88 protein-coding genes, 5 tRNA genes and 1 pseudogene are annotated in these 97,661 nt (G+C 70.5%); 17 read left to right on the forward strand and 77 right to left on the reverse strand.

Going from position 1 to position 97,661, the window contains the following annotated elements; translation table 11 throughout:
* Positions 1-324 precede the first annotated feature (324 nt).
* From P3T29_RS22580 to P3T29_RS22615, 8 genes are all read right to left on the reverse strand, one after another.
* Positions 325-1,851, reverse strand: a complete 1,527-nt coding sequence (locus tag P3T29_RS22580) for a CoA-acylating methylmalonate-semialdehyde dehydrogenase (protein WP_280718484.1) — start codon at positions 1,849-1,851, stop codon at positions 325-327.
* A gap of 181 nt (positions 1,852-2,032) precedes the next feature.
* Entirely contained in the window at positions 2,033-2,500 is a 468-nt protein-coding gene (locus P3T29_RS22585; RefSeq protein ID WP_280718394.1) for a hypothetical protein, read from the reverse strand.
* A gap of 122 nt (positions 2,501-2,622) precedes the next feature.
* On the reverse strand, positions 2,623-4,017 hold the full coding sequence (locus tag P3T29_RS22590; RefSeq protein WP_280718395.1) for an FAD-dependent oxidoreductase: 1,395 nt from the start codon (positions 4,015-4,017) through the stop codon (positions 2,623-2,625).
* 86 nt (positions 4,018-4,103) lie between these two features.
* Positions 4,104-4,907: an ABC transporter permease gene (locus P3T29_RS22595; protein WP_280718396.1), complete on the reverse strand. Its 804-nt coding sequence runs from the start codon at positions 4,905-4,907 to the stop codon at positions 4,104-4,106.
* Positions 4,907-5,833 (reverse strand): ABC transporter permease, encoded by a 927-nt coding sequence (locus P3T29_RS22600; protein ID WP_280718397.1) that lies wholly within the window; start codon positions 5,831-5,833, stop codon positions 4,907-4,909. The genes P3T29_RS22595 and P3T29_RS22600 overlap by 1 nt, the downstream gene beginning before the upstream one ends.
* Positions 5,830-6,981 carry an ABC transporter ATP-binding protein gene (locus P3T29_RS22605; RefSeq protein ID WP_280718398.1) on the reverse strand — a complete coding sequence of 384 codons (1,152 nt, stop codon included), beginning with the start codon at positions 6,979-6,981 and terminating at the stop codon, positions 5,830-5,832. Before P3T29_RS22605 ends, P3T29_RS22600 begins: the two co-directional genes overlap by 4 nt.
* A gap of 53 nt (positions 6,982-7,034) precedes the next feature.
* Positions 7,035-8,291 (reverse strand): spermidine/putrescine ABC transporter substrate-binding protein, encoded by a 1,257-nt coding sequence (locus P3T29_RS22610; protein ID WP_280718399.1) that lies wholly within the window; start codon positions 8,289-8,291, stop codon positions 7,035-7,037.
* Positions 8,292-8,335: 44 nt separating this feature from the next.
* Complete coding sequence (locus tag P3T29_RS22615) at positions 8,336-9,853, reverse strand: gamma-aminobutyraldehyde dehydrogenase (RefSeq protein WP_280718400.1); 1,518 nt, start codon at positions 9,851-9,853, stop codon at positions 8,336-8,338.
* A 450-nt stretch (positions 9,854-10,303) separates the two neighbouring features.
* Here P3T29_RS22615 and P3T29_RS22620 point away from each other — a divergent pair, with 450 nt between their 5' ends.
* Complete coding sequence (locus P3T29_RS22620) at positions 10,304-11,953, forward strand: PucR family transcriptional regulator (protein WP_280718401.1); 1,650 nt, start codon at positions 10,304-10,306, stop codon at positions 11,951-11,953.
* Positions 11,954-11,963: 10 nt separating this feature from the next.
* Here P3T29_RS22620 and P3T29_RS22625 read toward each other — a convergent pair whose 3' ends face one another.
* The 3 genes from P3T29_RS22625 to P3T29_RS22635 all read right to left on the reverse strand — a co-directional run bounded on the left by P3T29_RS22625 (position 11,964) and on the right by P3T29_RS22635 (position 16,151).
* The gene (locus tag P3T29_RS22625) at positions 11,964-13,133 is read right to left on the reverse strand and encodes a spermidine/putrescine ABC transporter substrate-binding protein (RefSeq protein ID WP_280718403.1); all 1,170 of its coding nucleotides are present in this window, start codon (positions 13,131-13,133) and stop codon (positions 11,964-11,966) included.
* 74 nt (positions 13,134-13,207) lie between these two features.
* Positions 13,208-14,566, reverse strand: a complete 1,359-nt coding sequence (locus P3T29_RS22630; RefSeq protein WP_280718404.1) for an aspartate aminotransferase family protein — start codon at positions 14,564-14,566, stop codon at positions 13,208-13,210.
* Between the two features lie 139 nt (positions 14,567-14,705).
* On the reverse strand, positions 14,706-16,151 hold the full coding sequence (locus tag P3T29_RS22635; protein ID WP_280718405.1) for a gamma-aminobutyraldehyde dehydrogenase: 1,446 nt from the start codon (positions 16,149-16,151) through the stop codon (positions 14,706-14,708).
* A 264-nt stretch (positions 16,152-16,415) separates the two neighbouring features.
* On the opposite strand from P3T29_RS22635, the gene P3T29_RS22640 reads away from it, so the two are divergent.
* From P3T29_RS22640 to P3T29_RS22655, 4 genes are all read left to right on the forward strand, one after another.
* Positions 16,416-16,889, forward strand: a complete 474-nt coding sequence (locus tag P3T29_RS22640) for an Lrp/AsnC family transcriptional regulator (protein WP_280718406.1) — start codon at positions 16,416-16,418, stop codon at positions 16,887-16,889.
* Positions 16,886-18,280, forward strand: a complete 1,395-nt coding sequence (locus P3T29_RS22645; protein WP_280718407.1) for an aspartate aminotransferase family protein — start codon at positions 16,886-16,888, stop codon at positions 18,278-18,280. The genes P3T29_RS22640 and P3T29_RS22645 overlap by 4 nt, the downstream gene beginning before the upstream one ends.
* Before the next feature lie 196 nt (positions 18,281-18,476).
* Positions 18,477-19,205 carry an ATP-binding cassette domain-containing protein gene (locus tag P3T29_RS22650; RefSeq protein ID WP_280718409.1) on the forward strand — a complete coding sequence of 243 codons (729 nt, stop codon included), beginning with the start codon at positions 18,477-18,479 and terminating at the stop codon, positions 19,203-19,205.
* An 11-nt stretch (positions 19,206-19,216) separates the two neighbouring features.
* Positions 19,217-20,365: a hypothetical protein gene (locus P3T29_RS22655; RefSeq protein WP_280718410.1), complete on the forward strand. Its 1,149-nt coding sequence runs from the start codon at positions 19,217-19,219 to the stop codon at positions 20,363-20,365.
* 90 nt (positions 20,366-20,455) lie between these two features.
* Here the strand turns inward: P3T29_RS22655 and rlmN are convergent, their stop codons facing one another.
* The 24 genes from rlmN to proS all read right to left on the reverse strand — a co-directional run bounded on the left by rlmN (position 20,456) and on the right by proS (position 44,088).
* Entirely contained in the window at positions 20,456-21,556 is a 1,101-nt protein-coding gene (gene rlmN, locus P3T29_RS22660; RefSeq protein WP_280718411.1) for a 23S rRNA (adenine(2503)-C(2))-methyltransferase RlmN, read from the reverse strand.
* Between the two features lie 72 nt (positions 21,557-21,628).
* Positions 21,629-22,552 carry a phosphatidate cytidylyltransferase gene (locus tag P3T29_RS22665; protein ID WP_280718412.1) on the reverse strand — a complete coding sequence of 308 codons (924 nt, stop codon included), beginning with the start codon at positions 22,550-22,552 and terminating at the stop codon, positions 21,629-21,631.
* A 170-nt stretch (positions 22,553-22,722) separates the two neighbouring features.
* Positions 22,723-23,244: a ribosome recycling factor gene (gene frr / locus P3T29_RS22670; protein ID WP_280718485.1), complete on the reverse strand. Its 522-nt coding sequence runs from the start codon at positions 23,242-23,244 to the stop codon at positions 22,723-22,725.
* A gap of 141 nt (positions 23,245-23,385) precedes the next feature.
* Positions 23,386-24,141: a UMP kinase gene (gene pyrH / locus P3T29_RS22675; RefSeq protein WP_280718413.1), complete on the reverse strand. Its 756-nt coding sequence runs from the start codon at positions 24,139-24,141 to the stop codon at positions 23,386-23,388.
* A gap of 271 nt (positions 24,142-24,412) precedes the next feature.
* A complete protein-coding gene (gene tsf, locus P3T29_RS22680; protein ID WP_280718414.1) occupies positions 24,413-25,252 on the reverse strand; it encodes a translation elongation factor Ts in 840 nt (279 codons plus the stop codon).
* A gap of 129 nt (positions 25,253-25,381) precedes the next feature.
* Positions 25,382-26,281 carry a 30S ribosomal protein S2 gene (gene rpsB / locus P3T29_RS22685; protein ID WP_280718415.1) on the reverse strand — a complete coding sequence of 300 codons (900 nt, stop codon included), beginning with the start codon at positions 26,279-26,281 and terminating at the stop codon, positions 25,382-25,384.
* A 1,176-nt stretch (positions 26,282-27,457) separates the two neighbouring features.
* Complete coding sequence (locus P3T29_RS22690; protein WP_280718416.1) at positions 27,458-28,051, reverse strand: helix-turn-helix domain-containing protein; 594 nt, start codon at positions 28,049-28,051, stop codon at positions 27,458-27,460.
* Positions 28,052-28,205: 154 nt separating this feature from the next.
* On the reverse strand, positions 28,206-28,976 hold the full coding sequence (gene whiG, locus P3T29_RS22695; RefSeq protein ID WP_280718417.1) for an RNA polymerase sigma factor WhiG: 771 nt from the start codon (positions 28,974-28,976) through the stop codon (positions 28,206-28,208).
* Between the two features lie 457 nt (positions 28,977-29,433).
* Positions 29,434-30,516, reverse strand: a complete 1,083-nt coding sequence (gene dprA, locus P3T29_RS22700) for a DNA-processing protein DprA (RefSeq protein WP_280718486.1) — start codon at positions 30,514-30,516, stop codon at positions 29,434-29,436.
* 171 nt (positions 30,517-30,687) lie between these two features.
* Positions 30,688-32,340: a YifB family Mg chelatase-like AAA ATPase gene (locus P3T29_RS22705; RefSeq protein WP_280718418.1), complete on the reverse strand. Its 1,653-nt coding sequence runs from the start codon at positions 32,338-32,340 to the stop codon at positions 30,688-30,690.
* 1 nt (position 32,341) lies between these two features.
* Positions 32,342-32,845, reverse strand: a complete 504-nt coding sequence (locus P3T29_RS22710) for a YraN family protein (RefSeq protein ID WP_280718419.1) — start codon at positions 32,843-32,845, stop codon at positions 32,342-32,344.
* A 152-nt stretch (positions 32,846-32,997) separates the two neighbouring features.
* Positions 32,998-33,324: a DUF2469 domain-containing protein gene (locus tag P3T29_RS22715; RefSeq protein WP_145793704.1), complete on the reverse strand. Its 327-nt coding sequence runs from the start codon at positions 33,322-33,324 to the stop codon at positions 32,998-33,000.
* A 20-nt stretch (positions 33,325-33,344) separates the two neighbouring features.
* Positions 33,345-34,001: an NUDIX domain-containing protein gene (locus P3T29_RS22720; protein ID WP_280718421.1), complete on the reverse strand. Its 657-nt coding sequence runs from the start codon at positions 33,999-34,001 to the stop codon at positions 33,345-33,347.
* A 124-nt stretch (positions 34,002-34,125) separates the two neighbouring features.
* The gene (gene lepB, locus P3T29_RS22725; RefSeq protein WP_280718422.1) at positions 34,126-34,962 is read right to left on the reverse strand and encodes a signal peptidase I; all 837 of its coding nucleotides are present in this window, start codon (positions 34,960-34,962) and stop codon (positions 34,126-34,128) included.
* A gap of 64 nt (positions 34,963-35,026) precedes the next feature.
* Positions 35,027-36,016 (reverse strand): signal peptidase I, encoded by a 990-nt coding sequence (gene lepB, locus P3T29_RS22730; protein ID WP_280718423.1) that lies wholly within the window; start codon positions 36,014-36,016, stop codon positions 35,027-35,029.
* Between the two features lie 94 nt (positions 36,017-36,110).
* Positions 36,111-37,073: a signal peptidase I gene (lepB, locus tag P3T29_RS22735; protein ID WP_280718424.1), complete on the reverse strand. Its 963-nt coding sequence runs from the start codon at positions 37,071-37,073 to the stop codon at positions 36,111-36,113.
* Between the two features lie 238 nt (positions 37,074-37,311).
* Positions 37,312-38,211: a signal peptidase I gene (gene lepB, locus P3T29_RS22740; protein ID WP_280718425.1), complete on the reverse strand. Its 900-nt coding sequence runs from the start codon at positions 38,209-38,211 to the stop codon at positions 37,312-37,314.
* Positions 38,212-38,288: 77 nt separating this feature from the next.
* Positions 38,289-38,639, reverse strand: coding sequence for a 50S ribosomal protein L19 (gene rplS, locus P3T29_RS22745; RefSeq protein ID WP_280718426.1), 351 nt, complete (start codon positions 38,637-38,639; stop codon positions 38,289-38,291).
* A 153-nt stretch (positions 38,640-38,792) separates the two neighbouring features.
* Positions 38,793-39,611: a tRNA (guanosine(37)-N1)-methyltransferase TrmD gene (gene trmD, locus P3T29_RS22750; RefSeq protein ID WP_280718488.1), complete on the reverse strand. Its 819-nt coding sequence runs from the start codon at positions 39,609-39,611 to the stop codon at positions 38,793-38,795.
* 5 nt (positions 39,612-39,616) lie between these two features.
* Positions 39,617-40,276 (reverse strand): ribosome maturation factor RimM, encoded by a 660-nt coding sequence (rimM, locus tag P3T29_RS22755; RefSeq protein WP_280718427.1) that lies wholly within the window; start codon positions 40,274-40,276, stop codon positions 39,617-39,619.
* Positions 40,277-40,457: 181 nt separating this feature from the next.
* Positions 40,458-40,697 (reverse strand): RNA-binding protein, encoded by a 240-nt coding sequence (locus P3T29_RS22760; RefSeq protein ID WP_280668513.1) that lies wholly within the window; start codon positions 40,695-40,697, stop codon positions 40,458-40,460.
* A gap of 2 nt (positions 40,698-40,699) precedes the next feature.
* Positions 40,700-41,125, reverse strand: coding sequence for a 30S ribosomal protein S16 (gene rpsP, locus P3T29_RS22765; RefSeq protein ID WP_280718428.1), 426 nt, complete (start codon positions 41,123-41,125; stop codon positions 40,700-40,702).
* A 394-nt stretch (positions 41,126-41,519) separates the two neighbouring features.
* Entirely contained in the window at positions 41,520-42,098 is a 579-nt protein-coding gene (locus P3T29_RS22770) for a hypothetical protein (RefSeq protein WP_280718429.1), read from the reverse strand.
* 577 nt (positions 42,099-42,675) lie between these two features.
* A complete protein-coding gene (gene proS, locus P3T29_RS22775) occupies positions 42,676-44,088 on the reverse strand; it encodes a proline--tRNA ligase (RefSeq protein ID WP_280718430.1) in 1,413 nt (470 codons plus the stop codon).
* A 233-nt stretch (positions 44,089-44,321) separates the two neighbouring features.
* On the opposite strand from proS, the gene P3T29_RS22780 reads away from it, so the two are divergent.
* Complete coding sequence (locus tag P3T29_RS22780; protein WP_280718432.1) at positions 44,322-45,158, forward strand: methyltransferase domain-containing protein; 837 nt, start codon at positions 44,322-44,324, stop codon at positions 45,156-45,158.
* Positions 45,159-45,253: 95 nt separating this feature from the next.
* On the opposite strand, the gene P3T29_RS22785 is transcribed toward P3T29_RS22780, so the two are convergent.
* The 7 genes from P3T29_RS22785 to P3T29_RS22815 form a co-directional block, all read right to left on the reverse strand.
* Positions 45,254-45,799, reverse strand: a complete 546-nt coding sequence (locus P3T29_RS22785; protein ID WP_280718433.1) for a GNAT family protein — start codon at positions 45,797-45,799, stop codon at positions 45,254-45,256.
* Positions 45,800-45,867: 68 nt separating this feature from the next.
* Positions 45,868-47,436: a signal recognition particle protein gene (ffh, locus tag P3T29_RS22790; protein ID WP_280718434.1), complete on the reverse strand. Its 1,569-nt coding sequence runs from the start codon at positions 47,434-47,436 to the stop codon at positions 45,868-45,870.
* A 98-nt stretch (positions 47,437-47,534) separates the two neighbouring features.
* Complete coding sequence (locus P3T29_RS22795) at positions 47,535-47,969, reverse strand: hypothetical protein (RefSeq protein ID WP_280718435.1); 435 nt, start codon at positions 47,967-47,969, stop codon at positions 47,535-47,537.
* 53 nt (positions 47,970-48,022) lie between these two features.
* A complete protein-coding gene (locus tag P3T29_RS22800) occupies positions 48,023-50,482 on the reverse strand; it encodes a [protein-PII] uridylyltransferase (RefSeq protein WP_280718436.1) in 2,460 nt (819 codons plus the stop codon).
* Between the two features lie 144 nt (positions 50,483-50,626).
* Entirely contained in the window at positions 50,627-50,965 is a 339-nt protein-coding gene (locus tag P3T29_RS22805; RefSeq protein WP_280718437.1) for a P-II family nitrogen regulator, read from the reverse strand.
* The gene (locus P3T29_RS22810; RefSeq protein ID WP_280718438.1) at positions 50,965-52,356 is read right to left on the reverse strand and encodes an ammonium transporter; all 1,392 of its coding nucleotides are present in this window, start codon (positions 52,354-52,356) and stop codon (positions 50,965-50,967) included. Before P3T29_RS22810 ends, P3T29_RS22805 begins: the two co-directional genes overlap by 1 nt.
* Before the next feature lie 278 nt (positions 52,357-52,634).
* The gene (locus P3T29_RS22815; protein WP_280718439.1) at positions 52,635-54,089 is read right to left on the reverse strand and encodes a hypothetical protein; all 1,455 of its coding nucleotides are present in this window, start codon (positions 54,087-54,089) and stop codon (positions 52,635-52,637) included.
* Between the two features lie 511 nt (positions 54,090-54,600).
* On the opposite strand from P3T29_RS22815, the gene P3T29_RS22820 reads away from it, so the two are divergent.
* Complete coding sequence (locus tag P3T29_RS22820; protein ID WP_280718440.1) at positions 54,601-55,281, forward strand: bifunctional DNA primase/polymerase; 681 nt, start codon at positions 54,601-54,603, stop codon at positions 55,279-55,281.
* A gap of 138 nt (positions 55,282-55,419) precedes the next feature.
* Here the strand turns inward: P3T29_RS22820 and ftsY are convergent, their stop codons facing one another.
* The 5 genes from ftsY to P3T29_RS22845 form a co-directional block, all read right to left on the reverse strand.
* A complete protein-coding gene (gene ftsY / locus P3T29_RS22825; RefSeq protein ID WP_280718443.1) occupies positions 55,420-56,613 on the reverse strand; it encodes a signal recognition particle-docking protein FtsY in 1,194 nt (397 codons plus the stop codon).
* Positions 56,614-56,660: 47 nt separating this feature from the next.
* Positions 56,661-60,296 (reverse strand): chromosome segregation protein SMC, encoded by a 3,636-nt coding sequence (smc, locus tag P3T29_RS22830; RefSeq protein ID WP_280718444.1) that lies wholly within the window; start codon positions 60,294-60,296, stop codon positions 56,661-56,663.
* A 238-nt stretch (positions 60,297-60,534) separates the two neighbouring features.
* Entirely contained in the window at positions 60,535-60,738 is a 204-nt protein-coding gene (locus tag P3T29_RS22835; RefSeq protein ID WP_280718445.1) for a hypothetical protein, read from the reverse strand.
* A 513-nt stretch (positions 60,739-61,251) separates the two neighbouring features.
* On the reverse strand, positions 61,252-61,545 hold the full coding sequence (locus P3T29_RS22840; protein ID WP_280718447.1) for an acylphosphatase: 294 nt from the start codon (positions 61,543-61,545) through the stop codon (positions 61,252-61,254).
* A 218-nt stretch (positions 61,546-61,763) separates the two neighbouring features.
* On the reverse strand, positions 61,764-63,128 hold the full coding sequence (locus tag P3T29_RS22845) for a hypothetical protein (protein WP_280718448.1): 1,365 nt from the start codon (positions 63,126-63,128) through the stop codon (positions 61,764-61,766).
* Positions 63,129-63,354: 226 nt separating this feature from the next.
* Between P3T29_RS22845 and P3T29_RS22850 the strand changes: the two genes are divergently transcribed.
* Positions 63,355-64,272, forward strand: coding sequence for a hypothetical protein (locus P3T29_RS22850; protein WP_280718449.1), 918 nt, complete (start codon positions 63,355-63,357; stop codon positions 64,270-64,272).
* Positions 64,273-64,377: 105 nt separating this feature from the next.
* Here the strand turns inward: P3T29_RS22850 and mutM are convergent, their stop codons facing one another.
* The 10 genes from mutM to P3T29_RS22900 all read right to left on the reverse strand — a co-directional run bounded on the left by mutM (position 64,378) and on the right by P3T29_RS22900 (position 74,341).
* Positions 64,378-65,235: a bifunctional DNA-formamidopyrimidine glycosylase/DNA-(apurinic or apyrimidinic site) lyase gene (mutM, locus tag P3T29_RS22855; RefSeq protein ID WP_280718450.1), complete on the reverse strand. Its 858-nt coding sequence runs from the start codon at positions 65,233-65,235 to the stop codon at positions 64,378-64,380.
* 6 nt (positions 65,236-65,241) lie between these two features.
* A complete protein-coding gene (gene rnc, locus P3T29_RS22860; protein ID WP_280718451.1) occupies positions 65,242-66,018 on the reverse strand; it encodes a ribonuclease III in 777 nt (258 codons plus the stop codon).
* A gap of 20 nt (positions 66,019-66,038) precedes the next feature.
* Positions 66,039-66,212 carry a 50S ribosomal protein L32 gene (gene rpmF, locus P3T29_RS22865; protein ID WP_030056747.1) on the reverse strand — a complete coding sequence of 58 codons (174 nt, stop codon included), beginning with the start codon at positions 66,210-66,212 and terminating at the stop codon, positions 66,039-66,041.
* A 2-nt stretch (positions 66,213-66,214) separates the two neighbouring features.
* Positions 66,215-66,862: a DUF177 domain-containing protein gene (locus tag P3T29_RS22870; protein ID WP_280718453.1), complete on the reverse strand. Its 648-nt coding sequence runs from the start codon at positions 66,860-66,862 to the stop codon at positions 66,215-66,217.
* A gap of 155 nt (positions 66,863-67,017) precedes the next feature.
* A complete protein-coding gene (locus P3T29_RS22875; protein ID WP_280718454.1) occupies positions 67,018-68,244 on the reverse strand; it encodes a cell division initiation protein in 1,227 nt (408 codons plus the stop codon).
* 207 nt (positions 68,245-68,451) lie between these two features.
* The gene (gene coaD / locus P3T29_RS22880) at positions 68,452-68,970 is read right to left on the reverse strand and encodes a pantetheine-phosphate adenylyltransferase (protein ID WP_280718455.1); all 519 of its coding nucleotides are present in this window, start codon (positions 68,968-68,970) and stop codon (positions 68,452-68,454) included.
* A 28-nt stretch (positions 68,971-68,998) separates the two neighbouring features.
* Positions 68,999-69,583 carry a 16S rRNA (guanine(966)-N(2))-methyltransferase RsmD gene (gene rsmD, locus P3T29_RS22885; protein WP_280718456.1) on the reverse strand — a complete coding sequence of 195 codons (585 nt, stop codon included), beginning with the start codon at positions 69,581-69,583 and terminating at the stop codon, positions 68,999-69,001.
* A 195-nt stretch (positions 69,584-69,778) separates the two neighbouring features.
* Positions 69,779-70,297: a hypothetical protein gene (locus tag P3T29_RS22890; protein ID WP_280718457.1), complete on the reverse strand. Its 519-nt coding sequence runs from the start codon at positions 70,295-70,297 to the stop codon at positions 69,779-69,781.
* Positions 70,298-70,402: 105 nt separating this feature from the next.
* Complete coding sequence (gene recG / locus P3T29_RS22895) at positions 70,403-72,634, reverse strand: ATP-dependent DNA helicase RecG (protein ID WP_280718458.1); 2,232 nt, start codon at positions 72,632-72,634, stop codon at positions 70,403-70,405.
* A 48-nt stretch (positions 72,635-72,682) separates the two neighbouring features.
* Positions 72,683-74,341 carry a DAK2 domain-containing protein gene (locus tag P3T29_RS22900; protein ID WP_280718459.1) on the reverse strand — a complete coding sequence of 553 codons (1,659 nt, stop codon included), beginning with the start codon at positions 74,339-74,341 and terminating at the stop codon, positions 72,683-72,685.
* A gap of 336 nt (positions 74,342-74,677) precedes the next feature.
* Between P3T29_RS22900 and rpmB the strand changes: the two genes are divergently transcribed.
* Positions 74,678-74,863: a 50S ribosomal protein L28 gene (rpmB, locus tag P3T29_RS22905; RefSeq protein ID WP_280718460.1), complete on the forward strand. Its 186-nt coding sequence runs from the start codon at positions 74,678-74,680 to the stop codon at positions 74,861-74,863.
* 176 nt (positions 74,864-75,039) lie between these two features.
* Here the strand turns inward: rpmB and thiD are convergent, their stop codons facing one another.
* The 3 genes from thiD to P3T29_RS22920 form a co-directional block, all read right to left on the reverse strand.
* Positions 75,040-75,831, reverse strand: coding sequence for a bifunctional hydroxymethylpyrimidine kinase/phosphomethylpyrimidine kinase (gene thiD, locus P3T29_RS22910; RefSeq protein ID WP_280718461.1), 792 nt, complete (start codon positions 75,829-75,831; stop codon positions 75,040-75,042).
* A 58-nt stretch (positions 75,832-75,889) separates the two neighbouring features.
* Positions 75,890-76,915 (reverse strand): 6-phosphofructokinase, encoded by a 1,026-nt coding sequence (locus tag P3T29_RS22915; RefSeq protein WP_280718462.1) that lies wholly within the window; start codon positions 76,913-76,915, stop codon positions 75,890-75,892.
* A gap of 238 nt (positions 76,916-77,153) precedes the next feature.
* Positions 77,154-78,122 carry a thiamine-phosphate kinase gene (locus tag P3T29_RS22920; RefSeq protein WP_280718463.1) on the reverse strand — a complete coding sequence of 323 codons (969 nt, stop codon included), beginning with the start codon at positions 78,120-78,122 and terminating at the stop codon, positions 77,154-77,156.
* Positions 78,123-78,393: 271 nt separating this feature from the next.
* Here P3T29_RS22920 and P3T29_RS22925 point away from each other — a divergent pair, with 271 nt between their 5' ends.
* On the forward strand, positions 78,394-78,627 hold the full coding sequence (locus P3T29_RS22925) for an Lrp/AsnC ligand binding domain-containing protein (RefSeq protein ID WP_280718464.1): 234 nt from the start codon (positions 78,394-78,396) through the stop codon (positions 78,625-78,627).
* A 55-nt stretch (positions 78,628-78,682) separates the two neighbouring features.
* Entirely contained in the window at positions 78,683-79,192 is a 510-nt protein-coding gene (locus tag P3T29_RS22930) for a DUF3515 domain-containing protein (protein WP_280718465.1), read from the forward strand.
* A 97-nt stretch (positions 79,193-79,289) separates the two neighbouring features.
* On the opposite strand, the gene P3T29_RS22935 is transcribed toward P3T29_RS22930, so the two are convergent.
* The 3 genes from P3T29_RS22935 to P3T29_RS22945 form a co-directional block, all read right to left on the reverse strand.
* Positions 79,290-80,441, reverse strand: a complete 1,152-nt coding sequence (locus P3T29_RS22935) for a D-alanine--D-alanine ligase family protein (RefSeq protein ID WP_280718468.1) — start codon at positions 80,439-80,441, stop codon at positions 79,290-79,292.
* A gap of 83 nt (positions 80,442-80,524) precedes the next feature.
* Positions 80,525-81,526, reverse strand: coding sequence for an NAD(P)H-dependent glycerol-3-phosphate dehydrogenase (locus P3T29_RS22940; RefSeq protein ID WP_280718469.1), 1,002 nt, complete (start codon positions 81,524-81,526; stop codon positions 80,525-80,527).
* Positions 81,523-82,380, reverse strand: coding sequence for a lysophospholipid acyltransferase family protein (locus P3T29_RS22945; RefSeq protein WP_280718470.1), 858 nt, complete (start codon positions 82,378-82,380; stop codon positions 81,523-81,525). Before P3T29_RS22945 ends, P3T29_RS22940 begins: the two co-directional genes overlap by 4 nt.
* A 230-nt stretch (positions 82,381-82,610) precedes the next feature.
* On the opposite strand from P3T29_RS22945, the gene cofC reads away from it, so the two are divergent.
* A complete protein-coding gene (cofC, locus tag P3T29_RS22950; protein ID WP_280718471.1) occupies positions 82,611-83,312 on the forward strand; it encodes a 2-phospho-L-lactate guanylyltransferase in 702 nt (233 codons plus the stop codon).
* 16 nt (positions 83,313-83,328) lie between these two features.
* On the forward strand, positions 83,329-83,550 hold the full coding sequence (locus P3T29_RS22955; protein WP_280718472.1) for a hypothetical protein: 222 nt from the start codon (positions 83,329-83,331) through the stop codon (positions 83,548-83,550).
* A 34-nt stretch (positions 83,551-83,584) separates the two neighbouring features.
* Here the strand turns inward: P3T29_RS22955 and P3T29_RS22960 are convergent, their stop codons facing one another.
* Entirely contained in the window at positions 83,585-83,881 is a 297-nt protein-coding gene (locus P3T29_RS22960; protein WP_280718473.1) for a hypothetical protein, read from the reverse strand.
* Entirely contained in the window at positions 83,868-84,104 is a 237-nt protein-coding gene (locus tag P3T29_RS22965) for a hypothetical protein (RefSeq protein ID WP_280718474.1), read from the reverse strand. The genes P3T29_RS22960 and P3T29_RS22965 overlap by 14 nt, the downstream gene beginning before the upstream one ends.
* A gap of 164 nt (positions 84,105-84,268) precedes the next feature.
* Here P3T29_RS22965 and P3T29_RS22970 point away from each other — a divergent pair, with 164 nt between their 5' ends.
* The gene (locus P3T29_RS22970) at positions 84,269-85,063 is read left to right on the forward strand and encodes a GntR family transcriptional regulator (RefSeq protein WP_280718475.1); all 795 of its coding nucleotides are present in this window, start codon (positions 84,269-84,271) and stop codon (positions 85,061-85,063) included.
* Positions 85,064-85,225: 162 nt separating this feature from the next.
* Here the strand turns inward: P3T29_RS22970 and P3T29_RS22975 are convergent, their stop codons facing one another.
* The 4 genes from P3T29_RS22975 to leuC form a co-directional block, all read right to left on the reverse strand.
* Complete coding sequence (locus P3T29_RS22975; RefSeq protein ID WP_280718476.1) at positions 85,226-85,918, reverse strand: HU family DNA-binding protein; 693 nt, start codon at positions 85,916-85,918, stop codon at positions 85,226-85,228.
* Between the two features lie 133 nt (positions 85,919-86,051).
* On the reverse strand, positions 86,052-86,240 hold the full coding sequence (locus P3T29_RS22980) for a hypothetical protein (RefSeq protein ID WP_280718489.1): 189 nt from the start codon (positions 86,238-86,240) through the stop codon (positions 86,052-86,054).
* A 339-nt stretch (positions 86,241-86,579) separates the two neighbouring features.
* Positions 86,580-87,176 (reverse strand): 3-isopropylmalate dehydratase small subunit, encoded by a 597-nt coding sequence (gene leuD / locus P3T29_RS22985; RefSeq protein WP_280718477.1) that lies wholly within the window; start codon positions 87,174-87,176, stop codon positions 86,580-86,582.
* Positions 87,177-87,182: 6 nt separating this feature from the next.
* A complete protein-coding gene (leuC, locus tag P3T29_RS22990) occupies positions 87,183-88,604 on the reverse strand; it encodes a 3-isopropylmalate dehydratase large subunit (protein WP_280718478.1) in 1,422 nt (473 codons plus the stop codon).
* 248 nt (positions 88,605-88,852) lie between these two features.
* On the opposite strand from leuC, the gene ndgR reads away from it, so the two are divergent.
* Positions 88,853-89,566 (forward strand): IclR family transcriptional regulator NdgR, encoded by a 714-nt coding sequence (gene ndgR / locus P3T29_RS22995; RefSeq protein WP_104818425.1) that lies wholly within the window; start codon positions 88,853-88,855, stop codon positions 89,564-89,566.
* 163 nt (positions 89,567-89,729) lie between these two features.
* Here the strand turns inward: ndgR and P3T29_RS23000 are convergent.
* From P3T29_RS23000 to P3T29_RS23035, 8 genes are all read right to left on the reverse strand, one after another.
* Positions 89,730-89,804, reverse strand: a tRNA-Gln gene (locus tag P3T29_RS23000).
* 46 nt (positions 89,805-89,850) lie between these two features.
* Positions 89,851-89,926: transfer RNA gene (locus P3T29_RS23005), tRNA-Glu, on the reverse strand.
* A gap of 70 nt (positions 89,927-89,996) precedes the next feature.
* Positions 89,997-90,072: transfer RNA gene (locus P3T29_RS23010), tRNA-Glu, on the reverse strand.
* Positions 90,073-90,094: 22 nt separating this feature from the next.
* Positions 90,095-90,167 (reverse strand) — tRNA-Glu (locus P3T29_RS23015).
* A gap of 68 nt (positions 90,168-90,235) precedes the next feature.
* A tRNA-Gln gene (locus P3T29_RS23020) sits at positions 90,236-90,307 on the reverse strand.
* A 199-nt stretch (positions 90,308-90,506) separates the two neighbouring features.
* Complete coding sequence (gene gltX, locus P3T29_RS23025) at positions 90,507-92,018, reverse strand: glutamate--tRNA ligase (protein WP_280718479.1); 1,512 nt, start codon at positions 92,016-92,018, stop codon at positions 90,507-90,509.
* Positions 92,011-92,811, reverse strand: a complete 801-nt coding sequence (locus tag P3T29_RS23030; protein WP_280718480.1) for a fumarylacetoacetate hydrolase family protein — start codon at positions 92,809-92,811, stop codon at positions 92,011-92,013. Before P3T29_RS23030 ends, gltX begins: the two co-directional genes overlap by 8 nt.
* Positions 92,812-92,989: 178 nt before the next feature.
* Entirely contained in the window at positions 92,990-93,214 is a 225-nt protein-coding gene (locus P3T29_RS23035) for a hypothetical protein (protein ID WP_280718481.1), read from the reverse strand.
* 554 nt (positions 93,215-93,768) lie between these two features.
* Here P3T29_RS23035 and P3T29_RS23040 point away from each other — a divergent pair.
* Together P3T29_RS23040 and P3T29_RS23045 are read left to right on the forward strand one after the other, a co-directional pair.
* Positions 93,769-97,581 (forward strand): nitrate- and nitrite sensing domain-containing protein, encoded by a 3,813-nt coding sequence (locus P3T29_RS23040; RefSeq protein ID WP_280718482.1) that lies wholly within the window; start codon positions 93,769-93,771, stop codon positions 97,579-97,581.
* A gap of 10 nt (positions 97,582-97,591) precedes the next feature.
* Positions 97,592-97,661, forward strand: a pseudogene (locus P3T29_RS23045) (roadblock/LC7 domain-containing protein); the annotation flags it as partial.

Consider the following 97,661-nt stretch of genomic DNA (forward strand, 5'->3'; position numbering starts at 1 on the left):
GATGATTTCCGCTCCGTTTTCCGGAGTTTCATTCGCCGTGCTGCGCTTTCCGACGTCCCAAACTTTAGCCGAACCCCGCTCCATAAAGCGAATCCAGCCGCAATCCATATAAACGCGCACGACAATCAGCCCCGTGCGAAGACGGGAACAGAAGTACTGGTTCAGAGGATTGGCCACCCCGGGACCGTCCGCGCGAGATGCGTGTCCGGTGCTCCCTGTCGAGCGACCAGTCAACACTACGCCGGACGCCGCCCCCATGCAAATCGTCCCCGCCCGGAGTTCCGGGCGGGGACGATCAGAGCTGGTCGGCAGCCGGCACCGGCGTCAGGCGTTGGTGGGGAAGCCCAGGTTGATGCCACCGTGCGACGGGTCGAGCCAGCGCTGCGTCACGGCCTTGCCGCGGGTGAAGAACTGGACGCCGTCGGCTCCGTACGCGTGGGAGTCGCCGAAGAGCGAGGCCTTCCAGCCGCCGAAGGAGTAGTAGGCGACGGGCACCGGGATCGGCACGTTGATGCCGACCATGCCGACCTCCACCTCGTGCTGGAAGCGGCGGGCCGCGCCACCGTCGTTGGTGAAGATCGCGGTGCCGTTGCCGTAGGGGTTGGAGTTGATCAGCTCCAGGCCCTCCTCGTACGAGGCGACCCGCACGACCGAGAGGACCGGGCCGAAGATCTCGTCGTTGTAGACGGACATGCCCGGCTTGACGTGGTCGAAGAGGGTCGGGCCGAGCCAGAAGCCGTCGGTGGTGGGGGCGCCGGCGGCGTCCTCCGTCGCGATGATGTGCTTTCGGCCGTCCACCGCGAGTTCGGCACCGTCCGCGACGCCGGACTCGACGTACGAGGTGACCTTGTCCCGGTGCTGGCCAGTGACCAGCGGGCCCATCTCGGAGTCGCCGTTGCAGCCCGGGCCGACCTTCAGGGTTGCCATCCGCTGCTTGATCTTCTCGACCAGCTCGTCGCCGATCGGGTCGACCGCGACCAGGACGGAGACGGCCATGCAGCGCTCACCCGCTGAGCCGAAGCCGGCGTTGATGGCGGCGTCGGCGCTGAGGTCGAGATCCGCGTCGGGGAGGACGAGCATGTGGTTCTTGGCGCCGCCGAGCGCCTGCACCCGCTTGCCGTACCGGGTGCCGGTCTCGTAGACGTACCGGGCGATCGGCGTGGAGCCGACGAAGCTGACCGACTTGATGTCGGGGTGCTCCAGCAAGCGGTCCACGGCGACCTTGTCGCCATGGACGACGTTGAACACACCGTCCGGGAGACCGGCTTCCTTGAAGAGCGCCGCCATGAAGTTCGCGGCCGACGGGTCCTTCTCCGACGGCTTGAGCACCACGGTGTTGCCCGCCGCGATGGCGATCGGGAAGAACCAGAGCGGGACCATCGCCGGGAAGTTGAACGGCGAGATGATCGCGACCGGGCCGAGCGGCTGGCGGATCGAGTAGACGTCGATGCCGGTGGAGGCCTGCTCGGTGAAGCCGCCCTTGATCAGCTGCGGGATGCCGCAGGCGTACTCGATGACCTCCTGGCCACGGCCGATCTCGCCGAGCGCGTCCGAGTGCACCTTGCCGTGCTCGGAGACGATGATCGCGGCGAGCTCGTCCTTCCGGGCGTTGAAGAGCTCGCGGAAGGCGAAGAGCACCTGGGTGCGCTTGGCGATCGAGGCGTTGCGCCACTCGGTGAAGGCGGAGGCGGCGGCCGCGACGGCCTGGTCCACCTCGGCGATCCCGGCGAAGTCCACCTGGCCGGTGACCTGGCCGGTGGCCGGGTCGAAGATGTCGCCCCTGCGCGGAGCTGCGCCGGCGGTGGCAACGGCGGCGCCGTTGATCCAGTGGGTGGTGTGCTTGGTCTCGATGGGCTTGCTCAAGGTCGTCTGCCTCCGAAGTCCGTGCGGCACACCGGCCGCCGGCCCTGTCTACGGCACCACCCGACTTCGGCCGGGCGGCGGGATCACGGGGCTACCGCGCTCAACTCCAGTCTGCGGAAAGGGCGGACGCACCTCAACGAGCAGCATGACGGGGATCGGAGATTCAGCCTTACAGGTCGTCGGGTACGCCCAGGTGGAGCCGGGCCGCCGCGTCGTGCAGCGCGAGCTCCAGCAGGACGGGATCGGTCAGCGCGCCCGAGCCGTCCGGCGGGACCAGCCAGCGCACACCGTGGCTGCGTTCGGCGGCGGGATGCGGGATGACGACCCAGGTGCCGTACCCCGCACCGCGCACCCCGGTGCCGATCCACCGACCCGCCGTGCCGACCGGAACCAGGAAGCCCAGGTTCTCGTCCCCGAAGTCGGCGAACACCGGTCCGGCGCCCTTCGGCAGCCTCAACAGGGCCGCAAGGGTCGGCTGCCCGAGGCCGCCGGGGACCAGCAGGACGTCCCAGAGCCGTCCGGCAGGCAGGAGGGTGATGCCGAGCCCAGTGCGTTCCCACTCCAGTCGGCAGTTCGCCGGGTCGGTGGCGGCCTCGGCCAGCCAGTCGACCGCGCTGCCGCGTTGGGTGCTCTCCATGACCCGTCCTCCGCTCGTGGGACTTCTCTTCTGGGAGAGGAGGACAGCGCGGGTCTCTTACACACATCCGAGTAGGCAGAAGGGGCGCACCCGCCAACGGCGAGTGCGCCCCAAGAGGGCGGTCAGCTGTCGAAGCCGAGACCCATCCGGTCCAGCGTCCGCAGCCACAGGTTGCGCCGGCCGCCGTTGCGATCGGAGCGGTCCAGCGACCACTTGGTCATCTCGATCCCGGCCCAGCGCACCGGCTCGGGCGGGAACGGCAGCGGCTTGCTGCGCACCATCTCCAGCGAGGTGCGCTCGGTCAGCTCGCCCGCCAGCAGGTCGAGCATGACCTCCGCCCCGAACCTGGTCGCCCCGACACCGAGACCGGTGAACCCGGCCGCGTACGCGACGCGCCCCCGGTACGCGGTGTCGAAGAAGGCCGAGAAGCGGGTGCAGGTGTCGATCGCACCGCCCCAGGCGTTGGTGAAGCGCACGCCCTCCAGCTGCGGGAAGGTCTGGAAGAAGTGCCGGGCGAGGGTCTGGAAGGTCTCCGGCCGCTGGTCGTACTCGGCGCGCACCCGGCCGCCGTAGTTGTAGACGGCGTCGTAGCCGCCCCACAGGATCCGGTTGTCGGCGGAGAGCCGGAAGTAGTGGAACTGGTTGGCACTGTCGCCGAGGCCCTGACGCCCGCGCCAGCCGATCGAGCCCAGCTGCTCGCCAGTGAGCGGCTCGGTCATCAGCGCGTAGTCGTACACCGGGGCGATGTACGGGCGGACGCGCTTGACCAGCGACGGGAAGACGTTGGTGCCGAGCGCGACCCGGCGGGCGTAGACCCGGCCGTACGAGGTACGGACGGCCATTCCGCTGCCGTACTCGGCCAGGTCGACGGCCTTGGTGCGCTCGAAGACCCGGACGCCCTGGGCCAGGCAGGCCGCCTTCAGGCCCCAGGCCAGCTTGGCGGGGTGGACCATGGCCACCCCTTCCTTGTCCCAGATCCCGCCGAGGAAGGTCGGCGAGTCGACCTGCTCGCGCAGCTGATCGGCGTCGAGGACGGTCAGGTCGAGGCCGTACTCGGCAACCGCCTCGGCGACCTCGTGCAGCTCGGCGAGCTGGTGCGGCTGGGTGGCGATGTCGATCTCGCCGGTGCGTTCCCACTCGCAGTCGAGGTCGTAGCGCTTGACCGCGTCCTCGATGGCCTGCAGGTTGGCCACGCCCTGGCGCTCCAGCTCGCCGAGTTCACCGGGCCAGCGCTGCAGCCCGTTGCCGAAACCGTGGGTAAGGCTGGCGGCACAGAACCCGCCGTTGCGCCCGGAGGCGGCCCACCCCACCTCGTGGCCCTCGATCAGGACGACGTCCAGCGAGGGGTCCCGCTCCTTGGCGATCAGCGCCGTCCAGAGGCCGGAGTAGCCGCCGCCGACCACCAGCAGGTCGCACTTGGTGTCGCCGACCAGGGCGGGCAGGGCCTCCGGCCGCCCCGGGTCTTCGAGCCAGAAAGGGGTGGGCCGAGCATCACTGAGCGCACGGGCAGAGTCCATGCTGTATCAGCTACTTTCTGATCCTTGATGGTGATTTGAGCGTAACAAGAGAGCTGTCGTAGCAGGCCGTGCCACGGAGAGCCCGGTCAGGCCCGCGCCTTCCGACGGTTCGCCAGCCACTGGCCGGCCACCGTGAACACCACCGCGGCGATGAACATCCCGGTGCCGATCACGTTGACCTGCACCGGGATGCCGCGCTGCGAGGCGCCCCAGACGAACATCGGGAAGGTGACCGTGGTGGGGCCCGAGTTGAACTGGGTGATGATGAAGTCGTCGAAGGAGAGCGCGAAGCTGAGCAGCGCGCCGGCGGCGATGCCGGGGGCGACCAGCGGCAGGGTGATCCGCAGGAAGGTCTGGGTCGGGGTGGCGTAGAGGTCCTGGGCGGCCTGCTCCAGCCGGGGGTCCATGCTCATCACGCGCGCCTTGACCGCCGTCACGACGAAGCTGAGGCAGAACATGATGTGCGCGATCAGAATGGTCAGGAAGCCGAACTGGATCCGCATGTTGAGGAAGAGCGTGCCCAGCGAGGCCGCCATGACGACCTCGGGCATCGCCATCGGCAGGAAGATCAGCGCGGTGGTCGCCGCCCGGCCCCGGAAGCGGTAACGGGCCAACGCGAAGGCGACCATGGTGCCCAGAACCGTGGCACCGAGGGTGGCGAGCAGGGCGATCTGGAGGCTGAGCGCGAGCGAGCCGCACATGTCGGCGACGCCGCAGGGGTTGGTCCAGGCGTCGGTGGAGAACTGGGACCACTCGTAGTTGAACTTGCCCACGGGCTTGTTGAACGAGAAGGCCAGCACCACCAGGTTCGGCAGCACCAGGTAGGCCAGGGCGAGAATGCCGGCCAGCACCACCAGGTGCGCGCGGACCCACTTCAGAAGTCGGGACATCAGACCAGCTCCTCCGTTCCGGCCTTGCGCATGTAGACCGTCACCATGCCCAGGATCAGGGCCATCAGGATGAAGCTCAGCGCGGCCGCCGTGGGGTACGCGAGCACGTTCAGGAACTGCTTCTGGATGCCGTTGCCGACCATCTGCTCGCTCGGCGAGCCGAGCAGCTGGGCGTTGATGTAGTCACCGGAGGCCGGGATGAAGGTGAGCAGCGTGCCCGCCACCACACCCGGCAGCGAGATCGGGAAGGTGACCTTGCGGAAGATGGTGAACGGCCGCGCGTACAGGTCGTTCGCCGCCTCGTGCAGGCGCGGGTCGATCCGCTCCAGCGAGGTGTAGAGCGGCAGGATCATGAACGGCAGGAAGTTGTACGTCAGGCCGCAGACCACCGCGAGCGGCGTGGCGAGCACCCGGTGCCCGGAGGTCAGGCCGACCGCGTCGCTGAGGGCCAGCAGGTGCAGGTGGTTGAGCGCGCCGACCACCGGGCCGCCGTCCGAGAGGATGGTCTTCCAGGCGAGGGTGCGGATCAGGAAGCTGGTGAAGAACGGGGCGATCACCAGGATCAGGATGACGTTGCGCCAGCGCTGGTTCGCCTTGAAGGCGATCGTGTACGCGAGCGGGTAGCCGATCGCGAGGCAGAGCACGGTGGCGATCGCCGCGTACGAGAACGAGCGGACGAAGTGCCACTTGTACTCGACCAGCGCGTCCCAGTAGGTGGCGAAGTGCCAGGTGAGCTTGAAGCCCTGTTCCAGCGAGCCGGTCTGCAGGGAGGTGGATCCCTGGTAGACCATCGGGATCGCGAAGAAGACGACCAGCCAGGCGATGCCGGGGAGCAGCAGCCAGTACGCGGTGAGCTTGCGGCGCTTCTTCCGTGCCGCTTCGAGCGGGACGACCTGTGGAGGTGCGGCCTCGGTCGTGGTGGTCATGCCGCGGCCTCCCCGGTGCCGGCGTCGATCGCCTGGGCGGCGTCGAGGCCGAAGGAGTGGGCCGGGTTCCAGTGCAGGACGACGGGGGCGCCGGGGGCTATCCGGATGTCGCGGTCCATGTTCTGCTCGAAGACCGCGATCTCCTGGCCGCCCTCGGAGCGGACCACGTACTGGGTGGAGACGCCGATGAAGCTGGAGTCGACGACGGTGCCCTGGAGCCGGTTGCGGCCCTCGGCGATGTCACCGGTGGCGGAGGCGTGCGCGAGGGTGATCTTCTCGGGCCGGACGCCGAGATAGACCTTGGTGGCGTCGGTCGCGCAGCGGGCCTTGGGCATCGCGAGCCGGACGCCGGAGGCGCTGAGCAGCAGGTCGCCGTCGGCGCTGCCGGTGACCTCGGCGGCGATCAGGTTGGACTGGCCGAGGAAGTTGGCGACGAAGGTGCTGCCCGGGTTCTCGTACAGGTCGGCGGGGGCGCCGAGCTGCTCGACGCGTCCGGCGTTCATCACCGCGATGGTGTCGGCCATGGTCATGGCCTCCTCCTGGTCGTGGGTGACGTGGACGAAGGTGATGCCGACCTCGGTCTGGATGCGCTTGAGCTCAAGCTGCATCTGGCGGCGCAGCTTGAGGTCGAGCGCGCCGAGCGGCTCGTCGAGCAGCAGCACCTGCGGGTGGTTGATCAGGGCGCGGGCGACGGCGACGCGCTGCTGCTGGCCGCCGGAGAGCTGGTGCGGCTTGCGGCGGGCGTACTGGCCGAGCTCGACGAGTTCGAGCATGGACTCGACCTGCTTCTTGACGTCCTTCTTGCCCCGGCGGCGGAGGCCGAAGGCGACGTTCTCGAAGATGTCGAGGTGCGGGAAGAGCGCGTAGCTCTGGAAGACAGTGTTCACCGGCCGCTTGTAGGGGGGCAGGTCGGTGACGTCCTGGCCACCGATCAGCACGGTGCCGCTGGTGGGCTCCTCCAGGCCGGCGATCATGCGCAGCGTGGTGGTCTTGCCACAGCCGGACGCGCCGAGCAGGGCGAAGAACGAGCCCTGGGGCACCGTCAGGTCCAGCGGTTGGACGGCGGTGAAGTCGCCGTAGGTCTTGCCGATGCCGGTGAGGCGGACGTCTCCGCCGGCGGTCGCCGCTTCGGGCTGCTGCTCAGTCATGGTGTCTCTCTGTCAATGGCCGTACAGATACCAGGGGCCGTGCTTGGGGGAGGTCAGGCGCCGATCAGCCTGGAGAACTTCTCCTCGAAGTCGCTCTCCTCGGCCTCGGTCAGGCTCCGGAAGACGTGGACCTTTGCGGCCATCTCCGGGGTGGGGATGACCAGCGGGTTCGACGCCGCGTCAGGGGCGAGCTTGACGAGCTCGTCCTTCACGCCGGTGACCGGGGACACGTATCCGATGCCTGCCGTGAGTTCGGCCGCGATCTTCGGCTGATAGTAGAAGTCGATCAGCCGTTCGGCGTTCTTCTTGTGCTGCGCCTTGGCCGGGATCAGCAGGTTGTCGGTGGAGGCGACATAGCCCTGATCGGGGATGACGAACTCGATGTCGGGGTTGTCGGCCCGTAGCTGGATCAGGTCGCCGCCCCAGGCGAGGCAGGCCGCGATGTCGCCGGAGGAGAGCTCCTGGCCGTAGTCGTTGCCGGTGAACTTGCGGATCTGCTTGTCGTCCACGCCCTTCTGCAGGCGGGCGATGGCCGCGTTGTAGTCGTCGGCGGTGAACTTCGCCGGGTCCTTGCCCTGCTCCAGCAGGACCATCCCGATGGTGTCGCGCATCTCGGAGAGGAAGGTGACCCGGCCCTTGAGCTCGGGGTCGTCGAGCAGTTGGGAGACGCTGCTGACGACCTTCCCCTTGGTCGCCTTCTTGTTGTAGGCGACCACCACCTGGATCCCGGCCCAGGGGTAGGAGTACAGCCGGCCCGGGTCCCAGTCGGGGGCCCGGAACCTGGCCTCCAGGTTGGTGATGGCGGTGGTGACGTTGGCCATCTCCAGCTTCTGCGCCCAGCCGAGCCGGATCAGCTTCCCGGCCATCCAGTCGGTCAGCACCATCAGGTCGCGGCCGGTGTCCTGGCCGGCCGCGAGCTGGGGCTTGACCTTGCCGAAGAACTCGACGTTGTCGTTGATGTCCTCGTTGTAGCGGACCTTGACACCGGTGGCGGCGGTGAACTCGTCCAGGCTGGGGTGCTTGTCCTTGTTCTTGTCGTCCACGTCGATGTAGAGCGGCCAGTTGGAGAAGTTGACCACCTTCTCCGAGTCGGACAGGTCCTTGGCGGAGTTCACCGGGGAGTCACCGGTGGCGGAGGTCGTCCTGGCGGGCGGGATGCCGCAGGCGGCGAGGGAGCCGGCGCCGGCCGCGAGGGCGGTGGCGCGTAGCAGGGTCCGGCGGGTCATCGCGGCCCGGCCGTTGGTCAGACTGCGTTCCCAGGCCTTGCGGACCGGCTCCGGCAGACCGTCGGCTATCTCGTGGAGCTCCATGCGGGGACACCCTCCTGGGGGAAGAGGCTGGGAGACGACGGGGGTTATCTGTCTCCGAAGATCGTGCGGTGCCAGTCCTTGCGGGCGACCGCCGTGGTGTCGAACATGACGTGCTTGACCTGCGTGTACTCGTCCAGCGAGTACTGCGACATGTCCTTGCCGTAGCCGGAGGACTTGTAGCCGCCGTGCGGCATCTCGCTGAGGATCGGGATGTGGTCGTTGACCCAGACGCAGCCCGCCGCGATCTCGCGGGTGGCGCGCAGCGAGCGGTGGATGTCCCTGGTCCAGGCGGAGGCGGCCAGGCCGTAGGGGGTGTCGTTGGCCAGCCGCAGGCCCTCGTCGTCGGAGTCGAAGGGCAGTGCGACCAGCACCGGGCCGAAGATCTCGCCCTGCACCACCTCGCTGTCCTGCGCGACGCCGGTGATCAGGGTCGGGCGGTAGTAGGCGCCGAGCGAGAGGTCGGTGCCGTCGTGGCCCTTGGCCGGGGCCTGACCGCCCGTCACGACGTTGGCGCCGTAGCCCCGGGCCCGCTCGACGAAGCCGGCCACCCGGTCCCGGTGGGTGTACGAGACCAGCGGGCCGAGGTCGGTCTGCGGGTTGAGCGGATCGCCGAGGCGGATCGCCGCGAACAATTCGGCGACGCCCGCCACGAAGGCGTCGTACAGCGGGCGCTGCACATAGGCGCGGGTGGCGGCAGTGCAGTCCTGGCCGCTGTTGATCAGCGAGGCGGCGACCGCGCCGTGTACGGCGGCGTCCAGGTCGGCGTCGTCGAAGACCACGAACGGGGCCTTGCCGCCCAGTTCGAGGTGGGTGCGCTTGACGGTGTCGGTGGCGAGCTGGGCGACCCGCTTGCCGACGGGCGTGGAGCCGGTGAACGAGACCATCGCGACGTCCGGGTGGGAGACCAGACGCTCGCCGGCGGTACGTCCGGCGCCGGTGAGGACGTTGACCACGCCGTCGGGGATGCCCGCGTCGGTGCAGGCCTGCGCGAACATCAGCGAGGTGAGCGGGGTCAGCTCGGCGGGCTTGAGCACGATGGTGTTGCCCGCCGCGACGGCCGGGAGGATCTTCCAGGCCGCCATCTGCAGCGGGTAGTTCCACGGCGCGATCGAGCCGACCACGCCGATCGCCTCGCGGCGGACGTACGAGGTGTGGTCGCCGGAGTACTCCCCCGCCGCCTTTCCCTCCAGATTGCGGGCCGCGCCGGCGAAGAACGCGGTGTTGTCGATCGTGCCGGGCACGTCGAACTCGGTGGAGAGCTTGATCGGCTTTCCGGTCTGCGCCGTCTCGACCCGGGCGAACTCCTCGGCCCGGTCGGCGAGGATGCCGGCCAGCCTGAGCAGCGCCGCCGAGCGGGCGCCGGGGGTGGCGGCCGCCCACTCGGGCAGTGCCGCCCTCGCCGCCGCGACGGCGGTGTCGACGTCAGCGGTGGAGGCCAGCGTGACCTGCTGGACCACGCTGCCGTCGGCGGGGTTGACGACCTGGAAAGGCTCGGTGCCGGTGCCCTCGGTCAAACGGCCCGCGATGTACTGCGCGCCCGCGCCGAAGCTGGTCAGGTCCATCAGATTTCCTCCATTTGCCCGGTTCATCCGCTGTCTGTCCTACGCCGGCTGTCCTGCTGCCGAGGGGTGAGTGTGGGGGGATGACTGATCGTCATGCTGCACGCATCGATCGGCTTGACGGCGCACTGCGGGCGGTCGTCCGGGTTCGGGTCGCGGCAGTGCGGGCATCCGGCGGATGGCCGGGTTTTGCGCGATCCTGACAGCCTCAGCAGGAGCCCACAAGGGATTCCGCTGTTGCTTTCTGGTTACGCAACGGATTCCGACAATTACGCCCGTACCGCGCTACGGCTGACTCGCTGACGATGCCCCGTGCGGCCTACAGGTGACAAGGGTCACTGCGACAAGCCACCCGGCAACGGCCTTACACAGTGCAAGGCGCAGCTGGGGGCGACAGACCGTCGCCACCAGGGATGATTCACCTGACACTCTGAACCCCCATGGAGGCCCGCCGTGCTCCCCACCGTCGCCCGTGTGCTCGAGCTGGACGCGATGCGGCGTGGTCTGCCCCAGGTGGTGGCGGGCGCCGACCACCTGGAGCGCCCGATCCGCTGGGTGCACGTCAGCGAACTTCCCGACGTCGCCGGGATGCTGCAGGGCGGCGAACTGGTGCTGACCACCGGCATCGCGCTGCCCGAGGACCGCGAGGGGCTGGCCCGGTACGTCCGGGAGCTGGACGAGGTCGGGGTCGCGGGGCTGGTCGTGGAGTTCGGGCGGCGGTACTTCGACAACCTGCCCCGGGCCCTGGTGCACGCCGCCGAGCAGCGCGGGCTGCCGCTGATCGCGCTCCGCCGGGAGGTACGGTTCGTCGCCGTCACCGAGGCCGTGCACGCGCTGGTGGTCAACGCCCAGCTGGAGCAGCTGCGCACCTCGGAGGCGGTGCACCAGGTCTTCAACGAGCTGGCCGTCGAGGGCGCCGAGCCCGGCGAGGTGGTCCGCCAGGTCGCGATGATGGCCGGCGCGCCCGTGGTCCTGGAGAACCTGGCCCACCAGGTGCTCGCCCACGACCCCGCCGGACACCACGAGGCGGAGCTGCTGGAGAGCTGGGAACGCCGCTCACGCGGAGTCCGTCCGCCGGGCCGGACGGGCTACGACCCGCGCAGCGGCTGGCTGGTCACCACCGTGGGGGCGCGCGGCCAGGACTGGGGGCGGCTGGTCCTGGTGAACGACCCCGGCCCGCTGCCCGCCGAGACCGCCCACCCGTACGCGATGCTGCTGGAACGCGGCGCGGCGACGCTGGCGCTGAACCGGCTGGTGGTCCGCGACCGGGAGAGCCTGGAGCGGCAGACCCACCGGACCCTGCTCTCGGGCATCCTGACGCACTCGCTGACCGTCTCGGAGGTCGCGCTGCGGGCCCAGGCGCTGGGCGTACCGCTGGAGAGCCGACGGCTGGTCGGCGTGGTGCTGCGCGAGCGCCGGGGTCCGAGCCCGGCCGCGCTGGAGGCGCAGGCCCGGCTGCGCGACTTCGCCGAGCTGGCCGCCACCGCGATCCGGACCTGCCGGCTCTCCGCGCTGGTCGGCGCGCTCGACGACGAGGGCGTCGGCCTGCTGATCGCGCTCGGCTCGCAGCAGGACGAACACTCCGCCCTGGAGACGTTCGCCGCCGCGCTGCGCAAACTGGCCGCCGACAGCTCCCGGGGCGGCCCCGCCCCGGAACCGGTGATCGCGGTCGGCTCGTCCGTCGGCTCCGTCCGGGACGCCCGGCGCACCCTGCTGGAGGCAACGCAGGTCGCCGACGCCGCCCTGCACGACGCGCCCGGCGGCCGGGCCGCCGCGTACTACCGCCTCCCGGACGTCCGGCTGCGCGGCCTGCTGCACCTGCTGCGGGACGACGCCCGGCTCCAGACGTACGTGGAACGCGAGCTGGGCCCGCTGCTCGCGTACGACGCCGAGCACGGCAGCCAGCTGGTGCAGATGCTGCGGATCTACCTCGAACAGGGCCGGAACAAGTCGGCGGCGGCGGACGCGGCGCACCTGTCCCGGCCGTCGTTCTACGACCGGCTGCACAAGGTCGAGCGGATCCTCGCGGTGGACCTGGACCAGGTGGAGTCCTGCCTCTCGCTGCACGTCGCGCTGCTGGCGCTGGACGCGGTCCGCCGCTGAGGTTGATGCTCTAAACGCCCGCGACCTGGCCCCAGATCTGGTGGAAGTCCGGGCGTTCGGCCGCCGTGACGTCGCGCATGGTCTGGAGCTTGGCGCGGATCTCGGCACCGGGGAAGATCAGCGGCTCGTCGGCGAGCGCGGCGGTGTCGGGGTCGGTGCTCCTGGCGAGCACCTCGCGGGCGGCCGGGACCGGGCAGATGTACTGGACGAACGCGGTCAGCTGGGCAGCGACCTCGGGCTGGTAGTAGTAGTCCATCAGGCGCTCAGCGTTGCTCTTGTGGTCGGCCCGGTTCGGGATCATCAGGCTCTCGGCCCAGAGTTCCGCGCCCTCCTCCGGGACGACGAACTCGATGTCGGGGTTCTGGGCCCGCAGCTGGATCACGTCACCCGAGTACGCCTGACAGGCCACCGCCGCGCCCGAGGCCAGGTCGCTGGTGTAGTCGTTGCCGGTGAAGCGGCGGATGTGCTTGGTGTCGACCAACTTCTGCACCTGGTTCATCGCCTTGTGCGCGTCGTCGGCGGTGAACTTGGCGATGTTGGCGCCATTGGCCAGCATCAGCAGCCCGAGCGCCTCGTCCATCCCGGCGAACAGCGTGATCCGCCCCCTGAGGTCGGGCGCCCAGAGGTCGCTGGTGCGCTTGATCTCCCGCCCGAGGGTCTTGCGGTTGTACGCGATCCCGGTGATGCCGGACTGCCAGGGCACGCTGTGCGAGCGGTCGGGGTCGAAGGCGGGGTGGCTGAGCTGCGGGTCCAGGTACTTGGTGACGTTCGGCAGGTTCGCCTTGTCCAGCGTCTCCACCCACCCGAGCGCTACATACCGGCCGGCCATCCAGTCGCTGATCACCATCAGGTCGCGCCCGGGGTCGCCGCCCTGGGCGAGTACCGGGCTGATCTTGCCGAAGAACTCGTCGTTGTCGTTGATGTCCTCGGTGTACGTGACGGCTATCCCGGTGCGCTTCTGGAACTCCTCCAGGGTCGGCCGCTTTCCGGTCTTGTCCACGTCGATGTACTGCGTCCAGTTGGAGAAGTTGAGCGACTTGTCCCGGTCCGAGCGATCGGCTGCGGTGCGACGCTCCTCCGGTACGTACGCGGCGGGGATGCCGCAGGCGGACAGACCGCCCAGGCCGAGCAGGCCGAAGGCACCGAGGGCGGAGCGACGGGACAGGGTGGCACTACGCATGAGGGATCGTCTCCGGGCATGGGGGAGGAACGGCCCCGGGCGGCAGGTGCCCGGGGCCGTAATGCTGCTGACGGTCAGACGGTGTGGGCGTCCGCGAGGGTGAGCACCTCGTCCAGGATCGCCAGACCGGCCTTGGCCTCCTCCTCGGTGACCGTGCACGGCGGTACCACGTGGAAGCGGTTCATGTTGACGAAGGGCCAGAGACCGCGCTGCTTGCAGGCGGCGGCCAGCTCGGCCATCGGCGCGTTGGCGGCGCCGGCGGCGTTGTACGGCACCAGCGGCTCGCGGGTCTCCCGGTTCTTCACCAGGTCGAGCGCCCAGAAGACGCCGAGCCCGCGCACCTCGCCGATCGAGGGGTGACGCTCCGCCAGCTCGCGCAGGCCGGGGCCGAGCACGTTCTCGCCGATCTGCTTCGCGTTCTCGACGATGCCCTCCTCCGCCATCGCATTGATGGTGGCCACGGCGGAGGCACAGGCCAGCGGGTGGCCCGAGTAGGTGAGCCCGCCCGGGAACGGACGCTCGGCGAAGGTCGCCGCGATCTCGGCGGAGATCGCCACGCCACCCAGCGGCACGTAGCCGGAGTTGACGCCCTTGGCGAAGGTCAGCAGGTCCGGGACGACACCCCAGTGGTCGGCGGCGAACCACTCACCCGTACGGCCGAAGCCGGCCATCACCTCGTCCAGGATGAAGACGATCCCGTACCGGTCGCAGATCTCCCGGACCCCCGCGAGGTAGCCGGCCGGCGGGATCAGGATGCCGGCGGTGCCGACCACGGTCTCCAGGATGATCGCCGCGACCGTACCGGGCCCCTCGAACGCCACCACCTGCTCCAGGTGCTGCAGCGCGCGCTCGCACTCCTGCGCCTCGTTCTCGGCGTGGAAGTTGGACCGGTAGGCGTACGGGCCCCAGAAGTGCACGACGCCGGAGACGCCGGTCTCGTTCGCCCAGCGGCGCGGGTCACCCGTCAGGGCGATCGCGTTGGCGGTGGCGCCGTGGTACGAGCGGTAGGTGGACATCACCTTCTGGCGGCCGGTGTGCAGCCGGGCCATCCGGATCGCGTTCTCGACCGCCTCGGCGCCGCCGTTGGTGAAGAAGATCTTGTCCAGGTCGCCCGGGGTCCGCTCGGCGATCAACCGGGCGGCCTCACTACGGGCCTCGACCGCGAAGCCGGGCGCGATGGTGCACATCTTCGCCGCCTGCTCCTGGATCGCGGCGACGACCTTCGGGTGCTGGTGCCCGATGTTGGTGTTCACCAGCTGCGAGGAGAAGTCGAGGTAGCGGTTGCCCTCGTAGTCCCAGAAGTACGAGCCCTCGGCGCCGGCCACCGCGAGGGGGTCGATCAGTGCCTGGGCGGACCACGAGTGGAAGACGTGCGCGCTATCGGCGGCCTTGACTGCCTGTCCTGCGGCTGAGTCAGCGGTGGGGATGCTCATGCCGTAAGCCTAGGGAACCGCTGCGGCGACTTGCAGCTGCATCTTGTCAGGCGGTCACCGCGTCGGCCGACACCCTGACAGCTCACCGCAGACACCGAAGGGGCGCGGGGCCCAGAGCCCCGCGCCCCCGGAGGAGCTACTAGATCGCCGTCATGACGTGCTTCACGCGGGTGTAGTCCTCGAAGCCGTACGACGAGAGGTCCTTGCCGTAGCCGGACTTCTTGAAGCCACCGTGCGGCATCTCGGCGACCAGCGGGATGTGGGTGTTGATCCAGACACAGCCGAAGTCCAGGCGGCGGGACATCCGCATGGCCCGTGCGTGGTCCTTCGTCCAGACGGAGGAGGCGAGAGCGAAGTCCACCCCGTTGGCGTACGCGACGGCCTGCTCCTCGTCGGAGAACTTCTGCACGGTGATGACCGGGCCGAAGACCTCGTTCTGGATGATCTCGTCGTCCTGGTTCAGGCCCGAGACGACGGTCGGCGCGTAGAAGTAGCCGACCTCGCCGACCCGGTGGCCACCGGCCTCGACCTTGGCGTGCGAAGGGAGGCGCTCGATGAAGCCGGACACCTGCTTGAGCTGGTTGGCGTTGTTCAGCGGGCCGTACAGGACGTCCTCGTCGTCGATGCCGCCGGTCTTGGTGTCGGCGGCGGCCTTGGCGAGCGCGGTGACGAAGTCGTCGTGGATGGACTCGTGCACCAGGACGCGGGTCGCGGCGGTGCAGTCCTGGCCGGCGTTGAAGAAGCCCGCCACCGAGATGCCCTCGACGGCCTCGGCGATGTCGGCGTCCTCGAAGACCACGACCGGGGCCTTGCCGCCCAGCTCCAGGTGGACGCGCTTGACGTCCTTGGAGGCGGACTCGGCGACCTGGATGCCGGCTCGGACGGAGCCGGTGATGGAGGCCATGGCCGGGGTGTGGTGCTCGACCATCAGCTTGCCGGTCTCGCGGTCGCCGCAGATCACGTTGAAGATGCCGGCCGGCAGCTCCATGTCCTTGAGGATGCCGCCGATGATCTCGGCGAGCAGCACGGTGGAGGCCGGGGTGGTGTCGGAGGGCTTGAGGACGACCGCGTTGCCCGCCGCGATGGCCGGGGCGAACTTCCAGACGGCCATCATCATCGGGTAGTTCCACGGCGCGACCTGCGCGCAGACGCCGACCGGCTCGCGGCGGACGATCGAGGTCATCCCGTCCATGTACTCGCCTGCGGCCTTGCCCTCGAGCAGGCGGGCGGCACCGGCGAAGAAGCGGATCTGGTCGGCCATCGGGCCGATCTCCTCGGACTTGGTCAGCCCGCGCGGCTTGCCGGTGTTGCGACACTCCGCGTCGACCAGCTCGTCGGCGCGCGCCTCGACCGCGTCCGCGATCTTCAGCAGCAGCCGCTGCCGGGTGCTCGGGGTGGAGTCACGCCAGATCGGGAAGGCGGTGGCGGCCGACGCCATGGCGGCGTCCACGTCGGCGGAGCCGGACAGCGGCGAGGTCGCGTACGCCTGGCCGGTGGTCGGGTCGACGATCTCCAGCGTGCGGCCGTCAGCCGCATCGACGAACTCACCGTTGATGTAGTTGCGCAGCGTACGAAGCTCGCTCACGGGTCTCTCCTCGGTCTGGGCCTGCCACGTTGCAGAACCGGCGCCAGGGTACCGGGCGCCGAGTGGCCGGGCCACGGAAGCCGCGGTCCACTGGTTCTGGTGTGGACGCCTGCGCGTACACCAGAACAGGGTACCTCGCACCCTGCCGGTATCGGCAGGCAGGAATCAGGAACGCAACGTATTCCGTATGCAATTTTCGAAACGACGACGAAATCAGTAGCCGGACAGCTTGCAACCCGCAGATCGATCAGGCACAGTGGCGTCGTGGCCAACCGCGACCGGAACGCCAGCGTTCCCCTTGATGCCGCCTCCAAGGCGATCATCGAGCAGCTCCAGGAGGACGGGCGCCGCCCGTACGCCGCCATCGGCAAGGCCGTCGGCCTGTCCGAGGCAGCGGTACGGCAGCGGGTCCAGAAGCTGCTCGACCAAGGCGTGATGCAGATCGTCGCCGTCACCGACCCCCTCACCGTCGGGTTCACCCGCCAGGCGATGGTCGGGATTCGCGTCGAAGGTGACGTCGAGCTCGTCGCCGACGCGCTGGCCGCCCTCGACGAGGTCGACTACGTCGTCTGCACCGCAGGCTCGTTCGATCTGCTGGCCGAGCTGGTCTGCGAGGACGACGAGCACCTGCTCGAAATGATCAACAAGCGCATCCGCGCCCTTCCCGGCGTGCGGAGCACCGAGAGCTTCGTTTACCTGAAACTCCGGAAACAGACCTACACCTGGGGCACCAGATGACAGCCGACCCGGCGCAGAAGGACCTTTCCAAGACCGCCTACGACCACCTGTGGATGCACTTCACCCGCATGTCGTCGTACGAGAACTCCCCCGTACCGACCATCGTCAAGGGCGAGGGCACGTACATCTGGGACTCCAACGGCAAGAAGTACCTCGACGGCCTCGCCGGCCTGTTCGTGGTCAACGCCGGCCACGGCCGGCGCGAGCTTGCCGAGGTGGCCGCCAAGCAGGCCGCCGAGCTGGCCTTCTTCCCGGTGTGGAGCTACGCCCACCCGAAGGCCATCGAGCTGGCCGAGCGCCTCGCCAACTACGCCCCGGGCGACCTGAACAAGGTCTTCTTCTCCACCGGTGGCGGCGAGGCCGTCGAGACCGCCTGGAAGCTGGCCAAGCAGTTCTTCAAGCTGACCGGCAAGCCGACCAAGCACAAGGTCATCTCGCGGGCCGTCGCCTACCACGGCACCCCGCAGGGCGCCCTCTCCATCACCGGCCTGCCGGGCCTGAAGGCCCCGTTCGAGCCGCTGGTGCCGGGCACCTTCCGCGCCCCGAACACCAACATCTACCGCGCCCCGGCGTTCCTCGAGAGCGCCGACGGCACGGTCGACCCCGAGGCGTACGGCCGCTGGTGCGCCGACGAGATCGAGGTCGCGATCCTCAACGAGGGCGCCGACACCGTCGCCGCCGTCTTCCTGGAGCCGGTGCAGAACGCCGGTGGCTGCTTCCCGCCGCCGCCCGGGTACTTCCAGCGCGTGCGCGAGATCTGCGACCGCCACGACGTGCTGCTCGTCTCGGACGAGGTCATCTGTGCCTTCGGCCGCCTGGGCACCATGTTCGGCGCCGACAAGTTCGGCTACCAGCCCGACATGATCACCTGCGCCAAGGGCATGACCTCGGGTTACTCCCCGATCGGCGCCACGATCATCTCGGACCGCCTGGCGGAGCCGTTCTACAAGGGTGACAACACCTTCCTGCACGGCTACACCTTCGGTGGCCACCCGGTCTCCTCGGCGGTGGCACTGGCCAACCTCGACATCTTCGAGCGCGAGGGCCTGAACCAGAAGGTCCTGGACAACGAGTCCGCCTTCCTCGGCACCCTGAACAAGCTGCGCGACCTGCCGATCGTCGGCGACGTGCGTGGCAACGGGTACTTCTACGGCATCGAGCTCGTGAAGGACAAGGTCACCAAGGAGTCGTTCAACGACGACGAGGTCGAGCGCGTGCTCTACGGCTTCCTGTCGAAGGCGCTCTTCGACAACGGCCTGTACTGCCGCGCCGACGACCGTGGCGACCCGGTCATCCAGCTGGCTCCGCCGCTGATCTCCGACCAGTCGACCTTCGACGAGATCGAGCAGATCCTGCGGGTCAGCCTGACCGACGCCTGGGCCAAGATCTGATCAGCTGATCTTTCTGTCCCACTCTCCGCCGAAGGGCGGTCCCACAAGGGACCGCCCTTCGGTGTTTTTCCGGACCCAACACGCCGGATTCGCGGCATTTTGCCCACTGATGGGTCAGTGTGCCGCAACCACAGGGCGACTCCGTCGTTCTAATCTGACGACTGTCATATCCCTCCAGCCACCAGGATGGAACCTCATGTCAGCGGCCCCGCCCGACAACGACGTGCTGTGGGCCCGGGGGATCGTCAAGTCCCACCACGGCACCCCCGCCCTGCGCGGCGTCTCGATCGGCATCCGGGTCGGCGAGGTGCTCGCCATCACCGGCCCGCGCGGCTCCGGCAAGAGCACCCTGCTCGGCTGCCTCTCCGCCCTGCTACCGGTGGACGAGGGCGAGGTCTGGTTCAACAGCGCGCCCGTCCACACCCTCGGCCGGGCCGGGCGGGAACGGCTGCGCCGCGACCGCTTCGGCTTCGTCGGCTCCGAACCGCACCTGGTACCGGAGCTGACGGCCCGGGAGAACGTCGCCCTCCCCCTGCTGCTGGCCGGCGCCGGGCACAAGGCCGCCTACGCCGCCGCCGCCGAGTGGCTGGAGCGCCTGGACGTCGCCGACTGCGCCCCCCGCAGACCCGCCGAACTGATCCAGAGTCAGCGCCAGCGGATCGCCGTCGCCCGCGCGCTCGCCCCGCTGCCACCCGTGGTCTTCGCCGACGACCCGACCGCCCCACTGCACCGGGAGGCCCAGGAGCAGGTGCTGCGGATACTCGCCAGCGCCGCCCGCTCGCACCAGCTCACCCTGGTGCTCGCCACCCACGACCCGGAACTTGCGCGCTACGCCGACCGCACGGTGGCCATGGTCGACGGCCGTCTGGCCGCACCGGTCGCCCCCGTGGTGCGCGGCGCCTCCGCCGTGTCGGCCGGGCGCTGAGAGGGAGACCAGTGCTCTATCTCCGCCTGGCCCGGGGCTACCGGGTCGCCGACCTCGGCCGCTGGCTGCTCACCGCGACCGCCGCCGCCCTGGTCGCCGGCTTCCTGCTGCGCGCCCTCGGGCGCGCGCTCAGCCAGCCCGCCGGCGGCTCGCTGGTCCGGCTGCTCTGGTGCCTGCCGCCGCTCGCGGCGGTCGCCTGGTTCGCCGCCGTCGCGGCCCGGGCCGTCCCGGCCGGACGCCCCGAGCGGATCACCGGACTCACCGCCGCCGGAGCCGGCCCCACCAGGATCCGGGCCCTGATCGCCGGTGAGATCGCGCTCGCCTGCACCCTCGGCAGCCTGCTGACACTGCTGCTCTTCCTGGTGCTGCGCAACAACATCGCCGACGCCTCGCTCGCCCCGGAACTCGGCATGGGCGTCCCGCTGCCGCCCGCCGCCCCCGTGACCCTGCTGGCCCTGGTACCGCTGGTGGCCGGCCTCTCGGCCGCCGCCGCCGTCCCGGTCAGCGAGGCCCTGCCCGGCGGCGACTCCCCCGCAGCCGGCGCCTCGTTCGGCGCCCTACGGCTCGCCGTCCCCGCCGGCCTGGTGCTGGTCGGGCTGGCCCTGGAGCTGTACGGGCTGCGCCCGGGCGCGGCCGAGGACGGCCGCCCGATCCGGCTCCCCGCCGGACTCGGCTCGACCAGCCCCGCCGCCCTGATCGGCTGGGCGCTCGCCGCGCTCGGCCTGGCGCTGCTCACCGCGCCGCTGCTGTCCTGGACCGGACAGCTGCTCGCCCTCGGCCGGCCCGCCCCGCTGCGACTGCTCGCCGGGCGAGGCCTGACGGCCGAGGCCGGGCGCCTCGGCACACCCCTGGCGGTGTTCACGCTCACCCTCGCGGTGCTGCTCACCGCCATCCGCTACTGGGTCGACAAGCCGGGCACCGCCGAGACGCTGCCGGCCGTCGAGGGCGCGCTGATCGTCGGCTGCGTGGTGGGCGCGGTGATCACCAGGATCACCGAGGTCCGCAACGCCCACCGGGGCGTGACCGCCGCACTGATCCAGCTCGGGACTGCTCCCCGGCTGCTGTTCGGCGCGGCCCTACTGCGTACGGCTGCCGCCGGCACCACCCTGCTGCTGACCGGCGGGCTCACGGCCGCACTGGCAGCGGGGGCGCTGAACTAACCCGCGCCAGGGGCGCGGGGAACTGCGCGCGCAACCACGCAGCCTACCTAGCGCCCTGGTCGCACAGTCCCCCGCGCCCCGCGGGGAGCCTCAGCCGGCAGCTGCAAGCTGGCCGCAGGCGCCGTCGATCTCCTGCCCACGGGTGTCACGGACGGTGGTCGGCACGCCGTGGGCCTGGAGGCGGCGGACGAACTCGCGCTCGTCCTCGGGGCGGGAGGCCGTCCACTTCGAGCCCGGGGTCGGGTTCAGCGGGATCAGGTTGACGTGCACCCGGTGGTTCTTGATCAGGCGGCCGAGCAGGTCGGCGCGCCACGCCTGGTCGTTGATGTCCTTGATCAGCGCGTACTCGATGGAGATCCGGCGGCCGGACTTCTCCGCGTAGTTCCACGCCGCGTCAAGGACCTCGGAGACCTTCCAGCGGGTGTTCACCGGGACGAGCTCGTCACGCAGCTCGTCGTCGGGGGCGTGCAGCGAGAGCGCGAGCCGTACGCTCAGCTCCTCGTCCGCCAGGCGGTTCATCGCGGGGACGAGGCCGACCGTCGAGACGGTGATGCCGCGCTGCGACATCCCGAAGCCGTCCGGTGCCGGGTCGGTGAGGCGGCGGATCGCGGCCAGCACCCGGTTGAAGTTGGCCAGCGGCTCGCCCATGCCCATGAAGACGACGTTGGACAGCCGCGCCTCGCCGCCCGGGATCTCGCCGGACTTCAGCGCGCGCATACCGGCGCCGATCTGCTCGACGATCTCGGCGGTGGAGAGGTTGCGGGTCAGACCCGCCTGCCCGGTCGCGCAGAACGGGCAGTTCATGCCGCAGCCGGCCTGCGAGCTGATGCACATGGTGACCCGGTCGGGGTACCGCATCAGGACGGACTCGACCAGCACGCCGTCGAAGAGCTTCCACAGCGTCTTGCGGGTCGTGTCGTCGTCGCAGGAGACGTGTCGGACGACCGACATCAGCTCGGGCAGCAGCGCCTCGGTCAGCTTGTCGCGGCTGGCGGCCGGGATGTCCGTCCACTCGGTCGGGTCGTTCGACATCCGGCCGAAGTAGTGGTTCGACAGCTGCTTGGCGCGGAACGGCTGCTCGCCCAGCTCGGCGACGGCCTCCTTGCGCTGGGCAGGGCTGAGGTCGGCAAGGTGTCGCGGGGGCTTGGCGCCACGCGGCGCGACAAAGGTCAGTTCTCCGGGTACAGGCATGGTTGTTCCAGTGTCGCAGATGGCGAAAGCCCCGGACGCAAGCGTCCGGGGCTTCCCTGTGCAGGGGCGCTGTCAGGTACCGACGAAGGCCGCCAGCAGCAGCCAGACCACCGGGGCGGTCGGCAGCAGCGAGTCCAGCCGGTCCATGATGCCGCCGTGACCGGGCAGCAGCGTGCCCATGTCCTTGATGCCGAGGTCGCGCTTGATCATCGACTCGGCGAGGTCCCCGAGGGTCGCCGTGACGGCCGCGCAGCCGCCCAGGATCAGGCCCTGCCACCAGGTGCCGTCGTCGATGACGTACTGCATCAGCAGCGCGCCCGCCAGCATCGAGAGACCGATGCCGCCGGCCAGGCCCTCGCGGGTCTTGCCGGGGCTGATCGTCGGCGCCAGCTTGTTCTTGCCGAACTTGTACCCGACCGCGTACGCCCCGGTGTCACTGCAGATGGTGACGATCAGGAAGAGCACGATCCGCTGCGGGCCGTCGTCGGCCGCCAGCATCAGGGCCACGAAGGTGGCCAGGAAGGGCACGTAGAACGCGGTGAAGATCCCTGCCGTTATGTCGCGCAGGTAGTTCTCCGGCGGCTCGCTCATCCGCCAGACCATCACCGCCAGCCCGGTCAGGGCCAGCGCGGCGGCGGCCCACTGGGCACCGCCCCAGTAGCCGGACGCCAGCATCGCGACGCTGCCGACCGCCAGCGGGACGAGCGGGACGTTGATCCCCTTGCGCTCCGTCAGCCGACTGGTCAGCTCCCGGACGCCCACCACGACAGCCGCCGCCACGACGAGCAGGAACAGCACCTTCACCACGAACAGCGAGGCGATGATCACGGCACCGAGGCCGACCCCTACCCCTATCGCGGCCTGCAGGTTGCGGCCACCGCGTTGCTTGCGGGGCGGCTGGTCGGGCTGGGCCACGGGTGTCTCCTGCCCTGGGGCGGACGGCGGTGCGGGGTGCTGCCCGCGCTGATCGGGCGTGGTCTCCTGGACAGAGGGCATGAACTGAGTCTGTGCCACCGAGGTACCTCGGTACACCGAAGCCCGCTGCGAGTGACCCGTTTGGTGTCCGCTCTCCGGAGCCGGGAGCCGGGGGTCACCCGCAGCGACGGGTGCCGGGGCGAGGTGGTGAGCTGTGCCCCCGAGGCCAGGGGCGTCAGGGGCGTCGTTCATCAGACCTCGAGCAGCTCGGCTTCCTTGTGCTTCAGCAGCTCGTCCACCATCGCCACGTACTTCGCGGTGGTGTCGTCGAGCTCCTTCTCGGCGCGACGAGCCTCGTCCTCGCCGACCTCCTTGTCCTTCACCAGCTTGTCCAGGCCGTCCTTGGCCTTGCGGCGGACCGACCGGATCGAGATCTTGGAGTCCTCAGCCTTGTTGCGGGCGACCTTGATGTAGTCCCGGCGGCGGTCCTGGGTCAGCTCGGGGAAGGTCACCCGGATGATCGAGCCGTCGTTGGACGGGTTGACGCCGAGGTCGGAGTCACGGATCGCCTGCTCGATGTTGCGCAGCGCGCTCTTGTCGAACGGCGAGACGATCGCCATCCGCGGCTCCGGCACGGAGAACGAGGCGAGCTGGTTGATCGGCGTGATGGCGCCGTAGTAGTCCGCGACGATCTTGGCGAACATGGCGGGGTGCGCCCGCCCGGTGCGGATGGCCGCGAAGTCGTCCTTGGCGACGACGACGGCCTTCTCCATCTTCTCCTCGGCCTCGAGGAGGATCTCTTCGATCGCTTCGCTCACTGTCTGCTCCCTGTCCGGTACATCTGCTGTTGTCCCGTTCCGGTGCCCCGGACGGCTGATTGCTGCCCCGCTGACGGTCGCGAGGCTGATGGCTGGTCAGGCCCGGGCGGAATCCTGGCTGATGAGTGTGCCGATCTTCTCACCCTTCACCGCACGGGCGATATTGCCCTCGGCCAGCAGCTCGAAGACCAGCATCGGCAAGCTGTTGTCCTTGCACAGCGTGATCGCGGTCAGGTCGGCCACCTTGAGGTCGCGCGAGATCACCTCGGTGTAGTCGAGCGCGTCGAACTTCACCGCACCGGGGGTGGTCTTCGGGTCGGCGTCGTACACGCCGTCCACGCCGTTCTTGCCCATCAGCAGCACCTCGGCATGGATCTCGAGGGCACGCTGGACGGCGGTGGTGTCGGTGGAGAAGTACGGCATGCCCATACCCGCACCGAAGATGACCACGCGGCCCTTCTCCAGGTGGCGCACGGCACGCAGCGGCAGGTACGGCTCGGCGACCTGGCCCATGGTGATGGCGGTCTGGACCCGGGTCTCGATGCCTTCCTTGATCAGGAAGTCCTGCAGCGCCAGGCAGTTCATCACAGTGCCGAGCATGCCCATGTAGTCGGAGCGGGCCCGGTCCATGCCGCGGACCTGGAGCTCGGCACCACGGAAGAAGTTTCCGCCGCCGATCACCACGGCGACCTCGGTACCCTCGCGCACAACGGTGGCGATCTCTCGGGCGATCTTGTGCACGACGTCCGGGTCGACACCGAGCCCGCCGCCACCGGCGAACGCCTCACCGGACAGCTTGAGCAGAACGCGGCGGCGCGTCACGTCCTGCGCGGTCTCCTGCGTCTCCTGCATGGACTTCTCCTTCTCCACCTACTGGTTCACAGGCCAGGCTGCCGGCCGGGGGTGCCGGGCCTCGGACCTGCGCGTACACGCGAGGAGGCCACTGCCGCGGGAACCGGTAACGGTGTCCTGCACGGCAATGGCCTCCTCGTCGTTCATGGTGCCGACGTGGCCCGCCCTTTGACAGAGTGGCGCTGGATGAGCCCGATCGGCGCGTTCCGGGCCACCCTGCTGGGGAGCCTGGCGATTCCTACCTTAGGCGGGAAGCGCGGTGGAACGTGGGTCAGGCACCGACGCGGAAGCGGGCGAAACGCTTGAGGGCGACGCCGTTCTCCTCGAGGACCTTGGCGACCGACTTCTTGTTGTCCTTCGCGAAGGCCTGCTCCAGAACGGAGTTCTCCTTGACGAAGCCGGTGATGCGACCCTCGACGATGCGCTCCAGCGCGGCCTCGGGCTTGCCCTCCTCGCGGGCGGTGGCCTCGGCAACGCGACGCTCGTTCGCGATGTCCTCGGCGGGGATGTCCTCGCGGGACAGGTACTTCGGCGCGAACGCGGCGATGTGCTGCGCGACGTCCTTCGCGACCTCGGCGTTCTCCTTGTCGAGCTCGACGAGGACGCCGATGGCCGGCGGGAGGTCCGGGTCGGTCTTGTGCAGGTAGACCGCGACGAAGCCGTCGCCGTCGAACTGCGCGAAGCGACGGAGGACGATCTTCTCGCCCAGGTTCGCGTTGGCCTCGTCCACGAACTGCTGGACGGTCTTGCCGGCCTCGATCTCGGAAGCCAGCGCGGCATCCAGGTCGGCCGGGGAGGTGGCGGCGACGTGCGCGGCGATCGCGTTGGCGACCTCGACGAACTTGCCACCCTTGGCGACGAAGTCGGTCTCGCAGTTCAGCTCGACCAGCACGCCGGACTTGCCGTCCTCGGCGATGAGGGAGGAGACGGCGCCGTTGGAGGCGTCACGGCCCTCGCGCTTGGCAACGCCCTTCTGGCCCTTGATGCGCAGGATCTCGACAGCCTTGTCGACGTCGCCCGCGGCCTCGTCCAGCGCCTTCTTGCAGTCCATCATGCCGGCGCCGGTGAGCTCACGGAGCTTCTTGACGTCCGCGGCGGAGATGTTCGCCATGGTGTGAATCTCTTCTCGCGTCTCGCGTGTCTGCGTGGGGTTGTGCCAGGGCTGGTGGTTCAGCCCTGGCACGGGAGAGAGGGGCACCTACCGGTGTCGTACCGGCGAGTGCCCCTCACCCTTGGTACGTCAGGCCTGGTCGGCCTCGGCGGCCGGCGCCTCGTCGGCGACAACCTCGGCGGCGGGGGCCTCGTCGGCCACGGGGGCCTCGGCGACAACCTCAACGGCCTCGGCGGCGGGGGCCTCGGCGGCCGGCTGGCCCTCGAGGATGTCCTTCTCCCAGTCGGCCAGCGGCTGGTCGGCGCCCGGCTCAGCCTTGACGTCGCCCTTCGCAACACCGGCGCGGGACTTGAGGCCCTCGGCGACGGCGTCGGCGATCACGCGGGTCAGCAGGGTGACGGAGCGGATCGCGTCGTCGTTGCCCGGGATCTTGTAGTCGACCTCGTCGGGGTCACAGTTGGTGTCGAGGATCGCGACGACCGGGATGTTCAGCTTCCGGGCCTCGCCGACCGCGATGTGCTCCTTCTTGGTGTCGACGATCCAGACAGCGCTGGGGACGCGCTGCATGTCACGGATACCGCCAAGGGTCTTCTCGAGCTTGGTGTGCTCGCGCTCCAGAACGAGGAGCTCCTTCTTGGTGAGGCCCGAACCGGCCACATCCGTGAAGTCGATCTCGCCGAGCTCCTTCATCCGCTGAAGGCGCTTGTAGACGGTCTGGAAGTTGGTCAGCATGCCGCCGAGCCAGCGCTGGTTCACGTAGGGCATGCCCACACGGGTGGCCTGCTCGGCGATGGCCTCCTGGGCCTGCTTCTTGGTACCGACGAAGAGGACGCTGCCGCCGTGGGCGACCGTCTCCTTGACGAACTCGAAGGCGCGGTCGATGTAGTTCAGCGACTGCAGGAGGTCGATGATGTAGATGCCGTTGCGCTCCGTGAAGATGAAGCGCTTCATCTTCGGGTTCCAACGACGGGTCTGGTGACCGAAGTGGACGCCGCTCTCAAGCAGCTCCCGCATCGTGACGACGGCCATAGCCGTGCTCCTCGTGTTACGCCTGGCCACACGCCGGGTAGAGCGGCTGCCAGGTCTGGCTCGGTTGATCCGTGTAGGTCAGGATGACCGCCACGCCTGACGCCCCGGTCGTGCCGAGCTGCCTCTGCCCGAGCGGCCGAAACCGTGACGGGCTCGGCGGACCGAGCGGCACTCGCACCGGCTGGGGTGGTTCAGGCTCGTTACGAACCTGGCCTTCCCACCGGTGGCGGGGCGTGCGAAGTCGACCCGGCGGACCGGGTCGCGTGTGAAGTGTACGGGAAGCCCCGAGGAGCGAGCGACTCCAGCTTCTCGCGGGGTGGTTCGTGGGCCGCGCCGAGTGCCCGGGCGGGCCCGGATTCACCCGTGTGGGGTACCTGGGTTTTCCACAGGCGGGAGTTGTCCACAGGAATCCGGCCGCGGCTGGGCGGGGCGTGGGCGCGCGAGGACCCTCCTGACCATGACAGCTCTTCTCGGACGTCCCATGACAGCTCTGCTGGACTTCTCCGCCGGCAGTGGTTCGGCCACCGCGATGCCGCCCATGCCACCGCCGAAGCCCGACCGTCAGCGGCAGGCTCTGCTCCTGGGGCTGCTGACGGCCCTGCTGCTGATCGGACTACCCCGGCCGTTCGCGCGCGCTGCGGCCACGAACGCCGACTCAGGCCCGGGGCCGGGGCCGGGGTCCGTCACGAGCGGCGGGCCCGGGCTCGGGCGGGCGTGGCCGGTGGGTGGACGGTCCGGGCTGCTGCGACGGTTCGAGGCGCCGCCGGCCCGCTGGGCGGCGGGTCACCGTGGGGTGGACCTCGCGGCGGTGGAGGGGGTGACGGTACGAGCCGCAGCGCCGGGGGTGGTCTCGTTCTCCGGTGTCATCGCCGGCCGCCCGGTGGTGACGGTGACTCACCCCGGCTCCGGCGAACCGCCGCTGCGGACGACCTACCTCCCGGTCGAGGGGAGCGTACCGATCGGAACCTCGGTGGCGGGCGGCGAGCCGATCGGGAAGGTGGCAGTCGGCTCCGAGCACTGCGCCACGGGGTGTCTGCACTGGGGCCTGCTGCGTGGGCACCGCTACCTCGACCCGCTGGCCCTGCTGGGCGCCGGCCAGTCCCGGCTGCTGCCGCTGCACGACACCACCGGCGAGGGCGGGGGCGGCGGCGGTGCGGTCCGTGCCGGCGGTGCGGCTCACGCCGGGTTGGCGGTCCCGAGCCCGTGCAGTGCCATGGCGACAGCGGCCTCGGCGATCGTCCCCGCCTCGCCGTCCGCGACGTGCTCCGCCTGGCGGACGGCTGCTTCCACCACTCCCTGCAGCAGGGCCGCCGCCAGCCGTGGCTGCTCATGGCCCAACTCCAGCAGCGCCCGCACCACCAGGTCGACGAGAGCGACGTGCGCCGCCCGGATCCGGGCCCGGGCCGCCTCGTCGAGTTCGAGTACCGAAACCGCCGCGACCGCCCGGTGCCGAGGGTCACCGGCCAGCGCGAGCTGGCCGCGTACGTACGCCTCCACCTGGGCCTGCGGGCTGTCGCAGGCCGCCATGCCCGCCTCGATCTCGGCCGCCCAGAGCGGGAAATCCACCGCGCACAGCTCTTCCACCACGGCGGCGCGCGATCGGAAGTACTCGTAGACCGAGGAGCGGGCCAGCCCTGTCCTCGCCGCCAGCGCGGGGAAGGTCAGTGCCTCGATGCCGCCTTCGGCGAGCAGGTTGCGGGCAGCACCGAGGAGGGCTGCGCGCTGCAGCTGGCGATGCTCGGCGACCGTGGCCGCTCGGATCTTCGGCACGTCCCTACTCTACGGAGCCCGCCCTGCGTGCGGGACTGCGCAGCAGAAACGGGCCTGGGCAGCAGAAAATCGTCTGAGCGCGCCAAGGGCGGTCGGGGCGCCGCCGCCCGACCGCCGCCAGACAACCATCAGGCGTCACCAGGCCGCCGACCGGTCAGCGGATGTCGGAGAGCTTGGCCCTGAGCTGGAGCACCGATTTGGTGTGGATCTGGCTGACCCTGCTCTCGGTGACGCCCAGCACCTGTCCGATCTCCGCGAGCGTAAGCCCTTCGTAGTAGTAGAGAGTCACCACGGTCTTCTCCCGCTCGGGCAGGGTGTTCACCGCAGTGGCGAGCAGTCGGCGAAGCTCCCGGTCCTCGGCGATCTCGACCGGGTTGTCGGCTCCGATGTCCTCCAGCGTGTCCATCAGGCTCAGCCGGTCACCGCCTTCCCCCGCCGGGTGCATCAACTCGTCGAGCGCCACCACGTTGGCGAGCGAGAGCTGACTGAAGATGGCATGCAGATCCTCGATCGCGATGCCCATCTCCGCCGCCACCTCGGGCTCGTGCGGGGTACGGCGCAGCCGGGCCTCCAGGGTGGCGTACGTGCGCTCGACGGCCTTGGCCTTCTGCCGGACGGAACGTGGGATCCAGTCCAGGGCGCGAAGCTCGTCGATGATCGCGCCACGGATCCGGCTGATGGCGTAGGTCTCGAACTTGATCGCACGATCGATGTCGAACTTCTCGATGGCGTCGATCAGCCCGAAGATCCCGGAGGAGACGAAGTCAGCCTGTTCCACGTTGGCCGGCAGCCCCACCCCCACCCGCCCTGCCACGTATTTCACCAGGGGTGAGTAGTGCAGGATCAGCTGCTCGCGCAAGCGTGCGTCCGCAGTCTCCTTGTACGAGCGCCAGAGCGACTCGAGGGCCGTGCGGTCGGCGGGCATACGGTCGGTTGAAGCGCAGTCGGAGGGCGGGCGGGTGGCGGTCGGGCGGTCGGCGGACGTGCGGAGGTCGCCGGAGGCCGGGGCGGTACCCGCCTCGCGCCGGGCCGCCGGAGGTCGAACACCGAGCGGGGCCTGGGTCTCGTCCTTCCCGCCCTGGCCCGGCCGACCGGCCTGCCGTGACAGGCCCAGCGCCCGTGGCGTCTTCGGCTGGAGATCGGCGGCGGGGCGAGCCTCGGCCCCTGACCCTCCCGAGGACCGGACGCCACCGGTCACCCTGTGTCCGGGAATGTGTGTGGGCATACGTTGGTCTGCGCCGTTCTGCCGAGTCACGTGCTGATAGGAAGCCTATGCGAGCGTAGCGTGACCAGGTCACTGCATTGCGCTACCGCCACTCGGTCGTCCCCCGATCCGGTGGAGCGGGGCGCGCGTCGCGTCGTGCGCGCCGTCCCTGGCGGACTCAGGCCCCCCGAACCAGCCGCCAGTGCGCTCCGAAACGCTCGACGAAACCGAGGGACCCCAATTCGTATAGCCGCTGCAGGACTTCGTCCGGTGGCAGGCCGGACCGCTGGGCCAGTTGCTCGACCGGCGCGCCCTCGGCAGTCGCCGGTACGGCTTCGAGCACCCGGGCCACTGCGGGCTCCAGCAAGTCCCGGGGCAGTACCGGTCCGGAGTGTCGCGGCGCGAGGTCGTCCCCGATGGCACCGATCAGCTCGCCGACCTCGGCGGCGTCGGTCACCAGGGTCGCCGCTCCACTGCGGATCAGGGCGTGCACGCCTGCGGACAGCTCCGAGGTCACCGGTCCCGCCACCCCCATGGTCTGCCGGTTGAGATCCCGGGCCCGCCGCGCGGTGCTCAACGCCCCGCTGCGCAGCGCGGCCTCCACCACGACGGTGCCCCGGGTGAGCGCGGCGATGACGCGGTTACGGAGGACGAAGCGGAAACGGTTCGGGTGCTCGCCCGGCGGCAGTTCACTGATCAGCAGGCCCTGCTCCGCGATCCGGGAGATCAGCTCCGAGTTGCCGGGCGGGTAGGCCATGTCCACCCCGCAGGCGAGTACCCCGAGTGTCATGCCACCCACCGCGAGCGCTCCCCGGTGCGCTGCCGCGTCGATTCCGTACGCCGCACCCGAGACGACCACCCAGCCCCGCTCCGCCAACTGCGCGGCGAGCTCGCCTGCGACGTGCGCGCCGTAAGCGGTGCAGGCGCGGGCGCCCACCACCGCGACCGAGCGCAGCGCGAGCAGGCGAAGCGACCCGGTGCCCCTGACCCACAACCCGACGGGCCTGCCGTCACCGAGATCATCCAGCTGGGAAGGCCACTCGGTGTCGCCCGGAATGATGAACCGTCCACCGAGGACTCGTACCCGTTCCAGGTCCGTGTCAGGGTCGAGCAGCGGAAACCTGGCCCGGTAGCCGGCGAGCCGGGTGGAGTCCAGGTCGAGGCAGCCGGGCACCGTGCGGTCTCGGACGGACTCGATCAGGGTCGTCGCGTTGACCCGGGTGAGCCAACGGCCGATCACGGCGTCTCCGGGTTCGATCAGCCGGGAGAGCGCGGCCCTGGCCCGTCGTTCGGTCTCGTGGGCCGGGTCGGGCGGCCGGTCCGCCGGTACGGAGGCATCCGGTCCGGGCCGGGCGAATGAGGTCCGAGTGTGGTTCACCTGTGCCTCCTTGGCCTTGGGTGACGGTGAGTCAGGCGGGTGGGTCAGGGGCGGTCACGGCTCCACTCCGGGACCGTTGCCCGGGCTCCGGTAGGGACGGGCCATCGGATCGACTGCTAGTAACCCGCGCTGCACGCCGGTGCGCAGTACCAGCGCTGTGCGTACGTCCAGGCGCCCGGGCTGGTCACGGCCGGCCAGATCGGCCACCGTCCAGGCGACTCTGAGCACCCGGTCCAGCCCTCGGGCCGTCAGGAGCCCGCGTTCGAGTTCACGCTCGGCGTCGGCCAGTGCGCCCGGTCCGAGGCGCCAGCGGGTCCGCAGGGAGTGACCCGGCACCTCCGCGTTGGTCCGCCAGGGAGTCTCCGCGAACCGGGCCGCAGCCCGTTCGCGCGCCGCCAGAACACGGCCCGCCACCACGGTGGTGGTCTCGGCCGAGGAGTCCGGCCCCATCAGCTCGGCCCTGGTGACAGGTGCCACCTGGACCTGGAGGTCGACCCGGTCCAGCAGCGGCCCGGACAGCCGACCCTGGTACCGGTTCACCATGCTGGGAGTACATTCGCAGCCCTCACCCCTCCTGGAGTGGCGGCCGCAGGGGCACGGATTAGCGGCCAGACAGAGTTGGAAGCGGGCGGGCAGCCGTAGCGTCCCGGCCGAACGGGCGATCGTCACCTCTCCCGATTCGAGCGGCTGGCGGAGCGCGTCGAGGACCCGGACCGAGAACTCCGGGGCCTCGTCGAGAAACAACACGCCTCGGTGGGCCAAGGAGACCGCCCCCGGTCTGGGCAGCCCGCTGCCACCGCCGACGATCGCGGGCATGGTGGCAGAGTGGTGCGGGGCGTAGTACGGCGGGCTGTCGATCAGCGGTCGGTCCACCGGCAGCAGCCCGGCGACCGAGTGGACGGCGGTCACCTCCAGCGCCTCGGTCTGGGTCAGCGGCGGAAGCAGGGCGGGCAGGCGCTCGGCCAGCATGGTCTTTCCGGCCCCTGGCGGTCCCTTCAGGTAGAGGTGGTGCCCGCCGGCTGCGGCGATCTCCAGGGCGCGGCGGGCCTCGTACTGGCCCGAGACGTCGGAGAGGTCCAGTTGGGCTGCCTTCTCCGCCGCGAGGGCACGGATACCCACCCCTGGCAGCAGGAGCCCCGCCATCGCGGGGTCGCGCCGCCCGACGATCGGATCGGGTGCCTCTTCCGGTACCGGCGCGCCGGTCAGCACGGCGATCAACTGTCGCAGGCTCCGGACTCCGAGCACGGAGACCCCCGGGACGAGGGCAGCCTCGGCAGCTGTCTGCTCGGCCACGACGATCTGGTGGTAGCCCGCGTCCGCAGCGGCGAGGACCGACGGCAGGACCCCGCGCACCGGGCGGACTCCGCCGTCCAGTCCCAGTTCGCCGATGATCAGCAGGTCGGCGATGGCGGCCGGATCGAGCCGCTCGGCTGCGGCCAGCACCGCACAGGCGACCGCCAGGTCGAAGCCACTGCCGCTCTTGGGGACCGACGCCGGGCTCAGACCGACCGTCAGCTTCCGCTGAGGCCAGCTCTCGCCGCTGTTGACCACTGCGGCTCGAACGCGATCACGCGCCTCGGAGAGGGACTTGTCAGGGAGGCCGACCAGGGCGAAGGCAGCCACCCCGGGTTCCAGGTCCGCCTGAACCTCGACCACGACACCGTCCACCCCGATGAGGGCCACCGAGCACGTTCGGGCGAAGGCCATGTCAGATCACCCCCCGCAGGTGCTCGACCTCGGCGGGGCCCCTCAGACGGTTGACCACCCCGATCAGGTCGATCCGAACACCACCGGGCGGCGGGAGCACCGTCCAGTCCGGCGGCACACCCCGACTCGGCTCGGCGAGGACAGCGCGCTCGCCATCGCCATTGCCGTCGGCACCGTTCTCGGGCCTTCCACCGGCCATCGCCAGCTGGGCGAGGCGGGTGAAGTGTGCGGGCCAGCGTTCACCGAGCCAGCGCTCTGCCAGCCGGCGCAGCCGCTCCGCCTTGGCACGGTCGATACCTTCGCTGGGCTGCTGGAACCCACGCTCCGACCGGGTTTTCACCTCGCAGACGGCAAGCGTGTCGCCGTCCAGCGCGACAATGTCGAGTTCGCCCTCTGCGCAGCGCCAGTTGCGCTCCAGGATCCTCAGCCCGCCCTGGGCGAGCCAGCGCGCGGCGACCTCTTCGCCGTAACGCCCCAGGCCGTTGTTGGAACTCTGCACGGTCATCACCTCCGTGCCAGGAGGCTGCCGCACCGGCCCGAACCGGACCAGATAGTTCTATTTCCTGTGGATAACCAGGGGTTGTGGATAACTTCCATCACCCAAAAGGGTGGGAATCGGGCAGTGCTCTGGACATTTCCCCGGGAGTCGGATCACTGTCAGCTACCGAACGAGGCGTCGTCGGACGGCAGCTCCAAATCGCTCTTCGCCAGTTCCTCGATATTTACGTCCTTGAAGGTCAATACCCGCACCTTACGGACAAACCGGGCGGGCCGGTACATGTCCCAGACCCAGGCATCCGCCATCGACACCTCGAAAAACACTTCCCCCTGCACCGAGTGCACCTGCAACTCGTAGTCATTGGTGAGATAGAAGCGTCGTTCGGTCTCGATCACGTATTTGAACAGGCCGACGACGTCCCGATACTCCCGGTAGAGCTTCAGCTCCATCTCGGTCTCGTACTTCTCGAGGTCTTCGGCACTCATTCAGGCGTCCCCTCAACTCGTCACGTCCACCCCATTGTGGACCACCCCGCCCGTCCGGAGAGCCTTACCGGTTGGACTGGCGGCCCGTCCACCAGCAGCCGACACAGGAAATCAGCCAGACCGATCGGGTACACCGTCTCCTCGGTGGCCCGCAATTGCACCACAGTCCACCACCGCGCGCTCAGCAGCAGCGCATGCTCCTCCGCTCCACCCGAGCCGCCGCCCCCGGGAAGACCGACCTCGGGAAGGTGGATCTCGGGAAGGTGGATCTCGGGGAGATCGGTTCCCGAGACCTCGGGCCGAGAGCACCCGGTCCCCGAGAACGTGGTCCCCGAACACTCGGCCGGCAAGCACCCGGTCTGTGAAAGATCGATCCCGGTCTCGCGGACGCGGGCCAGGTGGAACCACTGTTCCTGCTCGTACCGCTGCCCCTGGAAGGAGAAGGTCACCGTGTCGTACGCCACCAAGGGACCCAGCTCGATGTCCAGCAGCCCCGTCTCCTCGGCGAGTTCGCGCACTGCGGCCTCACGCAAGCCCTCGCCGGGTTCCAAGCCGCCCCCGGGAGTGATCCACCAGGTCACCCCTGGCACCGCCGGATCCTCGCCGCGCAGGAGAAGGATCCGATCCGATCTGTCGAGGAGCAGGACGCGCACCGCTCGTCGCCGCTGGACCGCCATCCCCGTCACCTCCGCGTCCCGGACCTGCTCAGTGCCCCACGCACGTCGGCGTGCAGTGCCCCACTCGGGGCTCGGCCCGCTCACGCGCCCGCTGCCCGGAGCACTGCCGGGCCCGCCGCCGGGCTCAGGTGCGCTGCCGCCTTCGCAGCCACCGGCTCGCCGAAAGCACTCCACCGACCGCCGAGGCCAGCACTATCAGCGCCGATCCGCCGACCATCGCGTACACCGCAGGCCGCAGGAGACCGGGCTCAGCCACGACCGGTCCGCCCAGACTGTCGAAGGCTGCCGCACGCCGATTCATACCCACCCGGGCGAACGGCCAGACCGTGCCCTCCACCCTGGCGATCACGTCCGTGGCAGCGACCGTGCCGCTCGCGATGCCGAGGTGGGACCGGGAGTCCAACGAGTTCCCACGGTCGTCGCCCAACAGGAAGAGCCGTCCGGGCGGCACCTTGGTGCTGAAGTTGATGGGCAGGGAAGCCAGCTGCTTCTGCAGGTACGGCTCGTCGATCGGCTTCCCGTTCACTGTCAGGCGCTGCTGCACGTCACAGCAGGCCACCGTGTCCCCGCCGACCGCGACGACCCGTTTGACCAGGGAGTCGGGGCCCCAGAGCGGCTCATGGAAGACCACGATGTCTCCCCGGCCGACCGAGCCGCCGCTCACCTTGCTCGCCAGCACGGTGTCACCGGGGTTCAGCGTCGGGGTCATCGAGGCGGTCGGGATCCGGTACGGCCGGTAGTTCAACGCGATCACGCCGAAGCCCCCGACCAGCATCACGAAACCGAGCCCGATGACCAGGCCCTGCAGCAGGGCCGCCACACTGCGGCGAGCTCTCACCGCAGTCGGCGTTGGGGCCGACCGCTCCACCACGCTGCTCATCGCCACCGTCCGTTCCTGGTCCGCCCGCGCTTCGCGCGAGTGCGCCGCGCCGAGGCCGGAAAGGCCGACGGGCCGTGGCACGTGCGAGCAGATTACTCGCCAGTACCACGGCCCGCGCAAGAGCCGACGGCAGAGTCGGCACGGGTCAGCGGCGATACCTCCGGAGCCACCAGACCGCAGGCACCGCGAGCGCCGCCCCGGCAGCCGGCGGTCCGAGGGGCAGTGCGGCCGAGGCCAGGCCCTTCTGGTCGAAGGTGCCGGGCACGGGCAGCGTCGCCCAGTCGCCGATCGGCCAGGCCACCACGAAGGCCCGACCGATCACGTTGCCCACCGGCACCGAGCCACCACCGGGCTGGTCCTGGTGGAACCGGGAGTCCAGCGAGTCACCTCGGTGGTCGCCCATCACCCAGATCGCGCCCTTCGGCACCTTGACCGGACCGAACGGCTTGTCACCGCAGGGGGTGTTGCCCGGGAAGATGTAGGGCTCGTTGAGCGCGACACCATTGACCTTGACCGGCCCGGTGCCCTCACACTCGACGGTGTCCCCGCCGACTCCGATAACCCGCTTGATCAGGTCCTTCTCGTTGACCGACGGCATCAGCCCGATAAAGCTGAGGACGTCCTGCAGCCCCCGGACGAACGCGTTGTTGTTCTGCGGCGCGGGCTCGTCGTTCAGCCAGCCTCCCGGGTCGTGGAAGACCACCACGTCTCCGCGCTCGGGCTCGGCACCGAACCACGGCGTGAGCTTGTCCACCAGCACCCGGTCACCGATCTGCAGAGTGTTCTGCATCGATCCGGACGGAATGGAGAACGCCTGAACGAAGAAAGTCTTGATCACCAGAGCCAGGATCAGTGCGATGCCGACCAGGATCGGCAGCTCCTTCCAGAAGGAGCGCTGTTTCTGCTCCTTCTTGGGCTGCACGGTCTCCGCGTCGCCCGATGGCTCATCCGAGGCCCCGCCCACTGAACCGCCCAGTCGACCGGAACCACCGTCGGAGTCGTCGGCCGCGATCGCGGCCACTCCGTCCTCGGTGGCGTCCGAAGGCTGCGCGGACTCGGTGGACCGGATCGTGCCGCCGCCGACGCCCTCGGGCTCAGGGCCCCCAGAGCGAGCACCGATCACCAGATCCCCCACAACATCTCCTCCCTGCTGTACGGACGCCTGTGCGTCCGCGCTCACCAGTGCCGCACAGCGGGCACCACGCTCTGTGGCCGACCGTCAACCCGCCTCAGGACTGCCCGCCATGGACAGTCCTGACACCAGCGCAGCCTTCGGAGGCAACCGGACGGTACACCGAGCACTCCAGCACTTCTCTATCACTCCCGGCCATCGCGTCCCCGGTCCCACACGGGACGGCGGACGACCGGTCGGCGGGCGGTCCACGCCGCGCCCGTGCCGACCTCGGCCGAACGACGAACGGAATGACGCCCAACACACCCATAACGAGCGGAGGTTCCGCAGGATCCGGGGTGACCGCGACCGATCCCGAACCGACTTGGGAGACAGTCGCACCCGGCGGACGAATCATCGAATCGCCCCCGCGAGCCGCCGAGGCCCGCACCGGAAGCGAGGAGAGTGAGGCGGGAACACCGAGTTGACGCATCCGCTGGATGGGCCAGGCGATCACGAACGCCCTGCCGACCACGTTACCCATCGGGATCGTGCCGTCACCCGGATTTGTCATGTGGTACCGGGAGTCGGCCGAGACGTCCCGGTGATCGCCCATCACCCACAGTCGCCCGGTCGGCACCGTCACCGTGAATGGCAGCCTCGACGGCGCGTTGCCCGGCGCGAGGTAGTTCTCGTCCACGGGCGTGCCGTTCACGGTGAGCCGTCCTCGGTCGTCACAACAGACAACCGTGTCCCCCGGAACGCCGATCACACGCTTGATCAGATCCTGTTCGTCGTCCGAGGGCAACAAGCCCACATACGAGAAGACCGCCTTCGCCGCACGCAGCACCAGCCCGTCCGAGGAGCGACCGTGATCCGACTCCAACCAGCCACCTGGGTCCTTGAAGACCACGACGTCGCCACGGCCCGGCTCGCTCCCGAACCAGGGCGTGAGCTTGTCGACCAGCACCCGGTCGCCGATCTGGATCGTCTGCTGCATCGATCCGGACGGAATGACGAAGACCTGGACCATGAAGGTCTTCAGGACGAGAGCGACCACCAGCGCGACCACCGCGATCATCGGGAGATCGCGCAGGAGCGAGTGCCATCGCCGTCGCTGCGCCCTGCGGGCCGTCCTCCGTCGGTCGGCCCGCCCTCGTGCGACGGCACGGGACTCCGCCGCGTCCGCCTCACCACCGGAACCAGAACCGGCATCGGCGCCAGCACTGGCATCGGCACCGGCCGCTATGGGGAGCGGCTCGGCAGTGCCAGGCCCTGCGGTCACCAGCTCCGCTATGGCGGGCTCGCCGGGCCGGCCGCTACCTCGGCTCCCCATGCCCACCCGTCCCCCCTACGGCGGCAAAGCGTGCGGGACGGTCGAGCGAGCTCCACCTGCCGAGTGGGAAGGCCACCCAGTCCGCGCGGCCGATCACCTTGTCCTCCGGCACGAAGCCGCCGCCCGGCTCTCCGAGGTGATCGCGGGAGTCCCGGGAGTTGCTCCGGTGGTCCCCCATCATCCACAGCTTCCCGGCCGGAACCACGATGTCGAACGGCACCTGCGACGGGACGTCACCCGGGAAGAGGTACTCCGACTCGTCCAGCGGCACACCGTTGACCCGGATCCGCCCGTCCGTCCCACAGCAGGTCACCCGGTCCCCACCGACCCCGATCACACGCTTGACGTACACCGAATTGTCCCCCCAGGCCAGCCCGAGAGCGGAGAGGAAACGCTGCGGGGCCGACGGATCGGGAGCGTACGGCAGGAAGGAACCCGTGCCGTCGAAGACCACCACGTCCCCCCGACGCACGTGTCCGCCGAAGTCGTACGCGAGCTGGTTCACCAGGACGCGGTCCCCAGGGCGAAGGGTGTTCTCCATCGAGGCGGACGGTACGGCGAACGGCCGCACGACAAAAGCGTTGACCAGCAGCAGCGTCAGCAGGCAGACCCCGAGGAGCAGGAGGAGGTCACGCGAGAACCAGCTCGATCGTTCCGACCCGGCCGCGTCCGGCGAGTCGCCCTCCGGATCACCGTCCAGTGCGTCGGCCGGCCGGGCGGCGGGTGCATCGGCATCGGCGGGCAGAGCAGCGGAGAGCGCAGCGGGCGCGTCGGCCGACGTGTCGGCCGGATCCCCGGAGACGACCGCGGACCGCGACGGCGAGTCCGCACCCGAAGGTGCGGGACTGCCGTCGCGGTCCGCGAGTGGCTCGTGCGTGCTCATCGGGGCTGAGCTTATCCCTAAGGTGCTCAGCCCGGTCCGAGCATACTGAACCCCCGGGCAGGCCGGGGATCAGCGGATCAGCGGTCGCGCTTCTCCTTGATCTTCGCGGCCTTGCCACGAAGGTCACGCAGGTAGTACAGCTTGGCGCGACGAACCGCACCGCGGGTCACGACCTCGATCTTCTCGACGACCGGGGTGTGCACCGGGAAGGTGCGCTCCACGCCGACGTTGAAGCTGACCTTGCGGACGGTGAAGGTCTCGCCGACGCCCGAGCCGTGGCGACGGATGACGACGCCCTGGAAGAGCTGGACACGAGAGCGGTTGCCTTCGATGACCCGGACGTGAACCTTCAGGGTGTCACCGGCGCGGAAGGCCGGAATGTCGGTGCGCAGCGATGCCGCGTCGACAGCAGCGAGCTTGTTGCTCATGTTGCTCTCCATCGCAGACGCCACGGGCCGCCTACGGAATTTCGTCACAATGGGGTGCGCTGCGGGCCGAATCGGCTGGCGGTGATCCCCCCGTGGCGGGGGCACCGGGCCACTGACTCCTACAGGAGGAGCCCAACGGCAGACAACAGTCGCCTATTCTTCCACAGGTTCGACCGTAGCCCGAAATCGGCCGATCCTGTCGTCCCACATCAGACCGAGGATGCTGAGCGCCTCACGGTCCTTCTTGTCGAAGGCTCCGTTCTGCCAGCGCCCGACCAGGTCCGGCCGGTTGGCGACCGTGCGGGCGAACGCCTGCTCACGACGCCAACGTGCGATCTTGCCGTGGTGCCCGCTGAGCAGTACCTCCGGCACCTCTCGCCCGCGCCACTCGGCGGGCTTGGTGTAGACCGGGCCCTCCAGCAGATCGGCCATGGCCCCGGGGGCGAAGGAGTCGTCCCGGTGGGACTCCGCGTTTCCGAGCACCCCGGGGAGCAGTCGGGCGATCGCCTCGACCATCACCAGGACCGCGACCTCGCCGCCGGCCAGGACGTAGTCGCCGATCGACGCCTCGACCACGGGCATCCTGGTCGCCGCCTCCTCGATCACCCGGCGGTCGATTCCCTCGTACCGGGCGGGAGCGAACGCCAACCAGGGCTGCCCGGCCAACTCCTGCGCCAGCTCCTGGGTGAACGGACGCCCACTCGGGGTCGGCACCACCAGCGTGGGCACGGAACCCTCCGGGCCCTGAGCGAGCACGGTGTCCAGCGCGGCCCCCCACGGCTCGGGCTTCATCACCATGCCGGGCCCGCCGCCGTACGGGGTGTCGTCGACCGTCCGGTGGATGTCGGTCGTCCAGCTGCGCAGGTCGTGCAGGTGCACGTCGAGCTGCCCCCGGGCACGTGCCTTGCCGACCAGCGAGACGTTCAACGGCTCCAGGTACTCGGGGAAGATCGTGACAACGTCGATCCGCATCTCGCTCACGCGCCGGACTCCTGGGCGCCGTCCACGTCCTCGGAGTCGGCAGCGGAAGCGGCGGCGGCAGCGCCAGCGGAGTCCGCATCGGCCGAGTCGTCGTCGTCAGAGTCGGAGTCGGCATCTTCGGAGTCGCTGCGGACGACCTCCGCCTGCTCCGGGTCGATCAGCCCGGGCGGCGGGTCGATGACGACGCGCTGGTTCTCCAGGTCGATGGTCGGGACGATCCGCTCGACGAAGGGCACCAGCACCTCGCTGTCGTCAGCCCGCCGGACCAGCAGCAGGTCCTGGTACGGCAGGTGGATGACCTCGGCGAGCTCACCGACGGGGGTGCCGTCGAGGAGGACCACGTCCAGGCCGATCAGCTGGTGGTCGTAGTACTCGTCCGGGTCGTCCGGGGTCTCCTCCGGGTCCACCTCAGCGATCAGGATCGTGCCGCGCAGCGCCTCGGCGGCGTTGCGGTCGGCGACCCCGGCGAAGCGGAGCAGCAGTCGGCCACTGTGGACCTTGCCGGACTCGACGGTGAGCGGACCGACGGTCGCGGGGTCGGTGAGCACCACCGCTCCCGGACCGAGCCGAAGCTCCGGCTCGTCGGTGCGGACCTCGACGCTGACGTCTCCCTTGATGCCGTGGGCGCGGCCGATCTTGCCGACGACGAGCTGCACGGTGATCGCTCTCCTGAAGTTGCGCTGTACCAGAACGGGACACGGGACGGGATACGGGATGGGATATGGGACCGGATACCGGCCGGGCACCTGAACGAGATGACCGGGCAAGGACCGGAAAGATAAAAAGGCCGGCCAGGACGACAAGCGTCCCGACCGGCCCAAGACTGACAGCTGTGCGTCAGCGAATGCTGTCCGCATCGACCAGGTCGACCCGGACGTTGCGACCGCCGAGTGCGCCGACCACGGTGCGCAGAGCGCGCGCGGTCCGGCCGCCTCGGCCGATCACCTTGCCGAGGTCATCAGGGTGCACACGCACCTCGATGGTGTTACCCCGACGCAGGTTGCGCGAGCGCACCTGCACCTCGTCGGGGTGCTCGACGATGCCCTTCACCAGATGGTCCAGGGCGTCCTCGATCACGATCAGGCCTCGGTGGTCTCGGCGTCAGCCTCGACCTTGTCCGACTTCTTGGCCTTCGGGGTGATGGCAACACCGGTGGTGCTGTCCTCGAAGCCGGCAACGGCCTTCGCGAAGAGGTGGCTGAAGTCGGTGACCTTCGGCTCGGCGACGAGCAGCGGCGCCGGGGCCGGCAGGCCCTTGAACTTCTGCCAGTCACCGGTCAGCTTGAGGATGGCGAGCACCGGCTCGGTCGGCTGGGCGCCGACGGACAGCCAGTACTGAGCGCGGTCGGTGTCGACCTCGATCTTCGACGGGTTGTAGGTCGGCTGGTAGATGCCGATCTCCTCGATGGCGCGACCGTCACGCTTGGTGCGCGAGTCGGCGACGACGATGCGGTAGTGCGGGGCGCGAATCTTGCCGAGACGCTTGAGCTTGATCTTGACTGCCACGGGAGTGGGTTCTCCTGGTACTTGACGTGGGTGAGCGGCCGCTGCCACCGCGTGGGGTTGCGAGGGCGGCTGCTCAAGGGACACGCCAGCCGTAGGAGAGAGGGGTCCTGCTCGGCTGCCGAGTACTCAGCTGTCCATTCTGCCATACCCACGCCCGGCACCTTGACCGGGCCGGCTCCACCGAGGGCTGATGCCCCCGGTTGAGCCGAGCCTCGGTGGGACGTGGAGCACTGCGACGTGGAGCCGTGGAGCATCGAACGGTGAAGACGCCGAACGCCGAACGAGGAAGCGCCCAGCAGCGGAGCAGCTGAAGCTGGTGGTGCTGGTGGTACCAGTGGTGCTGGTGGAGCGGCGAAACGGGTCGGACCGTGCGGAACGACAGCGGTGATCCGGATCAGGAGATCCGGAACGGCTGCTGGCACGCGCCGCAGACGATCGACGCCTGGGCGAGCACCGACGGCACCACCCGGACGTTGCGGCCGCAGCCGCAGACCGCCTTGACCCGGACGCCGCCACCGGACGAACCGTGTCTGGCGGCCGGCCCCCGGAAGCTGCGGTGCGAGCCTTCACCCGTGACCGCCAGCTGGTGTGCGCCGAGGGCGCGGTCCAGCCGCTCGATGGTCAGCGCGTACCGCTCCTGCGTCTCCGTGAGCATGGTCACCTGAGAGAAGCCGCTACTGGCGTGCGGCTCGATCGGGTGGGCCAGCCCGAGCTCGGAGGCGAGCAGCAGGAAGCGCCGGTTGTGGTAGCGCCCGGCCCGTGAGGTGTCACGGATGTCGCGCGCGGCGGCCAGGCCGTGGGCGGCCTCGTGCAGCAGCCGCTCGAATCCGAGCCGCGTGCCACAGGCCGAGGAGGACTCGCCGATCAGCGCCTCGGGCGAGGCGAGGTCGGGGAGGTCCTGATGGTGGGCCTGGATGTCGCTCCAGGCGGCGGCCAGTTCGGCCGCCAGGACGAGAGGCTGTGTCGTGCTCACGCTATGCCAACGATGGAGTGAGAGCTGATGTTCCGCGAGTTCCCCTTCGCCGGGAATTCCCAGCGGACTCTCAGGAATGCACTGTCGTGCGTAAATTGCGCTGCTCGGATCTGACGCAAGACCAACCCCCTGCAACTCTGGGCCCAGCGAATCTCGCCGGCCTCTCGGCATCGCCCCGGGACATGTCCGACTCCCACAGCGAACGGCCCGCAGCCGTGTCGAAATTGACAGGGCCACGGGCCGTATACCGTACCGCTACTTCAGCAGGACCGGCAGTTGACCGGTCAGTAGTCTCGCCCGGCAACTGACGGGAAGTAGAACAATCAGCCCGATGAGACTCGACAGCGCAACTCAACCGTGACCCGGCGGTCATCCCGGAGTCATGGATAGACCGCCGACGAACCACGGAGAAGTAGGAGAGCGTCCGCCGACCCCTGCCGGCGGACGCTCCAAGTCGAACAACCGCCGACCCGGCCGGCCGCCCGGGCGACCTCTCGGCCAACGTCTCGGCCAACGCCTCGACCAACTACCCGGTCCGGCCAACACGCCGGTCAGCGGACGACGTTCACGTGACGACTCAGTAAGCGCGCGCCACGATCGCGACGTTGCCTTCCTGATCGTCCGTCAGCGGAACCGAGCCATCGGCCGCGACGATGCAACGCACCGAGACGCCCTGCTCGGCGAGCTTGGCCTCGCCCTCCGGGCCGAGCTCGGCCCACGAGATCCGGCCCCAGCCGGTCGCGGCGGCCTCGACGGCCTCGTCGATCGTCTTGACCTCGACCGTGCGCGACTCGCGGCGCTCGCGGGACTGACGGAGCAGCAGCGCCTGGTCCTCCTCGAGGATGCCGGGCAGCAGCGCGGCCAGACCGTCGATCGCCACCGGCTCCTTGCCACCGGGGATCCGGCGGGCCAGCATGGCCGTGCCGTTCTCCAGGTCGCGCGGGCCGACCTCGATGCGCAGCGGTACGCCCTTCAGCTCCCAGTCGACCGCGCGGCGGCCGAACGGGGTGTCGGTGCGGTCGTCCACCACGACGCGGATGCCGGCGGCCTCCAGCTGGGCGCCGATCTCGCGGACCTTGGCGATCACCGCCTCGTCACCCTTGATGGCGAGGACGACGGCCTGCACGGCGGCCAGGCGCGGCGGGACACGCAGGCCGCTGTCGTCACCGTGCGACATGATCAGGCCGCCGACCATACGGGTCGAGACGCCCCAGGAGGTCTGCCAGACGTACTCGCGCTCGGCACCGGCCAGCTGGAAGGTGGTGTTGAACGCCTTGGCGAAGTTCTGGCCCAGCTCGTGGCTGGTGCCCATCTGCAGCGCCTTGCCGTCACCCATCATCGCCTCGAGGGTGAGGGTGTTGATGGCGCCGGCGAAGCGCTCCTTGGCGGTCTTGCGGCCGAGCACCACGTCGATGCCCAGCACGTTGGTCATGAAGTCGCCGTAGACGTCCGTGTGGATCATCGAGGCGTACTTGGTCGCGTCCTCGTAGCTGGCGTGGGCCGTGTGGCCCTCCTGCCAGAGGAACTCGGTGGTGCGGAGGAAGATGCGGGGGCGCAGCTCCCAGCGGACCACGTTGGCCCACTGGTTGATCAGCAGGGGCAGGTCCCGGTGACTCTGCACCCACTTGGAGAAGTACTCGTTGATGATCGTCTCGGAGGTCGGGCGGACGACGATCGGCTCGTCCAGCTCCTTGCCACCACCATGGGTGACCACGGCGAGCTCGGGGGCGAAGCCCTCGACGTGCTCGGCCTCCTTGGTGAGGTACGACTGCGGGATGAACATCGGGAAGTAGGCGTTCTGCGCGCCTGCCTTCTTGATCCGACGGTCCATCTCCTGCTGCATCCGCTCCCACAGGCCGTAGCCGTACGGTCGGATGACCATAGTGCCGCGTACCGGACCGTTGTCGGCCAGCTCAGCCTTGTTGATGAGGTCCTGGTACCAGCGCGGGAAGTCTTCCGCCTGGGGAGTGAGCACGGGTGCCTTAGCCATGGGGCAGATGTTACGGGGCCTTGGGCCCTGACTGTGAATCCGGCCAGGCCCGGAGCCGGGACGGAGGTCGGGACGGGGGCCCGGGAGCGCGCAGGGGGGCGCACGCCCGCCGCGCGCGGATACCTCCTTGCACCCCTCTGGACGCCGGGGTCGAGCCAGGGTTCGCTGGAGGTGGGGCGGGACAGCTGGGGGGTCCGGAGGCAACAGGTCCACGGACCGGATGGGAGGCCGCGATGGCTTCAACACAGGTGAGCGGCACGACGGCACAGCGACCACGCACCCACGGCGGTGATGACGCGCAACGCCGGGCGCGGGACTGGGCCGAGATCCAGGAACGCATGCTCGTACCGCTCTACCAGGCCGTTTACGACCGCTTGGAGGTCGGCCCGGCCACCAGTCTGCTCGGCCTCGGCTGCCGGTCCGGACTGGCTCTGCTGCTCGCGGCGGAGCGCGGAGCGCAGGTCTCCGGGGTGGAGCCCGGGACCGAACTGCGGGAGCTGGCGCAGGGGCGCGGGCTGTCCGTGTCCACCGACGGGTACGAGGCGTACGGGGTACGGCCGGCCACTGCTCTCCCCCGGTCGGCCCACTCACTGGTCACGGTTTTCGACCAGCTCCCCGGCCTCGACGACCCGGCCCCCGTGATCGCCGAGGCCGCCCGGCGGACGCTGCGCGGCGGGCAGGTGGTGCTGGCCGGTTGGGGGCCGCCGGAGCGCTGCGAGAGCGCCTCCGTCCTGGATGTGGCGCACCGTCGCGTCCATCGGACCGCCGGGCGCGCGCCGTCCGCCCCGTTCGCGCTGAGTGGGCCGGGCGCGCTGGAGACGCTGCTGGCCGACGCCGGCCTGCGCCCGGCGGGCAGTGGGCTCGTCAGCTGCCCGTTCGCGTACGCCGACCTGGAGAGCGCGGTACGCGGCCTGCTCGCCACCGGGCTGTACCGGGTGGCGGTCGAGGACTCCGGACCGGCGGTGGTGGCCAAGGAGCTGGCGGAGGCCCTGCAGCCGTACGTCCGGCCGGACGCCTCCGTGCGGATGGCCAACGTCTTCCGCTACGTGGTGGGCGACCGGACCCACTGACCGGCAGCGCCGAACAGCCGCGCCGAACCAGCCGCGTGGGGCGCTCCCCGAGTGGGACGCGCCCCCGCCGTGGGCCCCGCCCAGCCGTCACACCGCTAGAGCCGTGCGATAGGTGTCCGCTCCTCAGCCGTCAGCGCGAACCGCTCGTGGTCCCGCCAGGCGCCACCGAGGAAGAGCATCCTCGGGGTGAACCCCTCGTGCCGGAAGCCGAGCCGCTTGGCCATCGCGATCGAACGCTCGTTGTCGGGCTGGACGTTGATCTCCAGCCGGTGCAGGCCCAGGCCGCCGTGCTCCTGCGGGGCGAAGCAGGAGTCGAGCACCAGCCGCATGCCCTCGGTCATCATCCCGGTGCCGGCGTACGGCACGTACGAGTCGTAGCCGAGTGCGCCGTTGCAGAACCGGCCCATCACGATGTTCGCCACGTTGCACTTGCCGACCAGGCCGCCGGTGGCCTCGTCCACGATCAGGAAGGTCCGCAGGCCCGGACCCTGGCGGGCCAGCAGCTCAGGCAGCCCGTCCGGTTCGACCGGGTTCCACCGCCCGATGTGTTCGGCGGACCGCTGGACCGCCTCGGAGTAGGCCACCACGTCTGCGGGCCTCGGCGCCCGGATCGTCACTCGCACACCACCATCATCGGGCATGCCTACGGCCCGCCGCCCGGGACTTTCCGGGTGACGGGCCGTAGCCGGACAGATCGGAGCGGGACAGCTCAGAGCAGGTCCTTGAACTCCTTGGGGAGCTCGAAGTCGGCCGGGCCCTTGCCCGCGCCCAGACCGAACGCGCCGCCCTGGGTGGGTGCCTCGGCGGCGCCCGGGCCGAGCGCCCGGCGGTCGGCGGCAGCCTGCTCCTCCTGAGCGCGCTTCAGCGGGTTGCCGGACTTCTTGCGGCCCTTGGCGGGCTGGGCCTTCTTGCCGGACTTCTTCGCCCCGCCGCCCATGCCCGGGATCCCCGGCATGCCGGGCATGCCCTTGCCGGAGGCCATCGCGGACATCATCTTGCGGGCGTCGAAGAACCGCTCGACCAGGTTGTTGACCTCGCCGACGCCGGTGCCCGAACCCTTGGCGATGCGCAGTCGGCGCGAGCCGTTGATGATCTTCGGGTCGGTCCGCTCGGCCGGCGTCATCGACTTGATGATCGCGCCGACGCGGTTGACGTCCTTGTCGTCGATGTTGTTGATCTGCTCGCGGATCTGGCCCATGCCGGGCAGCATCCCCAGCAGCTTGGAGATCGAGCCCATCTTCTGGACCTGCTCCAGCTGCGAGAGGAAGTCGTCGAGCGTGAAGTCCTTGCCGCCGCCGCTCTGCAGCTTGGCGGCCATCTTCTCGGCCTCGGCCTGCGAGAAGGTCTGCTCGGCCTTCTCGATCAGGCTGAGCATGTCGCCCATGCCGAGGATGCGCGAGGCCATCCGGTCCGGGTGGAACGCGTCGAAGTCGTCGACCTTCTCGCCGTTGGAGGCGAACATGATCTGACGTCCCGTGACGTGCGCGACCGAGAGCGCCGCGCCACCGCGCGCGTCGCCGTCCAGCTTGGACAGCACCACACCGGTGAAGTCGACACCGTCGAGGAACGCCTGCGCGGTGGTGACCGCGTCCTGGCCGATCATCGCGTCGACGACGAACAGGACCTCGTCCGGGTTGACGGCGGCGCGGATGTCCGCGGCCTGCTGCATCAGCTCGGAGTCGATGCCGAGGCGTCCGGCGGTGTCGACGATGACGACGTCGTACTGCTTCTGCTTGGCGTACTCGATCGCGTCCCGGGCGACCTTGACCGGGTCGCCGACGCCGTTGCCCGGCTCGGGGCCGAAGAACGCCACGCCGGCCCGGTCGGCCACCACGTTGAGCTGGGTGACGGCGTTGGGACGCTGGAGGTCGCAGGCGACCAGCAGGGGGGTGTGCTTCTGGGACTTCAGCCAGTGGCCGAGCTTGCCCGCCAGGGTGGTCTTACCGGCGCCCTGGAGACCGGCCAGCATGATCACCGTCGGACCGGTCTTGGCGAACCGGACCCGTCGGGTCTCGCCACCGAGGATGTTGATGAGCTCCTCGTTGACGATCTTGATGATCTGCTGAGCGGGGTTCAGCGCACCGGAGACCTCGGCGGTCAGCGCCCGGTCCTTGACCTGCTTGATGAAGGCCCGCACCACGGGGAGCGCAACGTCCGCCTCGAGGAGGGCGATCCGGATCTCGCGGGCGGTGGCGTCGATGTCCGCCTCACTGAGGCGGCCCTTGCCCCGGAGGTTCTTGAACGTCGCTGCGAGGCGATCGGAAAGAGTGTCGAACACGTCGGTCGCGGGTCCCTTGCGGCATCGGTATGGGTACGGTCGTCGCCCCCAGGGTATCCGGCCGTCCCCCGTACGGTCTCCACCCGGGGCGGACGTACTCAGCCGGCGGCCGCCTCCAGTACCTGGGTGACCAGCGGGACATCGGCCTTGGGGATCACGATCACGTGCTGCTGGTCGCCCGCCGCGAGGTCGAAGCGGGTCAACTTCCAGTGCCCGGCCTTCTTGTCCGACGGCGACAGGCCGAACGGCCCCTGGACGGGGACGACCTCCTTGGTGAGCCGGTTCTGCCAGGTGATGCCGTCCGCCGAGAGGTGCAGGTAGCCGGAGGAGAGGTGCGGGATCTTGCGTCCCTTGCCGATGGACAGCATCTTGACCGTGCCGAGCGTCGAGCTCATGCACATCACCTTGAGGGTGGTGCCCGCGCGAAGGTCGGCGAGATCCTTCTCGGTGCTCGTGCGACGTATGAAGAGCCACGAGAGCAGGACGTCGAAGACCGTACGGGTTCCCGCCGAGCGGCGGATCTTGGCTGTCATGATCAGGGATCTTCGCAGGTCCACCGGGCCCAGTGGCGGTGGGGGTCATCCGCTCAGCCGAGTGCCTCCTGTACCTGCACCGCCACCTCCCGGGCCCGGTCCGGGGTGAGCGGCAGGCCAGCCGCGTCGGTGACGTAGAAGGCGTCGACGGCGTCCGCGCCCAGGGTGCTGATGTGGGCGGTGCGGACCCGGACGCCCGCCGCGTCCAGCGCCCGGCCGATCCGGTGCAGCAGGCCGGGGGCGTCGTGGGCTCGGATCTCCAGAATGGTCGCGCTGGACGAGGCGCCCGGAGCGACGCTCACCACCGGCGGCGGGGTGGGGACGCCACGGCGGCGCGGGGCCGCCGCGTCCCGCTCGGCGAGCTTGCGGGCCACGTCCAGGGAGCCGTCCAGGGCCCGGCGGAGGTCGGCCCGGAGCCGGGCGGCCTCCGGGAGTTCGCCGTACTCGGCCGCGACCGTCCAGGAGAGCAGCAGGACGGGCCCGGCACCGATCGGGTCCAGCTCGCGCAGGCCCGCCGCGCGGACGGTCAGCCGGTGCAGCGCCAGCACGCCGGCCACCGTGCCGAGCAGGCCCGGCTGGTCGGGGATCGCCAGGGTAAGTTCGACGCCCATCGGCTCAGTGGTGAAGTCGCCCGGCACCGCCTGGGCGAGCAGCGAGAGCGCCGGACCGGCGCTGCGGGCGGCCTCCACCGCGAGGCGCTCCTGCTCCGCCGTCGGGTCCGCGTCGGCGGGATAACCAGGAGCGCCTTCCAGTTGGGCGGCCACCCGGGCGACCAGCCGGTCCACCAGCGAGGCCCGCCAACCCGTCCAGGCGGCGGGGCCGGTCGCGGTGGCGTCGGCCTCGGTGAGGGCGTGCAGCAGCTCCAGGTGCGGCAGGGTGCCCACCACGCCCGTGATCAGGTCGACGGTGGCGGGGTCGTCCGGATCGCGCCGGGTCGCGGTGTCGATCAGCGTCAGATGGTGCCGGACCAGCAGCGCCAGGGTCTCGGTGTCCGCCTTGTCGAAGCCCATCCGGACGGCGACATCACGGACGATCACCTCGCCCGCCTCCGAGTGGTCACCCGGCCACCCCTTGCCCAGGTCGTGCAGCAGCGCCGCGACGAGCAGCAGGTCGGGCCGGGCCACCCGCCGGGTCATCGCGGCGGCCCGGACCGCCGTCTCGACCAGATGGCGGTCCACCGTCCAGCGGTGCACGGCATTGCGCTGCGGACGGCAGCGGACCCGCTCCCAGTCCGGCAGCAGCCGGGTGATCAGGCCCTCCGCCTCGTACGCCTCCCAGACCGGGATGCATGACTCCCCCGCGCCCAGCAGCGTGATCAGCTGCTCGCGGGCCTCGTCCGGCCAGGGCACCGGCAGCGGCCGGGCCTCGGCGGCCAGCCTGCGGACGGTGGCGTACGAGACGGGCAACCCGGCCTGCGCCGCCGCGGCGGCGGCACGCAGCGGCAGCACCGGGTCCTGCGCCGGGCGGGCGGCCTGGGCGAGTACGACCTCGCCGTCCTGCTCGACCACGCCCTCGGCGAGCGGCCGGCGCTCCACGGCGCCGCGCGCCACCGCGCCCGCGCCGCGACCGGCCCCGGTGAACGGGAGGGCCAGCCGGGCGACCCGGCGGCCACGGGTACCGCGCGCGGCCAGTATCCGTTCGACGGCCCGCCAGGTCACGTCGCCCGCGTAGCTGATGGTGCGGGCGGCCTCGTAGACCTGGCGGAGCAGGATGTCGGCGTCCAGCACGCCGAGCCGGGCCGCGACCTGGTCCTGGTCGTGCAGCCCGAGCCGCTCGGTGGCCCGGCCGGTGGTGAGGTGGAGCGCGTCCCGGACGTCGGCGAGCCGGGCGGCGGCGTCCTCCAGACCGTCCCGGGGGGCGTCGGCGAGCCAGGTCGCCGCGATCGCGTTCAGCGCGACCACGTCGCGCAGGCCGCCCTTGGCCTCCTTCAGGTCCGGTTCCAGCAAGAAGGACAACTCCCCGTGGCGTTCGGCCCGTTCGGTGCAGAGCTGGTGCAGCTCGGGCAGCCGCTTGGGCGCGGCGGCCCGCCAGTCGGCGAGCACGGCGGAGCGCAGCGAGGCGGTCAACGCGGGGTCCCCGGCGAGGTGGCGGGCGTCGAGCAGACCGAGCTGGGCCTTGAGGTCGTCGGCGGCGACCTTGCGGGCCTCGGCGAGGGTGCGGACGGAGTGGTCGAGCGCGATGCCGCTGTCCCAGACGGGGTACCAGATCCGTTCGGGCAGCGAGGCGTCGAGCGGTCCCTCGTGCAGTAGCAGCACGTCCAGGTCGCTGCGCGGGGAGAGCTCTCCGCGACCGTAGCCACCGACCGCCACCAGGGCCGTCCCCGCCGGTGCGCCGGCGGTGGCGAACAACCCGGCGAGCCAGCCGTCCGCCAGCCGGGCGAGGGCGGCCCGGCGGGCGGAACCGCCCTCGCTCGGTGCGGCGAGCAGTCTGTCCCGGGCGGAACCGTAGTCGGAGCCATGGCCGGGGCCGGGGCCGGGGCCGGACGGGCCGCTGGGGTGGGCTTCGGTGGTCACTTCGGGTTCCCCATCCGTCGTACGGGCCGGGCCAGGTGTCCGGATACGCGTCCGGCGGACCCGCGACCGGGGAGCCGGTCACGGGTCCGCCAATGGACCAGGTGAGACGTAGAGCTTGGACCGACCGGCAATTGGGGGACGGTCCTAGAGCGCGTCGGGACCGCGTTCGCCGGTCCGGACCCGGACGGCGGTGTCGACCGGGACGCTCCAGACCTTGCCGTCGCCGATCTTGCCGGTCCGGGCCGCCTTCACCAGGACCTCGATCACGTCATCGGCGGCGTCGTCCTCGACCAGGACCTCTATCCGCACCTTGGGTACCAGGTCGACGGTGTACTCCGCGCCCCGGTAGACCTCGGTGTGGCCGCGCTGGCGGCCGTAGCCGCTGGCCTCGGTGACGGTCAGGCCGTTGATGCCGAAGTCCTGCAGAGCAGTCTTCACGTCTTCCAGGCGGTGCGGCTTGATGACCGCGGTGATGAGCTTCATCAGGCGTCGACCTCAGTCTTCTTCTCGGCGGTCTTCTCGACCGTCTTCTCAGGGGCCTTCTCGGCGGCCTGCTCGGCCGGCGCGGTGCTGTGAGTCGGCGTGCTGTGGGCCGGCGTGCCGAGCGCGCGGGCCAGGCTGGCACCCACCGCGCTGAAGTCGTACGCCGACTCGGCGTGTTCGGCCTGGTCGATGCCCGCCACCTCGACGTCCTCGGAGACCCGGAAGCCGATGGTCTTGTTGATCGCCTGGCCGAGCAGCCAGGAGATCACGAAGGAGTAGGCCGCGACCACGCCGACACCGATCGCCTGCTTGCCGAGCTGGCCGAACCCGCCACCGTAGAAGAGGCCCTTCGCGGTCTGGCCGACGTGCCCGGTGGCGAGGAAGCCGATGAGCAGCGAGCCGATCACACCGCCGATCGCGTGCACGCCGACCACGTCGAGCGAGTCGTCGAAGCCGAGCTTGTACTTGAGGCTGATCGCGGCGGCGCAGGCGGCGCCCGCGATCAGGCCGATCAGAATCGCGCCCAGCATGCTGACCGAGCCGCAGGCCGGGGTGATGGCGACCAGACCGGCCACCGCACCCGAGGCCGCGCCCAGCGAGGTGAACGCGCCGTGCTTGATCTTCTCGTAGGCGAGCCAGCCGAGCATCGCGGCGGCGGTGGCGATCTGGGTGTTCATGAAGGCCATGCCGGCCAGGCCGTTGGCGGCCAGCGCCGAGCCGGCGTTGAAGCCGAACCAGCCGAACCAGAGCAGACCGGAGCCGAGCATCACCAGCGGCAGGCTGTGCGGACGCATCGGGTCCTTCTTGAAGCCGATCCGCTTGCCGAGCACCAGGCAGAGGGCCAGGCCCGCCATACCGGCGTTGATGTGCACCGCCGTACCACCGGCGAAGTCGATCACGCCGATGCGGTCGACGAGCCAGCCGCCCTTGCCGCTGTCGGTCATGAACACCCAGTGCGCGACCGGGAAGTAGACGATCGTGACCCAGAGCGCCACGAACAGCGCCCAGGCCCCGAACTTGGCGCGGTCCGCGATCGCACCGCTGATCAGCGCCGGTGTGATGACGGCGAACATCAGCTGGAAGGCGGAGAACGCGGTGACCGGGATGGTGCCGGCCAGGTCGTTCATCCCGATGCCGCGCATCCCCAGGAAGTCGAGGTTGCCGATCAGACCGGCACCGGCGTCGGGGCCGAACGAGAGCGTGTAGCCGTACAGAACCCAGAGCACGCTGACGATCGCCAGCGCGATGAAGCTCATGACGAGCATGTTGAGCACGCTCTTGACCCTGACCATGCCCCCGTAGAAGAAGGCCAGGCCCGGGGTCATCAACATGACCAGGGCCGCACTGATGAGCACAAAGGCGGTGTCGCCTGCGCTGAAGCCGTCCGGCATCGGCGTCTCCTCGTGAATGAACGCCGCTCCACCCACAGGATCCCTGTCCCGTGCCACCCGGGGTGTCGGCGATGAGGAGGAGCGTGCCGAAGCCTGATTTCGGCCGATGCGACTCGTTGTTTCGCTCCGGTGACGGGGTTGACGGGAGCGTTACGACGACGTGAACTGCGGCCGTGCCGTGCCGGAACATGGGCTACGGTACGGCCGCACAGCACGAGCGGTGCGCAGGCGGTCACCAAACGTCAGATCAAACGTCTGTCAACCAAACAATCTGGAGTTCACCCGGCCGGGGCGAACTCCGGGATGTCCTGAACCACCCGGTCGGCCAACCGGCTGATCTCGGCCACGCCCTTGAAGTCGCGCGAGGCCGCCGCCGAGGTCTTCCGCACCCGGGTGTTGAGGCGCTCCGAACGGACCTTGGTGGCGATGTCCACCGCCTGCTCCGCCATCACCGCGGCCTGCTCGGGCTCACCCTGGAGCAGGTGCACGCTGGCCATGCCGACCAGGTTGAAGGCATAACTGCGGACGTGCTCCGAGTCCTTGCGGAAGAGGTCGACGGCCCGCTTCATCACGGGCTCGGCCATCGAGGCGTAGAGCGGGCTGCGGGTGGAGTGGTAGGCGAGGTCGCGGTACGAGTGGGCGTTCTCCGCGTTGAGTTCGGCCTCGGAGAAGAACTTCAGCCAGTCCGGGTCGACGTCGCCGGGGCGGCAGTCGCTGAAGGTGTCCTCGGCGAGCCGGGCGGCCCGGGAGCAGCGGTTGATCTCACCGATGTTGGAGTACGCGCGCGCCTCCATCGCGTACAGCAGGGCCTGCTGGCGCGGGGTGGCGGTGTCGCGGCTGCCGTACTGGGCGAGGTGGATCAGCTCCAGCGCGTCGTCGCCGCGGTTGAGGTGGATCATCTGGCGGCTCATGTCGGTCAGGATCAGCGCGCCGAACGGCCGGTCCCCCGCCTCCTTGGCCGCGTGCAGGGCGAGCACGTAGTACTTCTGCGCGCTGGGGTGCATGCCGACGTCGTACGACATCCACCCGGCCAGGTGGGCGAGTTCGGCGGTGAGCCGGAACAACCGCTTGGTGGTCTGCTCGGGGTAGGTCTCCTGGAGCAGGTCGGTGACCTCGTGCAGCTGGCCGACCACCGCCTTGCGGCGCAGGCCGCCGCCGTTCTGCGCATCCCACTGGCGGAACATCACCGTGGTCTGCTCCAGCAGTTGGAGCTCGGGCTCGGAGAGCCGGCCGGTGTGCGGCTCTCCGCCGTTGGCGGCGGTCAGGATCGGGGTGGGCGTGCCGCTCGGGCCGGGGGTGAGCCAGCGCTGCATCGGCTCGATCAGCGCGGCACCGGCCGTCAGGGCGAGCGAAGTACCGAGGAATCCCCGGCGGTTGAGCATCAGGTCGCTGCGCGAGTACTCGCTGATCAGCTGGACGGTCTGCGGCGCGCTCCACGGCAGGTCGACCCCGCCGCCGACGGTGCTCACCGGAACGATCGTGCGCAGCCCGAGATCCTCGATCGAGACCACCGAGCCGAACCGCTCGGAGAACAGCTCCGACATGATCTTCGGGATCGGCTCGCGCGGCTGCTCGCCGTCCAGCCAGCGGCGCACCCGGGAGGTGTCGGTACTGACGTGGTGCGCACCCGTCTGGCGGGCCCTCCGGTTGACCTGGCGGGCCAGTTCACCCTTGGACCACCCACTGCGGCCGAACCAGGAGGTCAGCTTCTCGTTCGGTTGCTTCTCTGCCATGGGAACGTCCCCATCCCGCCCGGCCCCTGGGGGCCCCGCTCGTTATGACCGATACCACTTGCTACGTATCCCACTGCCTTCCGTGTCCCGAACGTAACGCCCCGTCCGCCGTCCGGGGGAGCGCTGCCGGGGAAACGCCACCTTTCGCCACCCCTACGAGTGAACTAATCGGTGTCCGCCCGCGCTTCACTGGTAACCCGCCCCGATCGCCCCACGGTCTCGCGGGGCTCAGCCTCCCGCAACCACTGCTTCCGCCAATTCACTTCGGCGGCATGGGCTTTGCCGTTCCGAGGATGACCGAGGACGACCCGAGGATTGCGGAGGAATCGCAGTGCAGCACCGACGATCCGGTATCCGCCGGGCCGGGGCGAGGCGGTTCCTGGCGCGGGCAACCCGAATTGGAGCGCACCGCCCCCTGCGCGCCGCCAACGCACAACGCGCACCACACCGGACAATCGACGGACCGTCACACTCCCGTAACCACCGGCAATACGAATCTGTTGGGGGAGGCATGGACAACCTCTTCGGCGATCTGCGCTTCGGCGTACGCCGCCGTACCCGGGGCGGCGCCTTCCAGGCGGTCGCCGAGTACACCGGCCGTTGGGGCTGGTCGGTCGCCGTCGGCTCCGGCCAGGGCTCGCCGGACGGGCTCTGCGCCTGCGCGGCCACCCGCTGCGCCGCCCCCGGACTGCACACCGCCGTGGACCCGGGAGCCGCCACCGGGCCGGGCACGGGGTTCGGGCCGCAGGCACCCGAACTGCGCGAACTCTGGGCCGCCGACGCCCCCGTACTGCTGCCCGCCGGGCGCTCCTTCGACGTACTGGACGTGCCCGCGCAGCCCGGTCTGCAGGCCCTCGTACGGCTGGAGCGGATGGGCACCCAGGTCGGCCCGGTGCTCGCCCTGCCGACCGGACGGCTGCTCTTCTTCGTCGCGGCGGGCACCGCCCAGCGGCTGCCCGAACTGCTCTACCGGATGGGCTGGGACGACGCCGCCCTCGACCTGACCTGCCACGGCGAGGGCAGCTTCGTCGCCGCCCCGCCGACCGTACTCGGCGGGCTCGGCCCGGTCCGCTGGCTGCGCCGCCCCTCCCGCGAGAGCGCCGGCTGCCCACCGGAGGCCCGCCTCCTGCTCGGCACCCTCGCCTACGCCTGCCACCGCAGCCGCGAGCGCTCTGCCGAGCTGGCCTCGTAGCGAGGGAAACCGTACGCACTCTGAGCAACGCCAACAGGGGCGCGGGCCCCCGCTTGATCAACTGCGTGCGCGACCAGGGCACAACGTACGTGCACTGTTGATCGCGCAGTTCCCCGCGCCCCTGTTTTGGTTACTGTTTCAGTCGCCGATCAACGCGTCGACGAACGCCGCCGGCTCGAACGGAGCCAGGTCGTCCGCACCCTCGCCGAGGCCGATCAGCTTGACCGGGACGCCCAGCTCGCGCTGGACCGCGACGACGATGCCGCCCTTCGCGGTGCCGTCCAGCTTGGTGAGCACGATGCCGGTGATGTCGACCACCTCGGCGAAGACCCGGGCCTGGACCAGACCGTTCTGGCCGGTGGTGGCGTCCAGGACGAGCAGGACTTCGTCCACCGGGCCGTGCTTCTCGACGACCCGCTTGACCTTGCCGAGCTCGTCCATCAGGCCGGTCTTGGTGTGCAGCCGGCCGGCGGTGTCGATCAGGACGGTGTCGGCGCCCTCGGCGATGCCCTCCTTGACCGCGTCGAACGCGACCGAGGCCGGGTCACCGCCCTCCGGGCCGCGTACGGTCGCCGCACCGACCCGCTCACCCCAGGTCTGCAGCTGGTCGGCGGCGGCGGCGCGGAAGGTGTCGGCGGCGCCGAGCACCACCTTGCGGCCGTCGGCGACCAGGACCCGGCCGAGCTTGCCGGAGGTGGTGGTCTTGCCGACGCCGTTCACGCCGACCACCAGCACGACGGCCGGACGGCCGTCCGCGTGCTTGGCGGTCTTCAGCGAGCGGTCCGCGTCGGTGCCGATCAGTGCGACCAGCTCCTCGTGGAGCAGCCCGCGCAGTTCCTCCGGGGTGCGGGTGCCGAGCACCTTGACCCGGGTGCGCAGCCGGTCGACCAGCTCCTGGGTGGGGGTGACGCCGACGTCGGCGACGAGCAGGGTCTCCTCGATCTCCTCCCAGGTGTCCTCGTCGAGCCGCTCGCGGGAGAGCAGCGTGAGCAGCCCCTTGCCGAGCGAGTTCTGCGAACGGGAGAGCCGGGAGCGCAGCCGGACGAGCCGTCCGGCAGTGGGCTCGGGTACCTCGAGGGCGGGCGCCGCCGGTGCGGCCGGAACCTCCTCGACCGCCGCCGGGAGCTCCACCTCCTCGATGGTCTGAACGGGCTCCTCGGTCGGCGCAGCGGCTTCCTCGCCGACCTGGGGCTCACGCGGGGTCGGCGGCGCGATGACCGCACCGGGCGACTTCGGGGGCAGGGTCTTACGTCGTCTGCCGGTGACGACGAGGCCGGCGATCGCGCCGATGGCGATCACGGCGATGATTACGGCAAGGATCACGTATTCCATAACTCGACCAGTATCCGCGACCCGGGCGCGGTACGGGGGTAGCCGGGCTACTCGGCTTCGGCCACGGCCTCCCGCACCTGCTGCGGAACCCGCCGGGGCGCGCGCCGCTCGCGGTGCTGTTCGTGCAGCCGCTGGCTGATCACCTGCGAGATGCCGTCGCCTTTCATGGTGACGCCGTAGAGCGCGTCGGCGCACTCCATCGTCAGCTTCTGGTGGGTGATCACGATCAGCTGCGAGCTCTCCCGCAGCTCCTCCATGATGGCGATCAGCCGGCGCAGGTTGGTCTCGTCGAGGGCCGCCTCGACCTCGTCCATCACGTAGAACGGGCTGGGCCGCGCCTTGAAGATCGACACCAGCAGCGCGACGGCCGTCAGCGAACGCTCGCCGCCGGAGAGCAGCGAGAGCCGCTTGACCTTCTTGCCGGGCGGCCGGGCTTCCACCTCCACACCGGTGGTCAGCATGTTCTCCGGGTCGGTGAGCACCAGCCGCCCTTCGCCGCCCGGGAAAAGCCGCGAGAACACGCCTTCGAACTGGGCCGCCGTGTCGAGGTACGCCGAGGTGAAGAGCTGCTCGACCCGGACGTCCACGTCCTTGACGATCTCCAGCAGGTCCCGCCGGCTGCGCTTGAGGTCGTCCAGTTGCTCGCCGAGGAACTGGTGCCGCTCCTCCAGCGCCGCGAACTCCTCGAGCGCCAGCGGGTTGACCTTGCCGAGCTGCTGGTACGCCTTCTCGGCGGCCCGCAGCCGCTGCTCCTGTTCCGCCCGGACGTACGGCTTCGGCTCGCCGAGCTCCCCCGGCTCCTGCCCGTCCTCGGGCGTGGGCGGCGGGACGGGACGGTCCGGGCCGAAGGAGGCGAGCAGTTCGCCGCCGTCGATGCCGAAGTCCTCCAGCGACTTGGCCTCCAGCTGCTCGATCCGCAGCCGCTTCTCGGCCCGCAGCACCTCGTCCCGGTGGCCGGCGTCGACCAACTTGTCCAGCTCCGCCTTGAGTTCGCGGCCGTGCTCACGCCCGGACCGCAGCTCCGCCTCCCGCTGCCCACGGACCTGCTCGGCCTCGGCGCGCTCGCCATCCGCCCGTCCGAGCGAGACCTCCAGGCAGCCGAGCAGCTGCCTGGCTCCGGCGACGACGGCGGTCGCGACCTCGGCCTCGTACCGGGCGCGCTCCCGGCGCTCGGCGGCCCGGGCCCGGGTTTCGCGCTCCGCCCGGGCGGCGCGGTCGAGCTGCTCCGCCCGGCCGGCCAGCCCGCGTACCCGCTCCTCGTGCGTACGGACCGCGAGCCTGGCCTCCATCTCGGACTGCCGGGACTGCGCGGAGGCGGCGGCCAGCTGGTCACGCCGGGCACCGTCCGGCTCGTCCTCGCCGGAGCCCGCCAACTCCTCGGCCACCGCCAGCCGTTCGGCGAGTTCCGCCGCCGACTGCACCGAACGGGCCAGCCCGTCCGCCGCCTTGGCCACCGCCGCCGCGATCCGCTCGGCCTCGCCCGCCGCCGCCCTGGCCTGCCCGCCGAGCCGCCCGAGCTCTCCGGCCGCCTGCGACCGCTCCCGCTCGGCCTGCCGCCGGACCAGCGCGAGCCGCTCGAGCTCGGCGGCCGACTCCCGTCCGTGCGCGACCGCCTCGGCCAGCTGACCCGCCAACTGTTCGCAGCGCACGTCCAGTTCGTCGATCCGGTGGGCGGCGTCGGCGACTGCGGCCTGGGTCTCCAGCAGGCTCGGCGCACCGGCCGAGCCGCCCTGCGCGAAGCCACTGCCGAGCAGGTCGCCCTCCGCCGTGACCGCCAGCAACTCCGGGCGCTCGGCGACCAGTTGCTGCGCCTCGTCGAGACCGGGGACCAGCACCGTCCGGGCCAGCAGCGCGGCGACGGCGGGCAGCAGCTCGGCCGGACCCTCCACCAGACCGGCCGCCCAGCGCAGCCCGTCGCCCCGCCCGCCCTGCTCATCCGCTGCGGCTGGGGCCAGGGCCGGGGCGCCCGCGATCAGCAGCGCCGCCCGCCCGGCGTCCTCCTTGCGGAGCAGCCGCAGCGCCTGCGCGGCGGTGTCCACCCCGTCCACCGCGACGGCGTCCGCCGCCGCGCCCAGTGCAGCCGCCACCGCCACCTCGTGCCCGGGCGCGACCCGCAACAGCCCGGCCGCCGGGCCGAGCAGCCCGGCCAGCCGGTCACCCGCCGCGAGCAGGGCGCCGCTGCCGTCCTTGCGGCGCAGCCCGAGCGAGAGCGCCTCGTACCGGGCCGCCAGCCCGGCCCGCTCGCGCTCGGCCGTGCCCACCGCGACCCGGACGGCGGCGAGGTCCTGCTCCGCCTCGGCCAGCGCGGCGCGGGCGCGCTCGTGCGCCGCGTCCAACTCCTCGCCGTCGCCGTGCACTCCGTCCAGCTGGTCCTGGAGCTGCTGGTACTCCTGCCGCGCGGCCTCCGCCCGGAGCAGCGCCTCGTCCCGGGCCTCGGCGAGCCGTCCGAGTTCCGCCTCGGCGCTCGCCACCTGGGAGCGGGCGGCACCGGCCTGCCCCTGCAACCGGGCCAGCCCCTCCCGCCGGTCGGCGATGGCCCGGGCGGCGACCTTGAGCCGTGTCTCCTCGGCCGCCAACTCACCTTCCAGCTCGGCCCGCTGCTCGGCCGACTCGGCCAGCGCGTACCGCGCCTCCTCCAACGCCTCGGCGAGGGTGGCCTCCTGCTCCCGGACCTGCTCGGCCTCGCGCTCCAGCTCCTCCGGGTCGCGCCCGCGCCGTTCCTCGTCCTGGGCGCTGCCGCCGGCATGCCGCGCCCGGGCCTCGGCGAGGCCGATGGTGCCCCTGGTCCGCTCGGCGAGCGCCGAGAGCCGGTACCAGGTCTGCCGGGTCTCCTCCAACTGCGGGCCGAGCTGCTCGACCTGCGCCTCCAGTACGGCTTCGCGCTGCTGCGCCCTGGCCAGTTCCTGCTCGACGGTGGAACGGCGCAGCCGCAGCGCCAGTTCGTCGGCGATCTCGGCCTCGACGGCGCGGCGGAGCGTGAGCAGGTCGTCGGCGAGCAGCCGGAGGCGGGCGTCGCGCAGCTCGGCCTGGATGCCGGCGGCCCGCCGGGCAATCCTGGCCTGCCGCCCGAGCGGGCCGAGTTGGCGGCGCAGTTCGGCGACCAGGTCCTGCACGCGGTTGAGGTTGGCCGCCATCGCGTCCAGCTTCCGCAGCGCCTTCTCCTTGCGCTTGCGGTGCTTGAGGACGCCGGCCGCCTCCTCGATGAAGGCCCGCCGGCCCATCGGGTCGGCCTGCAGCACGGAGTCCAACTGGCCCTGGCCGACGATGACATGCATCTCGCGGCCGATGCCGGAGTCGGAGAGCAGCTCCTGGATGTCGAGCAGGCGGCAGGTCTCGCCGTTGAGCGCGTACTCGCTGCCGCCGTTCCTGAACATCGTGCGGGTGATGGTGACTTCGGCGTAGTCGATGGGCAGCGCGCCGTCGGTGTTGTCGATGGTGAGGCTGACCTCGGCCCGGCCGAGCGGCGCGCGGCCGCTCGTCCCGGCGAAGATGACGTCCTCCATCTTGCCGCCGCGCAGCGACTTGGCGCCCTGCTCCCCCATCACCCAGGAGAGCCCGTCCACGACGTTGGACTTGCCGGAGCCGTTCGGCCCGACCACGCAGGTGATGCCCGGCTCGAAGCGCAGGGTGGTGGCGGAGGCGAAGGACTTGAAGCCGCGCAGCGTCAGACTCTTCAGATGCACGCGCCCGCTCTCCTCGCCTCGCCGGTCCCCGCTGGCGACTGTATCCGGCTGTCCGGACAGTCGGTCGTGGGCAGCGGTTTCACCACGCCGGGGGCTGGGCAGCATCAACAGCAAAAGGCCGTGGACACGACGAAGGGACGCCACTCCGGGCGTCCCTAGCAAGCTGCGTCCCGTACGGGAAACCCGGTTCGCAGCAGCGTCGATCTGTACAGCGTCGATCTATGACGATCGGGCCGGATCAGGTGAGTGCGGGCTCCCGCTGATCCAGTTCGATGCTGCTGAGCAGCGAGTGCTCGTCAGCGACAGCGGTAAGAGCGTCGTTCTCGGCCTGCATCCTAGTGAGCTCGGATTCCAGGTCCAGGACGCGCTGCTGAAGCCGTCGCATCTCGGAGAGCATTCGCGGGTCGGGGCCGCCGACGTACCCGAGAAGCGCCTTTGCCATGATGAATGGTCCTCCACGCTGAGTGACCGAACCGGAACGGTATGGGTCTAGGGGGAAGGGGGTTACGCACCTGTCGACGAACCGGCAGTGCCGGCTGGGCACTGACGGGACACACGTTGTGAGCTGGGCCCACGACAGCATGACCCTGCCGGGTAAACGCAGATTGGTGCGCGGGCTTTCAGCGTCTCACCAAAGACCGTACGGGTCAACACGATCACCGCACGCTACCGCGCGCCTGTCACCTGCATGGCGGGGTGGGCACGCCATGGGCCGGGCGGAGCGGTGAGCAGCAGTCGATCACTGCTCGCTGCGGAGTCAACCACGAGTCTGCCCAGAAGGCAACCCTATGACACCAGCGGTTGCCTTTGCCGTGATCTGGACCAGGTCCAGTGTGCTCTCGGCCCGGTTCGTCGGCGAAGGAGCCAGACCGGAAGATGTCAGGTCGGCCGCGACCCGTCGGGCCGGGCGATCCCCGACGGCAGTACCGGGCCGGCCCCGGACGCTCCCGGACGGTCAGCGGATCGCGAAACTGTCGTAGCCGGTGCCGGTCGCGCTCCAGATCTCGGTGACGCCCGTGACCTTGCCCGGGGTATCCGGGCCTCGCAGCAGTTCGAGCAGTTGCTCGCAGTCGGCATGCGGGCCCTCGGCGACCACTTGCACCCGGCCGTCGCCCAGGTTGCTCGCATAGCCGGCCAGGCCGATCTCCAGCGCGCGGGCCCGGGTCCACCAGCGGAAACCGACCTGCTGGACGCGGCCGCGCACCCAGGCGGTGACGCGTACCGGTTGAGAGCTGTCGTGACCGTGCATGGATCGACCATAACCGCGCCCGGCCCGTCGGGTGACGGGACCCCGGCGACCCCGGCACACGACTGCCGCGCGCCGAAATGAAAAACAGCCCGGCTCCGTCTTCGCGAAGACGGAATCGGGCTGTCAAAATCTGTTATCTGTCAGCTGTCATTCGTCGGCTGCTATCTGTCACCCGACGTCCGTCAACCGAGATCCGTCAGCTGAAATCGGCCAGCTGATCAGAAGCCGCCGAAGTCCCCATCGCCGCCGCCGAAGTCCCCGCCGCCACCATCGAAGCTGCTGAAGTCGGAGTTGCCGAAGTCGGAGGTATTGAAGTCGGCGCCGGTGAAGTCGCCGCCCTCGACCCCGCCCCGGTCGTAGCCGCCGCCGTCGTACCCGTAGCCACCGCCGTCGGACGCCCAGGCGTTGCCGGGCGAGGCGAAGACCGAGCCGAGCGCGGTGCCCACCAGCAGCCCGGGCAGCAGCCCCGAACCGAAGTAACCGCCGGCCCACGGGCTGTACGCCGGGCCCGCGTTCCAGTAGGGCTGCCGCCCGTACTCGGTCTCCACCGTCCGGATGTCCGGCTCCTGGCCGCTCGCCAGCCGCGCCGCGTCCGCCGCGCAGACCGGCACCGTACGCTCGGCGCCGCCCGCCGGGGCCCACTCGGCGTCCTTGACGGACGGCCCGTGGCGCGGGTCGAAGAAACAGGACGGACGGCGCTCGGGCAGCGCCCGCCCGTCGCGGCGCGCGGCCAGCGTGGCGAGCGCGAACCGGCCGTCCGACAGCGCCTCGGTGACAGCCGTCACGTCCGAGGGCTGCTTGGCGGCGTCCATGGTCTGCTTGGCCCGCTCGTACGAATCCAGGGCCTGGGTGTAGTCGGTGCGCTGGGCGTCGTCCGCGCCGGGGGCGCCCGGGTTGAAGTCGAGGCGGTCGAGCTCCTCGCCGAAGGCGGTGATGTCCTCGTCCACCACGACGCGCAGCTGCGCGAGCTCGGCCCGGGTCTTCTCCTCGCGGCGCTTCTTGGCGCGGCGGAAGAGAAGGAACACACCGCCGCCCGCCAGTGCGAGCAGCACGACCGGCACGACGATCGCGGCGACGCTCACACCGCTGGAGCCCACACCCGACCCCTTGACCTGGCCGGCCGCCTGGTCGACGAAGTTGTTGAGAGTGCCGTCGATGTCACCGGGGTGCGAGCGCAGTGCCGCGCCGGCCAGGTTCTTGGCGGCGGCGGGCGACATCGCGCCCCGGTCGGAGGCGGCGCCGAACTGGTCGCCGCGCCAGACCCCGTAGAGACCGGCCACACCGACCTCGGTGCGGAGATCCTGCAGCACGTTGGAGTACTGCGGGCCGGTCGGCACGACCGCGATGAAGATCGGCTTGTCGGCCTTCTCGATCTTCTTGGTCAGCGCGGCCGCCTGGGCCTCGGAGAACCGGCCGGTCATCGCCGGATCGACATAGACCTGGCCCTTCTTGAGGGCCTGGGAGGCAGCGCTCAGCCCACCCGCCGCCGAGGCGGGCGAGGCCAGCAGAAGGAGCAGCCCCAGCAGTGCCGCCAGCAGAGCGGCGGGCACGGCGGCCGGGGGACGGCGAAACACGGTTCTCATGAGAGAGACCGTACCTGGCCCGATCAGGCAATGAACCATCCCCCTGGACCGGCCATCCCCTCCGGAAGGATGCCCCGGCCCTCATCCTGAGGAGTGACCCGTGGCCCGGGCACCCCTCAGGCGGGCATAGGGTTGTCCGAATCAGCACTGCCGTCCGGAAAGTGCCGTTCCGAAGCCCAGTAGTGCACAGCGGCTTAGTACTGCACAGATCCGATCGGAGCACTTGGTGATCATCGGCCTTGTCACCGCCGTCACTGCCTCAGCCTGTTACGGCACCGGTTCGGTCCTGCAGGCGCTCGGCTCCCGCCGTTCGGCCCGTGAGGAAGCGGCTGCCCAGGGCAGTGCGGCGGGCATCACCGAGCACGGCGGGCCGAGCCTCTCCTCGACCGCGAAGGCGGCCGTGACCTGGGAGTTCATGCTCGGTACGGCGCTCGACCTGATCGGCTTCGTGCTGGGCGCGCTGGCCGCGCGGCTGCTGCCGCTCTTCCTGTCCCAGACCATCCTCAGCGCCAACCTGGTGATCACCGCCGTACTCAGCGTCAAGCTGCTCGGCATCCGCCTGAAGCGTCCCGAGTGGGCGTCGATCGCCGTCCTCTGCACGGCGCTGCTGCTGCTCGGAGTGGCGGCGGGGCCCGAGGGCGGGCACCACGTGGCGATGGCGGTGCACTGGTGGCTGCTCGGCGCCTCGGTCGTGCTGATCGCCGGCGGCAGCCTGATCGTCCGCCGGCTCGGCGCGGGCGGGGCGATCGTGGCCGGTCTGCTCTCCGGCCTCGGCTTCGGCGCGCTGGGCATCGGCGTCCGGATCCTGAACGGGTTCGAACCCTTCTCGCTCGGCCAACTGCTCGGCGACCCGGCCCTGTACGCGATCCTGGTCGGCGGCCTGGGCGGGATGTACCTGCACACCGTCGCGCTGCAGATCGGCTCGGTGAACGGCGCGACGGCCGCCCTGGTGGTCGGCGAGACGGTCGTCCCGGGTCTGATCGGCGTGGTCTGGCTCGGCGATTCCACCCGGGCGGGCCTCGCCTGGGTGGGGGCGCTCGGCTTCGTGCTCGCGGTGGTCAGCGCGGTCTGCGTGGCGTACTTCGGCGTGGAGGAGGGCCACTCCGTGGCCGATGCGGATCAGCGGGAACTGACTGCGCGTTGACCCGAACTCCAGGTGGGGCGTGGGGGAACTGTGCGACGAGGGAAAGGCGCGGGTAGCTGCCTTCCGATTTCGCGCAGTTCCCCGCGCCCCTGAGACAAATGCTCCCTAGCGCGGGGCGCGCTGGCAGTGCGGGCAGAAGTAGCTGGAGCGGTTCATCCAGGCGGCCCGGCGGATCGCCGTCCCGCAGCGACGGCAGGGCTCGCCCTCGCGGCCGTAGGCGTCCAGGTCGCGGGAGAAGTAGCCGCTCTCGCCGTTCACGTTGACGTAGAGGCTGTCGAAGCTGGTCCCGCCGACGGCGAGCGCGGCGTTCATCACGTCGCGGGCGTGCTGCAGCAGCAGCGCGGCCTGCGGGCGGGTCAGCGTCGCGGTCGGCCGCTCGTAGTGCAGCTTGGCGCGCCAGAGGGACTCGTCCGCGTAGATGTTGCCGACCCCGCTGATCAGCGTCTGGTCGAGCAGGGCCCGCTTGACGGTGGTGCGCTTGGCCCGCAGGGCGGCGATGAAGACCCCGTCGTCGAAGCGCGGGTCGAGCGGGTCACGGGCGATGTGCGCGATGGAGACCGGGGTGGCTTCCGGGTCATCCGGTTCGGCCTCCTCTATCGCCAGGCCGCCGAAGGTCCGCTGGTCGACGAAGCGCAGCTCGCGGCCTTCGTCGGTGAAGCGCAGCCGGACCCGCAGATGGGTCTCGTCCGGTACCGACGGGTCCTGGACGAGCAGCTGCCCGCTCATGCCGAGGTGGCCGATCATCGAGAAACCGGAGTCGGCCAGCGGCACCCAGAGGTACTTGCCGCGCCGCTGCGCGGCACCGAAGGTCGCCCCGGTCAGCCGGGCGGCGAAATCGGCGGCACCGCCCGGCTGACGCCGGACGGCACGCGGGTGGAGCACCTGTACTTCGGCGACGGTACGGCCGGCGACCCAACTGGCCAGGCCGCGCCGGACCACCTCTACCTCAGGAAGCTCCGGCACGGCTGATCAGCCTGCCGACTTGGGGAGACTGTCGGCGTACTTGGCCTTGATGGCCCGCCAGGCACTCTCCGCCGCCTTCTGCTCGGCTTCCTTCTTCGAACGGCCGCTGCCGTGCCCGAAGTCCTCGCCGGCGACCCGGGCCGCGGCGTTGAAAAGCTTCTCGTGGTCGGGTCCGGACTCGGTGACCACGTACTCGGGCACTCCGATTCCGGCCGACGCGGTGAGTTCCTGAAGGCTGGTCTTCCAGTCCAGGCCGGCACCCAGCTGCGAGGACTCCTCGATCAGCGGGTCGAACAGGCGGTGGACGAAGTCCGTCGCGGCGTCCAGCCCCTGGTCCAGGTAGATCGCACCGATCACGGCCTCGACGGTGTCCGCGAGGATCGACGACTTGTCACGGCCACCGGTCCCCTCCTCGCCCTTGCCCAAGCGGATGAAGGTACCGAGCTCAAGGCCACGGCCGACTTCGGCGAGCGCACGGGAGTTCACCACCGCGGCGCGCAGTTTGGCGAGCGTACCCTCGGGGACATCCGGGTGGATGCGGTAGAGGGTGTCGGTCACCACCAGACCCAGCACCGAGTCGCCGAGGAACTCCAGGCGCTCGTTGGTGGGCAGCCCGCCGTTCTCGTACGCGTACGAGCGGTGGGTCAGCGCACGCACCAGAAGGGCGCGCTCGAGTACGAACCCGAGGCGCCCTTCCAGAACGTCGTATTCGGTCGAAGCCGGTCCGCCGGCCCTGCTCCCGTTGCTGGGAGCCGACTTGCGGGATGAGTTGCTATCCGACATCGATCCGTACACCCTGCCGATCAGACCGAGAGGACCTGGCGACGGTTGTACGTGCCGCAGCTGGGGCACGCGATGTGACCGAGCTTCGGCTCGTGGCAGCGGTCGCACGCCACGAGGGCCGGAACGACGGCCTTCCAGTTGCTACGGCGGTGGCGCGTGTTGCTGCGCGACATCTTCCGCTTCGGAACAGCCACGGCTACTTCTCCTGGTTCTCGGCGAGACCCTCACGGGTACCGCTGTTCGTGATTCCGTCACCCTCGTCGCCGGGGGCGGCGGAGAGTCCCTGCAGTGCCGCCCACCTGGGGTCGGCGGCATCGTGGTGGTGCGCCGGGTCGTCACTCAGGCGTGCCCCGCATTCGGAGCACAGGCCCAGGCAGTCTTCCTGGCACACCGGCTGCAGCGGCAGTGCGAGCACCACCGCGTCACGCAGCACCGGCTGGAGGTCGAAGAAATCGCCCTCCAGACGGTAAGTCTCTTCCTCGGAGTCCTCGTCGAGGTCCTCGGTGCTACCCGCCGACCGGCCGCGCACGCGGTCGTCGGACTCCGGGTAGTAGAACAGCTCCTGGAACTCGACGTCGATCTCGTCGTCGAGGGGTTCGAGGCAGCGTACGCACTCGCCCTCGATCCGGGCCTCGGCGGTGCCCGTCACGAGCACACCCTCGACCACCGACTCCAGACGGAGTTCCAACTTGATGTCGCTCTTCTCGGGAACACCGATGACGTCGATGATCCCGAGCCCCTCGGGGGCCTCCAGAGTGCGGGACACCTTACGCATCGATCCCGGGCGACGTCCGAGCTCATGCGTGTCGAACACGAGCGGGTCGCGGTGGTCGAGGCGGTTCAAGGTGTCCTGACTTCCTGAAGGCGCCGCGCAGAACTGCGTGGCGCGGCATGATCTCGTCCGGCGGCAGGCAAGCGGGCAGCCGAACAGTCCCAGCACGAACGGGCCGGAGTGGTCAGACTACCGGAGAGTCCAGCCAGGCCCAACTTCGGACCCGCTCACCGGCCGCCGAGCTCCCGCAGCCTGGTCATGTCGATCATGCTGGTGTCGAAGAAACTGGTCTCGTCGAGACCGGCCTGCTGGGGCAGATGAGCCTGCTGGCCCACCTGGCCCTGCTGCTGCGGGTAGCCGTAGGCGTCGTACGCCTGCTCCTGGCCCACCTGCTGGCCCGGGTAGCCCTGCGGCGGCTGGGCGTACCCCTGCGGGACGCCGTACGGGTCGTGCAGCGCGGCGTCCTGCCCCTGGTACTGGGGCTGGTAGCCGTACTGGTTGCCGTACGGGTCGGTCTGCGGCGGGCCCGCCGGGTCGTAGCCGCCGCCGTACACCTCGGCGTACTGCGGGTCGGGCTGACCCTGCGGCTGGGCCGGGTACTGGGCGGCGGCCGCGTACTGGTCCTCGCCCGGCGCCTGCCAGCCGGCCCCGGCCGGGGTCTGCTCGGGCCAGCTCTGCTGCTGCGGGACCGACACCTGCTGGGGCAGCTCCTCGCGGTACCAGGGCTGCTCCTCGCCGTCCTCGGCGAAGCCCGCAGCAACCGCCTCGGCGCGGCTCTTCAGCTGCTGGGCCTCGTCGGCGGCGGCCAGGTAGGCGCCCAGTTCGTCGATCGGGGCCTTGCCGAGGAGCTTGTCGCGGCCCTTGCCGACGGCCTCCAGTGTCTTGCTGAGCACCGTCTCCAGGGTGGCGAGCTTCACATCGACGTACTCGTCGACCTCGGGGCTCGGGGTGTTACGCGGGCGGAACTCCTCGCCGTCCTCGGCGAAGTCCCCGTCCTGCTCGAAGACGCTCGCCTCGCCGCGCAGCTTCTGCCGGCCACGGCCGACGGCGCCCAGGGTCTTGGTGAGCACGACCTCGAAGTTGGCCAGCTTGCTGTCGACGTAGTCGTCGGCCTCGGCGAGCTTGGTCTGCACCTCGGTGCGGGTCTCGCCCAGGATGCGGTCCGCCTCGGCCTGCGCCCGGCGGACCACCTCGGTGTCGGAGATCAGCGAGCCGCGCTCGCTGTGCGCACCCTGGATGATCTGCTCGGCCTGGGCCTGGGCATCGGCCACCACCTGCTCGTGGTCGGCCATCACCGACTGGGCATGGGCGAGTTCGGCGGGCAGCGCCGAACGGAGGTCCTGGAGCAGGCCGACCAACTCGGCGCGGTTCACCACACAGGAGGCCGACATCGGCATCGAGCGGGCGTTCTCCACCGCGGCGACGATCGCGTCGAGTCTGTTCTGCACGTCCACGGGCGTTTCTGTCTTTCCGTGTGCCGCCGAGGTGCGGCGGAGGCAGGTCCCGACGGCACCACATCATCGCCAGCGGGCAGGACTACAGACTGTACGTCCACTCCGCCCGCAGCTCACAACGTCCCAGGCCGCCCGGCCGCCTGAGCGGGGGGCGTCTTGTGACAGTTCGACAGGAGTTGTCCGAATTACCCGCGATCACCCGCCCGATCACGCGCCCTGTGCGTCGGCCTGTGCGTCGGCCTGCGCCTTACGCTCGGCTATCCGCTCGACCAGCCGCCGGTTCACCAGCTCGGGCAGCAGGTGCGAGACGTCTCCGCCGTACGAGGCGACCTCCTTGACCAGGCTGGAGGAGAGGAAGCTGTACGTCGGCGAGGTCGGCACGAAGAGCGTCTCGACCCCGCTCAGCCCGTGATTCATCTGGGCCATCTGGAGTTCGTAGTCGAAGTCGCTGACCGCGCGCAGACCCTTGATGATCGCCGGGATGCCGCGATCCCGGCAGAAGTCCACCAGCAGGCCCGTGTGCGCCTCGACCTCGATGTTGCCGTACTTGGCCGTGGTCTCCTCGATGAGCTGGATGCGCTCCTCGACGGTGAACATGCCCTGCTTGCTCCGGTTGATCGCCACGGCGACATGGACGACGTCGTACAGCTTCGACGCACGCTCGATGATGTCGAGGTGGCCGTTGGTGATCGGGTCGAACGATCCGGGGCAGACGGCGCGGCGCATCTGTGGACTCCCTTTGTGGGGTGCGGTGCTACGAGTCTTGATCAACCTCGGTGGCGGCGCGACCGTACCAGAGGGTGCCTTCGCCGTACTTGCGCGAACGCAAGCCTTCGAAACCCTCGGGCCAGCCGAACTCGCCGCCGCGAGTGCTGCGTTCCACGGTGACGAGTGCGTCCTCCGTGAGCCAGCCCCCGGCCAGGAGTGTGATCACAATCTCCCGCACCTCGTCGTCCGTGACGGAGTACGGCGGATCGAGGAAGACCAGGTCGTACGGCGTCGCGGGCGGCGGCCCGGCAATCACCCGTTCGGCCCGGTCGGCGCGGACCTCGGCGCCCGGGAGGCCGAGGGTGCGGACGTTCTCCTTGACGATCTTGGCGGCGCTCGCGTCCGACTCGACCAGCAGGACGTGCTCGGCGCCCCGGGAGAGCGCCTCCAGGCCGACCGCGCCGGAGCCGCCGAACAGGTCGAGCATCCGGGCCCCGTGGATCGTCCCGTGCAGGGCCTCCAGGGTGGAGAACATCGCCTCCCGGGCCTTGTCGGAGGTCGGGCGGGTGGTCCGGCCTGGCGGCACGGCGAGGCGGCGGCCGCCGGCCGTACCGCCGATCACGCGGGTCATCCGGGGTGTGTCCTTTCGTGGCTCAGCTGAGCCACCACGGTATCCCTGCAGCTTGGGTGGCTCCACCAACAGGCAACCGGGTGACCACAGGGGCGCGAGGAACTGCGCGAAGCGGGAGGGCACAGGCTGTTGCCTTCCGATCTCGCGCACGCGTTTAAGCGAGCAGAGCCCCGCGCCCCTGTCCGGTCGGCCCGTTTACTCAGCAGGCAAAGCCGCTGCCGCTCCGAGGAGGGCCGGGGAGGCGTAGCGGGACCAGGAGAGGCAACCGTCGGGCGGGCAGTACTCGGGGCGGCGCGGGTCGTGGCCGAGCTCGCGGAGCTTCGTACGGACGGAGTCCGGCGTACGGCCGAACCGGGCGGCTATCCGGGCTACGGTCTCGTTCTCGTGGAAGCGGCGGATCAACTCCTCCTCGTGCTGCGGCACCCAGGGGGCGCCGTGTCCGGGGTAGAGCTCACGCAGCACGTCGCGGTCGGGGATGGGCTCGGAGACGTCGGCGACGATCGCCAGCGCACGCAGCGCGCGGTTGAGCGCGATCCGGAGCGAGGCGACGTCCTCGACGGGGAGGCGGATCTTGCCTGAAGCGAGGGGCGCGGCAGCGGCCCCCTCGCGCCAGCCGGTCAGGGTGAGGGTGACTTCGCGGTCGTCCTCGCTGGCGAGCTCGATCCGGAAGATCTTGTCGCCGAGCGGGAGCTCGTTGAGATGACGAAATGCCATGGCAGGACCCCCAGATGTCGTGCCAGGGACGCACCTTGGGGGTGCGCCCTGAACACCTTCATTCTCTCGTGGGGCACTGACAATTCACGGTCCGTCAGCTGGGCGTCAGCCCTTCTCCAGGTAGTCGGCGCGGTCCTCGTCGAGGAGGCTCGCGAGGGTCAGCCGGAGGTCCGGGTGGTCGGCCAGTTCCTGGTCCCGGGCGACCAGTTGGGTGGCCTCCTCGCGGGCCGCCGCGATCACGTCCTCGTCGTCCAGGACGGAGAGCACCTTGAGCGAGGACTTCACCCCGGACTGCGCCTGGCCGAGCACATCGCCCTCACGGCGCTGTTCGAGGTCGATCCGGGAGAGCTCGAAGCCGTCCAGCGTCCCCGCGACGGCGTCCAGCCGGGCCCGGGCCGAGGAGCCGGCGGGCATGTCGCTGACCAGCAGGCAGAGCCCGGGGGCGCTGCCCCGGCCGACCCGGCCGCGCAGCTGGTGCAGCTGGGAGACGCCGAAGCGGTCGGCGTCCAGGATGACCATCACGGTGGAGTTCGGGACGTTGACGCCGACCTCGATCACGGTGGTGGCGACCAGGACGTCCACCTCCCCCGCCGCGAAGCGCTTCATCACGTCGTCCTTGGCGTCCGGCGCGAGCCGCCCGTGCAGGATCTCCACCCGCAGCCCGGCCAGCGGCCCCTTGCCCAGCATCTCGGCCGTCTCCACGACCGCGAGCGGCGGACGGCGGTCGTCGCTCGCCGCCCCGAGGTCCTCCGGGTCGTCGGGCAGCGCCTTGCGCTTCTTCGCCCCGCCCTTCCCGTTCTTCCCGTCCTCCGGCTCGTCGCCGATCCGGGGACAGACCACGTACGCCTGGTGCCCCTTGCCGACCTCCTCGCGGACCCGCTCCCAGGCCCTGGCCAGGAAGTTGGGCTTCTCCAGCGCGGGCACCACATGGGTGGAGATCGGCGAGCGGCCCGCCGGGAGCTGGTCCAGCACGGACGTCTCCAGATCGCCGAAGACCGTCATCGCGACCGTGCGCGGGATCGGCGTCGCCGTCATCACCAGCAGGTGCGGCGGCTGCTCGCCCTTGGCGCGCAGCGCGTCCCGCTGCTCGACGCCGAAGCGGTGCTGCTCGTCCACCACGACCAGGCCGAGATCCTGGAACTGGACCTTGTCCTCGATCAGCGCGTGCGTCCCGATCGCGATCCCGGCATCACCACAGGCCATGTCCAGCATCACCTGCCGCCGGGCCGGAACACCCATCGAACCGGTCAGCAGCACGACCTTCGTCCCGAGGTCCGAGCCCCCGAGCATGCCGCCCTCCGCCAAGTCCCCCATCATCTCGGCGATCGACCGGTGATGCTGCTGCGCGAGCACCTCCGTCGGCGCGAGCAGGACGGCCTGGCCGCCGCTGTCGACCACCGTCAGCATCGCCCGCAACGCGACCAGGGTCTTCCCGGAGCCGACCTCGCCCTGGAGCAGCCGGTGCATCGGGTGCTCGGTTTCAAGATCCTTGAAGATCTCGCCGCAGACCTTCTGCTGCCCGTCGGTGAGGGTGAAGGGGAGGCGGGCGTCGAAGGCGTCCAGCAGGCCGTCGGCACGGCGCGGCCGGGGTACGGCGGGGAGCGCGGAGTCGGCGGCGCGGCGTTGGGCCAGCGCGACCTGGAGGACGAAGGCCTCGTCCCAGCGGAGGCGGGCCCGGGCGGCCTCGCGGTCGGCCTGGCTGCGCGGGCGGTGGACCAGTTCGAGGGCTTCGGTCAGCGGGAGCAGCTGGTGCTTGGCGCGCAGCTCGGCCGGGAGCGGCTCGCCGACCCCGGCCCAGGCAGTGGCAGCGAAGCTGTCCAGGACGAGTTCCACGCAGGCGGCCAGCTTCCAGCTGGGCAGCTGGGCGCTGGCCGGGTAGACCGGGATCATCCGGCCGGCGAACTGGGTGGCGGTGTCCGAGTCGGCGTCGGCGTCCAGCAGTTGGTAGTCGGGCGAGGCGAGCTGGCGGGTGCGGTTGAAAAGCCCGACCTTGCCCGCGAACAGCCCCTGGAGCCCCGGGCGCAGGTCCTTCTGGCGCCAGCCCTGGTTGAAGAAGACCAGGCTGAGCCGTCCCCGGCCGTCGGTGACCACGACCTCCAGGCGGTCGCCGCGGCGCGCCTTGAAGGGGATCAGCGTGACCTTCTCGATCCTGGCGAGCACGGTCACGTGCTCGTCGACTTCGAGGTCGTCGAGGCTGGTCAGCTGGCCGCGTTCGACGTACCGGCGCGGGTAGTGGTGCAGCAGGTCACCGACCGTGCGCAGCTTGAGGCTGTCGGCGAGGACCTTCGCGGTGCGGTCGCCGACCACCTTGACCAGGGGTTCATCCAGAGCAGGCATCAAGCCCTATTGGACACCACCGGACCGACACTCCGTTGAATTCGAGCTCTACTCGACGCCGATGAGCAGCGGTGCCGACTCCCGGCCGCCCGCGAAGACCACGGTGTCCACCTCGGGCCGCTGCCTGCGGGCGTGCGCGACCAGCTCGTCGGCGATCCGGTGCGGGGTGCCCGCGCCGAGGACCAGGGTGACGAGTTCGCCGCCGGCCGCGAGCATCCGGGAGAGCACGGTCTCGCCGGTGCTGAGCAGGCCGGGGCCGATCACCGCGACGTCGCCGTCGATCAGGCCGAGCACGTCCCCCGCCTGGCAGACCCCGGCCATCGTCCAGGACTCCCCCTCGGCGACGGCGAGTTCGGCGTAGCGGGTGGCCCCGGCGGCGGAGGTCATGGCGACCACGTCCTCGTCGAAGCGCCGGGAGTTCTCGTGCACGGCGAGCGCGGCGAGGCCCTGGACGGGCGAGCGGGTGGGCAGCACGGCGATCCGTACGCCCTCCTCGCGGAGCTGGTCGGCGGCGGCTCCGGCGGCGGCGCGCAGTTCGGGGTCGTTGAGCAGCAGGACGACCTCGCGGGCCCCGCAGCGCCGCAGCGCCTCGGCGAGTTCGGCGCTGGCCGGCGGTCGGTCCGGGTCGGCGAGCAGGACGGCGGCGCCCGCCTGCCGGCAGAGTTCGGCGAGGCCGCTGCCGGAGACCACGCTGAGCACGGCCCGGCCCTCCGGTGCGGCGCCCGCGCGGTCGCCCGCCCGCTCCCCGGCCCGGGCGGCGGCCTCGGCGAAGTGGGTGATCCGGATCTGGTACGGCCGACCGGCCTCGACCCCGGCCTCGACGGCGGCACCGGCGTCGTCCACATGGACGTGGACGTTCCAGAGGCCGTCTCCGCCGCCGACCACCAGCGAGTCCCCGAGCGCGGCGAGTCTGCCCCGGAGCATCGGGAGGGCCTGGTCGGGGGCGTCCAGCAGGTAGATGACCTCGAAGGCGGGGTGGCCGGGGCCGGGCGGTCGTTCGTGGCCCTCGCAGCTCTCGAAGGTCCGGTGGTGCGGCAGGCCGAGCGCGCCGGGCTCGCCGAGTTCCTGGCGCAGCGCGACCGGGCCCATCGGGGTCTGTCCGGCGACGGCGTCCGAGAGCGCGCCGAGGATGGCGACCAGCCCGCGCCCGCCGGCGTCCACCACACCGGCCTCGGCGAGCACGTCGAGCTGCTCGGGTGTGTGCAGCAGGGCCTTACGGGCGGCCTGGTAGGCGGTGTCGGCGGCTTCGGCGAGCCCGCCCGCGCCTTCGGCGGCGGCCTGGGCGGCGGCGGCGGCCACGGTGAGAAGCGTCCCCTCGACCGGTTCGGCGACGGCCTGGTAGGCGGATTCGGCGGCGCGCAGCAGGGCGGCGCGGAAGTGTTCGGGCTCGCCGCCCCGGGCGAGCACCTCGGCCAGCCCGCGCAGCAGCTGGGCGAGGATCACGCCGGAGTTGCCCCGGGCGCCGATCAGCGCGCCCCGGGCCATCGCCGCGACGGTGCTCCCCAGGTCGGGCTCGGCGTCGTCGGCGAAGCAGCCCTCGACCGCGACGGCCGCCGACTCCACGGTCAGGTAGAGGTTGGTGCCGGTGTCGCCGTCCGGGACGGGGTAGACGTTGAGCGCGTCGATCTCCTCGCGCGCCTGGCCGAGGGCGGTCAGCGCGAGCCTGCACCAGGTACGGACGGCCGGGGCGTCGAGCGTGTCCAGCACCAGGTCTCCTCCGGATGAACGCCACCGGAACGCGGATGAACGCGGCCGCTACGCGGTGGCGAGGGTGATGCTGGCAGGTTAGACCCTCGCTCCCCAAGGGACGGAGGGTCTCCTCCGGGCGGGATCGGGATCGTCGCTGGCAGGAGGCTCGCCCGGCGACGATCAAGGGCCCGGTCATGGTAGTTTCGTTGAACCGGAGTCGGCGTTGTATGCTCTCCCGGTTGCCTGGAACAGTCCAGGCTCACCCTTTGATCCGGTCTGGTCCCACGCGAGTGGTCCAGTTGGTTCAGCCGGGGTTTTCGAACGTAAATGATCTGAAGTCTTGGAGTGACTCCTGTGGCTGCCAACTGCGACGTCTGCGGCAAGGGGCCGGGCTTCGGCAACAGCATCTCCTTCTCACACCGCCGTACCCCCCGTCGTTGGAACCCCAACATTCAGACGGTGCGCGCTGTGATCGGGCGGACGCCGAAGCGGCTCAATGTCTGCACCTCGTGCATCAAGGCCGGTAAGGTCTCGCGCTGACGCGCAGACCGGTAAGCCGGTCCTCCAGATTGCCGATCCATCTTCGGGTGGGTCGGCTCTCTGTTTTGTGGTTCAGGGCCATCCGTTCAGGGTCATCCCGGGACCACGGGGCTTCACTGATGCCGGTCAGGGCCAACGCCCTGACCGGCATCAGTGTGTTCCGAGCCGCTGAGGCGTCAGCGCCAGCGCCAGGCGTGGTCGACCGGGCCGATGCCCGCGCCCAGGGCGAAGCCGGCCTGGATCGCGCCGGTGATGTACTCCTTGGCGGCCGCGACCGCCTCGGGCATCTCGCGGCCCTTGGCCAGCTCGGCGGCGATCGAGCTGGCGAGGGTGCAGCCGGTGCCGTGGGTGTGGCGGTTGTCGTACCGGGGGGCGCGGTACCAGTGCTCCGCGCCGTCGGGGCCGACCAGCAGGTCGGCGGCCTCGCCCTCCAGGTGGCCGCCCTTGATCAGCACCCAGCGCGGGCCGAGCGCGAGCAGCGCGTCGGCGGCGGCGCGCATCTCGCGCTCCTCGGTGACGATGAGGCCGGTGAGCTGCGTCACCTCGTGCAGGTTGGGCGTGGCGAGGGTGGCGACCGGGAGCAGCCGCTCCCGTACGGTGGCGACCGCCTCGGCGGCGAGCAGCGCGTCACCGTGCTTGGAGACGCCGACCGGGTCCACCACCACCGGGGCGTCGACGCCCGCGAGCAGTTCGGAGACGGTCTCCACCAGCTCGATCGAGGCGAGCATCCCGGTCTTGACCGCCTGCACGCCGATGTCGTCGACGACGCTGCGGAACTGTGCGCGGACGGCCTCGGCCGGTAGCTCCCAGTAGCCCTGGACGCCGAGCGAGTTCTGCGCGGTGACGGCGGTGATCACGCTCATGCCGTGCACGCCGAGGGCGAGCATCGCCTTCAGGTCGGCCTGGATGCCGGCGCCACCGCCGCTGTCCGAGCCGGCGACGGTGAGTACGCGGGGAGGAGAAGCCATGGGCGACAACCTACCTGGAGCGGCTCTGGAGCTGCAGTGCCGGTTCGGACAGAGGCCCTCAGAGCACCGCTTCGGACTCCACCCAGCGGTCCTGCGGGACGGTCTTGAGCCCGGTGACGGCCTCGGCGACCGGGGCGAGCAGGATCTCGGTTCCGCGCAGGGCGGTGAAGTGGCCGAAGGCGCCCTTGTGGACGGCTTCGACGGCGTGCCAGCCGAACCGGGTGGCGAGCACGCGGTCGAAGGCGGTCGGGGTGCCGCCGCGCTGGGTGTGGCCGAGGATGACCGGGCGGGCCTCCTTGCCGAGCAGGCCCTCGAGTTCGGCGGCGAGCCGGTTGCCGATGCCGCCGAAGGTCTGGTGGCCGTACTGGTCGACCGCGCCGTGGTCGAACCGGAGCGTGCCGGGGGCGGGCTTGGCGCCCTCGGCGACGGCGATGATGGCGAACTTCTTGCCGCGCCGGAAGCGTTCCTCGATCATCCGGGCGACGCCCTCGATGTCGAAGGGCTTCTCGGGGATGAGGATGCCGTGCGCGCCGCCGGCCATCCCGGCGGTCAGCGTGATCCAGCCGGTGTGACGGCCCATCAGCTCGACCACCATCACCCGCTGGTGGGACTCGGCGGTGGTCTTCAGCCGGTCGATCGCCTCGGTGGCGACGTGTACGGCGGTGTCGAAGCCGAAGGTGACGTCGGTGGCGTCGATGTCGTTGTCGATGGTCTTCGGTACGCCGACCACGGGCAGCCCGGCGTCGCTGAACATCTTGGCGGCGGTCAGCGTGCCCTCGCCGCCGATCGCGATCAGGGCGTCGATGCCGAGGTTGTGGGCCAGCGTCTCGGCGTTGTCGACCGCCCAGTTGATCCGCTCGCGCTGGACCCGGGCCGAGCCGAGGATGGTGCCGCCGAGGGTGAGCAGACCGGTGACGTCGTCGTGCGAGACGGGACGGCTGCGGCCCTCGATCAGGCCGAGGAAGCCGTCCTCGATCCCGATGATCTCGTCACCGTGGACGTCGGTGCCCCGGTGCACCACCGAGCGGATCACCGCGTTGAGGCCGGGGCAGTCTCCGCCGCTGGTCAGGACACCGATACGCATGGTGGCTGTGATCTCCGCTCCGGGCGGGGGCCGCCCCTGAGTAGATGGTTGGTACGAGCCGGACACACCGGACATACCCGCCCGGACCGACAGCGCAAGAGTACGCTGTCAAGCCCTCCCCGAAGCCCATTCCCGCTCCCCGGCAAGGTCACTCGACCGGGGGCGCGTTGACGGCATTCCGCGCTCGCTCCGAGCTCCGAGCTCCGAGCTGCGCGCTCGTGCCGCCCTCGTGCCGCGCTCACTCCGCCGCGAAGTGGTCCCACCCGCCGACCCGGTCCCAGGGCGCACCGTCCACGGTCACCTGGCCGCCGCGCGCCGGGCTCGCCGTCCGGACCACCTGGCCGACCACCCGCCAGCGGGCGGGCAACTGGACGCTGCTCGGGAAGGTCGCCACGATCGCGTGGTCCTCGCCGCCGGAGAGCACCCAGACCAGCGGGTCCACGCCGACGGCCTGCCCGATGTCCGCCATCTGGGCGGGGACGTCGAAGTCCGCCGCGCGCAGGTCGATGTCGACGCCGCTGGCCTTGGCGACATGGCCGAGGTCGGCCACCAGGCCGTCGCTCACGTCGATCATCGCGGTGGCCCCGAGTTCGGAGGCGGCCGGGCCCGCGTGATACGGCGGTTCGGGGCGGCGGTGCGCCTCGACGAAGGCGCGCGGTGAGCGGAAGCCCCGGGACAGCACGGTCAGCCCGGCCGCCGACCAGCCCAGCCAGCCCGTCACCGCGACCACGTCCCCGACCTGCGCGCCGGAGCGCACCACGGGCGCGCGGCCCTGCAGGTCACCCAGCGCGGTGATCGCCAGCGTGATGGTGTCGCCGCGTACCACGTCGCCACCGACCACGGCGGCACCGGCGACCTGGCACTCGTCGCGCAGGCCGTCCATCAGCTCGGTGGCCCAGGTGGTGGGCAGGTCGGCGGGGGCGACCAGACCCAGCAGTATCGCGGTCGGCACGGCCCCCATCGCGGCGATGTCGGCCAGGTTCTGGGCGGCGGACTTGCGTCCGACGTCGTACGCCGTGGACCAGTCGCGGCGGAAGTGGCTGCCCTCGATCAGTACGTCGGTGGTGGCGACCACCCGGCCGTCGGGCGCCTTGACCACTGCCGCGTCGTCCCCCGGACCGAGGTCGACGGCCGGGGTCAGCGGCAACCTGGCCGTCAGCTCCCGGATGAGCCCGAACTCACCGAGCTCGCCCACGGTCCCCTGCATGTGCCGTCCTCTCCACTCCACCGACTGAGACTTGCCGAGACTTCCCGAGCAAGTCCTGAAAGACCTACGCGTAAGACCTACCGGGACCGAACCGAGCTGCCACCTGGGCCTGCGCGCCCCCGCGCGCAGCGTACGCCCCTCGGGCATGCAGAAGTCTCCCCTCCGAGCCCCACCGCGCGGTAGCGTGGTGATCAGACTGCCGGTCAGCCCGCTCCCGTCCCCTGGGCCGTCCCGGCGGCAAGCGCCGCATCCAGCCGCCTGGAGGTCCCCCGTGATACAGGCCTACATCCTGATCCAGACCGAGGTGGGCAAGGCCACGGCCGTGGCCCGTTCCATCTCGCAAATCAACGGCGTCCTGCTCGCCGAGGACGTCACCGGGCCGTACGACGTGATCGTGCGCGCCGAGGCCGAGACCGTGGACGACCTGGGCCGGCTGGTGGTCGCCCAGGTCCAGCAGGTCGAGGGAATCACCCGGACGCTGACCTGTCCGGTGGTGCACCTGTAAGAGCGCCCGCCAGCCCCCTACCGGCGGACGCTCTAGGCCCCGATACGATCGGCGGATGGCCTGGTTCCCCGTTCTCAGCTCGCTGCCCGCCCCCGTGCGGTGGGCGGCACCCCCGGCCGTCCTGCTGGGCGGGCTCGGGCTGCTGATCGGCGGCTGGACGGGGTCGTCCGACCGGATCGCCCCGCCGGTGCCCAAGGCGAGCCAGGCCGGGTTCTGCGCGGCGCTCGGCAAGGCACTGCCGCAGAGCGTGCTGGGCCACCGCCGCGCGGACCCGTCACCCGCCTCGCCGTACACCGCGGCCTGGAGCAGCTTGCCGCGTACCGTGCTGCGCTGCGGCGTGCCCCGGCCGGAGTACCTGAACAAGGACATGGCCGCCCTGGCGCCCGAGATCAACGACGTGCAGTGGGGCATGGGTTCGGACGGCGCGGGCGGGTACCGCTTCGTCACCACACTGCGCAAGGTCTACGTCGAGGTGACGGTCCCGAAGGGCGCCTACCCGAACTACGCCGACCCGCTCAGCTCGCTCACCGACGCGATCAAGGCCACCATCCCCGACGGACTGTGACTGTCAGGGCCAACCCCCAGGGGCGCGGGGAACTGCGCGCCACGGTGCACCTACGTAGTGCCCTGACAGTACAGTTCCCCGCGCCCTCCCGGAGGTCTCAGCGCAGGCCGGTCGAGCGCCGCAAGGCAGCCTGCAGCAGGCGGTCGATCAGCTCGGCGTACGGCAGCCCGCTGGCCTCCCACATCTTCGGGTAGGCCGAGATCGGGGTGAAGCCGGGCATCGTGTTGATCTCGTTGACCACCCAGCTGCCGTCGGTGAGCCGGAAGAAGTCCACCCGGGCCAGGCCCTCGCAGCCGAGCGCCTCGAAGGCGGCGACGGCCTGACGCCGGATCTCGGCGGTGTCGTCCGCGTCGAGTTCGGCGGGGATGCGCACCTCGGACGAGTCGATGTACTTCGCCTCGAAGTCGTAGAACTCGTAACCGCCGCCGACCAGCACCTCGGCCGGCACGCTGGCGCGCGGGCCGTCCTCGAACTCCAGCACCGCGCACTCGATCTCGCGGCCCTCGACACCCCGCTCGACGATCACCTTGGGGTCGTGGCGGCGGGCCTCGTCGATCGCGGTGTCCAGGTCGGCGAGGTCCTTGACCTTGGTGATGCCGATGCTGGAGCCGGCCCGGCAGGGCTTGACGAAGAGCGGCAGGCCGAGCGCGGCGATCCGGGTGCGGGCGGCGGCGCGGCCCTCCTCGGTCTCCCAGTCGCGCTTCACCACGGTGTAGGAGCCGACGCCGATGCCGTGCGACTCCAGGATCCGCTTGGTGAACTCCTTGTCCATGCCGACCGCGCTGGCCAGCACGCCGGAGCCGACGTACGGGACGCCGGAGAGCTCCAGGAGGCCCTGCAGCGTGCCGTCCTCACCCCAGGGGCCGTGCAGCAGCGGCAGCACCACGTCCACCTCGCCGAGCGCCTTGGGCGCGGCGCCGGGCTCGCTCCAGACCACCTCACGGCTGGCCGGGCTGCCGGGCAGGGCGACCTGGCCCTCGGTGGACCCGGCGATGCCGTCCACGTCGGGCAGCTTGCCGTCGGTGATGGACATCCGGGCCGGATCGTCGTCGACCAGGGCCCAGCGGCCCTCGTGGGTGATGCCGATCGGCAGCACCTCGTACTTGCTGCGGTCGATGGACCGAAGCACGCTCGCGGCCGTGGAGACCGAGATGCCGTGTTCGGAGCTGCGACCGCCGAAGACGATCGCGACGCGCGGCTTTGCGGCGCCCGAAGCGCCCGGGTTCGGGGAGGTCTGTTCGATGCTCATATCGCGTTTGAGACTACCGTGAGCCCATTGTCGGTTCCGCAAGCAGGCAACCGGGTCACCAGCTCAGGGGCGCGAGGCTCTGCCTAACGGCGTTCGGGCTTCGCCGAGCGGGCCATCAGGGTGGCCAGGGCCTCCTGAGTGGGGCGGCCGTTGTGCACCACGTCGACCACCGCCTCGACGATCGGCATGTCGACGCCGTTGCGCCGGGCGAGGTCGAGCACCGACTCGCAGGACTTCACTCCTTCGGCGGTCTGCTTGGTCGCGGCGATGGTCTCCGCCAGCGACATCCCACGCCCGAGGTTGGTGCCGAAGGTGTGGTTGCGGGAGAGCGGCGAGGAGCAGGTCGCGACCAGGTCGCCCATCCCGGCGAGCCCGGCGAAGGTGTACGGGTCGGCGCCGAGCGCCAGCCCGAGCCGGGTGGTCTCGGCCAGTCCACGGGTGATCAGGGTGGCCTTGGTGTTGTCGCCCAGGCCCATGCCGTCGGCCATGCCGACCGCCAGCCCGATCACGTTCTTGACCGCGCCGCCGAGTTCGCAGCCGACCACGTCGGTGTTGGTGTACGGGCGGAAGTACGGGGTGTGGCAGGCCTTCTGGAGCCGCTTGGCGACCGCCTCGTCCGCGCAGGCGACCACGCTCGCGGCGGGCTGGCGGTTGGCGATCTCCATGGCCAGGTTGGGGCCGCTGACCACCGCGACGCGCTCCGGGCCGACGCCGGCGACCTCCTGGATGACCTCGCTCATCCGCTTGGCGGTACCGAGTTCGATGCCCTTCATCAGGCTCACCAGGACCGTCTCGGGCCCGACCAGCGGCGCCCAGGCGGCGAGGTTCTCCCGCAGCGTCTGCGAGGGCACCGCGAGCACGGCGAAGTCCGCGCCGGCCAGCGCGGTGGCGGGGTCGGTGGTCGCGCAGACGCGGTCCGAGAGCGTCACGTGCGGCAGGTAGTCCGGGTTGGCATGGGTCTCGTTGATCGCGTCGACCAGCTCCTTGCGGCGGCCCCAGAGGGTCACCTCGCAGCCGGCGTCGGCCAGGATCATCGCGAATGCGGTACCCCAGGAACCCGTCCCGAAGACGGCGCAGCGGGTCACTTGGAGTTCTCCTCGGGGGTCATACCTTCGTACTTATGTTTTTTCGTGCGGTCATTCGTGCCCGGGCCTGCGGCCCGGTCGCCCTTGGCCTCGGCGGCCTCGCCCCGGAGGCGGGACGCCTGCCGCATGTCGTAGCGCACGGCGGGCGGCTGCTCCTGCCGGATGCCCGCCAGGACCTCGGTGATCGCGGCCATGATGTCCTCGGTCGCGTCCTTGAGCACCTGGGCGGTGATCTCGTGGCCCTGGTACTTGCTCAGGTCCACCGGCGGGCCGGCCGCCACCGTCACCCGGTGCCGGGGGAAGAGGTTGAACCTACCCTTCCCGCCGCGCCCGTAGGGCGGGATGATCTCGTGCGCCCCCCAGTGCGCGACCGGGATGACCGGCGCGCCGGTCACCAGTGCGACCCGGGCGGCGCCGGTCTTGCCGGTCATCGGCCAGAGGTCCGGATCCCGGGTGAGCGTGCCCTCGGGGTAGAACTGCACGCACTCGCCGCTGTCGATCGCCTCGATCGCGGCCCGGAAGGCCTGCGCGGCGTCGGTCGAGTCCCGGAACACCGGGATCTGGCCGGTCCTGCGCAGCATGAAGCCGATGAACGGCACCGAGAACACCGAGGACTTGCCCAGCATCCGGGGCGGCCGCCCGCTGTTGTACTGCCAGTGCGCGTAGATCAGGGGGTCGATCAGGGAGTTGTGGTTGACCACTGTCAGGAACCCTCCCCGCTCGGGCAGGTGCTCCCAACCATGCCAGTCCGGCTTCACCAGGGCGGTGGTGACCGGCTTCACGAGCACGGCCGCGAAGCGGTACCAGATCCCGTAGTCGGCGTTGCCGAACCTGGCGTACGAGCGGCGGGCCACCCCAGCTCCTCCTCATCCGGTGCGGCACCCGGGGTGCCGCGGCATCAGTCACGCAGGTCGGTCGCCCGGGGCCGGTCGCAGCGACCGGATCGGGCGCCGACCAGTCTCGCCCGTGGGCTCGCCGACTGTCGAGCGCGCTACCCGAAGGCCGGGCGCAAGTGATCAATCGCACGCCGACCCGGATGGCGCGACCTGGCGAGGGCTCAGGCGTCGGCGCCACAATGGCGCCGATGACCCAGGACACGGTACGCCCCGCCGAGCCCCCCGCGCCCGTACCCACCGCCGCGCGCGGCGGGTGGTCGCTCGTCCTGCCGGTGAAGCCGCTGGCGCTCGCGAAGAGCCGGCTCGGTCCGTTCGCCGGTGCGCGGCGGCCCGAGCTGGCGTTGGCCTTCGCGCTGGACACCGTCACGGCGGCACTGGCCTGCCCGCTGGTCGGCCGGGTCCTGGTGGTAACTCAGGACACCTGCGCCGCACGGCAGTTGGCCCGACTGGGCGCGGTGGTGGTCGACGGCGAACCCGACGGCGGCCTCAACCCGGCACTCGCCCACGGCGCCGAGTACGCCCGCCGGATCGCGCCGCGCGCGCCGCTCGCGGTGCTCTCCGCGGACCTGCCCGCGCTGCGGCCCGCCGAACTGGCCCGGGTGCTGGGCGCGGTGCCCCCGGCCGGGCGCGCCTTCCTCGCGGACACCCCCGGGATCGGCACCACCCTGCTCGCCTGCTCCCCCGGCGCCCGGCTGGGCCCGGCCTTCGGCGGCGGCTCCCGCGCCCGGCACGCGGCGGGCGGCGCGTACGAGATCGGGCTGCCCGACGTCCCCTCCGTCCGCCGCGACGTGGACACCGGCGCCGACCTCGCCGAGGCCCTCGCCCTGGGCGTCGGCCCGCACACGGCGGCGGTGTCGGCCCTCGTGCGGCCCCTGGGACAACGGTCCTGATCGGTATGCTGCTGGCATGCAGGCCACCGCGTTCACTTACGACCCCGACACCCGCGCGGGTTCCGTGCTGCTCGACGACGGCACGCCCGTCCCGTTCGACGCGGCCGCGTTCGACGCCGGGGGCCTGCGGCTGCTCCGGCCGGGGCAGCGGGTGCGGATCCGCACCGAAGGCGACGGGGACGCCCGCCGGGTGGTCTTCCTGACCCTGCAGACCTTCCCGGACCCGGGCGAGCTCTGAGCCCGACCGCGCCAGGCCCGCTCCGCTCTAGGCCCTAGGCCCGCTCCGGAGTGACCCGGACCGCGTGCGACCGGCCCGCCATCGCGAAGCTGAGCGTCAACTCACCGTCCCGCTCCAGGAAGGCCTCGACCCGCTCGACCGCCCCTGGGCCGAAGAAGTACCGGTAGGCCTCGTACTGGGTCCACCCGAGCGGCAGCACCCGCAGCGCCTCCCAGAGGGCCGCCAGCGCGTCCGGGAGGCGGCTGAAGGTGGCCGGCTCGGTGATCCCCTCGATGGAGACGGTGATGGGCGGGCCGGGCTTCGCGCCGTCCGTGGGCCTAGAGCTGCTCACTGCTGGAACTCTCCTGCTCCTGGTCGAATTCGGCCCAGACGCTCTGCGCCGTGTGCGTGTAGTGGTGCCCGTAGCGGTCCGCGCCGGCCAGGGCGGCGATCACCTTCAGCTGGTTCTCCACCGGGAGCCCCTGGGGCAACGCCACCTCCACCCGGTAACCGCCGCCCGGGCGGAGGCGGACGCGCGCCCGCGTCCCGGCGGCCCTGGCAAGGCGGTTCGCCACGTCAAACACCCTGGTGCTTCGCACGCAACGACTCTCCCCGCGAGCGGTCGATCACGGAACGTGAATCTAAGTAATTAGATTCCACCTGATGCATTAGATTGTCAACGCTGAATCACCCGCCCTGTCGCATCGGCAGGGATCGTGCCTGCCGCCGGGAGAGCCAGATGCGCTCAGAAGAGCACCCGTACCTGCGGATCGCTGACGAGCTGCGCAACCGAATCGCCCAGGGCGACTGGAAGCTGGGCGAGCGGCTGCCCTCCCGTAAGCAGCTCGCCATGGCCTACGGAGTCGGCGCGAACGTGCTGCAGCGAGCACAGCAGCTGCTGATCACCGAAGGGCTGCTGGAGGGTCGCGCAGGCTCGGGCACGTACGTCCGGAAGCCGACCGCGCGCCGCCTGATGCTCCGCTCCCGCCATCTCGGGCTGCACAGCTCCACGCACTTCCACGCCGACTTCGGCAAGTACGACTCGCTCGGGACCTGGGAGGCGCACAGCAACGTCCGGACCGAGGCGTCGCCCAGGATCGCCGGCCGGCTCGGCCTCGAACCGGGCGAGCTGGTGGTGCACACCACGTACGAGTTCCTGATCGACAGCCAGCCGGTCCAGCTCGCCAACAGCTGGGAGCCGTTGGCGATCACCCTCGGCTCGCCGGTGCTGATGCCCGAACTCGGGCCGCTGGCAGGCCGGGGAGTGGTCGAGCGGATGGCCGCGATCGGCGTCCAGGTGGACTCCGCCGTGGAGAGCCCGCGTCCGGCCCGGGCCACCGTGAAACAGGCATTGGTGCTCGGGATCTCGGCGGGCGATCTGCTGACGCTGGTCGAGCGGACCTATTTCGACGTGGACGGCCGCGCGGTGGAGACCGCCGACATCGTCATTCCCGATGCGCGCTGGAAGGTCAGGTACGAGCTCCCGGTCGAACGCCCGGAGCGACAGGCGTACCCGTCGGACGGGACGGTCTGACGGTCCGGTCGGACAGGCCGGTCGGACGGGCCGTGAATCCCCCGGCCGCGAAAGAGCCGTGGCGACTCGCACCGGGGGTCTTCCAAAGGATGGAGCACCCGGAGTGCGAGCCGCCACGGCTCACGGCCGCAGCGCGGCCGTCGACTGAAGAAACCGCCGAACCTACTTGGCGGTGGACTTGCGCGCGGTGGTCTTGCGCGTGGTCGTCTTCTTCGCCGGAGCGGTCTTCTTGACCGCGGTCGCCTTCTTCGCGGCGACGGCCTTCTTGACCGCCGGAGTCGCGGCGACGGTCTTCTTGACCGCCGTCGCCTTCTTCGCGGTGGTGGCCTTCTTGACCGCCGGAGTGGCGGCCACGGTCTTCTTGACCGCCGTCGCCTTCTTGACCGCCGTGGTCTTCTTCGCGGCGGTGGCGGTGGTCTTCTTCGCGACCGTCTTCTTGGCGGCGGCCGGGGCGGCGGCGGCAGCGGTGGCGGACCGCTTGGTGGCGGCGCGCTTGACGGCAGCGGTGGTACCGCTCTTACCAGGGGTGAGCGAGCCCTTGGGGGCCTTCTTCACCGAGGGGCCCTCCTTCGGCAGCTTCTTGCTGCCGCTGACCAGGTCCTTGAAACCCTGGCCGGGGCGGAAGCGAGGCACCGAGGTCTTCTTGACCTTGACCTTCTCGCCGGTCTGCGGGTTGCGGGCGAAGCGCGCGGAGCGCTCCACCTTTTCGAAGGTGCCGAAGCCGGTGACCGACACCCGGTCACCCGCCACAACGGCACGCACCATGGTGTCGAGCACTGCGTCGACGGCCTCTGCGGCAGCCTTGCGACCGCCCAGCTGCTCGGCCACCGCTTCGACAAGCTGAGCCTTGTTCACGTCTTCCCCTTCGGAAACGGGCGCCGGATGATTCCATCCGTTCATTTCGCACGTTAGGTATGTATCTGCGGACTTTCAATTACCAAACGTGTGAATCACCCTAGTGTCGCAATGGATTTGCGCGTCAGCGACCTCAGTGGACGGGCGGATGCCCCTCGTCGAGGTCTCGCACAAAGCAACTCAACCGCCGCGCCGCCTCCGGTAGATCGCGCTTGGCGGTCTCCGTGACGATCAGCAGTTGACGGGTGAGAGCGGTCTTTGCCTCCGCTGACACGTTCAGCGCATGAACGCGGGCATGAGCTTGCTTCAACCGCTCTGCCACGAGCGCGTAACGCGCCGCGACTTCCGACTCGTCCGGCTCCTCGGTAGGTGAGGTGTCGTCGTCCGGCCGATCGTCAATTCGACTCTCGGTTGGCCCGGCTGTCCCCTCCGTCGGCGCGGGTTCGCGGCCCGCGTACGGAGGTTCAAGGTCCCGGTGCATGCAACGATTGTGCCATCTGTGCGGAGTTGCGCTGCGCAGACCCCGTCTCCGGCAAATCACGGACGACTATCCGGGGTGCGCCGCGACCCGAACTCAAGGTCGAACTCGGGCCTGGAACTGCCGGATGGCCCGCCCCCCCGAGGGGGCGGGCCATCCGGCGGACCGTCAGAAAGAAGGGACTCAGGCGACCGGCAGCGTACGAGGCTTGAACGTCGGCCGGGTGGCCTCGAATGCCGCGATGTCGGGCTCGTTCCGCAGGGTGATGCTGATGTCGTCCAGACCATTCAGCAGCCGCCAGCGGACGTTGTCGTCCAGCTCGAATGCGGCCACGATCCCGTCGGCCCGGACCTCGCGGGCCTCGAGGTCCACGGTGATCTCGGCGGTCGGGTCGGCCTCGGTCAGCGCCCAGAGCCGCTCGACGGTCTCCTGCGGCAGGAGCACCGTCAACAGACCGTTCTTCAGCGAGTTACCACGGAAGATGTCGGCGAAACGGGAGGAGATGACCGCCGCGAAGCCGTAGTTCTGCAGCGCCCAGACGGCGTGCTCGCGGGAGGAACCGGTACCGAATTCGGGGCCGGCCAACAGGACGGTGGCGCCCGCGCGCTCGGGCTGGTTGAGGATGAACGACTCGTCCTTGCGCCAGGCCTCGAACAACCCGTCCTCGAAACCGGATCGGGTGACCTTCTTGAGCCAGTGGGCCGGGATGATCTGGTCGGTGTCGACATTGCTGCGGCGCAGCGGAACGGCCCGGCCGGTGTGCGTGGTGAACTTCTCCATGACCGCTCAGACCTCCGCGTTGATGTCGGCCGACAGGTCGGACGGTGCGGCCAGGTGGCCGAGAACTGCGGTCGCGGCGGCGACCTGCGGCGAGACCAGGTGGGTCCGGCCGCCCTTGCCCTGCCGGCCTTCGAAGTTGCGGTTCGAGGTGGAGGCGCAGCGCTCGCCCGGGGCCAGCTGGTCCGGGTTCATGCCCAGGCACATCGAGCAACCCGCGTGCCGCCATTCGGCGCCGGCGGCGGTGAACACCTTGTCGAGGCCCTCCTCGATCGCCTGCAGGGCGACCCGGACCGAGCCGGGGACGACCAGCATCCGCACCCCGTCCGCGACCTGGCGGCCCTCGACCACGGCGGCGGCGGCCCGCAGGTCCTCGATCCGGCCGTTGGTGCAGGAGCCGACGAAGACGGCGTCGACCTTGACCTCGCGCAGCGGCGTACCGGCCTGCAGGCCCATGTACTTGAGCGCGTTCTCGGCGGCGGTGCGCTCCGACGGGTCGGCGAAGGAGGCCGGATCCGGTACGGAGGCGCCCAGCGGGGCACCCTGGCCCGGGTTGGTGCCCCAGGTGACGAACGGGGTCAGCTCGGTGGCGTCGATGAAGATCTCGTGGTCGAAGACCGCGTCGTCGTCGGTGACCAGGGTCTCCCAGTACGCGACGGCGGCGTCCCAGTCCTCGCCCTTCGGGGCGTGCGGACGGCCCTGGAGGTAGTCGAAGGTGGTCCGGTCCGGGGCGATCATGCCGGCCCGGGCGCCTGCCTCGATCGACATGTTGCAGACGGTCATCCGGGCCTCCATCGAGAGGCTGCGGATGGCCGAACCGCGATACTCCAGCACATAGCCCTGGCCGCCGCCGGTACCGATCCTGGTGATGATCGCCAGGATCAGGTCCTTCGCGGTGACACCCTCGGGCAGTTCGCCCTCGACCGTGATCGCCATCGTCCGGAACGGGGCCAGCGGCAGCGTCTGGGTGGCCAGCACGTGCTCGACCTGGCTGGTGCCGATGCCGAACGCCAGCGCGCCGAAGGCGCCGTGGGTGGAGGTGTGAGAGTCGCCACAGACCACGGTGGTACCGGGCTGGGTCAGCCCCAGCTGCGGGCCGACCACGTGCACGACGCCCTGCTCGACATCGCCCAACGAGTGGATGCGCACGCCGAACTCGGCGGCGTTGCGGCGCAGGGTCTCCAGCTGGACCCGGGAGACCGGGTCGGCGATCGGCTTGTCGATGTCGACGGTCGGGGTGTTGTGGTCCTCGGTCGCGATGGTGAGATCGGTCCTGCGGACCTTGCGCCCGGCCAGCCGGAGCCCGTCGAAGGCCTGGGGGCTGGTGACTTCGTGCAGCAGGTGCAGATCGATGTAGAGCAGGTCGGGCTCGCCCTCGGCGTGCCGGACGACATGGTCGTCCCAGACCTTCTCTGCGAGTGTCCGTCCCATCGCTTTCCCTCCAGCCGGCCGCTCTGCCGGCCTTCTCGTGTGGTCTAGGTCGCTTCCGTCACGGTCTTGGTAGGGCCCGCTCAGGTGGACCTGCACGCCGGATCCCCTCTTTCGGTCAAGAGGTATCAGGATGTGGACACTGGTGAGGTGACCGATCCTGGGTGTCTCCCGGGCTGCTGCATCCAGAGTGGCGCTTTTCCTCCGAGATTGAACTTGCGTCTCGCGGAATGAGACTGCAGTATCGGGGTATGGACAACTCAAGCGGCGTCGGCGTTCTCGACAAGGCCGCTCTGGTGCTGAGCGCACTGGAGTCGGGCCCCGCCACGTTGGCGGGGCTGGTCGCCGCCACCGGATTGGCGCGGCCCACCGCCCACCGACTCGCCGTCGCACTCGAACACCACCGCCTGGTCACCAGGGACATGCAGGGCCGTTTCATCCTCGGCCCCCGACTCTCCGAGCTCTCCGCCGCAGCGGGCGAGGACCGGCTGCTCGCCACCGCGGGCCCGGTCCTCACCCACCTGCGCGATGTCACCGGCGAGAGCGCACAGCTCTACCGCCGGCAGGGCGAGATGCGCATCTGCGTCGCCGCCGCCGAGCGCCTCTCCGGCCTGCGGGACACCGTCCCGGTCGGCAGCACCCTGCCGATGAAGGCCGGCTCCGCAGCACAGGTCCTGCTGGCCTGGGAGGAGCCCGAGCGGCTCCACCGGGGCCTCCAGGGCGCCCGCTTCACCGCGACGGCCCTGAGCGGCGTACGACGCCGTGGCTGGGCCCAGTCGATCGGCGAGCGGGAGCCGGGCGTGGCGTCCGTCTCGGCGCCCGTACGCGGCCCTTCCAACCGCGTGGTGGCCGCCGTCTCGGTCTCCGGCCCGATCGAGCGCCTGACCCGCCACCCGGGCCGGATGCACGCGCAGGCCATCATCGAAGCCGCGAATCGCCTCACGGAGGCTCTTCGTCGCGGGTAACCGAAAACGGGCGCGGGGAACTTGCGCGAGACGGGAGGCGGCGGGCTGCTGCCTTCCGTCTCGCGCACGCTGTTAATCAAGCAGAGCCCCGCGCCCCTGTTCTGCTCGCCCTTACCGGAAATACAAAAAAGCCCCGCATATGCGGGGCTTCTCGCTTACCAACTGGCTGGGGTACCAGGACTCGAACCTAGACTAAATGAACCAGAATCACTCGTGCTGCCAATTACACCATACCCCAACAAAGCATCGGGCCGATGGGGCTGAACCCATCGGCCTTACTGCCTTGGTACCCCCGACCGGATTCGAACCGGCGCTACTGCCGTGAGAGGGCAGCGTGCTAGGCCGCTACACAACGGGGGCAAACTTGGTGATCCCGACTTCGTCGCCTCCGGGGTTTTGAATCATCCGGATGGTGACAGTGGTAAGGATCTGGTACCCCCGACCGGATTCGAACCGGCGCTACTGCCGTGAGAGGGCAGCGTGCTAGGCCGCTACACAACGGGGGCTTGACCTTCTTCAGTTGTTGCGTACCCCCGACCGGATTCGAACCGGCGCTACTGCCGTGAGAGGGCAGCGTGCTAGGCCGCTACACAACGGGGGCTTGTACTGCTGTACCAGGCTACTGCTTGATACTGCACTGCTTACACAGCTTGCACTGCTTGTACTGCGCTGGGGTACCAGGACTCGAACCTAGACTAAATGAACCAGAATCACTCGTGCTGCCAATTACACCATACCCCACCAGAGTTCAACCCCTGCGGGTCTTGCTCGGTGCTGCTCCGACTGGTTGGTGCTGACGAGGTTTCTGGTCCCTCGCCGTTCCCTTCCGGGCGGCGCAGAAAGAACATTACCCGACGCCGGGCCCCGCTCCAAAATCGATAACCGCAGGCAGGCCCCCGGACGGCTGCGTGGCTGGTCACGCAGCCGTCCGGGGCGGGCCTCAGGAGGCCGGTACGAGCTCCAGAGCGGCCGTCAGGCGACGCAGCGTCTCGGCTCGGCCCAGCAGCTCCATCGACTCGAAGAGCGGCGGGGAGACCCGGCGGCCGGTCACGGCGACCCGCAGCGGGGTGAAGGCGAACTTGGGCTTGATGCCCAGGCCGTCCACCAGGGCCTCGCGCAGCGCTGCCTGGATCGGCTCCGGGGTGAAGTCCCCGAGCGCCTCCAGGGCCTTGATGCTGGCCTCCAGCACCGGGCGGGCGTCGGCGGTCAACACCTTGGCCGCGTCGTCCGGGTCGACGGTGAAGTCGGCCGGGGCGACGAAGAGGAAGCCGGCCATGGTGACGATCTCGCTCAGGACGACCATCCGCTCCTGGGTGAGCGGCGCCACCTTGGCGAGCAGGTCGAGCTGCTCGGCGGTCGGCTCGGCCGGCAGCAGGCCGGGGGCCTGCAGGTACGGCACCAGGCGGCGGGCGAACTCGTCCGGAGCCAGCAGCCGCAGGTGGTCCGCGTTGATCGACTCGCACTTCTTGAGGTCGAAGCGGGCCGGGTTGGCGTTCACCTTCGCGATGTCGAAGGCGGCCACCAGCTCGTCCATCGAGAACCGGTCCTGGTCCTCGGAGAGCGACCAGCCGAGCAGCGCGAGGTAGTTGAGCAGGCCCTCGGGCAGGAAGCCGCGCTCGCGGTACAGGTTGAGGTTGGCCTGCGGGTCGCGCTTGGAGAGCTTCTTGTTGCCCTCGCCCATCACGTACGGCAGGTGGCCGAAGCGCGGGGTGGTGCCGGTGCCGACGCCGACCTGGGCGAGCGCCGAGTAGAGCGCGATCTGACGCGGGGTCGAGGAGAGCAGGTCCTCGCCGCGCAGCACGTGGGTGATGCCCATCAGGGCGTCGTCCACCGGGTTGACCAGGGTGTAGAGCGGGGCGCCGTTGGCCCGGACGATGCCGTAGTCCGGCACGTTCTCCGGCTCGAAGCTGAGCTTCCCACGGACCAGGTCGTCGAAGACGATGGTCTGGTCGGGCATCCGGAACCGCAGGATGGGCTCGCGGTGCTCCTGCTTGTAGACCGCGACCTGGTCGGCTGTCAGCTCGCGGCAGTGGCCGTCGTAGCCGGAGGGCTTGCCGGCCGCACGGGCGGCCTCGCGGCGGGCGTCCAGCTCCTCGGTGTTGCAGTAGCAGTGGTACGCGAACCCGCCCTCGTGCAGCTTCCGGGCGACATCCGCGTAGATGTCCATCCGCTGCGACTGCCGGTACGGCTCGTACGGGCCGCCGACCTCGGGGCCCTCGTCCCAGTTGAAGCCGAGCCAGCGCATGGCGTCGAGCAGCTGGTTGTACGAGTCCTCCGAGTCGCGGGCCGCGTCGGTGTCCTCGATCCGGAAGACCAGCTTGCCGCCGTGGTGGCGGGCGAAGGCCCAGTTGAAGAGGGCGGTCCGGACCAGGCCGACGTGCGGGTTGCCGGTCGGGGAGGGACAGAAGCGGACCCGGACGGTGGGGTCCAGGTCCGCAGGAGTGTTAGCCACGCTTGATCACCTTATTGGTGAGAGTGCCGATGCCTTCGATGGAGACGGCGACCTCGTCGCCGACGTTCATGGGGCCGACACCCGCAGGGGTGCCGGTGAGGATGACGTCGCCCGGGAGCAGCGTCATCGCTTCGGAGATGTGGACGATCAGCTCGGCGATCGAACGGACCATCAGAGAAGTCCGGCCGGCCTGCTTGAGCTCGCCGTTCAGGGTGGTGGTGATCGCCAGATCGCTCGGGTCCAGCTCGGTCTCGATCCACGGGCCGAGCGGGCAGGCGGTGTCGAAGCCCTTGGCGCGGGCCCACTGACCCTCGCGCTGCTGCACGTCGCGGGCGGTCACGTCATTGGCACAGGTGTAGCCGAAGACGATCTCGGGGACGCGCTCCAGCGGGACCTCACGGCCCATCCGGCCGATCACCACGGCCAGTTCGCCCTCGAACTGCACGTCCGAGGAGAACGGGGGGTACGCGATGGCCTCGGTGGGGCCGATCACGGCGGTGGAGGGTTTGAAGAACGTGAGCGGGACGTCCGGGACCTCGTGGCCCAGCTCGGCGGCGTGGGCCGCGTAGTTCCGGCCAACCGCGACGATCTTGTTGGGCAGAATCGGGGAGAGCAGCCGGATGTCCTGCATCCGGTAACTCTCGCCGGTCAGCTGCATCGAGACGATCGGGTGCCCGGCCAGCGCGTGGACGACCAGGGAGTCGGGCTGGGAGGGATCACCCTCGACCACACCGAAGGAGACGCTGCCTGCGGCAGGGCTTCCTTCCCGGACGGAGAACCTGGCAATTCGCACGGTTGGGAGCCTCTCGGTCAGTCGGGCTCCGGCCTCGCCGGGCCCTGCTCGAACGCCACCCAGGCTATCGCGTGGGCCACTGCGTGCCGGTTCGAGCGGGGCCGGTGAGGGGCGTACTTAGTCAGTCCCGCTCAGTCGGTCCCGCTCGGACCGACCGGCGATTCCCCCGAGTACCCGGTCAGTCCCGGGGAAGGCGCGGGGCCGGGGCGACCATCAGGACGGTGCGGCGCGGGTTGGCCGTGTTGGTCGGCAGGTCGATCGAGTACTCCAGCGGCTCACGTGCGGCACCGACGCCCGGGAGCTCGTTGAAGTCCGCGACCGAGGCCAGGGTGGTGCGGCGCGGGTTCGCCGTGGGGCGGGGGACGAGCGTCGACTTCGTGGCCTGGTTCGCCGGCTGGGACATTGCGTCACACCTTGGGTTCAGAGCCGACTCGGGGGAGCCGACGGGAGTGTTCGGGGGTGTTTCCGGGCAGGCTGACGGTGGCCCTGCTCGTTATCAGCCAGGTTAAGGATCTCTTTCCACAGTCGCCGTGACCAAGGCTATACATTCAGCTGTGATTTTGCTCACAAATTAGCCTGGATTTCGTACATGTCGGACATTTCACAGTGTCAGATAATTCCGACAAAGGCCCTATCTCGGACATTCGGGAAGGTCTGTGACTCTTCCAGACCCATGGTCCACTTGGCATGTATCCGGCGAGTGTCCGAAAAGGGCCGTATTTGAGCGGGGCTACCGCACAGTCAGTAAGGTGGCGCACGCGCTGGGTAGCCCAGGACACCGACGGGTAACGGCCCTTGTTGGACTTCCCACGCTGTGCTGGAATGCCACGGAAAAACTCGACACCGTCCCATCCGCGTCAGCGGGTAGGGGCGCCCGGTCCAGAGGTTGCGACGCCAGTGCAGGGACGTTTCAAGAGGGGCAGCGGCGCCGTGGGTGACCCGGAGTCGCGTGAGCCCGTGGCAGGCCCCCACCAGGCAACGCCGATCACGAGCCCCGGCGAGCAGACATTCGGCGCCGGCGCCGAATCCGAACAGGACACCGTGGAAGGAGCTGAGCAGCCCGGTAAGCGAAGCGGCCGCTCACGCCTGCGCGGGACACTGAACCGCCGCCGGGCCACCGGTCTGAGCCGTTTCGCGATGCGCAACTGGCGGATTCGTACCCGCCTGATCGCACTGCTGCTGCTCCCCGTGGTCGTCGCGCTGGTCCTCGGTGGACTGCGCATCCAGGCCTCGATCCAGAACTCCCAGCAGCTGTCCCAGATGACCGGGCTCTCCGACCTCGCGAAGAAGGCCACCGCGCTCGCGGACGCCCTCCAGACCGAGCGCGACATCAGCGCGGGCCCGCTCACCTCGCAGAGCTCCGAGCTCGACGACGTCAGCGCCGCGCGCAAGACCACCGACGACCTGAGCAAGGCTTTCGCGGCCAGCGCCGACAACTTCGACCAACTCGACCTCTCCGGTGACAAGGCGCTGCTGCTGCAGGTCCGCAAGGACCTCAACCAGCTGTCCGACGCGCGCAGCAACGCGTACACCAAGGACGACAACATCCAGGCCACGATCACGAACTACGACGTGATCATCAAGGACCTGCTCGGCATCAGCCAGGACCTCGCGATCGGGTCCAACAGCACCGAGCTGGTCAAGGTCACCCGCGCACTGCAGCAGTTCTCGCTGGCCAAGGAGAGCTCCTCCGAGCAGCGCGCGCTGATCAGCGCCGCGCTGGCCCGCCCGGGGCAGCCCGACCTCAGCACCTCCGACGAGACCTTCGGCATCCGGCTGCAGGTGTCCGAGGACAACGCGCTCCTCAACTTCACCGCGATCTACGGCGACGCCCAGGCCAAGGCGCTGCGCGCCCCGCTGAGCTACAACCAGGTGATCTCGGACGCGGACCGCTACTCCAAGACCGTCCTCAACCTGAACGGCATCCGGCAGGCCCAGCCCCGCAGCTACAAGAGCTGGTACGACGACGCCTCCGCCAAGATCAACGGCGAGCGGAAGATCGAGTCCACCCTCCTGGAGGCACTGGACGGCAAGGCCGGCCAGCTGCAGTCGGACGCCGACACCCAGACCCTGCTCAACGGCGCGCTGATCGCCCTGGTGCTGATCGTCGCCATCGCCGGTGCGGCAATCGTGGCCCGTGGCATGGTGCGCTCGCTGACCCGGCTGCAGACCGCCGCCGAGGACGTCGCCGAGCGGCGGCTGCCCGAGCTGGTCAAGACGCTCTCCGAGAGCGACCCGCACGACGTCGACGTCACCGTCGAACCCGTCGGTATCGACTCGTCCGACGAGATCGGCCACGTGGCGCACGCCTTCGACATGGTGCACAAGCAGGCGGTCTCGCTGGCCGCCGAGCAGGCACTGCTGCGAGGCAACATCAACGCGATGTTCACCAACCTCTCGCGCCGCAGCCAGGGCCTCATCCAGCGCCAGCTGTCGCTGATCTCCGAACTGGAGAGCCGCGAGGCCGACCCGGACCAGCTGGCCAGCCTCTTCAAGCTGGACCACCTCGCGACCCGTATGCGCCGTAACGGCGAAAACCTCCTCGTCCTCGCGGGCGAGGACCCGGGCCGCCGCTGGACCCGTCCCGTCCCGCTGGTCGACGTGCTCCGCGCCGCCGCCTCCGAGGTGGAGCAGTACGAGCGCGTCGAACTCGCCGCCGTACCGTCCGCCGAGGTCGCGGGCCGCGTCGTCAACGACCTCGTCCACCTGCTCGCCGAGCTGCTCGAGAACGCCACCTCGTTCTCCAGCCCGCAGACCCGCGTCCGGGTCACCGGCCACGCGCTGCCGGACGGCCGGGTACTGATCGAGATCCACGACACCGGCATCGGCCTCTCCCCCGACGACCTCGCGGACATCAACGAGCGGCTCGCCAACCCGCCGGTCGTGGACGTCTCCGTCTCCCGCCGAATGGGTCTGTTCGTGGTCGGCCGCCTGTCCCTGCGACACGGCATCCGGATCCAGCTCCGCCCCAGCGACTCGGGTGGCACCACCGCACTCGTCATGCTCCCGCTCGACGTCACCACCGCCGCCGACCGGCGTACCGCCGGCCGCCCGGCAGGCCCGGCGCAGGCCAGGCAGCAGCGCGGTGCCGGTCCGACCCCGCGTCAGCAGGGCCGGGCGGGCATGGCCGAGACGGCGCTGCCGATGCGTCCGCAGCCGGGCGCCGCCGCAGGCGCGCTCCCGCAGGGCCCGGCGGGTGCGCCCACCGGCCGCCCGCAGCTCGGCCAGGGACCGCAGGGCGGCCCCGGTGGTCAGCCTCAGCAGGGTGGCCGTCCCGGCGCTCCGGCTCAGGCTCCGAACGGCAGCCCCACCGGTGGTCTGCCGACCCGCGAGGTCGGCCAGGCACTGCGTGAGACCCCGCCGAACGGCCGCCCGCCGCGCCGTACGCCCGGTGCCTCGGGTGCGCCCGGCGTGCAGCAGGGCCCCGGTGGCGGTCTGCCGCGCCGTGGCCGCGCACCGGAGCAGGGCCAGCAGCCGCAGCAGAACCAGCAGGGCCCGGCCGGTGGCCGTCGCCCCGCGCAGGAACGTCCCCGTCCGGGCGTCGACCAGCCCACCGCCGGTCAGCCCACCGCCGGTCGCCCCGGCCCCCGCCAGGCCCCGCAGGGCCCCGGTCAGGGTCAGGCACCGGGTCAGGGTCAGGGTCAGCCGCAGGGCCGCCCGGTCCGGCCGCAGCCGCAGGACGGGCCCGCCCAGCGCCCGCCGTACGCCCAGGAGCGCCCGTCGGCGCCGCAGGACCAGCAGGCCCAGCTCGCCCCGCAGCCGCAGGGCCGGCAGCCGCAGGCCCCGCAGCAATCGATGGCCCCGCTCCCGGCCGCGCCGGTCGAGAGCACCGTGCAGTTCGCCCGCCCGCGCTTCGAGGCGAGCGAGATCGACCCCCGCGACCCGCTGGGTCTCGGACTGGTCGAGCCGGTGCTGCCGAGCGTCGCCAGCCCGGCGCCGCAGCAGCCCCAGGTTCAGCAGCCACAGGCCCCGATCCGGCAGCTGCCGCCGCAGGCGCCGCAGCAGCCCCAGGGCCAGCAGCAGCCGATGGCGCTGCCGACCGGTCCCGGCCAGCGGCCCGAACCCGGGCAGGCCGGGCAGTTCGGCCAGTTCGAGTCCGCCGAGGCGCAGGCCCGGTCGTACCAGCCCCGCCGTCCCGGTACCAGCGCTCCCGGCTTCGCCGAGCAGCCGCAGGGCCGCCCGGCTCCGCAGCAGGGCCAGCAGGGTCAGCAGGGTCAGCGACAGATGCCGCAGCAGGGTCAGCAGCAGGCCGGCCGGCCGCCCCAGCAGGACCAGCCGCAGGAGCGGCCGCGTCCTGACGGTGCGTCCGACGCGCCGTGGCGTCCGTCCGCCAACGACGAGCGCTGGCGCCGGGCCGAGCAGGTCCGCGAGCCCTCGACCGGCGGCATCACGATGTCGGGTCTTCCCCGGCGTACGCCGCAGGCCAACCTGGTCTCCGGCACCGCCGAGGCGGCGCCGCTGACCGGTCCGCAGGTCTCCCGGGCACCCGAGGAGGTCCGTGGCCGGCTCACCAACCTGCGTCGCGGCATCCAGCAGGGACGCCAGGCGGGCGCGGACGCGGCCCAGTCGGCGCAGTCCGACCAGCAGCAGACCCAGCAGTTCCAGCGGCCCCAGCCGGGGCAGCAGTTCCAGCAGGGGCAGCAGGGGCAGCCCGGCCAGGGTGCTCAGCCCGACCAGCACGGCCGCGCCCAGCAGCGCTTCGACGGCTTCGGTAGCCCTCGGAACAACGGGGGCAACGGCTCGTCCGGCCCAGATCACCAGGAGCGTTGAGTTGAGTCAGATGAGCCAGGCCGCACAGAACCTGAACTGGCTGATCACCAATTTCGTGGACAACACCCCTGGGGTGTCGC

This window comes from Kitasatospora sp. MAP5-34, assembly GCF_029894335.1.
Classification (GTDB): domain Bacteria; phylum Actinomycetota; class Actinomycetes; order Streptomycetales; family Streptomycetaceae; genus Kitasatospora.

What these genes read in the sequence shown, in the direction of transcription:
- P3T29_RS22585 (WP_280718394.1), bottom strand. Translation starts at nt 2,500, where the DNA reads ATGGAGAGCACCCAACGCGGCAGCGCGGTCGACTGGCTGGCCGAGGCC.
- P3T29_RS22590 (WP_280718395.1), bottom strand. Translation starts at nt 4,017, where the DNA reads ATGGACTCTGCCCGTGCGCTCAGTGATGCTCGGCCCACCCCTTTCTGG.
- P3T29_RS22595 (WP_280718396.1), bottom strand. Translation starts at nt 4,907, where the DNA reads ATGTCCCGACTTCTGAAGTGGGTCCGCGCGCACCTGGTGGTGCTGGCC.
- P3T29_RS22600 (WP_280718397.1), bottom strand. Translation starts at nt 5,833, where the DNA reads ATGACCACCACGACCGAGGCCGCACCTCCACAGGTCGTCCCGCTCGAA.
- P3T29_RS22605 (WP_280718398.1), bottom strand. Translation starts at nt 6,981, where the DNA reads ATGACTGAGCAGCAGCCCGAAGCGGCGACCGCCGGCGGAGACGTCCGC.
- P3T29_RS22610 (WP_280718399.1), bottom strand. Translation starts at nt 8,291, where the DNA reads ATGGAGCTCCACGAGATAGCCGACGGTCTGCCGGAGCCGGTCCGCAAG.
- P3T29_RS22615 (WP_280718400.1), bottom strand. Translation starts at nt 9,853, where the DNA reads ATGGACCTGACCAGCTTCGGCGCGGGCGCGCAGTACATCGCGGGCCGT.
- P3T29_RS22625 (WP_280718403.1), bottom strand. Translation starts at nt 13,133, where the DNA reads ATGCGTAGTGCCACCCTGTCCCGTCGCTCCGCCCTCGGTGCCTTCGGC.
- P3T29_RS22630 (WP_280718404.1), bottom strand. Translation starts at nt 14,566, where the DNA reads ATGAGCATCCCCACCGCTGACTCAGCCGCAGGACAGGCAGTCAAGGCC.
- P3T29_RS22645 (WP_280718407.1), top strand. Translation starts at nt 16,886, where the DNA reads ATGACAGCCGACCCGGCGCAGAAGGACCTTTCCAAGACCGCCTACGAC.
- P3T29_RS22650 (WP_280718409.1), top strand. Translation starts at nt 18,477, where the DNA reads ATGTCAGCGGCCCCGCCCGACAACGACGTGCTGTGGGCCCGGGGGATC.
- rlmN (WP_280718411.1), bottom strand. Translation starts at nt 21,556, where the DNA reads ATGCCTGTACCCGGAGAACTGACCTTTGTCGCGCCGCGTGGCGCCAAG.
- P3T29_RS22665 (WP_280718412.1), bottom strand. Translation starts at nt 22,552, where the DNA reads ATGCCCTCTGTCCAGGAGACCACGCCCGATCAGCGCGGGCAGCACCCC.
- frr (WP_280718485.1), bottom strand. Translation starts at nt 23,244, where the DNA reads ATGGAGAAGGCCGTCGTCGTCGCCAAGGACGACTTCGCGGCCATCCGC.
- pyrH (WP_280718413.1), bottom strand. Translation starts at nt 24,141, where the DNA reads ATGCAGGAGACGCAGGAGACCGCGCAGGACGTGACGCGCCGCCGCGTT.
- tsf (WP_280718414.1), bottom strand. Translation starts at nt 25,252, where the DNA reads ATGGCGAACATCTCCGCCGCGGACGTCAAGAAGCTCCGTGAGCTCACC.
- rpsB (WP_280718415.1), bottom strand. Translation starts at nt 26,281, where the DNA reads ATGGCCGTCGTCACGATGCGGGAGCTGCTTGAGAGCGGCGTCCACTTC.
- whiG (WP_280718417.1), bottom strand. Translation starts at nt 28,976, where the DNA reads ATGCCCGCCGACCGCACGGCCCTCGAGTCGCTCTGGCGCTCGTACAAG.
- P3T29_RS22705 (WP_280718418.1), bottom strand. Translation starts at nt 32,340, where the DNA reads ATGGCCTTCGCCCGAACGTGCTCGGTGGCCCTCATCGGGGTGGACGGT.
- P3T29_RS22710 (WP_280718419.1), bottom strand. Translation starts at nt 32,845, where the DNA reads ATGACCGTGCAGAGTTCCAACAACGGCCTGGGGCGTTACGGCGAAGAG.
- P3T29_RS22715 (WP_145793704.1), bottom strand. Translation starts at nt 33,324, where the DNA reads ATGAGTGCCGAAGACCTCGAGAAGTACGAGACCGAGATGGAGCTGAAG.
- P3T29_RS22720 (WP_280718421.1), bottom strand. Translation starts at nt 34,001, where the DNA reads ATGGCGGTCCAGCGGCGACGAGCGGTGCGCGTCCTGCTCCTCGACAGA.
- lepB (WP_280718424.1), bottom strand. Translation starts at nt 37,073, where the DNA reads ATGATCGCGGTGGTCGCGCTGGTGGTCGCTCTCGTCCTGAAGACCTTC.
- lepB (WP_280718425.1), bottom strand. Translation starts at nt 38,211, where the DNA reads ATGAGCACGCACGAGCCACTCGCGGACCGCGACGGCAGTCCCGCACCT.
- rplS (WP_280718426.1), bottom strand. Translation starts at nt 38,639, where the DNA reads ATGAGCAACAAGCTCGCTGCTGTCGACGCGGCATCGCTGCGCACCGAC.
- trmD (WP_280718488.1), bottom strand. Translation starts at nt 39,611, where the DNA reads ATGCGGATCGACGTTGTCACGATCTTCCCCGAGTACCTGGAGCCGTTG.
- proS (WP_280718430.1), bottom strand. Translation starts at nt 44,088, where the DNA reads ATGGCTAAGGCACCCGTGCTCACTCCCCAGGCGGAAGACTTCCCGCGC.
- P3T29_RS22780 (WP_280718432.1), top strand. Translation starts at nt 44,322, where the DNA reads ATGGCTTCAACACAGGTGAGCGGCACGACGGCACAGCGACCACGCACC.
- P3T29_RS22785 (WP_280718433.1), bottom strand. Translation starts at nt 45,799, where the DNA reads ATGCCCGATGATGGTGGTGTGCGAGTGACGATCCGGGCGCCGAGGCCC.
- P3T29_RS22795 (WP_280718435.1), bottom strand. Translation starts at nt 47,969, where the DNA reads ATGACAGCCAAGATCCGCCGCTCGGCGGGAACCCGTACGGTCTTCGAC.
- P3T29_RS22805 (WP_280718437.1), bottom strand. Translation starts at nt 50,965, where the DNA reads ATGAAGCTCATCACCGCGGTCATCAAGCCGCACCGCCTGGAAGACGTG.
- P3T29_RS22810 (WP_280718438.1), bottom strand. Translation starts at nt 52,356, where the DNA reads ATGCCGGACGGCTTCAGCGCAGGCGACACCGCCTTTGTGCTCATCAGT.
- P3T29_RS22815 (WP_280718439.1), bottom strand. Translation starts at nt 54,089, where the DNA reads ATGGCAGAGAAGCAACCGAACGAGAAGCTGACCTCCTGGTTCGGCCGC.
- P3T29_RS22820 (WP_280718440.1), top strand. Translation starts at nt 54,601, where the DNA reads ATGGACAACCTCTTCGGCGATCTGCGCTTCGGCGTACGCCGCCGTACC.
- ftsY (WP_280718443.1), bottom strand. Translation starts at nt 56,613, where the DNA reads ATGGAATACGTGATCCTTGCCGTAATCATCGCCGTGATCGCCATCGGC.
- P3T29_RS22835 (WP_280718445.1), bottom strand. Translation starts at nt 60,738, where the DNA reads ATGGCAAAGGCGCTTCTCGGGTACGTCGGCGGCCCCGACCCGCGAATG.
- P3T29_RS22840 (WP_280718447.1), bottom strand. Translation starts at nt 61,545, where the DNA reads ATGCACGGTCACGACAGCTCTCAACCGGTACGCGTCACCGCCTGGGTG.
- P3T29_RS22845 (WP_280718448.1), bottom strand. Translation starts at nt 63,128, where the DNA reads ATGAGAACCGTGTTTCGCCGTCCCCCGGCCGCCGTGCCCGCCGCTCTG.
- rnc (WP_280718451.1), bottom strand. Translation starts at nt 66,018, where the DNA reads ATGTCGGATAGCAACTCATCCCGCAAGTCGGCTCCCAGCAACGGGAGC.
- coaD (WP_280718455.1), bottom strand. Translation starts at nt 68,970, where the DNA reads ATGCGCCGCGCCGTCTGCCCCGGATCGTTCGACCCGATCACCAACGGC.
- rsmD (WP_280718456.1), bottom strand. Translation starts at nt 69,583, where the DNA reads ATGACCCGCGTGATCGGCGGTACGGCCGGCGGCCGCCGCCTCGCCGTG.
- P3T29_RS22890 (WP_280718457.1), bottom strand. Translation starts at nt 70,297, where the DNA reads ATGGCATTTCGTCATCTCAACGAGCTCCCGCTCGGCGACAAGATCTTC.
- recG (WP_280718458.1), bottom strand. Translation starts at nt 72,634, where the DNA reads ATGCCTGCTCTGGATGAACCCCTGGTCAAGGTGGTCGGCGACCGCACC.
- thiD (WP_280718461.1), bottom strand. Translation starts at nt 75,831, where the DNA reads ATGGCTTCTCCTCCCCGCGTACTCACCGTCGCCGGCTCGGACAGCGGC.
- P3T29_RS22915 (WP_280718462.1), bottom strand. Translation starts at nt 76,915, where the DNA reads ATGCGTATCGGTGTCCTGACCAGCGGCGGAGACTGCCCCGGCCTCAAC.
- P3T29_RS22920 (WP_280718463.1), bottom strand. Translation starts at nt 78,122, where the DNA reads ATGCAGGGGACCGTGGGCGAGCTCGGTGAGTTCGGGCTCATCCGGGAG.
- P3T29_RS22930 (WP_280718465.1), top strand. Translation starts at nt 78,683, where the DNA reads ATGGCCTGGTTCCCCGTTCTCAGCTCGCTGCCCGCCCCCGTGCGGTGG.
- P3T29_RS22935 (WP_280718468.1), bottom strand. Translation starts at nt 80,441, where the DNA reads ATGAGCATCGAACAGACCTCCCCGAACCCGGGCGCTTCGGGCGCCGCA.
- cofC (WP_280718471.1), top strand. Translation starts at nt 82,611, where the DNA reads ATGACCCAGGACACGGTACGCCCCGCCGAGCCCCCCGCGCCCGTACCC.
- P3T29_RS22955 (WP_280718472.1), top strand. Translation starts at nt 83,329, where the DNA reads ATGCAGGCCACCGCGTTCACTTACGACCCCGACACCCGCGCGGGTTCC.
- P3T29_RS22970 (WP_280718475.1), top strand. Translation starts at nt 84,269, where the DNA reads ATGCGCTCAGAAGAGCACCCGTACCTGCGGATCGCTGACGAGCTGCGC.
- leuD (WP_280718477.1), bottom strand. Translation starts at nt 87,176, where the DNA reads ATGGAGAAGTTCACCACGCACACCGGCCGGGCCGTTCCGCTGCGCCGC.
- leuC (WP_280718478.1), bottom strand. Translation starts at nt 88,604, where the DNA reads ATGGGACGGACACTCGCAGAGAAGGTCTGGGACGACCATGTCGTCCGG.
- ndgR (WP_104818425.1), top strand. Translation starts at nt 88,853, where the DNA reads ATGGACAACTCAAGCGGCGTCGGCGTTCTCGACAAGGCCGCTCTGGTG.
- P3T29_RS23035 (WP_280718481.1), bottom strand. Translation starts at nt 93,214, where the DNA reads ATGTCCCAGCCGGCGAACCAGGCCACGAAGTCGACGCTCGTCCCCCGC.